Below are 111,645 nucleotides of genomic sequence, written 5' to 3'. Positions count from 1 at the left end.
GCTCCGGGCGATGTGATCCTGGCGCCCTCGCCCTCCTACCCGATCCATACATTCGGCTTTCTCATTGCCGGTGGCACGATACGGCATGTCCACGCGCCGTCGCCGGAAGACTATCTGCGCGGACTCGAGCATGCAGCGAGGCATACGGTCCCGAGTCCGATCGCCGTCGTGGTTTGTTTTCCCTCCAACCCCACGGCACAAACCGCCTCGCTGGAATTTTACCGGGAGGTCGTGAAATTCGCGACCAGGCACGACCTCCTCATCCTGTCCGATCTCGCCTATTCGGAGATCTATTTCGGTGACCAGCCGACCCCGTCCATGTTGCAGGTCGAGGGCGCCAAGGAACGCACGATCGAGTTCACCTCGATGTCGAAGACCTATTCCATGGCCGGCTTCCGGGTCGGCTTCGCCGCCGGTTCACCGCGCCTTGTCGGTGCCCTGGCCCGGGTGAAATCCTACCTCGACTATGGCGCCTACACACCGGTCCAGGTCGCGGCCTGCGCGGCGCTGGATGGCCCGCAGGACTGCGTCGACGAGACCCGCGCCATCTACAAGCATCGCCGCGATGTTCTGGTGGAGAGTTTCGGCCGCGCGGGTTGGACCATCCCCTCGCCCGAAGCCTCGATGTTCGCCTGGGCGCCGCTGCCGCGTGGCTGCGAGGAAATGGGCTCGCTGGAGTTTTCCAAGCAATTGATGGAAGAGGCCGGCGTCGCCGTCGCGCCGGGGATCGGCTTTGGCGAGCATGGCGAAGGCTTTGTCCGCCTGGCCCTGGTCGAGAACGAGCAGCGCATCCGCCAGGCCGCCCGCGGTGTCGGCGAATTCCTCAAGTCCAGACAACCGGCAATCCGGGCGGTCTGACCGCCCGGATCACCAGTTCTGGCTGACCCGGTTGAGGGAGGATGCCGGGCCGGCAGTCCGATCTGACGTCTAGAAGTAGTGGTGGACCGAGCCGGTCGAATGACCCCAGGAGCCACCGGCCTTCGCCCGTCCGCGACGACGGCGCATGCGGTTCTGCATCACCTTGCGGACATCCTCGAGCGGCGGCATTTCGGTCGCCTCCGGGGTTTTGAGATCCTCACGATGCGCGACGAAGTCGGCATAGGCTTCGAGTTCCGGGGCCAGGCCACCGGCAACCAGCTCGATCATGATCGCGTCATCGACATAGCCGATGCCCGGCGTGGCGTCAGGGATCAGGTCTTCCGGGTCGGAGAAATAGGCCAGCGCGTTGAGCACACGCTCGCGGTCTTCGCCTTCCAGCTTCCAGTCGGCATCATCGAGCATGCCGATCAGCGGGCCGAGCTGGCCCAGACGCGACCGCACGAATTCCGGCGGATTGGATGCCAGCGCCTTGCTGATCATGTCCGCCACGCCAGCCGTGATGCGGCTTTCGTCCAGATCGGCACGATCTTCGCGCGCCTTGTCGAGACGATCCCGGAAGAAGGCGAGATCGGATTCAGACAGTTCGAACTCAACCTTGAGGGTCGGGGTGGACGGGTTGGTCATGGTAGCAGGGCACCTTTCTGAGGCCGTTGATTGATGGTGACCTTGTCGCACTTCGCCCGACAATGGAACAGCGGGAACACAAAGCGTGCCGTCCCGGGGGATGCGGGACCGCCCGGTCCGCATTTGCCGCCCGGGTTTCCACCTCTCACCCTTCCTTAACCGTAAAATCAGTCTTCGCTGCACATCCCGAATTGCGGTGGCTATCCTGCGGCCATGAACATCGCTTTCAATACAGCCGTCACCGGCATGATGGCCGCCCAGTCCCACGCCGGCGACGCGGCCCGCGAAGTGGTCAACAATGCTGCCAAGGGTCAGGACATCATCCAGGCTTCTGTGGCGTTGAAAAAGGCGGAAGCCGCCCACTCCGCCTCCGCCATGACAGCCCGTATTGCCAGCGAGATGACGGATACGTTGCTGGACATCACCGTCTAGCCAGACTTCCGGTCGGTGGGTGGCCGGTGGGCGTCATCCCCCTGCGCCAGGCCCGCGATGGCCGACCGTCCAGGCCGGGGGGATGACGAGCCCGCACCTGCGCCCCGAAACCAGCCTCGCAATTTTGCGCGAACATGCCTAAATCACCGGCATGACCCATTCCGTATCCGTCGACATCGTCTCCGACCTCGTCTGCCCCTGGTGCTGGCTGGGAAAGCGCCATTGGGACCAGGCCCGCAAGCTGACCGCCGATATCAAGGTGGAGACCGTCTGGCGGCCCTACCAGCTCGACCCGACGCTGGCCCGCGAAGGGCGCCCCTACAAGGATTACATGCGCGAAAAATTCTCCGGCGCCGAAGCTTCGGGCCGGTGGAAGGCCATGCGCGACCATCTCGAACAGGCCGGACCGGCTGCCGGGATCGATTTCCGCTTTGACGACATTGCCATGCGCCCGAACACGCTGGACGCTCACCGTTTGATGCGCTGGGCCGGCGGACAGGGGCGTACCGCCGAAATGGCAGAGGCCCTCTTCTCGGCCTTTTTCGCGCAGGGCCGGGATATCGGCGACCGCGACACGCTCGCCGCACTGGCCGGTGATGCCGGGCTCGACAGCGCCGTAACCGCTGACCTGCTGGCCACCGACAAGGACGAGAAAGCCGTCTGGGAAGAAGAGCTGTTCTACCGCAAGCTCGGCGTTTCCGGCGTGCCCACCTATATTTTCAACGGGCGCTTCGCTGTTTCAGGCGCCCAGGAACCGGCTGTTCTGGCCGATGCCATTCGTCAGGCTGTCAAGGAGCCGGCGGAAACCGAATAAGCCTGCACAAGCGGGCGGGTCAAAGGGGAGAGACCATCATGACCGGACTTGACGCATTCGCACTCTATACCGGCCTAAACGGGCTCTTGTTGATCGCCCTGTCCTTCAATGTGGTCCGCCACCGCCAGCGTTCCAAGGTCGGGATCGGCATCGGCACGGATGCAGACCTTGAACGGGCCTGCCGGGTGCAGGGCAATGCGGTGGAGTACATCCCCATGGCCCTCATCATTCTGGGCGGTCTGGCACTCACCAATGCACCGACCCTTTTGATCCATGGGCTCGGCATCGCCCTGACCCTGGGGCGCGGCCTGCATGCCTGGGGACTGTCCAGCTCTGCCGGCACCTCGATGGGACGTGTGGTCGGGACACTGCTCAGCTGGATCAGCATTGTCGCCGGTTCGGGCTTCCTGATCTGGACGGCGGTCAGTTGAGCCATTGCCCGGCGGGGCCTCGCGGGGCTATAGCGCTCACATGACAAAGACGTTCAAAGCACCCGATCCCGCCAACCTGCAAGAGATTGCAGCCGATCTTGTCGCCCGCGCCCTGAAAGCCGGCGCCGACAGCGCCGAGGCTTCGGTCGCCGAGTCGCGCGAAACCGAGCTTTCGGTGCGTGATGGCAAGCTGGAGGATATCGGCCGTTCGGAAAGCCTGGATGCAGGCCTTCGCGTCTTTGTCGGCAAGCGGCAGGCCGGCGTCGCATTCTCGGACCTGTCCGAACACGGCAGGGACTTCACCATCGGCCGCGCCGTGACCATGGCCAAGGCGGCACCGGAAGACCCTTACTCGGCGCTGGCCGACCCGGCCCGCCTGTGCAAGGCACCGCCGGAAATCGCCCAGTTCGAGGATGGCGAGTGGACACCGGAAGAGCTGGAAGAGACCGCGCTGGCCATCGAAGCCGCGGCCCGCGCCGTTGACGGCGTGACCAAGACCGACGCCTCCTTCGCCTCTTCAGGACAGGGCGCCGCCGCCTATGCTACCTCGACCGGGTTCAATGCCGGCTGGAGAAAGAGCGTGTTCGGCTATGGCGCCAGCGTCATTGCCGGCGAGGATGGCGCCATGGAGCGGGACTATGCCGCCACCAGTGCCCGCCGCCGCGCCGACCTGCGCGACCGGGTCGAGATCGGCCGCGAGGCCGGCGAACGCGCCGCGCGCCGGGTCGGTCCGAAGAAACTCCAATCCGGCGTCATGCCGGTCGTGTTCGACCGCCGCGTCTCCACGACTTTCATCGGCTCGCTGGCCGGCGCCGCATCGGGTCCGGCCGTCGCTCGCGGCGTCTCCTTCCTGCGCGACAAGCTGGGCGAACAGGTGTTCGCGCCGGGCGTCACCGTGATCGACGACCCGCACCGCCCCTGGGGCCATGCCTCGGCGCCCTTCGACGGCGAAGGCACGGTCAACCAGCGCAGCGCCATCATCGAGGATGGACGCCTGACGACCTGGTTCCTCAACTCCGCCGCCGCGCGCCAGCTCGACATGGCCCCGACCGGCCATGCCCGCCGGTCGATGGGTGGATCGCCCGGCGCCGGTCCGACCAATTTCCACATGGAAGCCGGCACCACCAGCCGCGACGACCTGATCGGCGGCATCACCGAAGGTGTGCTGATCATGGAGATGTTCGGCCCCTCCCTCAATTCCAACACCGGCGACTGGTCGGTGGGGGTCTCCGGCTATCGCATCAGCAATGGCCAGATCGACCACCCGGTCAGCGAGATCACCGTGGCCGGCAATCTGATCGACATCTATGCCCGCCTCATCCCGGGCAGCGACCTGGAATTTCGAGGTTCTGTTAACGCCCCCAGCGTATTTGTGGACGCCATGTCCATCGGTGGCCTCTAGCGCCACCCAGGACAACCAAATCAAGGAGCCCGGCATGAGTGAAACGAAGATCAACAACCAGCTGCTGCACCTCGTCATCGGTGGCGAGCTGGCCTGCGTCGACCCGCAAAACTGCGAATTCAAGGATCTCGACGAAGTCGATTTCGTCGGTGCCTTCGGCACCTATGCCGAGGCGCGCGCCGCCTGGAAGGGCGCCGCCCAGCGCACGGTCGACAATGCCCATATGCGCTATTTCGTCATTCACGCCCACAAGCTTCTCGATCCTGCGACCGAGAAGAAGGACGGCTAGGGTCCGATCCGCGGCGTGACCGACCCGGCCCAACCCGGCGCTTCCAAGCCAGCCCCCACCGCGACGCTTGCCCGGCGCCTGTGGCGCGATTGGCTGTGGCGTCGCCGCGGCATGGTCGTGCTGGCCCTGGTGCTGTCCGCCATCACGGCGGCAGCGGCGGCATCCTATGCCGGGGTCATTGCCTGGACCTTCGACAAGCTCAATTCCGGCGCGGCGGACTTTTTCCCGCTGGCACCGCTGGCGGTCGTCGGGCTGGCGGCCATCCGGGGCGTCAGCCTCTACCTGCAAACGGTCCAGACCAACCGGTTGGCGCTGAACGTGATGCAGGACCTGCAGAACGCCATGTTCGCCAAGCTGATGCAGGCTGACTTCGCCCGGCTGCAGGCCGAAGGCACCGGTTCGCTGGTGTCGCGCTTCACCAATGACATCACCCTGCTGCGCGAAACCATCGTTCGCCTGTCCAACAATCTCATGCGCGATGTGCTGACGGTGATCATCACCATCGGCGTCATGCTGAGCCTGGACTGGATGCTGTCGCTGCTGATCCTGGTGGTCTACCCGATCGCGGCCTGGCCGGTGATCCGGATCGGCCAGCGCCTGCGCAAGACCTCCTCCCAGGCCCAGGCCCAGATGGGTGAAGTGACCGGGCAGCTGGAGGAAAGCTTTTCCGGCGCCCGCATGATCAAGACCTACGGGCTTGAGGATCATGAAACCGAGCGGGCTCGCAAATCCTTCTTCGAGCGCCTGCGCTTCCTGCTGAAAATCACCGAGAACAAGGCCCGGGTCGATCCGATCCTGGAAGTCGTCGGCGGTCTGGCCTTCGCCGGTCTGGTCGCCTTTGCAGGCTGGCGCATGCTGGAAGGCGAGACCTCGCTGGGCAATATCATTGGCGTCCTGACCGGGATCGCGGTGATCTCACCGGCGATCCGGGCGCTGGGCACGCTGAACGCCGTGGTCCAGGAGGGCTTTGCCGTTCTCGAGCGTGTCTTCACCGTGCTCGATACCGAAGAATCCGTCACAACGGCGCTGGACGCCCCCGCTCTTGATGTGACCGCCGGTGCTGTCGAGCTGGACGGTGTGGGCTTTGCCTATCCGGACGGCTCTGTGGCCCTGAACAAAATCTCCCTGAAAGCGGATCCCGGCCAGACCGTCGCCCTGGTCGGTCCGTCGGGATCGGGCAAATCGACCATCCTCAACCTGTTGCCACGGCTCTATGATCATCAATCCGGCCGGATCACGATTGACGGCACTGCCACGAGTGCCGTGTCCCTCGCCTCGCTGCGCCGCTCGATGGCGCTGGTCAGCCAGGATGTGACCCTGTTTGACGACACGGTGCGGGCCAATATCGGCTTTGGGGATCTCGATGCCGGCGACGACGCCATCATCGCCGCCGCCAAGGCGGCCGACGCACATGACTTCATCATGGCCCTGCCGGACGGATATGACAGCCCGGTCGGCCCGCGTGGCGGCAATCTGTCCGGCGGACAGCGTCAGCGCCTGTCGATCGCGCGGGCGATCCTGAAAAACGCGCCCATCCTGCTGCTGGATGAAGCGACCAGCGCTCTCGACACCGAGTCGGAACAGCGGGTTCAGACCGCGCTCGAACACCTGTCCCAAGGACGCACCTGCCTGGTCATCGCGCACCGGCTCTCGACCGTGCGTCGGGCCGACTGGATCTATGTGATGGAAGACGGCCGCATCGCCGAACAGGGCCGCCATGACGACCTCATCGCGTGTGACGGCCTTTACGCCCGCCTGTGCCGGATGCAGTTCGAGGCCTGACCTGTGCCTTGGCAATGCCGGGACCGCTCAGGCCTCGCGAGCCTGGACGATCTCGCTGCGGCGACCGGCCGCCGGCAGTTTCACCGTGAATTTCGACCCGGCCCCCGGCGCGCTTTCGACAGTGATGTCACCGCCCATCAACTCGGCCAGCTTCTTGGCGATGGCCAGGCCCAGCCCGGTACCGCCATTCTTGCGCTGCATGACGGCTTCGCCCTGGCTGAACGGCATGAAGATGCGCGACATCAGATCACCATCCATGCCGATCCCGGTATCGCCGACCTCAAAGGTGACATCATGGGCGCGATCGGCGGTCTGCGTCATCAGGCAACGCACACGCACCTCGCCGCGATCGGAGAACTTGACCGCATTGGACAGGAGGTTGGACAGGATCTGGCGGACGCGGGCCGGGTCGCCGACCACCTCCCGTTCGGCGACGGGATCGATTTCCAGGTGCAGGTTGAGGCCCTTCTCCATCGCCTTCATGCGATAGGGACCGGCAACCGTGCGCACCAGTTCGGCCGGGTTGAATGTGTCCTGCTCGACCTCGAAACGGCCGGACTCAATATTGGCCAGATCGAGGATGTCGTTGAGGATGGTCAACAGCGCCTGGCCTGACCCCTCGATCAGATTGACCATTTCGCGCTGCGACGGCTCCAGATCCGTGGTTGCCAGCAGGGCCGACATGCCCAGCACACCATTCATCGGTGTTCGGACCTCGTGGCTCATCGTGGCCAGGAAGCGGGATTTTGCGCGGCTGGCCTCGGTGGCCTGCTGGCGAGCTTCGACCAGATCGTGGATGTCGGTCATCGCACCGACCATTCGGACCGGATCACCATCCGGCGTCCGCACCGCTTCGCCGCGCATCCGGAACCAGCGGTGCAGCCCGCCGACGACCTTCAGCCGGACCGTCAGGTCGAAGGGACGACCGGCCCGGTAATGGGATTGCTGCGCGGACTGGAAGCGGGGCCGGTCATCGGCATGGATCAGATTGGTGAAGGTTTCGGTCGCCGCGGTGAGCTCACGGGGCTGGTATCCCAGCAATTCGCGACCTCGCGCCGAGATGAATATCTGATCGGTCTCGAGGCAGAAATCGACGATGCCGTCGGATGTGCCCTTCATCGCCAACGCGGCACGATCACCGGATTCGGCGGCCAGGATCTCGCCCGTCAGGCGACGGCGATAATGATTGAACACGGCCAGCATCTCGTCGGCGACATCGGCCGGGCGTTTGAACATGGCAACCACAATGCCGACCGACTGGGCGCCATTATAGAGCGGCATGCCGACATAGGCCCGCATGCCCATTTCCTCGAGCATGAAATCGCGCGGAAAGCGCATTGAAACATTGTCTTCGAAGATATCAGCGCCCGCATCCATGACGTCGGAACAGGGCGTCCCCTTCAGGTCGTAGCAGTAATTGCCAACCATGGCATTGCCGCAGGCAACCTTGAGCGTACGCATGCGCGAATGGGTGGCGTCGATGCGCGCGATGAAAAGACGGTCGGCGGCGAAGACCTCGGCGGTCTGCTTGACGAAGGCCTCAAGGAAAGCCGGACCACATTCGCGTGACAGCAGGAAATTGAGGCGGTTCAACCGCTCCTGCGTGCTATCCGATCGTATGGCCAGATCCGGCATCAGCCCCTCTCCCCTCCGCCTCCCTCAGAAAGGGACGCTGAACGTGGTTAACGAGGGTTAATGTGACTCAATCCTGTGGAAAGAGTCGTCATATCTGATGAATTCACTGGTTATAAAAAATGGCCTCGGCCTATTCGCGGCGCAGCAGCCTTTCCGTCAGGAAGTTGCCCCACCAACTCGACATGAAGCCTGACTGGACCGCATCACGGTCATAAACCGTTTCGACCCATTCCCAGAAATCAATCGGGGTGGTTTCGTTATAGGCGCGATAGCACTCAAAGAAATAATCCAGCACGCCGGTCTTGCCGGCCTTCACGTGCAGGTATTTCAGCGACAGGTGCTTGATGGCCTCGTCATAGGGCAGTTTCAGCTTGGTCAGGGCATAGAGCACCGAGATGATACCGGCCCGGTCGGCGCCCGACTTGCAATGGATCAGGGCGGGATATTCGATGCTCTCGAAAATCTTCACCGCCCGCTGCATGCGGTCGACATACGGCGCTTCGCGTGAACCGAAGGGCATGTCGATCATGGTCAGGCCGTGCTTCTCGCAGGCCTCTTTTTCGAGATCGTAATAGCAGACGCCCGGCTGCGTGCCGCGAATGTTCAGGATGGTCTTGAACCCGTCCGCCGCCAATTGCTCCAACCGCTCCGGTGAGGGCTGGTTGGCCCGCCACATGCCGCCACCGACCTCGTGCATGTTGTGGAATTTCTGGCGCAGGATACCGTGATCCTTCCACAGATAATCCTGCCAGGCGCGCTCGCGGTCAGTCGGGTCGTTCAGGTCATAGGGCATGCTGGGCCTTTCGTCTGGCAGCGCATTTAGGCCGGTCTCGGCCCGGACGCAACCGCGCGCCATGCTTGACCTTTTGCCTCACCGGGGTGAGCAAGGGAGCATCATGTCGAAACGCCTGCTCTCCCGGCCCTGGGCCCAGGAAGTCCTAGCCTTCTTCGTCCTGCTCTATCTGGAGCTGGTCCGCCACTCCATTCGCTGGGAACATCGCAATACTGATTATGTCCAATCGGTGTGGGATGAGCGCAAGCCGGTCCTCGGCTGTGTCTGGCACGGCCGCATTCTGATGGCCCTGCATGGCTGGGCCAGGCAGAAGGACCGCATGGTCGCCCTGGCTTCCCGCTCACGCGAGGGCGAGATCGGGTCACGGCTGGCGCGCTGGTACAAGGTCGGTGTGGTGCGCGGTTCCTCGCGCAATCCCGACAAGCCCGGCGCGGCCAAGGGCGGCGAGGCGGCCTACCGCGCCATGGTCAATCATCTCAATGCCGGCGGTTGCGGTGCGGTGACACCGGACGGACCGCGCGGCCCCCGCATGCGGGCCGGTTTCGGTGCCGTCCGCATGGCCCGCGATACCGGCGTGCCGATCCTGCCCTTCACCTGGTCGACCCACCGCAAGACCATCCTGCGCAAGGCCTGGGACCATCATTGCCTGCCACACTTCTTCACCCGTGGCGTCATCATCTGGGGTGAGCCGATCCATGTCGCCAGGGATGCCAGCCCCGCCGACCTCGAAGCGGCCCGCCTGAATCTCGAAACCCAGCTCAACGACCTCAGCCGCGAAGCCGACGAAGCCGTTGCCGGCGACACCATCGAGCCTGACGCCAAACGCCGCCCGGGTACGGGGCGCGCGCCCGGCAAGGCGGGAGCGACCGCGTGAGCCTGCCGGCCTCGCTCGCCCTCTATCGCGTCCTGACCGGGCTCGCCTCCCCGATCCTGCCGCTTGTCCTGGCGCGCCGCGCCCGCGCCGGCAAGGAAGACCCTGACCGTCGCCATGAACGTCTTGGCCGGCCCGAAATCCAGCGGCCCGAGGGCCGGCTGATCTGGCTGCATGGCGCCAGCGTCGGCGAAAGTCTCGTACTGGCAACGCTGATCGACCAGCTGGCAGCCCGCGATCCGGAGCTGGAATTCCTGGTCACCACCGGCACCGTCACCTCGGCAGACCTGATGGCCAAACGCCTGCCGCCGCAAGCCAAGCACCAATACGTGCCTGTCGATACTCCGGGCGCGGTCCGCCGCTTCCTTGATCACTGGCGCCCGGATATCGGCGTCTTTGCCGAGTCGGAACTCTGGCCCAACCTGCTGATCGAGGCCCGCAATCGCGACATTCCGATGGCCCTGGTCAATGCGCGCATGAACACTGCCTCGCTGACCCGCTGGCGCAAACGCGGCGACGCTGTCCGCCGACTGCTGGAAGCCTTTGCCTGGATCGGGGCAGCCGACATCCGCACCCGCGACGGACTGGAAGACCTGACCGGTCGCGAGATCGTGCTGGCCGGCAATCTGAAGCTGGAGGCACGCCCCCCCGCCCCCGACGCCCGCGAGCTGTCCTCCCTGAAGATTGCACTCGCCGGACGGCCGGTCTGGCTTGCGGCCTCAACGCATGACGGCGAGGAAGGCACAGTGCTGGCCGCCCATGCCCTGTTGCACAAGACCCATCCCGGCGCGCTGCTGATACTGGCGCCGCGACATCCCGAACGCGGCAAGGAGCTCGCGGCGATGGCCCGGCAGCGCGGCTTCAAAGTGGCCCGCCGGTCAGCCGGTGAAGTGCCGGATGGCGCCGACACGGTCTGGCTCGCTGATACGCTGGGTGAGATGTCACTCTGGTTCGCGCTGTCCCCTGCAGCGCTGATTGCCGGCAGCCTGAAGGCCAATATTGGCGGCCACAATCCGATCGAGGCCAGCCTGGCCGGGGCCTGTGTGATCACCGGTCCGCATGTCGACAGTTTTGACGATATCTATGGCGCCTATCGCCGCCACTCGGCCATGATCGAAGTGAGCGATTCTCAATCCCTGTCTGCCGCCGTCGAGCAGGTCTGGCAGGCCAAGGCACCCGGGCGCGCCGCGGCAGAGCGGGCTATCAGCGAAGCATCGGGCGGTGCGCTGGACACTACGCTTTCGGCCCTCTCCGTCCTGCTGGATCTGGCCGAGGGCCCGGAGCGCGAGGCATGAAGGAACCGGCTTTCTGGCGCACCGATGGCGGCCGCGGATCGGGCGCCCTCGCCCGGGCCCTGCTGGCGCCGTTGGGGTGGATTCATGCCTGGGCCGTCGCCCGCCGCATCCGCAAGGCGACGCCCGTCCGTATCGGCCCCAAGGTCGTGTGCGTGGGCAATCTCACGGTCGGCGGCACCGGCAAGACCCCGGTCACCCAGACCCTGATGCAACGCCTCGCAGAGATGGATCTGACGGCCGCATCGCTGTCGCGTGGCTATGGCGGCCGCGAAGCCGGCCCCCTGCGCATCGACCCCGCCACACATGATGCTTCCACCGTCGGCGATGAGCCGCTGCTGCTCGCCCGTACCGGACAGGCCTGGATCGCCCGCGACCGCGCAGCCGGTGGTCGCGCCATCGAGGCGGCAGGCGGTGTTGATCTGGTGCTGATGGATGATGGTCATCAAAACCCGGACCTGGCCAAGGATTGCTCGATCGTCGTCGTCGACGGGCTGACCGGCTGGGGTCCGGGCACGATTGTCCCCGCAGGCCCGCTGCGCGAGCCGGTCGCGACCGGCCTTGCCCGCGCCGATGCGGTGATCGTGATGATGCCCGATGCCGCCACCGAGCCGGACTGGACCGGGCTCGGCCTGAGCGATCTTTCCATCCCGGTCTTCCACGCCTGGCTGGAACCGCTGGCGCCGCCACCGGCTGGCAAGCTGGTCGCCTTTGCCGGGATCGGCCGGCCGGAAAAGTTCTTCGATGCTCTGAGGGCTGCCGGGGGCGATATCGGCGAGGTTGCGGTCTATGGCGACCATCACGCCTTCAACGCAGGTGATTTGCGCCATCTCGACGCGCTGGCCGCTGCCCATGACGCGCAATTGATCACGACCGAGAAAGACTGGGTCCGCCTGCCCGTCGATATCCAGGCCCGTGTCACCGCCTGGCCGGTCCGCGCCGTGTTCGCCAATCCGGGCGCGCTGGACGGCCTGTTGCGCGACGTCATGGATGCCGACATGGACGCGGGCGGCGAGGCTGGTTAAATCCGGACCATGATAGATGCCACCCGCAATGCCTCAGCCCTGACCCGGATCAGCTGGCGATTTGAAGCCGCCGCCTGGGATGCCTATGCCGGCTGGTACAAGATCAAGGGCATCGACAAGGCCTCCGACGCGGCCGGCGCATTGCTGCGCAAGCTCGGCCCGCTGATGCCGGTGCACAAGGTCGCCCGCATCAACATGCAACGCTGCTTCCCCGAAGCCGCCGCACCCGAGATCGAACGTCTGCTGGGCGGCATGTGGGAAAATTTCGGGCGCCTGGCCGGCGAGATGCCGCATCTGGGCGTCTTTTCCGGGCCTGAGTTCAATGAGCGGGTCGAATTCATCGGCCGCGAGAAGTTCGAGGCCCTGCGCGATGCCGGCAAGCCGGCCGTGATCATCTCGATGCACCATTCCAACTGGGAGATCGGTGCCGCCGCGATCAGCCAGACCGGCCTGCCCTGCCACATCACCTATCGTCCGGCCAACAACCCGCTGATCGACCGCCGCATCACCGACATGCGGGTCGGCTATGGCGTCAAGACTCTGACCGCCAAGGGCGGCGATGGCGCCAAGGCGCTCATGCAGGCCCTGAAGGCCGGTGAGGCCGTGGCCCTGATGAACGACCAGAAGATGAATGATGGCATCGAAGCGCCCTTCTTCGGCCTGCCCTCGATGACCGCGCCCGGCCCGACACGCCTCGCCATGCGCCATGGCTGCCCGCTCTTGCCACTATCGATCCGACGCATGGGCGGCGCCCGCTTCCGCGTCGAGGTCCATGACCCGATCGAGATTTCCACCAATCCCGACAAGACCGCCGCCATCGTCGAGACGGTGACGCGGATCAATGACTGGGTGGAAAGCGAAATCCGCCAGGCGCCGGAACAATGGTTCTGGGTTCACCGGCGCTGGGCGAAATCGGTGTACAAGGGCTGAGCGAGGCTCTGAGGCTTTTCGGATCTTGTCGCAATATAGCCGCGGACGGCTGACCAGCTTTGGCTAGTCAAAAAAAGGGGCTTGAGCCCAATTATCCAATGAGAATTGGAAGTTTGCTTATGTTAGATTTCTATTCGAGGTTCCTGAACCGCTTCGGCTTTTCTATTGCGTTGTACCTGACGGTCGCGCTGGGCGCCATTTTCCTTAGACGATTTTTGGGAATCCCAACCAGCGCTGTGCCTTGGGTTATCGGTGGAGCATTCATTGTTCTCGTGTTGTACCAGTTGATCGTCGTGGCTGCCCGATCTGGCCGTAAATAAACGGGAACACGGAATAGATGGTGACCCACACGCCACCACTGCTCCTCGACGTCCGCGCGCAATCGGCGCAAACTCGTCCACAAACCACTTGCCGAGAGATCGCCGTATCCGCTTCTTCAGGTCAAGGGCGGCGCAGCCGCCGCTTCGCGGTTTCACCCTTGAGCTGAAGAAGCGGATACGGCCTGCTGGCTGACAAGCGGTTTATGGCTGATTGCGCGCGCGGCGCTCAGGTCACTTCAAGCCCCGACTGAGAGCCTAGCGCAACTCGCTCAGATCCAGATCCAGCAGGCTTTGCGGATCGACATAGAACTGGTTGCGCAGCTTAACCCGCCAGTCGAGATGCGAGCCGGTCGCCCGGCCGCCCGCACCCATGGCGCCGATCAGCTGGCCCTGCTCGACCATATCGCCTTCTGAGACTTCGACACCGGACAGGTGCAGGAAGGCCGAGACCAGGCCATGGCCGTGATCGATGAAGATCAGGCCGCCCTCGTAATACATGTCCGGCTCGGCCAGCGTCACCAGACCGCCTGCGGGCGCATAAATCGGCGTGCCGACCTCATTGGCCCAGTCCAGACCCCAGTGCGGGCTGCCTTCATGGCCATTATTGTAAACCCGGGCGGAGCCATAGACGCCGGTCGTGATGCCTTCGGCGGGATGGATGAACCCGCCCAGGAAACCCTGCCCGTCCCAGACCGAGTTGAAAGCGGCCTGCTTTTGCGCGTATTCGCGCTGGCGCCGCGGCAGCGTGGATGCATCCGGTGTCACGGTCGCCTGGGGCACGCCATTGACCTGCTGGAGATTGTATTCGCGCTGGGTGATGTCCCAGACTTCGCTGCCCCCGATACCAAGGAGGTTATCGTGGTCGATCGCCGAAACGTCGATAGTGAGGGTCAAACTTGCCGGCGCTCTGCGCGGTATCCCCAGCAGGGCTAACCCATCGCGATCTGCCACCGCAGAAACCTCGCCGAGCCTTAGTTCCGTGCGCGGAGGGTAGAAGCAGACCAACAATGCGCCTTCTTCGCGGCGCCCGGTACACCCGACATTGTCAGCACTTGCAAAAGGGCCGACATGGGTTATTTCCACGTCCCGCGCCTCAGGCGAGGCTTGGGCGATCAGGTCACCGATCGGATCGGCAGCGTCATCGACCAGGGCCGTCGTGGATTGCAGGGCAAGGGCGACGGCGAGGCTGATCATTTTCCCGGCTCCGAATTCAGTTCGATCCAGCGTTGCTTGGCGACCAGAACATCCTTGTAGGCTTCCTGCTCATCGACATTCCAATAGCGCAGCTGATCAAGCTGGATCGGGTCATTGGTGACGGCACAACGCACGAAAGCGCCCGCCTTCAATATGATGAAGTCGCTATCACCATATTCAAGAATGGCTTCGCCCTGGAATTCTTTGTCGAAACTGAAATCACTCATGGGTCTTCTCTAGCAGTGTTTGCCGGCCAGCGGGAGGGTGGCGTGTGTCAGAAAAGCCGGCCCTGGCCGGCCGCCTCGGGCTTGCTGCGGGGTTTGGGTTTCGGCTTGGTCTTCTTCGGCAGATCGGGTGTCTCGGGAGGCCGTTTGCGCGAGCCACGCTCGCCCTCGATCCGCGCCGCGCGTTCGCCATCGGCGAAGACCAGGTCGATACCCGCCCCCTCCATCAGCGAGCCTCCGGACCGCACCAGCTTGCCGGCCCGGTCCCGGACCAGCACGAAGCCGCGTTTGAGAACCGACTGGTGCGACAGGGCCTCCAGCCGCGCTGACCAATTGTCCAGATCGCGCTGACGGTCCCGGCGCAGGCGCTCTGCAGCCGGACCCAGGCGCGCTGCGCGCTCGTCCAGCAAGGTGCGCTTCTGGCGCAGGTCACGTGATAGCGCCGCCGGCTTCAGCCCTGCGGCGAGCACCAACAGGCGACCGCGCTTCTCGGCGGCGTGATTGAGCAAGGCCGGGTCGAGCTTGTCGGCGATCATGTCGAAACGCTGCCGCTTGAGCTCCATCAGCGCCGCCGGACGCGGCAGGGCCCGCGCCGCCGAGCGCAACTCGGTACGGCGCCGCTCGATATGACGAGACAGGCCGGCCACGAGGCGACCGCCCAGCTGGTCCAGCGAGGCCTTTAGCTCGGCCCTTACCGGCACCGCCATTTCCGCCGCACCGGTCGGGGTCGGCGCGCGGCGGTCCGAGGCGAAATCGATCAGCGTGGTGTCGGTCTCGTGACCAACCGCCGAGATCAGCGGGATGGTGCTGTCGGCGGCGGCGCGGACGACCACCTCCTCGTTGAAAGCCCACAAATCCTCGATCGAGCCACCGCCGCGGGCGACGATCAGCACGTCGGGTCGCGGCACTTTGCCGCCGGCGGGCAGGGCGTTGAAACCGCGAATGGCCTCGGCGATCTGGGCGGCGGCGCTGTCACCTTGCACCAGCACCGGCCACAACAGGACATGGCAGGGAAAGCGGTCCTGCAGGCGATGCAGGATGTCCCGGATCACCGCCCCGGTCGGCGAGGTCACGACGCCGATGGTCCGCGGCAGGAAGGGCAGCGCCTGCTTGCGGCTGGTCTCGAACAGGCCTTCGGCGGCGAGTGTCCGCTTGCGCTCTTCCAGCAACGCCATCAGCGCGCCGGCACCCGCCGGCTCCATGCTCTCGACGATAAGCTGGTATTGCGAGCGGCCCGGATAGGTCGAGAGCCGCCCCTCTATGACCACTTCCAGCCCTTCTTCGGGACGGAAGCGGAAGCGCTGGGCTGTCCCTTTCCAGGCGATCGAGGCGATCACCGCCTTGTCGTCCTTGATGTCGAAATAGACATGGCCGGACTTGGCCACCACGACCCGGCCCAGCTCGCCGCGCAGGCGGACATGACCGAAGGCGTCCTCGACGGTTCGCTTGAGCGAGCCGGCAAGCTCGGAAACGGTGAATTCGTGGATGTTTCCTGCGGGCGTGTTCATGGCAACTCTGGTAAAATGGTTTCAACGCCACCGCAACGGCCCGACGGACTCGCGAATGCCGGGCGATTGCGTTAGGCAAGGCCTTGGATTGGCGCAATTGGCTGCATAGAGGGTCACATGAAGGTTCTGGTTGTCGGATCTGGCGGGCGCGAACATGCCCTGGTGTGGAAAATCGCCCAAAGCCCGTTGGTCTCCACAATCCTGGCGGCTCCCGGCAGCGCCGCCATCAGCGAGCTGGCGACCTGTCACACAATCCCCGTGTCCGACCTCGACGGCCTGGTTGATCTGGCGCGCGCAGAGGCGGTTGATCTGGTCATTGTCGGACCGGAAGTGCCATTGTGCGACGGGCTGGCGGATCGCTTGCGCCAGGTCGGAATCGCCACATTCGGACCGTCCAAGCTGGCAGCCCGGTTGGAGGCTTCCAAGGCCTTCGCCAAGGATTTTTACGCCCGTCACAATGTGCCGTCCGCCCGCTATGGCACGTTTTCGAATGCCGGCGAGGCGAAAGCCTTTCTCGACCAGTTCCAGCCGCCCTATGTGCTCAAGGCTGACGGTCTCGCCGCCGGCAAGGGTGTGGTCATCGTGTCAGACCGGGCCGAGGCTGAGGCCGAGATCGACGCCTTCCTCTCGGGCAAGTTCGGCGATGCTTCGAGGACCCTGGTGATCGAGGAATTCATGGACGGGGAGGAAGTCTCGATCTTCGCCCTGTGCGACGGCGAGGATGTACTCTATTGCGGCGCGGCCCAGGACCACAAACGCGTCGGCGAAGGCGATACCGGCCCCAATACCGGCGGCATGGGTGCCTATTCCCCGGCCCCGATCGCCAAGCCCGAGCTGATCGAAACCGCGATGAAGACCATCATCGAACCGGTCGCCCGCGGCCTTGCCGCCGAAGGATCGCCTTTCCAGGGTGTGCTGTTTGCCGGGCTGATGGTGAATGCAGACGGCCCCCGCGTTGTCGAGTTCAATATCCGTTTCGGGGACCCGGAATGCCAGGTCCTGATGATGCGGATCGAGGATGACCTCCTTCCCTATCTTGAAGCGACTGCGACCGGTCATCTCGCCGACATGCCGCCGCTCAGCTGGACGGCGGAACCGGCGATCACGGTCGTCATGGCCGCCAATGGCTATCCGGACAGCTATGAGAAGGGCAGCCTGATCGAGGGCGTCGATGCCGCCAACCTGATGGAAGGCGTGGTCGTGTTCGAGGCCGGCACGGGTCGCAATGCGGCCGGACAGCACACCGCCACCGGTGGCCGCGTCCTCAATGTCACGGCCAGTGGCGAGACGCTGCACTATGCCGTCGATCGCGCCTATGCCGCTGTCGACCAGATCAACTGGCCCGGCGGCTTCTGCCGCCGAGACATCGCCTGGCGGGCCCTGAAGACCCACTAGTGCCAACCGCGCGCGTCGTTTGACATCCCGGCACCCGGCGTCTTCTACTCCGCCAACACTTGTTTGCGGGGAGGCAGACCGGATGCTGAAAACAGCCATGAGCGCGATCGCCCTGATCGCCACCACGACATTTGCGCCGAGCGCCCTGGCCCAGGATGCGGAGGACGCGCTGACCGTCATCCATGCCGGCTGGCTGCTCGCCGTGCCCGGCGAAGACCCGTTGATGGAACAATCCATCCTGATCCGCGGCGAGCGGGTTGAAGGGATTGAATCGGGTTATGTCACGCCGGACGGGGCCACCATCATCGACCTGAGCGATGATTATGTGATGCCCGGCTTCATCGACAGCCATGTCCACCTGCAGTCTGAACTCGGCCCGGGCCGGCGCTTCAACACCTTCACCATGTCCCCTTCGGACCTCGCCTTTGATGGCGCCGTCAATGCCGGCACCACGCTTCGGGCCGGCTTCACCACTGTTCAGGATGTCGGCGGCAGTTTCGAAGCCTCGCTGGCGCTGCGCGATGCGATCAATGATGGCGACATCCCCGGCCCGCGCATGCGCATTGCCGGATCAGCCGTCACGCCGACCGGCGGCCATGCCGACGTCAACGGCTTCTCGCTCGACGTGCTGCACACATTCGCCAGCGAAACCGCCTGTAATGGCGAGGCCCAGTGCCGCGAGGCTGTCCGCACCCTGATCCGCGGCGGCGCCGATGTGATCAAGATCACCGCAACCGGCGGCGTCCTGTCCGACACGGCAGCCGGTGTCGAGCAACAATTCTTCGATGACGAACTCAGCGCCATTGTCGAAGCCGCCCACATGATGGGCCGCCGCGTCACCGCGCACGCACACGGCGTGACCGGCATCAACTCTTTCCTGGAAGCGGGTGGCGACTCGATCGAGCACGGCACTTATCTTGATCGCGAGAGCATCCGCCTGATGCGCCGCAATGGCGCCTATCTGGTCCCGACCGTGCTGGCCGGCGTCACCGTCGCCGAAATGGCTGAGACAGTTGATTTCATGACCGACAACCAGCGCGCCAAGTCGCGCGAAGTCGGGCCACTGATGCTGGAAATGGCCCGCCGCGCGCATGAGGGCGGCGTGATGATTGCTTTCGGAACCGATAGCGGCGTCTCCCGGCACGGCGTCAACGCCCGTGAGTTCGAACTGCTGGTCGAAGCCGGGCTGACGCCGATGGAAGCCATCGTTACGGCTACCATCAACGCCTCGCGTCATGTCCAGATGGACGGCGATATCGGTACGATCGAAGCGGGCAAGCTGGCCGACATCATCGCGGTCGACGGCAATCCGCTTGAGAACATCTCCGAGCTGCGCGACATGGATTTCGTGATGAAGGGCGGCGAGGTCTATCTGAACCCATGAGTGATATCGACGACAGCTTCTCCGGCACCAAGCCGGTAGCCGACGCTCTCGCCTTCGATGAAGGCGTGCTGGCCGAATGGATGACCGCCCATGTCGCAGACTTCCAGGGGCCCTTGACGGTGGAACAGTTCAAGGGCGGGCAGTCCAACCCGACCTACAAGCTGGTGACGCCGGGCAAGGCCTATGTCCTGCGGCGCAAGCCCCCGGGCAAGCTGTTGCCATCCGCCCACGCCGTTGATCGCGAATTCCGGGTCATGAAGGCGCTTGGCGGCGCCGGTTTCCCGGCTCCGGTCATGCACGGGCTATGCATGGAACGCGAGGTGATCGGGACGGAGTTCTACATCATGGACTTCGTCGAGGGCCGGATCTTCTGGGATCCGCTCCTGCCCGATCTCGACAAGACCGAGCGCGGCGCCATCTATGACGCGTCCAATGCCACGCTGGCCCATCTGCACGGCATCGATTTTGAAGCCGCAGGCCTGGGCGATTACGGCAAGCCGGGTAATTATTTCGAGCGCCAGATCGGCCGCTGGACCAAGCAATACCGCGCCGCCGAGACCACCACTGTCCCGGCGATGGACCGCCTCATCGAGTGGCTGCCGACCGCCGCACCGGATCAGGAGCGCACCAGCGTCGTGCATGGCGATTACCGGCTCGACAACATGGTCTTCCATCCGACCGAACCGCGCGTCATCGCGGTGCTGGACTGGGAACTCTCGACGCTGGGCGATCCGCTGGCTGATTTCACCTATCAGCTGATGGGCTGGGTGATGCCGCCGGAAATCCGCAACGGGCTGCTTGGCGTCGACATTGCGTCTCTGGGCATTCCCGACATCGAGCAATACACGCAGGCCTACTGCGAGCGCACCAATCGCTCAGGCATCCCGGCGCTGGATTTCTACTTCGCCTACAACATCTTCCGCCTGACCTCGATCATCCAAGGCGTCTATGCGCGCTCCCTGCAGGGCAATGCCTCGAACTCACGCGCCGCCGAAATGGGTGCCGCCGTTGAACCGATGGCCGAAGCCGCCTGGGGGTTCGCGAAACAGGCGGGGGCGTGAGGGCCGGCGAGATGAGAATCGAACGGGGCGCCTGATACATGTCCTGCCCCTTTCGTGACTGCCCAAATAAAAGCAGACGACCAAGGAAAACAACTGCACCCCACTGGCGCGAGAAGCTGAGCTCAGTCGCTCCGTTTGCGGCGACGCTTCTCTTCCGCGATAGCTGCGAGCACAATCATCGTGACCATGAATCCGAAGAACAGGGTCAGCGGCCAGAGATTGATTTCAATTTCGCCGATCATGAAGCCTCCTCCAGGTGCCCGAGATAAAACGCACAAACCCAGCTCGCGACCAGAAATCCGGCACCGAGCAACAGGCTGGCCGGGCTGATAATACCACGCTCCGCAAATAGCGACAGGCCCAGAAGTCCCAAGCCGATCGCGCGACTCGACTGCTCCCAGCTTCGCCACAGCGCCTTGTTCGACGTCGGTCCGCGTGGACGCCACGCTGCCAGTTTGCTGGCAACCCAACGCATGCCTGTCCACAGCACTCTGATTTGCTTCAGCATGAGCCTACCCTACAAGTTCCGGTTATGTTCTGCAATATCCACAACCGACTGCACCCTGCACTCGCCCCGGCCGCGACCGGCGATATAGTCCGCGCATGATCGCTGCCTTCATCCTTGTCGCGACCTTTATCACCGCCTTCATCTCCGGCGTGTTCGGCATGGCGGGCGGGTTGATCCTGATGGGGGCGCTGGCACTGGTCCTGCCGGTCGCGGCGGCGATGGTCGTGCACGGGGTGATCCAGAGCGTGTCGAATGGCTGGCGCGCCGTCCTGCACCTGCAATGGATCGACTGGCGCATCCTTGCCATCTATCTGGCCGGATCGGCCGCAGCGGCGGGTCTGTTGGCATTTGCGAGTTTTGAGCTGTCCAAGGCCTGGCTGTTCGTGATCCTGGGGCTCGTCCCCGCGGTCATCTGGTTGCCCAAACACATCCTCCATCTCGATGCCGCCAGACCACACCACGCTGTCGCCTGTGGCTTCGCTGTCACCGGCCTCAATGTGGTCGCCGGTGTCTCCGGCCCGCTGCTGGACGTCTTCTTTGCCGACACACAACAGGACCGGCGCGCCATCGTGGCGACCAAGGCGGCGACGCAAGTGGTCAGTCATGGCGTCAAGATCGCCTACTACATCCTGCCCGCACTGGGCGCCGCCGGCCTGCCGTCAGTCCAATGGTTGATGATCGCCGCCCCGCTGGCCATCCTCGGCACCACCGCCGGGGCCCGTTTCCTGGCGCTGATGAGCGATGTCCAGTTCCGCCAGTGGACAAAGTGGATCGTGTCGGTGATCGGCGCGGTCTATGTCATCCGCGGCGTCATCCTGCTGACCGGAGCCGGTTCATGATCCTCTCTCCTGCCATCCGTGAAAACGCTGTCGTCCGGCTTGAACCCCTCGTCGAAGCCCACCGTGAGGAACTCCGCCCCATAGCGGCCGAACCCGGCCTGTGGACGCTGACCTCCCTGCGCGGTGATGGCGATCATTTCGACGCCTGGTTCAATCTGATGCTGGCCAATACCAATGCCGGCAGCCAGATCAGCCATCTTGTCCGCCGGCAGGCGGATGGCGCGGCGGTCGGTCACTCGGCCTGGCTCACCATCACGCCCGAGCACAAACGCCTTGAGATCGGCTGGACCTGGTATGGCAGTGAGGCGCGCGGCACGGCGATCAATCCGGCCGCCAAACACATCCTGCTGGGAGAGGCCTTCGGGGCCGGTGCCGAACGGGTTGAACTGAAAACCCATCACCTCAACCTGCGTTCCCAGGCGGCCATGACCAAGATGGGCGCGACCCGCGAAGGCACGCTGCGCCGCCACCTCCTGTGCTGGACAGGCGAATGGCGCGACACGGTATTCTTCTCGGTTCTGAGGGAGGAATGGCCCGGCGTGAAGGCCGGGCTGGAAGCACGCTTCGCCTAGCCCGCGAAACAGACGTCGGTCAGCCCGGCGACATGGCCACCGCGGATTTCGATCTCGACCTGACCGGCCAGGGCGGCATCGGTTGCGTAGACGTTCAGATCAGCCGGCGACCCGGCGGTCAGGATTGCCGTTTCGCGACGGCTCGGAGCGGTCGACGCACGGATGAAGATCGCGCCATGGCTGGAGGCTGCCTGCACACCGGGGCGAACGATGGCGCCCGGACGTCCAAGCTCGACCACAAGCTGGCCGGTTTCCAGTTCAATGTCCGATGCAATCGCCGAAATGCGGCCCTGCTCGATCAGGATGTCCTGATCATCCCATTCGCCCGATGCATCAATGATGGTGACATCGCGCAGCAGGATGGGCGCATCATTGCAAACCGAGCTCTCGGCCTGCGCTGCGGCGCAGGTGCCGAATGCCAGACCGGCAACAAGACAGGTTTTGATCAGTGCACGACGCATGAGCCGCTCCATCGGAATGGCTCCTCTTCGTCCGCGTACGGATTCAACTCAAGACAAGGTTTTATGACAAGTTGGCGTGAACGCGAATTATCGAAATGACGGGCCTACTTGACCGGCAGCGTCGTGACGAAATCCGCCGTCATTCTGGCCCAGTCCGCCAAGGCGTCATCGTCGAGGTCCGACGGGCCGTCCACAGTCACCCAACCCTTCATCACGCGACCGGTCAGATCCATTTCCCGCGCGCCGATTTTGGCCAGGGCGGCCTCATACTGGTCCGGTCCAACGCGGACGTGCAGCTCGTCGCGTGACGTGCCGAAACTCATATTGCCGCCGATCATCAGGGCAATGCCGCCAAACATGCGGCGTCGTTCAGGACGCTGCCCCAGCGCGACCAGTGCCGCTTCCATACGGTCGACAAGATCGGGATCAAACGCCATCGCCAACCTCTTTCGGAGCTGATTTCGCCTTGCGACGGGCGCGGAAGAAATCCTTCAGCATCGCCGCACCTTCATCTGCCAGGATTCCCGGCACGATCTCGGGCCGCCAGTGACAGGTCGGCTGCTCGAAAAAGCGCGTCCCGGAGACCACGGCGCCGCCCTTCTCGTCGCTGGCGCCAAATACCAGCCGACCGATACGGGCATGACTGATCGCCCCGGCGCACATGGCACACGGCTCCAGCGTGACATAGAGTTCCAGACCGGTGAGGCGGTAATTGCCCAGCTTCGCAGCGGCCTCACGCAGAGCCAGTATTTCGGCGTGAGCGGTCGGATCATGGTCCGCGATTGGCCGGTTATGGGCCTGCGCAACAATGCTGTCCGTGGCCGGATCGACGATGATGGCACCAATTGGTGCCTCGCCAGCCTCAGCTGCCGCTTGCGCCAGCCGTAGCGCCGCCTGCATAAAACGTGTATCGCGCGGGTTCGTCATACTGCGCGCGATAGAGCGCCGCATCGAAAGGGTCAAGCGTGACCGGAACTGCTGACACGTCAGAACGTATTGCCAAATTCCTCGCCCGCGCCGGTGTGGCCTCACGCCGTGAGGTCGAACGCATGATCGAGGGCGGCCGGGTGAAGGTCGATGGCAAGACGCTCGACACGCCGGCCTTCAAGGTCACGGGCAGCGAGCATATCGAGGTTGACGGCAAGCGCATCGAGCCGCCCGCCGCCACCAAGCTGTGGCGCTATCACAAGCCCGACGGCCTGGTCACCACCCATGCCGACCCGGAAGGCCGCGAGACCGTATTCGACGCCATCCCCAAGGATATCGGCCGGGTGATCTCGATCGGCCGCCTCGACCTGACCTCGGAAGGCCTGCTGCTGCTGACCAATGATGGCGCCCTCGCCCGCGCCCTGGAACTGCCCTCGACCGGCTGGACACGCCGCTACCGCGCCCGCGCTTTCGGTTCGATCTCGGAAAGCGCCCTGAAAATCCTGCGCGCCGGGGTGACGGTGGAAGGCATCAAGTACGGGCCGATGGAGGTCGAGGTCGAGCGCGAGACCGGGTCCAATATCTGGCTTGAGGTCGGCATTCGCGAAGGCAAGAACCGCGAAGTCCGCAAGGCGCTCGACGCGGTCGGTCTGCGCGTCAACCGCCTGATCCGCATCGCCTATGGCCCCTTCCAGCTGGGGCAGCTGGAAAAGGGTGAGATCAAGTCCGTGCCCTCACGCGTTTTGCACGACCAGTGCGGCCATCTGATCGACATGGGCGACACGCCGACCGGCCAGGCGATCGCCAAGCCGCGTCCCGCCAACCGGGCGGCCCGCAAGCCGGGCCAGAAGCCGGATGGCAAGCCCGGTCAGCGCGCCATGGGTGGACCGGGTCAGCCCGGCCTGCCCAAACGCGAGGTCGATGACAGCCTGATCGAAGACGCACGCAAGGGCCGTCCGCTGGATGCCAAATCGACCCGCGCCCGTCGCGGCAAGGATGGCAAGCCGACCGCCAAACCGGCTGCCGGTCGCGCCGCGCCGCGCGCGACCACATCACGGTCTGAGACGCCGCGCCCTGACACACCGCGCACCGGCGGCCCCCGCAAGCCGGGTGGGCCGCGCACCGGTGGACCTCGCAAGCCCGGCGGCCGGAGCTAGTCCGCGATGCGTATCGTCGGCGGCAAATTCCGCAACCGCGCCCTTGTGGCCCCTAAGGGCAAATCGACCCGTCCGACCTCGGACCGGGCGCGGGAAAACATGTTCAATGTGATCGAGCATGCCGACTGGTGCCCGGCCATTGAGGGCGCCCGCGTCGCCGATATCTATGCCGGCTCCGGCGCGCTGGGCCTGGAAGCCATCTCACGCGGGGCCGCCTTCTGCCTCTTCATCGAGTTCGCAGCCGAGGCGCGCGGTGCCATCCGCGACAATGTCGACACGCTGCAACTCTTCGGCATCACCCGCATCCACCGCCGCGACGCCACGGCGCTGGGCGACAAGCCGTCCAATCTGGGTGACCCCTTCAACCTCGTCTTCCTCGACCCGCCCTATGGCTTCGGTCTCGGCACCAAGACGCTGGAAAAACTGATCGAGGGAAGCTGGGTCAGCGACGACGCCGTCGCCGTGCTGGAAGTCGGCGCCGAGGAAAACCCGGCAACGCCGGGCTGGGTGTGTCAGGTGGAAAAGGTCTATGGCGCGGCGAAAGTATTGTTCCTGACGCGGGGGTAGGTCCCCTCATCCCCCCTGCGGGGACCTTCTCCCGCAAGGGGAGAAGGCGTATGAGCCGGCCGCTGGCAAGAACGCCCTCTCCCCTTGCGGGAGAGGGTGGCCCGAAGGGCAGGGTGAGGGGTCAGCGCCGCCCGAACAGCCGCTCGATATCGCTCAGCTTGAGTTCCACATAAGTCGGCCGCCCGTGATTGCATTGGCCGGAATGCGGCGTGGCTTCCATTTCGCGCAGAAGGGCGTTCATTTCCTCGCCGGTGAGGCGGCGGCCGGAGCGGACACTGCCGTGGCAGGCCATGGTGCCGACGACGTCTTCCAGCTTTTCTTTCAGGGAGAGCGCCTGATCATACTCGGCGAGATCGTCGGCGAGGTCGCGGATCAGGCCCTGGATGTTGAGCTTTTTCAGCAAGGACGGCGTTTCGCGGACGGCAATGGCGCCCTGGCCGAAGGCTTCGATGACCAGGCCGAGTTCTTCCAGCTCCTCGCCGCGCTCGAGCAGGCGGCGCGCCTCGGCTTCGTCGAGATTGACGATTTCCGGCACCAGAAGGCGCTGACGCTGGACCCCGGTCTCGGCGATCATCTTTTTCATGCGCTCATAGACGAGGCGTTCATGGGCGGCGTGCTGGTCGACGATGACGATGCCATCGCCGGTCTGGGCGACGACATAGGTCTCGTGCAATTGCGCCCGGGCCACGCCAAGCGGCCAGTCCAGTGGCGGGGCGGAGGGCTGTTGCGCCGGGTCGAACCCAGCTTGCGGCATCTCGCCCATACCGCCGTCATAGGCGGGCTGGTCCGGTTCAACGCGGGCCGACATGCCGGGATCGAAGACGCGGTCCTGGACCGGCTCTGACGGCGGTCGCGGTGCGCCCCAGCCGGCCAGGCTGTTGGTATGGGACTGATAGCCGCCCGGTGGCGGTTGCGGCGGCTGATAGCCTTCCGGGCGCACCCGACCCAGCGCATAGCCGGCGACCGTGGTCGAAGCGCGGTGTCCGGCCCCGGCCAGGGCATGGCGCAGGGACCCAACGATCAGGCCGCGCACCAGGGCGGCGTCGCGGAAGCGGACCTCGGCCTTGGCCGGATGGACATTGACGTCGACCTCATCGGTCGGCAGCTCTACATTCAGTGCCACGACCGGGTGACGGTCGCGGGCGAGGAAGTCCTGATAGGCACCGCGCACGGCACCGCCCAGCAGCTTGTCGCGAACGGGCCGGCCATTGACGAAGAGATATTGGTGCATGGCATTGCCGCGCGAATAGGTCGGCAGGCTGGCAAAACCGAAAATACGCACGCCCTCCCGGGTCTGGTCGACCTCGAGGGCATTCTCGCCGAAATCAGCGCCCAGAATGGCCGACATGCGGGCAATGCGCGCATCAGCGCCCTCGCCGCGTTCGGCGGCGACGGACAGGCGTTTGCGGCCGTCCAGGGTGAGGAAGAAGCCGACATCGGGCCGCGACATCGCCATGCGCTTGACCACATCGGTGATGCCGAGATTTTCCGAGCGTTCGGACTTGAGAAATTTCAGGCGTGCCGGCGTGGCGTAGAAGAGGTCCCGCACCTCGATCCGCGTACCGCCGCGTCCCAGCGGCGCAGCTGGCGCGATGCCATTGGTCTTGCCACCCTCGACCAGGATCGCCCAGGCATCACCCTTGCCCTTGGCCTGTGTCGTGATCGACAGGCGCGCGATCGAGCCGATTGATGGCAGCGCCTCGCCGCGAAAGCCCATCGTGGAGATGTTGAGCAGATCGTCGGCGCCGTTTTCACCGACCGGGAGTTTGGACGTGGCGTGACGCTCGATACACAGTTCGAGCTCGGCCGGGCTCATGCCCTTGCCGTCATCCTCGATCAGCAGGCGAACCAGGCCACCGCCCTCGGCGGTGATGTCGATGCGGCGGGCACCGGCATCCAGCGCATTCTCGGCCAATTCCTTGACGACAGAGGCCGGCCGCTCGACGACTTCGCCGGCAGCAATTCGGTTCACCGTTTCCGGTGGCAGGCGTCGGATGATGGGTTGGGTCATGGCCAAAGACATGAGGCCAGCCTCTTGGCTGGCCCCGAGTCGGTCAAGTGGGAGCATCGGTCGGACGGTCAGACCGTCAGACGTGACAAGTCCGGATCAAAGGCCCGGCAGCTTGGGAAGCAAGCGACGGTCGCGCTCGATTTCCACATCGCCACCACCGGTGACATTCAGGATACGCTCCTGGGCCAGGGCTTCCGCCTCGGCATCCAGCGGCGTGGCATCGCCTTGCGGGCGATACTCGCCATTGCGCCAGAACAGCACCTGATCGGCGAAGCTGCGATTCTTGCGGACGACGCTGGCCATCTCACCATCAATGATGGAGCGGATGAAGGGGTCGGCCGAACCGCCATTGGCGCGGGCGACCAGAAGGGCCTCGGCGTCAGAGCCTTCGAAAGCCCCTTGCGAACCGAGCAGGGCCGCACGGGCCTGCTGGTCGGGATAGATCTCGTCCGGACGCGGCTCACCGGGACGCGGCGGGCGCAGATTGTATTCCGGCGGGACGGTCAGCGGGGCGATGGTCACGGTACGGAACTCATCCGGCGTCGAACGCTCGGCGCCGAGCGCGCGCGAGACATTGCTGCAGCCGGAAAGGGCGATGGCCGCGGTGGTCGCGGCGATAAGAGCAGTACGCATACGCATCTCTGTGAGACTCCGAATTTCTGTTGGCGGCAGTTTAACCCAAAGCCGGGTCATCACTCCACCCCGGAATCCACACTAGGTGCCGGACGCCGGCTTTCTGTCATTGAGAAAAATGTCGAGGATGATCGCGGCGACGCCGAGATTGATCCCGACATCCGCGATATTGAAGACGTAGGGAAAGTAAACGTCCGAAAAATTGAGGAAATCGACAACAGCACCGTAGAGCCCCCGATCAATGGCATTGCCAAGGGCACCGCCAATGATAAAGCCGAACGCGACGCCCTGGAGCCGGCGCGTGGCGCGGATCGGCCCGGCATTCAGGAGCCCGGCGATCAGGCCGATGGCAACCAATACCGAAAAGGCGATCAGAATCGTCCGGCCCAGTGGCCCGTCAGCGCCCAAAAGTCCGAAGCTGACCCCCTTGTTCCAGACCATGGTCAGGTCAAAGATCGGCGACACTTCGATATGGCCGCAGGTATTGGCCAGCGTCAGGCGCTCGGCGCCCTCGGCGCGTTGATAGTCCAGGCAACCGGCGGGCGAGAAATTGAGACCCGCCAACACCCACCATTTGGTGAGCTGGTCGAGGATCAGAACCACAGCGGCGATGCCCAGACCCAGGCGCGGGACCGGCGACGCGGCAAAACGCCGCCGGATCTCACTCGCCCAATCAGGCATTCGCCTTGTCCCACCAGGCGACCGCATCGGCATCGCGCGGGCTCAGCTCGGGATAGCGCGGATCGGCACCGATCTCGGTCGAGTATTTCCACGAGCGGGCACATTTGGCGCCCTTGGCCCGACCCGGCACGACCGCGATATCGGCAACATCGTCGAGACGGAAGGCCCCGTCCGGCGCCTCGCCATCCACCAGATAGGCCTGGCTGGTGATACCGATCTCGGCGACGAACTCATCGACATCGCCACCAGTCTCCGCAGCCAGGGCCGCGCGATAGGCGGCATCTGTGACGAAAACCTGCGGCGCCGCTTCGAGACTGGAGCCGATCCGCTTTTCGCGACGCTCGACTTCCAGCGCTCCGTTCACGACCCGGCGCAGGCGACGGATGGTGCGCCAGTTTTCGGCCAGCGCCCCGTCCTGCCAGTCTCCCGGTGTTTTCGGGAAGGTGCGCAGGTGGACACTGTCATCCTCGGACGGGAAGCGTGTCAGCCAGGCCTCTTCCATGGTGAAAGGCATGATCGGCGCCAGCCAGGCGGTGAGCCGCATGAAGATCTCGTGCATGACCGAGCGGCAGGCCTTGCGGCGATCATCGTCCGGGCGGTCGCAATACAGGCTGTCCTTGCGGATATCGAGATAGAAGGCCGACAGGTCGACGACGCAGAAATTGAACAGCGCCGAATAGACCTTCTTGAAGTCGTAGCTCTCATACCCCTCGCGGACCACGCCATCGAGCTCGTGCAGACGGTGCAGCATGAAGCGCTCGAGCGAAGGCATGCGGTCGTGCGGGAGATGCTCGACCGTCGCGTCATAGCTGTGCAGGGCGCCGAGCAGGTAGCGCAGCGTGTTGCGCATCTTGCGGTAGGCATCGACCGAGGTCTGCAGGATCTCCTCGGAGATGCGCAGATCATCGGTGAAGTCCTGGGCCGAAACCCACAGCCGCATGATCTCGATGCCGTACTTCTTGGCGATCTCGTTGGGCGCGAGCGTATTGCCCAGGGACTTGGACATCTTGCGACCGTCACCTGCCATCACGAAACCATGGGTCAGCACGGCGTCATAAGGGGCCCGCCCGCGCGTACCGGCGCTTTCCAGAAGCGAGGACTGGAACCAGCCGCGATGCTGGTCGGAGCCTTCAAGATAGAGATCCGCCGGCCATTTCTGATCCGCCCGCGGCTCCAGCGCGAAGGCATGGGTACAGCCACTGTCGAACCAGACATCAAGGATGTCGGTGATCTTCTCATACGCGTCCGCGTCATAATCCGAGCCGAGGAACTCCGCGGCGGGACGTTCGAACCAGGCGTCGGCGCCGTCGGCAGCGACCGCGTCGATGATGCGCTCATTGACCTTCGGGTCGTTGAGGACGCGGGTGGTGCCCTTTTCAACGAACATGGTCAGCGGCACGCCCCAGGCGCGCTGGCGTGAGATCAGCCAGTCAGGCCGCTGTTCGACCATGGAGCGGATGCGGTTTTCCGAGACTTTCGGCGTGAAGGTCGTCTCCGAGATGCCTTTGAGGGCTTTTTCGCGCAGGGTTCCGCCCGACTTCATCGGCCGGTCGATGGCGACGAACCATTGCGGCGTATTGCGGAAGATGACCGGTGCCTTGGAGCGCCAGGAATGCGGGTAGGAATGCTCGAGACGGCCACGCGCGAGCAGTTTGCCCTGCACGATCAGCTCGTCCATCACGGTCTTGTTGGCCGGCCCGTCCTGGCCCTGCTTCTTGCCATCCAGACGGATGATGTTCAGCCCGGCGAAGACCGGCACATGCGGATAGTATGCACCGTTCTCGTCGACCATGTGCGGGACCGGCGCATCCTTGTCATGCCATTCCGGGAAGGCCATCCAGGCGACATAGTCCTCGGCACCGTGGCTGGGCGCGGTATGCACGAAGCCGGTACCGGCCTCGTCGGTCACATGCTCGCCCGGCAGCAGGGGCACGGGATAGCTCCAGAAGCGGTCGAGCTCGGACAGGGGGTGCGAGCAGACGAAACCGGCCGGGTCGATGGTGTCGACCCGTTCCCAATTACCGATCATCGCGGCCTTGGCGGTCTCTTCCCACAGCGCATCGGCCACGATCAACGTATCGCCCGGCATGGCCCAGGGCTTGAACTCACCGCCATCAACGCCGGTGACCTTGTAGAGGCCATAGCTGATGTCCGGCGAGAAACAGATCGCGCGATTGCCCGGGATGGTCCACGGCGTCGTCGTCCAGATCACGACATGGGCACCGATACAGGTCTTCGGGATGGCCGAACCGTCCTTGCGCACACCGCGAACGGGGAAGCGCACGAAGATCGTCGACGACACCTTGTCCTGGTATTCGACCTCGGCCTCGGCCAGGGCGGTCTTCTCGACCGGCGACCACATCACCGGAGCAGACCCGCAATAGACCAGGCCCTGTTCCACAAAGGCGAGGAATTCCCGCACGATCGCCGACTCAGCCTCGAAGGCCATGGTGGTGTAGGGATCATCCCACTCACCATTGACGCCCAGGCGCTGGAATTCGGACGACTGGACGCCGACCCATTCGCTGGCATAGCGGCGACATTCGGCGCGGAATTCCTTGACCGGGATATCGTCCTTGTTGCGCCCCTTGGCGCGGAAATTCTGTTCGACCTTCCACTCGATCGGCAGGCCGTGACAGTCCCAGCCCGGACGGTAGGGGGCGTCGAAGCCGAGCATCTGGTGCGAGCGGACGACGATATCCTTGAGGATCTTGTTCTGACCGGTGCCGATATGGATATGTCCATTGGCATAGGGCGGGCCGTCATGCAGCACCCAGCGCTCGCGGCCGGCGCTGTCAGCGCGCATGCGCTTGTAGAGGTCGAGAGAATTCCAGCGTTCCAGCCATTCCGGTTCGCGCTTGGGCAGGCCGGCGCGCATCGGGAATTCGGTGGTCGGCAGGAAGAGCGTGTCTTTGTAGTCGCGACCGGCGTCTGTCGCGCCAGTCTTCGAGGGCGTGTCCGTCATCGGATCGGATCCTTGCGGTCTTTTGTCGTCATGGGTTCAAGGCAGGACATGTCCCGGAACCGCCCACGTCAAACGCGGCGGCCCGGGCCGGTAATTCGCCCGAAGGCGTTGGCGGCGACAGGCGCAGCCGGGCATATCAACCGGGACATCGAGACCATGCCTCGCGTTTAACAGAGCCCGTCAGGCCGGTCCAGACAGGGCGCTCAGCACACGGCGCGCCGCGGCGGCGTCCTCAGCGATCTGCACCTTCAGGGCATCGAGACCATCGAACCGCTTTTCCGAGCGCAGATGATCGAAGAACTCGACCTCCAGCGTCCGGCCATAAAGATCACCGGACCAGTCCAGCAGGTGGACTTCCAGCAGCTCGGTCGCACCATCGACCGTCGGGCGCTTGCCGATATTGGCAACACCGGCCAGCGACGGTGTGTCGCCATCAATACCGACACGGACCGCGTAAACTCCGTAGTCTGGCCGGACATAGTCACCCAGTGTCAGATTGGCGGTGGGAAAACCGATGGTCCGGCCGCGCTGGTCGCCGCGCCGGACAACACCCTCGACGGCCCAAGGCGTACCCAACAATGTCGCGGCGGCCTGCATGTCACCATCATGGATGGCCTTGCGGATCCGTGTTGACGAGACCTTGTCGGCACCATTGCCATGAAGCTCGGCAAAAGCGGTCTTGATTCCGTGCCCGGCACACAGCCGGGCCAGATCATCGGTGGCGCCGGTTCGACCAGCCCCGAAGCGGAAATCCTCGCCGGTGACAATCCCGGCAATGCCCAGCCCGCCCGCCAGGACCGTGTCGACGAAATCGGCGGGTGTCATCCTTGCCATGCCCATCGAGAAGGGCAGGACATGAAGCTGCTGCACGCCCAGACTCTCAAGGATGCGATTGCGACGGCCGGTGCCCATCAGGCGGAAGGCCGGCGCGTCCGGGGCGAAGAAGCGGCGCGGATGCGGATCGAACAGGGCGGCACCAAGCGGTGCGTCCAGGGATTGCGCCAGATCAGCGGCAAGGCCGATCACATGACGATGCCCCATATGGACGCCATCGAAATTGCCCAGGGCAATGACCGCACCGCGATCATCCTGCGGCAGTCCGCTATGACCTCGCAGGACCTTCATGGGTGATCAGTCACCCGCCTTGCGGTGGCGTTTGCGGACCATGACCTCGGCCTCGGCCTGCATGGTCAGCTTGTCACCGACATAACAGGTGCAATCCATGACCGCCTTGCGCGATTTGAGATCGACCGACTTCACCTCGACACGGGTGCGGACCTCGTCACCGATCCGGGTGGGATGGAAGAAGCGCATGTTCAGGCCAAGGAAGATGGCGCCCGGTCCGGGCAGCTGGTTTCCGAGCACCCCGGAAATATAGGACGCGACGAGCGCACCATGCGCAATTCGGCCCCGAAATGGCGTCGCGCGGGCAAATTCTTCGTCCATGTGCACGGGATTATAATCCCCTGACACCTTGGCGAACATATCCAAATCTTCCTCAGTGACAGTCCTAACTGCCTCTGCGGAAAGGCCTATTTCCATTTCATCGAGGGCGATACTGCGCACGTCCGACATCGGTGACTCCATCTTTGTATCCGCTTTAACCGATTTTTATCCGCGATTGTCTAGGGTCCTAGCTGAAGACAGCGGAACAAGCTGTCCTAGTGTAAACGCGCCGAGTGGATGGAGACTAAGCATGGCTGTCGAAATGACGATGCCGATCCTGGTCGTGGATGACTACAAAACCATGATCCGCATTATTCGCAACCTGCTCAAGCAGATTGGGTTCGAAAATGTGGACGAGGCCGCCGATGGCCAGGAAGCATACGCGAAAATGCAGGAAAACAAGTACGGTCTGGTGATCTCAGACTGGAACATGGAGCCCATGACGGGCTACGAGCTTCTGCAAAAGGTTCGCGCCGACGAAAGCATGAAGGCGACGCCCTTCATCATGGTAACCGCAGAATCCAAGACCGAAAACGTGGTCGCGGCGAAACGGGCCGGTGTGAACAATTACATCGTGAAGCCCTTCAACGCCGGAACTCTCAAATCGAAGATGGCTGCGGTTCTCGGCGACTTCTAGTCGCCGGATGATCCGCCCAATCCTCGTTTGAGTCTGCAAAGGAAGGAGGGCCCCATGCCCGCCGCCAATGTTGCCGCGCAAGTCCGCACCTCACTCGCTTCACTGAAGGCGAGCGATCTGCAGGATGCCCAGATCATGGAAGTCCTGAAGCTGGCCCACCAGCTGACGGATACGATGAAGCTGTTCTTCAGCTCCCTCGACCAGTCGATCTGCCAGGAATTCAATTATATCGCGGAATATATCTCGCGAACCCGTGACGAGATCGCGGCCTTGCGGCCGAACGATATCAAGACCTCGCGCATCCCTTCGGCCGGCCAGGAACTCGAGGCTGTCGTCGGGGATACCGAACGGGCGACCGAGACCATCATGAGCGAAGCGGAAGCTGTGCTCTGTGACGATGAAGCCGACTATGACGCCTACCGCGCCAGCGTCGAGGCCCGCATGATGACCATCATCGAGGCGTGCAGCTTCCAGGACCTTGCCGGACAACGCGTGTCCAAGGTCGTCACTTCGCTGCGCCACGTGGAAGACCGCGTGTCCCGCTTTGCCGACGTCATGGGTGTCCGTGATGCCGACCAGGTGTCCGAGGAAACCGCCGAGGAAAAACGGGCCCGCGAGCTGCTGCTCAATGGTCCGGCGATCGGCGGCCCGGAAACCAGCCAGGATGATATCGACGCAATGTTCGCCGATGCCGCTCCGGCTTCAGACCTGGACCAGGGTTCAATCGACTCCCTGTTCGATTGATCCGCGACTGACCTACCAGGTGAGCCGGTCCGCGACAAAGCGGGCGGTGACACCGTAATCCTTCAGTGCGGCGGCGGCTGTCTCGACATCGAGACGGCCGCCGTCAAGCGTTTCGCCGAGGATCCCGCCGGCGATGAACAGACAGTCGACGCCGGCCCGGGTCGCCCCTTCAACATCGGTCTCCGGCCCGTCGCCGATCGCCAGGACACGCGTCAGGTCCACCGCAAAGCCCCGCGCTTCGAGTGCAGCCCTGGCCAGGGCATAGATGGGCCTGTGCGGTTTTCCCGCAACAATGCTGGTCCCGCCCATCCGCCGATAATGCCGGGCAATGGCGCCGGCACAGAAAATCAGTCGGTTTCCGGACTGCACGACGATATCCGGGTTTGCGCAGACCAGGTCCAGACCCCGATCGAGCGCTCTCGCCAACACCGCATCATAGTCTTCCGGCCGGCCATTGAGGTAGTCGTCAGGGCCTGTACAGGAAATGAAGTCAGCGTCTTCGATACCGGTGAACTCCAGCGCCAGCCCCTCATAGAGGCTGCCATCGCGCTCGGGGCCGATATTCAACGCCCTGCCCGGCGAGCGTTTGACCAATTCCTCGCGGATGGCGTCCCCGGACGTCACGATGGCGTCGGTCGCCTCGTCCGGAAGCCCCATATCGGTCAGGAAATGTGCCAGCGAGCTGCTGCGGCGCGGCGAATTGGAGACCAGGCAGACACGCCCGCCAGTCTCGCGAAAGCGGATCAGGGCCTCAACCGCTTCCGGCAACAGGTCCGTGCCGTCGCGGATGACGCCCCAGACGTCGCAATAGAGCGTGTCGTAGCGGTCGCGGAGCGGGCCGAGCGTGGCGAGTTCTGGAAACATGGAGCGCTTGAAGCAGGCTGCTCGCCCGGGGTCAATCGCCGTGTCGATCAAGCCGACATCTGGATGACATTGGAGCCGCCGTCACGCGGTGTCGTTTCCAGCATGTCATCGCGAACCGGGCGCGGCTCGCCGAACAAATGGCCCTGCCCGTAGGCGACATCCATCTCCAGCACCTCAACCACGGTCGCTTCATCCTCGATCTTGTCGACAATGAGCTCGATACCATGACGCCCGAACAGACCAGCCAGATCCTCGGTCGCAATTGCGCCGGCCTCGTAGCCGGCGATGGACTCGTAATTGTCGATGGCGTCGAGCAGGCGACGGCCGCCGATCTTGGCGAAGCGGACACCCGCGCGCTCCATTTCGGTCAGATCCAGCTCGACATGGGCGATCTGGTCGATCGAGAAGCGGAAGCCGAAATCGGCCATCCGCGCCATGTTACGGGCGGCAATGGCGTCGCGTTCCTCGAAGGCCTTCTGGGAAATCTCGAATATGAGTGAGCCGGACAGGTCCTTGTTCTGGCGGATGAAGTCGAGGAATTCCGGGAAGAAGGTCTCGTCCGACAGGGAGTTCAGCGAGACATTGCAGAAAATCGCGACCTTGCGGTCCTGACCTGTCAGGCGGCGCACGATCTGCACGCAGCGGAACAGCAGGAGATTGTCGACCTCGGCCATCAGGCCGGCCTCTTCGGCGGCGGACATAAAGGCGCCCGGCGCCAGAATCCGACCGGTCGCATCGCGCAGGCGGGTATAGCTTTCATAGAAGGCCGTCCGGCGCTGCGGCAGGGTCACCACCGGCTGCAGGTAGAGATCGACCCGGTTGGCGGCCAAGGCCTCGCGGACAGTCTCTATATCCGTTCGCGCCGTGCTGACGGTGGCAGTCTCGGTCCGCGTTTGTGTCCCGGCCGGTCCGACGCGCCGAACCAGGTCTTCCAGAACTTTGACTTCATGGACCAGCGCGTTGTCGCGCTCGACAGATTCGGTCCGCAATTCGTCGGCGATCTCGTCAATGCGGGCTTGGGCGGCCTCGAACTCTTCGGCCAGGGCCAGATTGGCGGCCTTGAGCTCATGGATCTCTGTTTCCAGGACACGCCGCTCCTGGCCACGCGCGGCAGCAGAATGCGCCATGCCGGCCACAATGAAGACGATCGCCCCCATCATCCAGGCATTCAGCGTCGGCATCAGCCCGAAAAACTCGAAACCGATCGCGGCCACGCCGGCGATGGTGATGTAGGTCAGGAGGATCAAGATGTCGGATGCGCGGGGCATGTCGGGCCTTCGAATCAGCGGGTCGTCAGGTGTGCTTGCAGGTTAAGCTGCGTCGTCACGAGTTGTCGTTTGGTTAACGAAGGTAAACCACACCGGCCTCAAACAGGCCTAACCATCTGAAATAAAACACCATGCATAAATTAAAGCGGCCCGCCAATCCGGCGGGCCGCTGTCAATTCTGTGGAGAATCAGTGAAATCAGGACGAAGCGTGCGGCCGGATCAGGATTTCCACACGACGGTTTTGCTGGCGACCGGCTGCCGTCTCATTGGATGCGATCGGAGACCGCTCGCCCATGCCGGCAATGTAGAAACGGTCGCGCAGAACGCCCTGGGCGATCAGGTAATTGCCGACCGACAGGGCCCGGCGCTCGGAAAGCTGCTGGTTGTAGTCGGCAGCGCCAACGGAGTCGGCATGACCAACCACGTCCACATAGGTGGCCGGGTAGCGGTTCAGCACCGTCGAGACATCGCTGAGGATGCCATAGAACTGGCCCTGGATGTCTGCGGAATTGGTGGCGAAGGTGACATCGCCCGGCATGATCAGGCGCAGGTCATTGCCTTCACGGCGGACACCGACGCCGGTGTCGGACAGGGCTTCGCGCATGGCCGTTTCCTGGCGGTCCATGTAATTGCCGATGGCACCACCGGCGAGCGCACCGATACCGGCACCGATCAGGGCGTTGGTGCGGCCCTCTTCGCTGTCATTGGTGTTGGTGAGATAGCCCAATGCGGCGCCGGCTGCGGCGCCCAGCAGGACTCCCCGGCCCGTATTGTTGGCCCGGGTTTCGCCGGTATAGGGGTCGGTGGTCGTGCAGGCGGCCATGGTCAGGGCTGCGACTGTGAGAACGGTGGTGCGAAGCATGGTTGGACGGAGTTGCATGGTGTTTCCCTCTCGGTAACGCTACTCGATGTCTATCATATCGATTTATATGACAGGCATGGCAATGGCCGGATTTATCTTTCGCAAGATGAACGCAGGCTGACAGGCATTTGGTTGCGCTGCAAATGCATCCCCGACCTCTTGACGTTCCGCCCTCCGCCTCCTATCTCCGCCGCTGTTAGCAGTCGGATGGGGTGAGTGCTAACCTACCCTGTCCGGATGCCAGAAACCTTCAGTCCTCTGTTTGGAGATAGACCAAGATGACTTTTCGTCCTCTGCACGATCGCGTGCTGGTGAAGCGCGTCGAAGAAGAGTCCACGACCAAGGGTGGGATCATCATCCCGGATACGGCCAAGGAAAAGCCGCAAGAAGGCGAAGTTGTCGCCATCGGCGGCGGCGCCATCAAGGAAGACGGTTCGGTGCGTCCGCTCGACGTCAAGGCCGGCGATCGCATCCTGTTCGGCAAATGGTCCGGCACCGAAGTCACCGTTGACGGTGTCGAGCTGCTGATCATGAAAGAGTCCGACATTCTCGGCGTGATGGCGTAAGCCGCACACCCGATCCGAACACCCCTCTCAAGCTAGAAGAACGGAAATAGTCCAATGGCTGCCAAAGACGTACTTTTCGGCTCCGACGCGCGTGAACGCATGCTGCGCGGCGTCGATATCCTCGCCAATGCTGTCAAGGTCACGCTCGGTCCCAAGGGCCGCAACGTGGTCATCGAGAAATCCTTCGGCGCACCGCGCACCACCAAGGACGGCGTCTCCGTCGCCAAGGAAATCGAACTGGCTGACAAGTTCGAGAACATGGGCGCGCAAATGCTGCGCGAAGTCGCTTCCAAGACCAATGACGTCGCCGGTGACGGCACCACGACCGCCACGGTCCTGGCCCAGTCCATCGTCCGCGAAGGCATGAAGTCGGTTGCTGCCGGCATGAACCCGATGGACCTCAAGCGCGGTATCGACAAGGCCGTCGCCATCGTCATGGACGACATCAAGGCCAGCTCCACCCCGGTCAAGGACTCCAGTGAAGTTGCCCAGGTCGGCACCATCTCTGCCAATGGCGCGAGCGATATCGGCGAAATGATCGCCAAGGCCATGGACAAGGTCGGCAAAGAGGGTGTCATCACCGTCGAGGAAGCCAAGTCCCTGGAAACCGAACTCGATGTCGTCGAAGGCATGCAGTTCGACCGTGGCTACCTGTCGCCTTACTTCATCACCGACGCTGACAAGATGCAGGTCGAGATGGAAGAGCCCTACATCCTGCTCTTCGAAAAGAAACTGACCTCGCTGCAGCCGATGCTGCCGATCCTGGAAGCTGTGGTTCAGTCCTCGCGTCCGCTGCTGATCATCGCGGAAGACGTTGAAGGCGAAGCCCTGGCCACCCTCGTGGTCAACAAGCTGCGTGGCGGCCTGAAGATCGCTGCCGTCAAGGCACCGGGCTTCGGCGATCGTCGCAAGGCGATGCTGGAAGATCTCGCCATCCTGACCGGCGGCCAGGTCATCTCCGAAGACCTCGGCATCAAGCTGGAAACCGTCACGCTCGACATGCTCGGCTCGGCCAAGCGCGTCAACATCACCAAGGACGACACCACGATCGTCGACGGTGTCGGTGACAAGGCCCAGATCGAAGCTCGCGTCACGCAGATCCGTCGCCAGTCCGAGGAAACCACCTCCGATTACGACCGTGAGAAGCTGCAGGAACGTCTGGCCAAGCTGGCCGGCGGTGTGGCCGTGATCAAGGTTGGCGGTGCCACCGAGATCGAAGTGAAAGAAAAGAAAGACCGCGTCGACGACGCCCTCAATGCCACCCGCGCTGCGGTTGAAGAAGGCATTGTTCCGGGCGGCGGCGTTGCCCTCCTGAAGGCCTCCGCCAAGCTGGCCGGCCTGGAAGGCGACAATGCTGACCAGACCCAGGGTATCGCCATCGTGGCCCGCGCCCTGCAGTCCCCGATCCGTCAGATCGCCACCAATTCCGGTGTCGAAGGTTCGATCGTGGTCGGCAAGGTCATGGAAAACCCCTCCGCGACCTTCGGCTTCAACGCCCAGACCGAAGAATATGGCGACATGCTCGCCTTCGGTGTGATCGACCCGGCCAAGGTTGTCCGCACAGCCCTGCAGGACGCGGCCTCCGTCGCCTCCCTGCTGATCACCACGGAAGCTGCCGTGGCTGACGCCCCGAAGGAAGAAGGCGCCGGTGGCGGCATGCCTGACATGGGCGGCATGGGCGGAATGGGTGGCATGGGCGGCATGATGTAATCATGCCGGTCACCTGACCGACTGAAAGGAAAGGGCCGTCCCGATGGGGCGGCCCTTTTCTTTTGGCCATGCCCGCATGAGTCCGCCCATCATGCGCCTGAGCCCGGCTGAGACACCATGAAGAAGGCCGCCCCGGAAACGGGGCGGCCTTCTTCATTCGGGCGAGACCTCTCGAAAAGTGATCTGTCGCCGTCTGCTACTCCACGGCACGAGCCGCCTGCGACGCAGCAACGAACTCTCCCAATACCGATACCGCATAGGCCGGTCCGATACCCGAATTGCTCATCGCAGCCACGGTGAAGGTGGTGTCGTCATCCTGCGCCGAGAGAAAGACCGTCGTACTGCCCATGGAACCGCCGGTATGACCATAGCTGATCATGCCGTCAAAGATCGCCGTGGTTCGAGCGACATCCTCTTCAGAGTAAATCTGGGCCGTTCTCTGCAGCTGGCGCGGAATCATGTCGATTGCCCAGCCCAGTCCGTAATTGGTGGCCGCGCCATCAGCCGTATGCATCGTTTCGCGCATGGCTTCATAAGCCTCGGGAGACACCAAGGTGCCATCCTCCATCGCCAGACCAAAGCGCAGCAAATCGGTCGGCGTCGAGACAAAGCCACCGCTCGCCCATTTGATCGAATTATTCACAGGCGGAGCAACGACCATCGCCTGACCTTCCTGGTCGTAGAGATAATAGGTCACCTGCCCGCCAGGTGTGTCCGCGCGCCCCTCGGCGAATGTGCTGTCCATTCCGGCCGGATCAAACACATCAGTCTGCATCAGTTCGAGATAGTCCCGGCCAGTCGCGCCCTCGACCACAGCACTCAACAAATTCCAGCCGTAGCTGGAATAGGAGTATTGGGTGCCTGGCTCGAATTCGAGTGGATCATCCTGAAAGATCACCAGCCCGTCAGAGACGGTCTCATAGGCGACATTGCTGGCAAACTCATCGCCCCAATAATGGCGTATCCCCGCTGTGTGGCCGGCCAGCTGACGTGTCGAAAATTCATGCTCCTTTGGCGGAAAGGCCGGAAAATACGTCCGGATGTCCGCGTCCAGATCCAGCTCACCCCGCGCCTCGGCCTGGACCAGAAGCGGCGAGGTCAAGGTCTTGGCGACACTGCCCGCCCGGAACAGCGTATCAATCGTCACAGGCGTTTGTGCTTCGATATCGGCAAATCCAAACCCGGCCTGCCAGACTATCTGCCCACAGGCACTGACCGCCACGCTGGTTCCATGATGCTCGCCTCCGGCCAGTGTCTCCACGAGCGAGAAATATCCGTCCACCCATGCTTCGGAGCGCGCAATCGCATCGCTCAGAGCCACTTCGTCCAGTCGGCAGGCATTGAGCTCCGGCTCAACAGCACACGCCGAACTCAACAGACAGACGCTCAGGACCGATCCGGCAAGAATCTTGGTTGGTAACAGCATCATTTCCCCGCTTGTTACAAAGGTTGAACCTGCCCCGCCCCACCCGACTTGTCGACAATGGCGTTGACCCTGTCCTTTCCCACTGACGGCGGACGACATGCCCGGGACAATCCCCCGATCCAATCCTTCATCATCTGTCGTCGAAGCCCCTCAAAGCCGGGACATGGCCTATGGCCGGTGTCCCGGCGGCGAAAAGGACGGGTACTTTTGCTGCCTATCCCATCGAAAATGAGCGCACTTGCAGGGCCGTCCCGATGGGGCGTTTCCCTTTCCCCTGGGAGAGGGTCAGGGTGAGGGGTAAATCCCGGTACCAATAAACCAATCCCCCTCTTCCGCCGCTTTGGGGCACCTTCTCCCGGCGGAGAAGGAAGGCATGCAGGGGGACATATTCCATTTGCCTTGCGACACGTCCCCCTCTCCGAGGTATGCTTGCGCCAACAGCTATTCGAGGGGAATGACATGAAACGCCTGACCATGAGCACCAGCCTGGCCCTGGCCGGCCTTCTGGCCGCCTGCCAGCCGGCCGGGACCGGCACCGAAACCGCCGAGACGCCGCCGGCCGCAGCTGAAGCCGCTGCCCGCCATGACGCCGCCACCTTCCACCAGACCACCAGTTTCTCGCTGGCCTCATCGGCGGGTTTTGCCTGGTCGGCGGATGACAGCCGCATCCTGATCTCCTCGGACGAGACCGGCGTGTTCAATGCCTACGCCGTTGATCCCTCGACCGGTGATCGCGAGGCGCTGACCTCCTCCGAAACAGACGCCACATTCGCCCTGTCCTGGTTTCCGACTGACGACCGCGCAGTCGTCACCGCCGATAGCGGCGGCAATGAGATCAGCCATATCTTCGTGCGCGAGCTCGATGGCCGGCTCAATGACATTACGCCGGGCGAGGAAGTCCGGGCGCAATTCCTCGGCTGGTCTCCCGATGGCAATGATATGTGGCTGATGACCAATGAGCGCGACCAGAGCGCCATGGACATCTATGCCTATGACACGCTGAGCTATGAGAGCGGCTTTGTGTTCCAGAATGATGACGCGCTGCAGATCGGCGATGTCAGCCCGGATGGTCGCTGGGTGGCCCTCGTGCGCAACCGCACCTCGGCCGACAGTGACATCCTGCTGCTCGACCTGGCCTCGGGTGAGACAGAACCGAGCGTGATCACCGCCCATGAGGGCAATATCGCCCATGGCGTCTACACGTTCACGCCGGACAGCACGCAGCTCGTCTATGCGACGGACCAGCATGGCGAGTTCAACCAGGCCTGGACTTATGACCTGGCCGACGGCACCACCGCGCCGCTGATCGAGGCCGATTGGGACGTCCAGTTCGTGATCTATTCCGACAGCGGACGCTACCAGGTCTCCGGTATCAATGCAGATGCCCGCACCGAGGTCTCCATTCTAGACACCATGAGCGGCGAAACCCTGGCCCTGCCCGACCTCCCGGCCGGCGATATCAGCTCGGTCCGCTTTTCGCGCGATGAAGGCCGAATCGCCTTCCTGATCAATTCCGCCACCTCACCGTCCAATATCCATGTGGTCGATCTGGCCAGCCAGGCCCATGCCCAGCTGACCAATGCGCTCAACCCGGCGATTTCGGAAGCGGAGATGGTCGATGCGCAAGTGGTCCGCTTCGAGAGCTTTGACGGGCTGGAAATCCCGGGCATTCTCTATCGCCCGCATGGCGCCAGCGCCGACAATCCGGTGCCGGCCCTGGTCTGGGTCCATGGTGGCCCGGGCGGGCAGAGCCGGATCGGCTATTCGGCCACCATCCAGCACCTCGTCAATCACGGCTATGCCGTCTACGCCGCCAATAATCGCGGCTCGTCGGGCTATGGAAAGACCTTCTTCCATATGGATGATCGCCGGCATGGCGAGGAAGACCTGCGCGACATTGTCGCCGCCGGCGACTGGCTGCGGACACAGGACTGGGTCAATGCCGAGGAAGTTGGCGTGATCGGTGGCTCCTATGGCGGCTACATGACGGCGGCGGCCCTCACCTTCCATCCGGAAGCCTTCGAGGTCGGCGTGAATATCTTCGGTGTCACCAATTGGGAACGGACCCTCGCCTCGATCCCGCCCTGGTGGGAGAGCTTCCGTGAAGCCCTCTATGACGAGATGGGCGATCCGGCCACCGATGCGGAGCGTCACCACGCCATCTCCCCGCTCTTCCACGCCGAGAACGTGATCCGCCCGATGCTGGTCATCCAGGGCGCCAATGATCCGCGCGTGCTGCAAGTGGAGAGCGACGAGCTGGTCGAAGCCGTCCGCGCCAATGGCGTTCCGGTCGAATACGTCCTTTTCCCGGATGAAGGTCACGGCTTCCGTCGCCGCGAAAACCGGATCACGGCGTCAGAAGCCTATGTGAGCTTCCTGGACACCTATCTGCGTGAACAGGACGAAACGCCGGCCGAATAGGCCAGCGAAGGCAAGGCCGGGACATCCAGTCCCGGCCGATGCCTGAAACGGTAAAGCCGGTTCGGGTATCGGGATGGCTGTCGAGAATTTGTGGGTCGTGAAGACGACCAATGTCTCGTACCGGCGGATGGCCGGGTCGCCGAGCAAAAATCCTGCTGGAAGCCCTGACAGGTAGCGCCGACTAGAGCCCCACCCGCGCCTTCAGCACGGCCAGGCGGGCGACCGACTGGTTGATCCGGTGTTCGGTCAGCCGACCCTCGCTGATGGCCGCCTCTACCCAGCCGACAATGCGTTGCGGGAGTTCGGCATCGGGGGCGGCGGAGTTGGACAGCATGATCATGTCATTGCCGGCCTCGATGGCGCTGATCACCGCCTCGTGCTGGCTGTAATTATTGCGGATCGCGCCCATGTCGAGATCATCCGTCATCATCACGCCGGTGAAGCCGAGCTGATCGCGCAAGAGGCCTTCCAATACCGGTGCCGAGAAGGTCACCGGCGCGCCGGTCGGGTCGAGCTGCCGATTGGTCAGGTGCCCGCCCATCATGACATGCGCCTGACCCCGCTCGATCAACTGGCGGAAAGGCGCCAGCTCGGCCTCGCTCCAGCTGTCGGAAATATCGACAAAACCGTCATGACTGTCACCGCGCGACCGGCCATGTCCGGGGAAGTGCTTGATCGCGCAGGCGATGCCAAAGGCCTCGAAAGCGTCGATGAAGGCACCGGCATAGGCGGCGATGGTCTCGCCATCCGCGCCATAGGCCCGCCCGTGCCGACCGATCACCGCATTGTCGGGATCGTGGAGGTCGGCAACCGGCGCCAGATTCATGTTGAAGCCGGCGGCGTGAAACTCGGCGGCGCCGAGCCGATAGAGATCGCCTGCGGATTCGGGTGAGCGGGCTTCGGCGACCTGCATGGCCCGCGGAATATGGGTGTAGCCCAGATCACGCGACAGGCGCTGGACCAGACCGCCTTCCTGATCGATAGCCATCCAGGATGACGGGCTTGTAGCGCGAAAACGGGCCGCGGATCCCTCAGCACCCTCACGTGAGCGCACATTATGGCGCAGGAAGAGCACGCCGCCGATCCGCTTGGCCGCCAGATGGGCGTCGATGATGTCGGCACCTTCCGTCTCCGAATGCGAGCCGATAAAGCCCATCAGCAACATGTCGCCGACGCGCTCGGCCAGGGGCCGTTCCATGGCTTCGCGGACCAGGGCACCGGCAGCCGGCCCAAACGCCGCCGTCAGTGTGGCCGCGATACCCGATTTCAAGACGCGCCGTCGATCCATGATACGCTTTCCGTCACTCGTTTTCCCCGCACCGAACATGCGGACCCGGCGAGAGGCTGGCAAGCCTGTGCCGCTGCGCGCAAGCAACGAGCGCGTTTCGTGACAAATAATTTAGCGCGGATCATGGGCACCGTAAGGCTGCGGCGTTCAATTTGTCGCTACATCGAAGAGGGATAGATGCGATGAAACGATTTTTGATGGCAGGTGCCGCACTGGCCGTGACGGGGGCCACGGCTTTCGCTCTGGACGACGACAGTGTCGGCCAGACCCGCATTCATGTGTCCGGCGGCCATGAAGCCATGGTCGTCAGCGAGGACGGCCAGGTGGTCGAAGTCCGCGGCGCCAATGGCGACCGGACCATACATGTCGACCGCGATGGCGAACGCTCGGTGATCAATGTCGACGGCCAGCGCATCGAGATCAGCGACGGTGTGGTGATGGTCGATGGTGAAGTGGTCGAGACCGCACCGCACAGCGTGGTCATCATTGACGGCGATGAAGTCCGGGTGATCGAGGGCCACCACGCCCGCATGGGCCGCGAATTCGAGGTCCACCTCGCCGAAAGGGCCGAACATCTCGCCCAGATGGAAAATCATATTGCCCGCATGGTGATCGACATCGATGGCGCCGGCATCGAAGCCACCGTCATGGAATCGCTGGAGCAGGCACTCGCCGGGCTCGATGACCATCATGTCATCCATTCCGACGACTGGAATGAATTGAGCGAAGAGGAACGCGCCGAGGTCCGTGAGGAACTTGAATCCGCCCGCGAAGAGATGCGTGAAGCCATGGCAGAGGTTCGCCGCGAAATGCGCGGCGCCCATGCCGAACTCGAGGGCGAACGTCGACGTGCGCGGATCGAGATCCAGCGTGCGGCGCGGGACATGGCACGGGCCGAACGCGATGTCGCCCGCGCCCGGGTCGAGGTCCTGCGTGGCCGTGACGATGTCCGGCATGCCGACATTGAACGCCTCCACCAGGTGCTGGGCGAGAATGGCGCCGCCGAACTTCGCATCGAGGAAACCGATGGACGCCAGCGCGTCTGGGTCGATGGCGAGGAACAGACCGGCGACGACCTGGTCGACTGGCTCAATCGTCTCGAGGTAGACCGCCTGGCCGGTGGCAATATGGGTGACCGCCATGAGGGTCGCGACATGCACCGACATGCCCGCATCGAGCGCATCCAGCGCGGCGACAGCCGTCGGGTGATCGAAATGGATGATGGCGAACGCGTCGTCATCATCGAACGTCACACGACCGACGAGAACGACGACTAGCGCCTGGTCATTCCGAACAGCAACAGGCGGGCAGAAAAACAACAGGCGGACCGGCACCAGCGGGTCCGCCTTTTTCGTGCGCCGCCTTCAGTCTGCGAAAAAGAGTCTGGCTGCGAAAAAAAGGGGGCTGGCGAAAGCCAGCCCCGAGATAACGGTTGGTCGATAAAGGGCGCCTCCTCCCCGAGACGCCAAAAGACAGAGCGGTCAGGCCCAGTCCAGTCACGACGTTGACGTGACCACCTGGTTACGTCAACCCCCTTAATCTTTACGCTTGGGGATAAGGTGCGCTTCCGCTTCGCCTTTTCGTCATGGCTTGTTGCGTTGCGCGACGGCGGAAACTGCCGCGACCCAGCCATCGCGGGACACGGTCTCTTGCGCCGGCTGCTCTTCACGCCACTGCTTGTTGTCGCTGATATCAGCCGCCAGGCGGGCGCCCAGCTTGAGGTCCTTGATCGTGACCAGGCCCTCCTCGCGCTCATTGGATCCGACGATCACCGCGGCAACGGCACCGCGCCGGTCAGCATATTTGATCTGCTTGCCCATATTGCCGGACCCGACAAACGCCTCGGCCCTGAAACCGGCGGCACGCAGCTCACGCGCCATGGCGAGATAGTCGGCGGAACGGTCCTTCTCGCTCGCCACCACCAGCACCAGCGGCTTCTCCTCGACAGCGCCGGTCAGTCCCAGCGCCGACAGAGCCGCCGCAAACCGGCTCACGCCGAACGAGAAGCCGGTTGCCGGCACGGCCTGGCCTGTAAAGCGGGAGACGAGGTCGTCATAACGACCACCGCCACCGACCGAGCCGAACTGGATCGGCGAGCCGTCGTCATAGCTGGCCTGGGCCAGCAATTCCGCTTCGAACACCGGACCGGTGTAATAACCAAGACCGCGAACGACGGACGGGTCGAACAGGGCGCGGTCCACATCAACGCCGATCGCGGTCAGGACTGCATCAATCTCGGCCAGGGCGGCCAGACCGGCCTTGCCGGTATCGGATGTCCCGATCAGAGGCTCGAGGCGGGCGATCACATCGCTGCGGCTGCCACCACCGGCATCCAGAAAACCGAGCACGGTGTCGATGCCCGCCGCGTCCAGCTTGGCGCCTTCGGTATAATCACCGGACTCGTCCTTGCGGCCCTCACCCAGCAATTGGGCAACGCCGTCGCGTCCCAGGCGGTCGAGCTTGTCGGCGGCCCGCAACACGCGCATGCGGCGCTCCGGATCGGCCGCTCCGATGCTTTCCAGCACACCGTCCAGAATTCGCCGGTCATTGACCCGGACCACATAGTCGCCATCGGCCAGACCGACCGCGCGCATGACATCGGCGGCCAGCGCGATCATCTCGGCGTCGGCAGAGGGGCTGCCGGCACCGACTGTATCGGCATCGCACTGGACGAACTGCCGGAAACGGCCCGGTCCCGGCTTCTCATTGCGCCAGACATCACCGGCCTGATAGCGGCGATAGGGCTTGTTGAGGTCCTGGAAATTCTCGGCCACATAGCGGGCCAGCGGCGCCGTGTGATCATAGCGCAGCGACAACCATTGCCCGTCATCATCCTCAAGCGCGAACACGCCTTCATTGGGACGTTCTTCATCGGGCAGGAATTTGCCAAGGGCGTCAGCATATTCAAAGGCAGAAGTCTGAAGAGGCTCGAAACCCCAATCGTCATAGACGCGGCTGGCCGTTTCAACGAGATGGCGCTCGACCCGGAGAACTGACCCGCTGCGGTCTTCAAAACCGCGCGGACGGCGGGCCTTGGGTCGGAAAGGTTTCTTGGCCTTCATCACAGTCTCCGGTTTGGGGATCGCTGCGCCCCTGCGCGACGATCCTGATCAGGCGGTGTTTTCCACCAGCGGGCAGGCCCTGTGAACCCGCGCACGCATACTGACAGGGGAGATGCCGGTCGATTCACCGGAAATCAAGGCGTTACTGCTAGAAGCATCACCAATACCTTTGGGAGTCACCGATGAAATCCGTCCTGTTTGCCGTCCTGGCCGCTTCAGCCCTTGCCACCTCTGCCGCCCAGGCGGGTCCGGGCAGCGAGTTCGCGGCCTTTGCCGAGGCTATTGGCGAGACGGCACGGGCCCGGGCCCGTGAAGCCGCCCAGCGCCCGGCCGCGCCGGCACGGCCGCTGGACATCGAGGACCCGCTTTCCTTCGAGCTGGAACAGTTTTCTCTGGAAGCCATGCTGATGAGTCGCCGCATCGACGAAGCCGGCGGCCCGCTGGATCTGCGTTGCATCTTCCGCGGCATGTCCGCCGATGCCAGCGCCCGTCTCGACGCGCTCAATGCCGCCGAGACCGCCGCCGAGCAGGCGCATATTTACACCGATCTCGCAGACCTGATGGCGGATGCCAGCGAAATTGCCCCGGCAGTCGACAGCGATACCGACCTGAGTGATGTCACGCTGCCCGCCAGTTGCCCGGCCGTTTCGGGCGGCTGAGCCGGGCTGGCTAATTGTCGGCCGCCCATTCCAGCGCATCGACAAACCCGCCCGTCGTCAGCACGGTCGGCAGCACACGCGGCGCACCGCCCGAAGCCGGATAGAGCAGGTAGAGCGGCACACCGGCCTGATCATGCTCGCTGATCAAGGCCGCGATGGTTTCGTCACGATTGGTCCAGTCGGCGCGCAGGCTGGCAACACCGAAGCGGTCGAACGCCGCCTCGACCGGGGTGCTGCCCAGCACCGTCAGCTTGTTGATCTGGCAGGTGACGCACCAGGCCGCCGTGACATCCACGAACACGGCCTGTCCCATGCCCTGCAGCTCTGCGACACGGGCCCGCGACCAGGCCTCCTCTCGCGCCGACAGGCTCTGGGTGCTGGTCGTGGCCGGCAATCGGGCAATCATGACCACGCTGGCAACACCAAGAGCCAGTCCGACCAATGCAACCACACTCCAGGCACGCCCATTCTGGCCGTGCGCCCAGACCGCAAAGGACAGCGCCAGCATCGCGGCGCCGAGCAGCAGCAGGCCGGTCGGTCCGGACTGGATCGACAACACCCAGGCCAGCCAGACGACCGATGCGAACATCGGGAAGGCCAGGAATTGGCGGAAGGTCACCATCCAGGCGCCCGGCTTGGGCAGGAAGCGCAACAGGCCCGGCGAAAGTGACAGCACAACAAAGGGCGCGGCCAGTCCCAGCCCCATGGCGGCAGCTACAAGCAGGACGACCGGTGCCGGCTGGGTCAGCGCCAGCCCCAGCGCCCCGGCGGCCAGTGGACCGACGCACGGCGCGGCAACCACAACGGCGAGGACACCGGTGAAGAAAGCGCCCTTCCAGCCCGGCTTGTCAGCCAGGCCGGCGCCCAGCCCCATCAACCGGGTCCCGACTTCAAAGGCGCCGAGCAGATTCAAGCCAATGGCAAACAGCAGCAGCGCGAGGCTGGCGACGACGATCGGCATTTGCAGCTGGAAACCCCAGCCGACCGGGAGACCGACTTCACGCAGGATCACCAGCATGCCGGCCAGTCCGACAAAGCTGATCAGCACACCAGCCAGGAAGAAGGCACCCTGGCGCCGCACGGCACCGGGGTCCGCATGGGCGGCCTGGACGAATTTGAGCACCTTGATCGACAGGACCGGAAAGACGCAAGGCATCAGGTTGAGGATCAGCCCGCCACCAAAGGCCAGCAGCACCAGCCCGAGAATACCGCCCGACATGACTTGCGGAACTGACGCACCGGCCACGGCTGGAAGGTCATAGCCCCCCTCGCCCGGCTGCGCTTCAATGGCCACGCTCTGGCGCGTTTGCCCGTCCGCGCCCTGCCAGGTGATGACGCCGCCTTGAGCACTGTTGGCGGCAGTGGCTACGGCATAGCCAGGCTCCAGCAAGACCAGGGTACTGCCCTCGCCTGTCGCGACCGACTGGGCGCCAGCATTTCGGATCAGGCCGGTCTGATAGGGGAAAAAGCGCAGATCAGAGATCGCGTCCGTATTGGCGAAGGCGCCGCCGGACAGCTCCAGGATGACCCGGCCGCCTTCAAATGCGAATTCGGCTGCGACCGCCGGATCAGCGCGCGGCTCATTTTCCAGGGCACCACGGATATACCAGTACCCGGTTTCATCCGGCTCGGCTTCCGGCCCGACCGGCAGGGTCAGGGTAAGCTCGCGGTCTTCTGGCACACAGATCGTGTCACAGACCAGCCACGTCGCATTGGCCCGAAACTCGATCGCCTCGCCGGCAAAATCGCTGGCCACCGTTACCGGCATCGGCAGGACCAACTCGCCCTTATAGCCATAGTCCATGATCGTGTCGGTCAGCGGCAGTTCGATCGGGACAGGCCAGACAATCTCGCCGATCTCGACGCCGGACGGCAGGTCCCAGTCGATCTCGACCGGCAGGCCGTTATCGCCCGGATTGCGCCAATAGGTGTGCCACCCCTCCGGCATGATCTGGTGCAGACCGATGTGAAAGCTGTCACCCGGTGCCACAATCGAACGATCGGAGACCAGATCGGCTTCGATGATGGCTTCGCCACTCGACCACGAGGATTGCGCGGAAGCCGGGGCCGTCGCCACCAATCCGGCCAGAGCGATCAGGGCCGAAAGCCCACTCAGAAAACGCATGCACCTACCTCGTTGAATTCCGTCAGGCTTGCCCTGTCATGGCTCGATATAGTCGCTTTTCCCGCCAGGGCGAACCTCGCTCCCGCAACCGTGATCACAAAAGAAAACGGCCGCACCAATCTGGCACGGCCGTTCGCAATTCGGGTCAGTCCCGGGATCGGGACCAGGACCAGGCTGAGTGTCAGCCCTCGGCCGGCGCCTGGGCGGTTGCCACATTGGATGTCCGGCGCAGGATACGCTCCCAGCGCTGCAGCGAAATGATGTGCGAGATGATCGCACCGAGATCGCCATTGGTCTGCATTTCTTTCAGCTTGTCAGCCGGAAGCGCATCAAATTTCTCGGACGAAACGCCCCAGTATTCCGCGACCGTGACCGGGTTTTCCGGATCCTGCGGATTGGCAACCTTGACGTCTTTCTGCTCGAGCAGGTCCAGCGCGATCAGGCGTTCGACGAACGCTTCGGTCGTGCGGGCATCATTCTCGAAAGCAGAGACGAAATCGATGGCCTGGCGGGTGTACTCGGTCGGCTCGCCCTTATCGTCAAAGAAGGGGCGCTCCGCATTTTCCGTGACCACGAATTCGGCATCCAGATCGACACAGACCGTGGACGGCTGGTCGTTCGGGTTGGCCGCGCTGACGAACGGATAGCGGCGGACATAGGCCGGGATGTAGTGCTCGCTGTCGAACTGTCCGTCTTCGGAAACGAAGACGTTCGAGCCCTGACGCAGACCCATCACCAGGATCGGCATCTTCTTCTCACCGAGGAAGATGATCGGATAGCTGCCACAGGCGAAGGAAAACTCGGCGCTGATAGCTGGCACAAAATGCCAATCTTTCAGGAAGTTGAACGGTTGTGAGACCGTGTTCACGCCATAGCCGGCATGTTTTTGACGGTTGAGCGGCTCCACATTCTTGTAGAGCGGAACAGTTCCGGTAAGGCGCGGCTCGGTGGCGGCAGCGTCGACCATGATAAAAACCCCTTCAGTTCTTTGCGCACTGGATAGCGGATATGCCTTGCCCCGGCAACGCACCGGTGCAGAGCTGAATGACCGTCATGTAGCAAGAAAAATGCCGGTCCGCGGAACGGACCGGCATTACACTGTTCAAGAGGCGAAAATGTCAGAAACGCCGGCCCAATCCGATGCCGAATACGACCGGGTCGATCTGCACATCGGCAGCGATGGCGCCATTGATCGTGACGTCCGTGTCGATGTCGATGTATTTGACGTCCACATTGACGAACCAGTCGTCATCGAGTGCAAAGTCGACACCCGCCTGCGCGGCCAACCCGAAGCTGGCATCATAGTCGATCGAGGTCAGGGCCGATCCGGCCGGCAGGTCGGCATCGAAGAAGTGCGTGTAGTTGACGCCCGCGCCCACATAGGGACGGACCTGGCCTTGCGGATTGAAATGGTATTGCAGCGTCAGGGTCGGCGGCAGCAGTGTCACATCACCCAGATCGACATCACCGAGCGAGGTGCCGACAGCGGTCACATCATGCGGCGTGACTCCCAGGATCAGTTCCACAGCCCACTGGTCCCGCACGAAATAGGTGATGTCCAGTTCGGGTACGACCGAGGTGTCGATATCCACATCGCCGCCAATGGTGGCAATGTCCGCGCTTTCATTCGGCGCCACATTGATGGCGCGCAGGCGGACCAGCCAGTCACCACTCTCTGCAGAGGCAGGAGCGGCGGTGAGGAGTGCGGCGATTGCCGTGGTGAAGAACAGGCGTTTCATGGGCTGATCCTTTCGTCCCTAAAAAATCTAGGGACTTTCTGGACCCGCCTGTCCTTCATTGGCAGTGCGCGTTTCGTCGCGCGACAGCCCGCCGCGCGGCAGGCTGTCGCGGCCCATCAGATCAGAACCCGGCAGATCAGAACCCGTCAGATCAGAACCTGTCAGGTCAGAAGTCGAGAACCAGCGCGGCGCGGAAGTTGCGGCCAGGCAAAGGCACCTGGTCCTTCAGGAAGGACGTATGCAGGCGGGCCTCCGCATCGGTCAGATTGCGCGCCTCGAGGATCACCCGCATGTCGCGTTCCGGGAGCGGCTCGAAGGACCAGCGTGCATTGACGATCACATAGGACTGCGACTTGAACTCGAACGGCGCGGTATTGTCCTGGACGTCCGCCCATTCCGCTTCAAGGTGCAGGTCGTGCCCGGCTCTCGAGGCAGAAATACCGGCGGTAAGCGACAGCGGGGGCAGGCGCGGCAGGTCACCGCCGGCATCGAGGCTGGCCTCGACATATTCACCGGTCAGCTCGCCATCAAAGTCCCAACCACCCCAAGCGCCCAGCGGACCCTCAAGACGCCCTTCAAAGCCGGACAGGACGACATCATCCTGGCTGTAGGCAAAGACCGGGATCCCATCTTCCTCGGCACCTGTCGCATAGGCGGCGATGAAGCCGTCATAGTCGGCCCGGAAGACCGAAGCCTCCAGTGACCAGTCACCCAGACGAGTGCGCGCGGTCAGCTCGGCGGATACCGCCCGTTCAATGTCGAGATCCGGATCACCCAGTTCGAACGTGCTGCTGGCAACATGGGGGCCGTCTGCAAACAATTCGACATCGGTCGGCGCCCGTTCGCTGGAGGACAGTGTGACGGCCAGGAAAGTGTCCCGAACCGGGCGGAAGAAGATCGAGCCGGACAGGCTTGATGTTTCAAAAGTGCGGCTGTCGCTGGCGGTGTCGAGTTCGCGGCGCTCGAGGCGCAGACCGCCTTCAAGGCCCCAGCTCTCGGCATCCCAGCGCTCGACAAGGAAAACACCCCAATCAGAGGTCTCCGACGGCGGGACATAGGCTTCCTCGCCAATGGCGGCGAAGTCACGACTGAAGGCCTGCACGCCGGCGGCACCTTCCCAGCTGCCGCCCCACAAATCAATTGCGACATGGCGCGCTTCCAGACGGCCTTCCCAGCCCTCATTGGTAAAGAGCGTGCCAATCTCGTCGCCTTCCAGCTCGACATGCTCATAACTGCCGGTACCGAAGGAGAATTTCACCCGATCGACATGCTCGCCCAGGTCACGCCATTCACCGCGCAGGTCGAAGCGGGTCTGTTCCAGATCGATCCGCACGCTCTCGCCTTCACCGTGCTCGACCTCATGATCCTCATCGTGACCATCGTCGTGTTCGTCTTCGTGCTCTTCCTCACCATGGGCGTGACCGCCCGGGACGCCGTAGAGCGCGTTGGTCTGCTTGAAGGCGACACCGATGAAACCATTCTCGCCGACCCAGGAGATCCCGGCCGACGCGGAGTTGAAATCGAGGCCCGAATTCTCGACCGTGCCATAGGGATGTTCGTCTTCGTGCTCTTCTTCGTCATCGTCATCGTGTTCGTCTTCATGCTCTTCCGCTTCCTCGAAGAGGCGGAAGGTCTCGGACTCGGCATAGCCGGGAATGTCATAGGGCTGGGCGGTCCGCATCAGGCCTTCCAGGTTGATGACGAATTGACCGGCATTGAAACGCACCCGACCGGCAGCGGTCTCGCCGTCATCGACCGAAGTCACGGATCCATAAAAACGCCCCTCCAGACCGTCCTCGGCTCGCTCTTCGGGGATACGACCGTCAATCACATTGACCACGCCGCCAATGGCCGCGCCGCCATACGCGATCGCTGCCGGCCCGCGCAGGATCTCGACGCGCTGGGCTTCCAGCGCTTCGGACGCCACGGCATGGTCGGGCGAATTGGTCGAGGCGTCGATCAGGCCGACGCCATTGACCAGCACGCGAACCCGGTCAGCACCGAGGCCGCGGATCACCGGGCGGCTGGCCGCCGGGCCGAAATAGGTGGTCGAGACACCCGGCTCATGGGCGATCGTGTCGGCCAGCGAACCGGAGAGATTGTCTTCCAGGTGGCGGCGATCAACGACTTCCACCGCACCAACGATCTCGTCGGCGGTGACACCGAGGGGCGCCGATGTGACCACGATGACATCCCCATCCACCTCGGCCTGCTGGGCCAGGGCTGGAGCGGCGAGGCCGGCGCCGGCCATGAGTGCGACTAGGGCCGTGGAGTGTTTCAGGCGCGCGAACATGCAATCCCCGATATGTAATAACAGAACATCCTTAAGGCGTGATATTATAACATTCAGAACTTCGCAATGCCGAACCACTGGGAAATGCGGCGAAGCGTGATTAAATGTTGGCAAGATGACCGTTGATTCCCTCTCCAAGGCGCTTGCCGCCGCTGAAGCCCATTGCGTGGAACGGGGCGAGAAGCTCACCCCCGTGCGCAAGCGCGTGCTCGAACTCGTCCTTGAAGCCGACAGTCCGGTGAAAGCCTATGACCTGCTGGAGGCTCTCAAGCCGGGGCCCGGCTCGGCCAAGCCGCCGACAGTCTATCGGGCGCTGGACTTCCTGATGACTGCCGGCCTGGTGCACAAGGTCGAGGCCCTCAATGCCTTTGTCGGCTGCAGCCATACCCATGACGGGCATGGCGGCGGCGCCGAGCTGTTCATCTGCACCGGCTGCGGCGCGGTTGAGGAACGCCATGGCGATCCGGTCCCGACCAATGCGCCGGACGGTTTTACGATCCAGCGCTCGGTGGTCGAACATTTCGGCCTTTGCGCCGCCTGCCAGCCCGGCTGAGGAGGGCCTCGCCATGATCGAGCTCTGGCGCGGTTGCGTGAACGCCTGGGAATGCGACGAGCTCGGCCATTTCAATGTCCGCTTCTATCTCGCCCGGGCCAGCGAGGCGCTGGCCAATCTGGCCGAGGCCGCCGGGCTGAACCCTGTTCAACGCGCCGATGCCCTCGCAACCATCGTCCCTCAGACCCTGCATATCCGCTTTCTTGCAGAAGCCCGTCCCGGGGCACCGCTCTATATCGAGGGCGGGTTCACCGACATCGATACCGCGTCGGCCGGCATCCTGCTGGTCATGCGTCATTCCGGCACCGGCCAGCCAGCCGCCAGCTTCCGCATCCGCGCCAGCCACGCAGCCCCGGACACGCTGGCGCCCTTCGACTGGCCGAAGCGCTTCGCTGATGCCGCCCGGGCCCTGACTGTCGAGACACCAGACTTCGCCACACCCCGTGGACTGAGCGCTACGCCCGGCTCCCGCCGGGCCTCGATGAGCGCCGCGGATGTGCTCGACCTGACCACGATCGGCCACGGCCGCCTGGGCCAGCACGAGATGGACGCCTTTGGCTGGATGCGGGCCGAATTCCTGCTCGGCCGCGTCTCCGACAGCGTCACCAATTTCGCCTCCGCCTTCCCAGAAGAATGGGACATGCATGCCGGCGAACCATCAGCCCGGATCGGCTCGGCGCTGCTGGAATGCGTCATCCATGTCCACCGCTGGCCCCGCGCCGGCGACGGCTATGCCATCCGCTCCGGCCTGAAATCCGCCGGCGCCAAGGTCCGCAATATCGTCCACTGGGTTTTGGAGCCAGCCACCGGCAAACCCTGGTGGAGCATGGAAGGCGTCGCCGCCCCGATGGATCTCGACCTGCGCAAGCTGGCCGAGGTGGACGCGGAGACGCAGGCGAAGGTGGAAGCGGCTGTGGTGCCGGGGCTTGAGGCTTAGGAAAGCGATGCCGGCGCTTTCCTCCCCATTCAATGGGGAGGTGTCTCGACCGAAGGGCGAGACGGAGGGGTCGGCGAAGCCGATAATCTGACCTCGCAACCGGCGCTCTCGCGCCGCCCCATCGACCCGCTGCTTCGCATCGGCCCACTTCCCCATTGCATGGGGAAGAAAGAACGCACCCCTGTGCCCCGCTTGCCACACATCTCGCCTCAAACGCGAAATCCGCCCTCCCCCGCCTTGCCCTCTCCGCCGCGCCGGGCTACCCACCGCCTCCCGGATCAATCGGCACAAGAGAGCAGATCCATGCGAACCATCATCTAGGCAAAACAGGTCGCCGGCGCGCGTCCTGACCCTGAACAAGCCTCGACCGCTACCCGGTCGCCGCCTTCGGGACTCCGCTGCGTCACCTGCCTGACTTTCCAGATGATGATGACCATGAGGACGGACCCCGCAGCGCCGCTGCCCCCGGGTCCGATGCTGAGATGTCCGACTTTCAAAACCAAGACGAAACGCCCCGCGCCCGCGATCTTTCCAATCTGGAAGTGCTGGCCTATCTGACGCGCCAATGGCGGCGTCGGCCGATCCTGCTGAGCGGCATGATCGTGTTCATGGTGCTGGCGACGATTGCCGAGCTGATGATCCCGCTTGCCGCCGGCCGCCTGATCGACGCGCTGGCCGCCGGCCCTGACAATGGCGCGCCCTGGCCCGCCTTTGCCACCTATCTGGGAGCGGCGCTGGTCTATTACGCCCTGCGCCAGGCGGCCTCGCGCTGCGAAGTGCCGTTTTCCTCGGCCAACATGGCGGATCTGACCACGCACGCTTTTGCGCGGGTGCAACGCTTCTCGCTGGACTGGCACGCCAATACCTTTGCCGGTTCGGTGGTGCGCAAGATCACGCGCGGCATGTGGGCCTATGACAATGTCACGGTGAACATCTTCATGGGCATTGCGCCCTCGGTCGGGGTGATGCTGGGCATTGCCGGCATGATGGCGCTGCGCTGGCCGCTGGTCGGCGGCGTGGTCTTTGTCGTCATGGCTGCCTTCGTGACCTCCTCGCTGCTGCTGAGCCGCTACTATATCCGCCCCCAGAATATCCGCTCGAACGCGCTCGACAGCGAGATCGGCGGCGCGCTGGCGGATTCGATCGGTGGCGTCGCGACCGTCAAGAGCTTCGGTGCCGAGGCCCGCGAGGATGCCCGCTTCCATGAGCTCACCTGGCGCTGGCGCACCGAGACCAAGAAGACCTGGCTGCGCTTCGTCAATTCCTGGCTGGTCAACATCATCACCGACCTGACCATGCAGGCAGCCCTGGTCGGCCTGCTGGTCTGGCAATGGTCGCGCGGTGCGGCCTCGGCCGGCGATGTGGTGGCAGCGCTGACCGCCTACATGATCGTGTCCGGCTATATGCGGCGCTTCGGTGAACAGGTGCAGCAGGTCCAGCGCGGCATGGACGAGATCCAGGACCTGGCGATCTTCGACCTGCAGGAGAGCGATGTCGGTGATCATGACGATGCGCCTGACTTCCGCCGTGACCGCGGTGCGATCCATTTCGACGAGGTAGGCTTCACCTATGCCGGCCAGACACGGCCGCTCTATGCCGATTTCTCGCTGGAGATCGATCCGGGTGAGACGGTGGCGCTGGTCGGACCGACCGGCTCGGGCAAGTCGACCTTCGTCAAGCTGGTCCAGCGCCTCTATGACGTGAATGAGGGCGCGGTGCGGATCGACGGCCAGGATGTGCGCGGCGTGACGCAGGACAGCCTGCGCCGCAACGTAGCGCTGGTGCCGCAGGACCCGGCCCTGTTTCACCGTACCATCGCCGAGAACATCGCCTATGGCGCCCCCGAAGCCACTGCCGACGATATCGTCGCGGCGGCAAGGGCGGCCCATGCCGATGCCTTCATCCAGCGTCTGCCGAAAGGCTATGACACGCTGGTCGGCGAGCGCGGAGTGAAGCTGTCAGGCGGCGAACGCCAGCGGGTCGCCATCGCCCGGGCCATCCTCACCGATGCCCCCATCCTCATCCTCGACGAGGCGACCTCCAGCCTCGACAACGAGACCGAGCGCGATGTGCAGGCGGCGATGGAAGCGGTGATGGACGGACGCACGACCATCCTCATCGCCCACCGCCTGTCGACCATTCGCAATGCCGACCGCATCCTGGTCTTCAACCAGGGCCGGATCGTCGAGCAGGGCACGCATGACGAGCTGGCGGCCAATGATGACGGCCTCTATGCGCGGCTGGCGGCCCTGGCGGCGGGCTGATTACGGCGGGCTAGGATCACAATCGCGACAGTGACAGGCGGGCGCAGCGCGTCCGCCTGTTCGACCGCGCCTGATCATGCTTGAGTGGCCGCCTCACAATTCGAGGACCTGTCCCATGCGTCTTGCCGCTTTCATCGGATGCTTCTTCCTGCTGGTCATCACCCCGGTCCGGGCCGATGACGAGCACCCCCAGCCCTTTGACGGGAATTACGACGCCATGGCGGTGGTCGATGCAGCGATGGCGCAGGCCCTGGCCGAAGAGAAACGTCTCCTGCTCGTACTCGGTGCCAACTGGTGCCATGACAGCCGTGGCCTGGCGCATCATTTCGAAGATGCCGAGCTCGCCGCGACACTGGAGGCGCATTACATCACCCGCTACATCGATGTCGGCTGGCGTGACCGGAACCATGACATCATGCAACGCTTCGGCGTTGCCGCGATCTATGCCACGCCCACCGTCTTCGTGATTGATCCGGCCGACGAAACCCTGCTCAACCGGGATGAGCGCAATTTCTGGGGCTCGGCCTATTCGACCCCGATCGAGACCGCCCGGGCCTGGTTTGCGCGCTGGGCCGATGCCCGGCCGGCGACAGGCGGTCTGGTCGAGAGTTCGCTGGTCTATCAGGCGATGATGATCGAGATCGACATTTTCGAGGAGGAGGAAGGCACGCGCCTGTCCGCCGCCTATCGCGATATCGGTCGCTGGCGCCAGGCCGATACGGCCGATCAGCCCGACAATCTGGTGGCCCTGGAACGCGAGGTCGACAATTGGCGCCGCAACCTCCCGCGGACCGTGTCGCAATTGCGCGATGAGGCACGGGCGATGGTGATCGGCGCCCTCAATGAGCGGGCCGAGGGCGAGCCCTTCACGGTCGCAACCGTGGCAGCACTGGACGCCGATGATCCGGACCTCGCCTTGCGCTTTCGTCCGCACGACAGCGACATCTGGTAGGAGCCGGACGCCATGACGGTCAGCCTGCGCTATTTCGAAATCCACAGCTTCGCCGATCCGGGCCGCCCGCATTCGGGCAATCCGGCCGGCGTGGTCCTGATGGACAATTTCCTGTCGGACAGTGAACTCCTCGGCATCGCCAATTCCAACAATCTGTCCGAGACGGCCTTCATCGTCCCGAGGGGTGAGGACTGCTGGCATCTGCGCTGGTTCACCCCGACGGTCGAGGTTGACCTGTGCGGCCATGCCACCTTCGCGGCTGGCGCCGTGGTCCTTGAGGAAGGCCTGGTGAAAGGCCGGACCGCGGCTTTCGATACCCGATCGGGTCGGCTGGCGGTCAGTCGTGACAACAAGGGCGATGGCTATGCCATGGATCTGCCGATCATCGCTTTCGAGCCGACCGCGAAGTCGGCGGCGATCGAAGCGGCGCTCGGTGTGGAGACTTCACCGCAAGCGGTGTTCGATGTCACCCGGATCCACGGGGCCCGCTATCAGATGTGGGTGATGGCGGACGAGGCCGCGGTGCGCCTGGCCGAGCCGGATCATGGCCGGCTGCGGGCGCTGGAAACCAACATCATCCTGACCGCGCCGGGCGACAAGACCGACTTCGTGTCACGCTTTTTCGCGCCGACTTCGGGTGTCGACGAGGATCCGGTGACCGGCTCGGCCCATTGCACGCTGGCGCCCTATTGGGGCGAGCGCCTCGACAAGATGCGCCTGTCGGCCCGCCAGATCGGTCCGCGACCCGGCGCGCTGGACGTCGCTCCCAAAGGCGGACGCGTGACCCTTTACGGCCACGCGCCTCGCTATCTGGACGGACGGATCACGGTCTGAACCGGGACCGGCGCTATTCTGTCGGTCACCAGCCGCGATACGGGCGCGGGGCCGGACGGATCATGGGGTGGCGATCGCGCGGATGCGGCGCCAGCGGATGACGGTCAAGATCGCGGCGGTCCGGCGCGAAACGACGGCCATGGAAGGCGCGGGGATAGTGGACTTCCACGTCGATCCAGCGCGTCTGGCCGCGATAATCACGAACAAAGAAGTCACCATTGCGAGCGACATAGACCAGGCCCGGACTGCGCGGCTGCGCGGCGATCCTCATATACTGGCGGTCGCGCTCCCAGCGATCCGGCTCATAGGACCAGGCCGAGTTCGGGCAATCGATCACGCTGCGGTCGCGCCTGTCTTCTCGGCGGTCATACCGGCCGCCATCGTAGCGGGAGTCGATCCGGCCCTCTCGCAGGTCCGGGCAGGCACCGGCATTGAGATGCCAGGTTCCGGCGCTGGCGGCACCGGTCGCGAGGACAGAGCCGGCCAGGGCCAGCAGGGCTATGGGAAGGCGGGCTTTGAGGGGCTTCATGACGTGTCTCCTGTAACGGTCCGGCCGGGGGCGCCGGTGTTTGATGGCCACACAAGACCACACCACGCCTGAGCCGCGCTTGAAGACCGCGTTCAGCTTCCAGTCATCCTCCTGAACGTCAGATGTCAGGCGGGGGTGCTTCGGGGGAAGCGCTTGGAAATGCCGCGAAACTGACCGATAAGCGGAAAAATACAGGGGACGGGAGCTCATCATGCGCCATCACATCCGGATCGCCGTACTGGCACTCTTGGCATCAGGTCTGGGCCTGTCGGCTCCACTGGCAGCCCAGGACGGGCCCGTCCTTGCCGGCGCCCCACCTGTCGAAGCTTCAGCCGAGCCCGCAAGCGAACGCCTGACCAGCCGCGAGATCGGCAACTGGCTGCGCCAGGTCGACGTCAAGCCTCCCAAGCCCGGCGGCGGCGCCGCGCCGTCCACGCGCTATACCGGCAATGACACCTGCCAGTGGGCCAATGATGGCGAGTGCGACGACCCCGGCATCGGCACCGGCGCCTGCCAGGTCGGCACGGACTATTCCGATTGCTGGCGCATCGTGGAAGGTGTCGAGGACAATACCTGCCGCTGGGCCAATGATGGCGAGTGCGACGAGCCGGGCTTCGGCACCGGTGCCTGTACCCAGGGCACGGACCTGGCTGATTGCGGTGCCATCATCGAGCTGCGCTTTCGCAATGACAGCTGCGAGACCGCCTTTGACGGTGTGTGCAGCGAGCCGGGCATCGGCGATGGCCGTTGCGCCGAGCGGTCGGACCGTGCCGACTGCATCGGCCGCGAGCGCCCGCTGACCATCAATGACCATTATTTCGGCCATGATGACCGCGTCTTCCACGACACCTCGGTCTTCCCCTGGAACGTCGTCGGACAGGTCGATTTCGACAGTGGCGGCGCCTGCACGGCGACCCTGATCGGTCCCGACATACTGATCACCGCCTCGCACTGCATCAATGGCGATGGCCGCACCGACTCGCGCGGCGTGTTCCAGACCGCCTACGACCGCCCGGGCGGTCCGCTCTCGGCGCGGGTGATCGACCATTTCATCGACCCGGACTGGGACGACCAGCGCTTTTCCTCTGGTGACGAGATCGACGGCACCGACTGGGCACTGCTGCGCATCGACCAGCGGCTGGGCGACACGCTCGGTCATGTTGGCGTACGCGGACTGGTCGACACGGAAGGTCGTCGCGGCGCCATGCAGGCCGACCTCTATCAGGGCGGCTATAGCTGGGATACCGGCGCCCACCTGTCCGGCAATATCGGCTGTCACATGGTCGAGATCGCCAATGACAACACCATGGCCCATGACTGCGACACCACCCGCGGCGACAGCGGTTCGCCCTTCATGGTGCGTGAGGGCAATGAGTATTTCGTCGTCGCCACCGACAGCAATTTCCGCTCCAACCCGCGCGGCCCGATGATCTACATCGCCGCCCGCTCGGAGCGCTGGATCCCCTATCTGGAGGACTTCGCCGCCGGTCGCCTGACAAACGCCACACAGCGCCCGGCCAGCGGTGGGGTGAAGCCGCCGAAATAGGCAAATGGATGCCGTGAACGACCCGGCGCCCGCGGCGCACACCCCGCCATAAACCACTTGCCGAGAGATCGCCGTATCCGTTTCTTCAGGTCAAGGGGCATGCCCGCGGAGCGGCGGCTGGGCCGCCCTTGACCTGAAGAAACGGATACGGCCCGCTGGCTGACAAGTGGTCTATGGACCGCTCCGCGCCGGGCGCGGCCATGCGTTACCTATCCCCCAACAACCCCACCAGCCCGTCCGCCAGGGCGCTTCGCCAGCCGGCGATGTCATGGCCGCCGGGATAGACGGCCAGCTCGACCGGATATCCGTGTTCGGTCAGGGCCTGCGCCATTGCCCGGTTGGTCTCCAGCATGACATGGCCCTGATTGGTTGAGGTCACGATAGTCTCCAGGCGCCCGGCCGCAAGATGAAAACGCGGTGCCTCATCCGGAGCTGGCACCAACTGGCGGCGCGCCCATTCCGGCGCAGCGCCGTCGGGTGCCCAGTAGAAAGAGCCTGACAAGGAGATCACGCCGCCGATCGTGTCGGGTCTCGCCAACGCCGTGAGGCTGGCCGACAGGCCGCGACGCGAGGCCCCGGCCAGCAGCGTCGTTTCACGGCGCGGCGCCAGACCGGCTTCTGCTTGCAGGGCGGGCAGCAATTCATCGGCGATGAAAGCGGCCTGGTCGGCATAGGCATGATTGGCGCTGGCGGGGTCGAGCTGGTCGATCAGGACCAGATGGGTCGGGGGGATATCGCCGCGGGTCGCGAGGCGGGCCAGCATGTCACTCGCCCTCGCGCGCTCGCCCCATAAAAAGGCGTCATAGAGGATCAGGACCGGCGCATCGTCGGGCGCGTCCGGCAGGCGGAACAAATCCAGCTGCACCGATCGCCCCAGCGCCGCACTGTCGACGGTCAGGCGTTGTGCGGTGATCGTCTCGTCAAAGGCTAGCGGTCGGTGAATATCAGCGCGCGGGGCACGGTCGAGACGCAGTAGCGACTCGCCGTCCTGCCCACCCATCCGGGCCGGATTGGCCGGGTCGGACCAGCGCTGCACCCGGCCCTCGCGTTCGACCAGAAAGGAGTAGACCGCCTCGACATCGCGCGGCACCGAGAGGGTCAGCGTCCAGATATCGGCGCCCTCCAGACGGGTCATGGACAGGGTGAAATCGGCGATATAGTCGGTCACCGGCTGGCGGGCGCGTGGCGCATTGATCACACTGTCCAGTCGCACTGACCTCGTCTGCGCATCACCGCGCCAGGCGAAAGTCACGAGGGCGTGGCCGGGATTGTCGGGGTCGAGGGATCGAAGCGGCAGACGCGGCTGTGACAGGGTACGCCAGGCTTCATCGCGGGCATGGGGGCGTTCGGCCAGCATCGCTTCCAGCCCGGCGACCACCGGGATCGTCAGAGCCCCGTCACCGCCTCCACCGCTGTTGTCACTGTGATCAGGCGATTGCGCCTGCCCGGCCGCAGCAGCGGCCATCACAGCGATCCCCGCCATCAGCGCCGCCGCAACACACCTGCCCTGTCCCCTTTGCCCCATCATGCGAGCCAGTCTAGCGTGGGTCGGTCTGTCGAGGGGAGACCAGATGACACTGCTTGCAAACACATTGCCGCAAAACCGCACCGACCGGATCATCCTGGCCGCCTCGGCGATCTTCGCGGCTATCTACCTGTTCGACGATTTCGGGCTTTCCGCCCCCTTCCCGCTCGACGTGGTGATCAAGGCGGCGGGGATCGTACTCCTGGCCCTTTACGCCCTCCGGCAGAAACATCTCGTTCTGGCTGTCGGGCTGGCGCTGGGCGCCACCGGAGATGTCTTTCTGGCGTTGGATGAAAGCGTGCTGCCACTGGGCATTGCTGCCTTCGGACTGGGTCATCTGGTCTATATCTGGCTGTTCGCCCAATGGCGCTTCAAGGCCGGTCCCCGCGGCGGGATGAGCCGGATAGCGGCCCTGGTGGTCGCCCTGTTCGGCCTCGCCATGCTGAACTGGCTGCAACCGCATTTCGGCGAATTGCGGGTCGCCGCCTCGGTCTATAACGGCATCATCCTGGTCATGACGGTTCTCGCCATTCTCGGCCGGGCGCCTGCGCTCGCTTTGATCGGCGCGCTTCTTTTCCTGGTATCCGACAGCGTCCTGGCCATGCGCCTGTTCGCCGGACAACTCGACTGGGCCGGCCCGGTTGTCTGGGTGACCTATTATCTCGGCCAGGCCGGCATCGCGCTGGGTCTGGCGCGGGCGAAGCTGCCGTAGTGGCAGGCTGACCGTCCGCAACGAAAAAGGCCTGCCGGTCCGGTCACGGACAGGCAGGCCTTTGTTCTGGCAGTGCGGCAGGGATCGACCGGCCCGGCTTTGACAGCTAGTTCATCAGGCCCTGTTCGCTGGCCATGGCTTTCATCGCCTTTTGCAGCTTTTCAAAGGCTCGCACCTCGATCTGGCGGATACGCTCTCGGCTGACGCCGTAATGCTCGGCCAGTTCTTCCAGGGTTTTCGGGTCTTCCGACAGCCGGCGCTCCTGCAAGATGTGCTGCTCGCGCTCATTGAGCTCGCCCATCGCCGATTGCAGCAATTGCATCCGGGTGTCGAACTCGTCGCTCTCGGCCAGCTCGTCTTCCTGGCTTTCAGCCGTGTCGTCGGACAGCCAGTCCTGCCACTGACCTTCGCCCTCGGTACCGCGCAGCGGCGCGTTGAGTGAGGCGTCGGGACCGGACAGGCGACCATTCATCGACATCACCTCGTCATTGGTGACGCCCAGCTTGGTGGCGATGGCCTCGACCTGGTCCGGCTTGAGATCACCCTCATCAAGGGCCTGCATCTGGCTTTTCATCCGGCGCAGGTTGAAGAACAGCTTCTTCTGGGCCGCCGTCGTGCCCATTTTCACCAGCGACCACGAACGCAGGATGTATTCCTGGATCGAGGCGCGGATCCACCACATGGCGTAGGTCGCCAGGCGGAAGCCCTTGTCGGGATCGAATTTCTTGACCGCCTGCATCAGGCCGACATTGCCTTCGGAGATCACTTCGGCGATCGGCAGGCCATAGCCGCGATAGCCCATGGCGATCTTGGCCACGAGGCGAAGATGGGAAGTGACAAGCTTTTCCGCGGCGCCGCCATCCTCGTGCTCACGCCAGCGCTTGCCCAGCATGAATTCCTCGTCCTTTTCCAGCATTGGAAAACGACGGATTTCCGACAGATAGCTCGACAACCCCTGTTCGGGTGAGAGCGTCATTGAAACTGCATTGGCCATGACACGTATCCTATCCCATCGAGGCGCCAACCGACATGCGGCATTTGCACGTCCCCAGCGCCTCGTCCGAGACCTATTTGGGGAGCCGATCCGCCGATTGTAACCCCTTCACGCCGCTGTGATGCGAATGGCTGTCATTCGTGAATGGGGGAGTGGGTTAGTCGGGCATTGTGGCGGCGAGCACCAACAGGGTGGCAAAGCGGTCATCTGCGCCCAGTTCGACGGCCTGATTCCAGACCAGCGCCCGGTAGATCGGCGCCCAGTTGGCCTGGTCTGCCTCCGGCATTCCCCGGACCATCAAGGCCATCAGCTGCAGCCGGTCCCGCATCTCGTGCCGGCGCCCGGTATCCATCACCAGCAAAGCCGGCACGATGCCCTCTTCCCACTCATTCTCCGATCGGGTGAGCCGACGCCACAAGGCCGCTTCCAGCGCCCGCCGATCATCGGCGTCGCGAAGGGTCGCCCACAGCGCAAGCCAATGGTCCGCGTTTTCCCAGCGATCAAATCCGTCGATTTCGTCGTCGCGCGTCTGGATTTCGACAGCGAGATTGGCATAGCCCGTGCCCTCGCAGGCAAGCAGCGCTGCCCCCATGCGGGGTCGCCAGCCGCCCTCCTGATGACGCGCAATCTGCGTGTCCGCCAAGCCGTGGCCAATGACATTGTCCCATTGATCCCTTTCCGCCCGGTCGTCACCGCGATCGAGACGCAGCGCGGCCCCTCGCGGCGGTGCATCGGCATGGACGGTCAGCTGCACGGCAGCGCGCGTGCGGGTGCAGTCCCCCAACTCGCTCCACAACACCGCGAGACGAACGCCGAAACTGTCCAGCATCATCGTCTGATAAGTGTTCAGCAGGGATATCGCGGCGTCGCGCTCCCCGGCACCATCCAGATCGCGAATGACGGCGTCGAGCAGATCAGCCGCATCGTCGATGCCGCGCCGCCGCTCGGACCAGGGCCGCTGCCAGACCGCCTCGATGGCCTCGCCAGGTGTTGCACGCCCTTCAGCGATATCGAGACGAAGCGACAGGATGCGGCGCTCATCGCGAAAGGGCAGAAAGATCGCGTCGTTCAGACGATCCTCCGGCAAGATCTCCATGAAGCGGTGAGCCAGGGCACGCTCTTCCGGCCCCCAGGCGACGGACCAGTCCAGCAGGGTATCTCCAGGCCGTGAATTCGGATGATCGAGCAACCACGCCGCGGCCTGATCGCGATAGCCGCGTTCGGCATCGAGGCGGCCCATATCCCGCGCCTGAAGGCGTGCCTCTGCCAGCGCCCATGGCAGCTCGACGTCCTCCAACCGGATCAGGGCCGCATCGAGCTGGGCGATATGGGCGTCCGCCACACGTTCGGCGGCGTCATGCTGGTCGGCAGCAACGAGCTCGCGATGGAAACGCGCTGCCCCGCTCTCACCCAGCCAATCGGGGTGGGCTTCAAAGGCCGCGCCAGATGTGGCGATATAGCGGTCGATCCAGCTCTGCTGCGCGGCTGCATCGATCAACGGCAGCAAGTGCGGCAGATAACTCTCCATCCCGAACAGCGCGTCTTCGCTCCGCCCCTCGGCCAGGGCCGCATCGACCGCGTCGCGGAGCTCAGTGTCGAGGCTTTCAATCAGGGGCCGGCGGTCGGGCGGGTCGGGAAGTGTGGCGAGGTCGGTCAAAACTCGCTCGAGCACCGCGTCGAGCGGCTCGCCATCCACCGAGGGCTCGACCGGCAGGAGGCGCTCACGCAGCGCGTTCGCAGCCTCCCCGGCGGATTGCGCCAGGGCACTCCCGGAAAGCAACACCGCCGCGGCCAGCCCCGCTGTCATCAACCTTATCGACATGCCATCCTCACAACCTTTGCAAATCAGGTTGAAAGACTACACGCTCTCCCGCGCCTGGCCACGGGCCAGCTGGAGTTCGACGCGCTTAAGTTCGCGCAGGATGCGGTTGTTCTGCATTTGCAGGCCCAGCCCGCCCTTCATGAAGAGGCCGACATTGACGGCCACGACAACACCGACGCCCCAGCGGATGGTCATGACGGGATCTGTGGTCTGGAACATTTTCCAGGCCGCCCAGATGGCCAGGCCGGCGCCGATGATATTGACGACATAGGCAATCCACATCACCCAGGCCAGCTTGCCGCGGAACAGGCCGAAGGCCTGGGCGAAATAGCCGGGTTCCTCGGCGAGGTCGCCAAGAACAGCGCGATCATCCGCGTCGAGGGCTTCCAGGATGAGCCGGTCGAGGTCTTCGGTCTTGGTGGTCATAACGATCTCCTTTTCAAGATCAGGGTCAGTCTTGGGTCGGGTTGAGCACGGCAGCGAGCTTGCGCCGGGCGTGCATGAGGCGGGTCTTGACGGTGCCCGCCGGTGTTTCGGTGATGACGGCGATCTCGGCGACCGAGAGCCCGTCCTGGTGATAGAGGGCCAGCGCCAGTCGCTGATCAGCCGGCAGGCCGGCCATGGCCAGGCGGATGGCGCCCGCATCGGCTGCCGTCTCGGCGGCCTGAAGACCGTCGACGGAGGCGCCGCTCATTTCCGCACCAAAGGCATCGGCGGTCCGGCGTGTGGACTGCCGGCCCCGGATTTCGGCGGCGCATTTGCGGGCAACGATGCGATAGGCCCAGGCGGGAAAGGCGGCCGGCTCGCGCAGCGAACCGAGGCCGCGCAGGATGTCGCACCAGGCCTCCTGCATGATGTCGCGTGCCGTGTCGGCCTCTCCGATCAGCCGGCCGGCATGGCGCGACAGGTCCGCGTGCCAGAGGCGGCACAGACGGTCCAGCGCCACCCGGTCGCCGGCATGGGCCGAAACGATCAGGTATTCGGACAGGACGCGTTTCTTGTCACGCGAGGCCATGATCACCTTTCCGGTAGCAGGCCGAAGAACCCGCTTTCAGGATAGAGGTGTGACGTCAGGACAAAAGGGTTCAATCCGTCGGGATCCGAACTCAGCCCTTGTTCGGCAGGCTCTTGTGGAATTGCAGATAGCCACGCTCGACCATGCGCCGCATGGCTTCATAGGCTTCCGACAATTCTTCATAGGCCGACCGCAGCAATTGCAGGCGGGCGACCTCCTCGGCCGACATGGGCGAGCGCGAACGCGCCGCCGACATGGCGGCATCCACCCAGGCAGAGCGCGCCTTGGAGGATGACAGGGCGAGGTTCTGGAAGTCCTCGATACCGACATGATGGATGGTTTTGGCGATCACCGCCTGATTGGCAGCAAAAACCGTGTAGTCGATCTGTTCGAGATGGCCGCGCCGTTTTTTCTGTTCGGCGGGGTCCTCGACCAGGTCAGGCTCGAAATGATCGGATACGCGGCGATAGCTGGAAGTCACGATCTTGCCCATGGCGACACCTCCTCAATGGGTATCAAGGGCCAATTATCGCCGATCAGGCCTTAACGGGCGGTTTCACCCCCGGGCGGTGCAACCGGGCTGGGTGCGGGCCTGCCAGGCAGGCGGGTGTCGGCGATCAGTCGAAGGAATAGAGGAGCGACACGTCGAGGCGGACATCGGTCGGGTCAAAGCCGGCCCGGTCTTCAAACTCGTGCTCGATGCGCAGGCCGGTCTGGACTGCCCAGTCGCCGAACAGGCGATTGGTCAGGGTGAACCGTTGGTCGACCCGCGACCCGCCGCCCACGAATGCCGTGGTCTCCGAGCCGAAATTGGCGGTGTCCGAAATCGTGTAGTGGAAGCTCGACCCGGCCTCGCCGACCCAGTCGGTAAGGGTCTCGCCAGTGAGCCCGGCTTCACGGTAGCGCTGACCCACACCGGCACGCAGCACCCAGTTCGCTTTCGGCGTCTCGACCGCGTGCCAGATTCCGCCGCCGGTAAGAAAGGCCGATTGGGCATAGATCCCGATCAGGTCACGCTCATAGGACCCGCCGGCATAATAACCGATCCCGCTGTCGAGCTCGCGTGTTGTCCGCAACTCGACCAGCCAGTTGTCCCGGGTAGTGTGGGTCGCGCTTTCCGACAGGAAGTATTCGAACTGGCTGTCGATCCGCCAGCCGTCTTCCAGCTCGCGATCAAGCTCGATGGCAAAGGAGAAATCGGTCAGCTCGGAATTGCCCCGCTCGAGCTGGATGCCGGCACGGACATGGCCGGCCCAGCTGTCGTCAGCGAGTTGACGGATCGAGCCGGCGAGCCAGCTTCCCGATCCATCCGGCGCTTCGCCGAGCACGACCGGCGCACCGCCCAGATCGCGGTGTTCCGCGGCCGGAGCTGCTGGATGGTCGGCGAGCTCTGCGGCGTCAGAGGCTGCAGCCGGAGCCGGGTCCGGCAATGGCCAGTCCGCGACCGCCCCTTCACGGCTTGGGAGTTCGGCACGGATATAGGCGTGAACCGCCGCCCGACCGCCCTCGACAAGGACGGAGACCATGTCGGCCGTCTCGAGAAAGCGGGCATCATCACTCTGGCGATCCGCCGCTTCGGCCAGCAAGGCGGTATAGGCTTGCGGCAGGTCAGCCTTCGCAGTGGCCGGAAAAGCAACCAGCGCCACGAACGAAGCGGCCAGGATGGCCCGTGCGCGAAATCCCATCATATCAATCCCGATCAGCCGCGGCCCGGTGACCGCTCAAGTTCAATCACCGGCCTAGGCAATCGGTCTTAACAATTCGTGGGTTGGGGCGTCATCCGTCCGTCGCCAGCCAGCTAGCGATATCCGGACCCGCCGCTATGGAAATGGTAGGGGACACTCCCCGAACCCTTCCCGCCACCGGTCATCACGAGGTCAGGCTGGGCGCCGGATTTGCGGTCCGCAGCGGTTTCGGCAGACCCGGTTTCCGACTGGCGGTTTCCGGCAGCGCTTACATCCGGACCGCCAGCCAGCGCGGCCTCGTCCTTGTTGCCAGGCTGATTGACCGAAGATACGGACCGCCGCGAGTCCGAGCGCAGGTCCGACAGGTCGGGCAAGTCCGGCAGGTAATGACTGCCACCATCATGCGACTGCGCGACTGCCACGCCCTGCGACAGCACAAGCGCTGCCGTCGCCACCAGGACCATTCCTGAATGTTTCATCTCAACCATCCCCGTTGCCACAAGCCCCGGCCGTGCCGGCCTGTGGGCTCTCCTGTCGTGTTTCCTGCGGCCGCCCGGACGTCGGCCAGCCAAGCGCTATTCGACGCGGACAATGTCCCAGTCTTCCAGCTGCCCCGAGTCGCCAAGCCAGCAATCCCAGCGGTCATACTCGGAGCTTCCGTTCTCGATATTCTCGCCAATCGGGTAGTCGGGCCATTCATGGCAATAGGCGGCATCCTCGCCCGACATTTCGTCCGGGTCCTCGTTGAACCGGTCGACAAAGACCGAATAGGACCCGTTGGAGTTGGCGTTGTACCAGCCATCCGACGGCGCTTCAGCGCCGGTCGGATAGACCAGGCCGGTGACCGTGATGTCGATACCCTCGCCGTCGCCCTGGCCAAAGCGGATGGTTGCGGTCTGTCCGGAAAAATCACGGTTGGACTCCGTGCCGGTGGCTTCGAACACCTGGCCGCCCGGCCCGTCGCTTTCCATGGCCGCCGCCGCGCCGCCCGTCAGGCCCAGGGCGAGTGTCATTGCCGTCATCAATCCGGTGCGCATCATGTGATCAGTCCCCGATTTTCCAGGCGCCCCGTCGGGAGCGCTCTTTCAAGGGCCTGAATAAGCGGCAGGTTTTAAGATACCGGTGCGAAGGTCGGTAAAATTCGATCAATCGCGACCGGTCAAGCCAATCCGGCTCAGTCCGTCAGGCGACCACGCCGCAACCAGTCGAAACACATGGCATAGCCGATCAGGATCAAGACCCAGCCGGCCACATTGTACCATTGCGTGCCGAACAGCATGACCATCGAGCCGATCACCACCAGCAACGCGCCGATGCGGGACACCGACAGGTAGGACAGGCAGGGCAGCACCACGGCGGTGACGAAGATGTAGTTGGGCCCGAAAGTGATGAAGGGCGACCACACCGCCGGCGTGCCGATCAGCTGGCGGGCGACGGTATTCTCCATCTCGCCATTGGGTAGGGCCCAGAACACGAAATCGAGCACGCACATGCCGATCAGCGCGGTGATGCCGGCATAGAGGAGCGGAATGGTCAGCCAGTGGATATTGCGCCAGGGCAGACGCCCGGCCAGCGGCAGCATCATCACCCCGCCGACCAGCAGCGACCAGTGGGCAAAGTCGATCGGACGCTGTGCCTCGACAAAGTCCTGGCCCTGCCGCAGCAGGACCTGGCCGACGATATAGAGCGCCAGGCCAGCCAGCCACAGGGCCCGCTCGCCAAGGCGCGGAAACTCCGCCTGACCCGATGTCGCCTGGATGATCATGGACCGTTCTCCCCGTCCGGTTTCGACAGCACACTAGCGAGCTGGTCCGGGAGGCGGAAAGCCGGTTGCGCAGCGGCACGGCGCCGCCTTCCCTGGCACTAGGCGCCCAGCCGCCTCGTGCCCAGCCGGTCAAATCGTGCCAGCGCTGCATCCGGCCATTCGTCCGTCATGTCGTAAAAGACCCGGCATTGCCCCGCCTCGTCGGGGATGGGCGTAAATGGCAGGGCCGAACGCGTGAAGATGTGCATGTCCGGCGGGCAGCGCTCCGGCTCGTCCAACGTGGCAACGCGGATGAAGACCATCACCTCGCGGCGTCCATAATCGCTCCACACGGCATTTCCGCATGAGCCGCAGCGCCAGATATCATGCGGCTTGCCGCTGCCGGTCTGCTGCGTATGCCGCACCGGTTCACCGGCAACCAGCTCGACCTCGGACCGTTCGATCAGCGCGTTGATGGCATAGGGACCGCCGGTCTGCTTGCGACAATCGCGGCAATGGCAGGCATGCACGAACATCGGATCCCGCCGCAGGCGATACTGAACCGCGCCGCAAAAGCAGGAGCCAGTGTGGCCCGTCTCGTTGGTCATGGGGCTGTCCTCGGTTGTGCCGGGCCGACTGTGCGGCTCTGCCGAACCGCTGTCCAGCCAAGTCCGGATGGCCGAGTCCGGATGGCCGGGTCCGGCGACCGGGTCCGGCGATGGGGTCATGACAGTGGCATTGCGCAAACCGGCTGCACTTGTCACCTTCCTGTCGCCTGCGTGTCGTGGGCGACAGGGCGTCCGGCGGCTAGAAACCGCCCTGCAATCAGGCCTTCACGGGCTTGGCCGAGACAAGAGAGCTACCTGATGGGACTGAAATCGCTGCGCCTCGAGAAGGGCTGGTCACAGGAACAACTCGCCACGATCAGTGGATTGAGTGACCGCACGATCCAGCGCGCCGAACGTGGCGAGACACCCAGCCTGGAAACCGTGCGGGCGCTGGCCGCCAGCTTCGATCTCTCTTCGGCGCAATTGCGTGATCTGATTGAAACGCCAGAGGAGACTGCCGACATGGCCGCCAACGACACGACACCCATTCCGACCGCCGACGCCACCGCACCGGCCGCCCAACCGCTCATCACCCACGAATGGAAGCGGGTCCTGCTCGGCGCCGCCGTGTATGTGGCGGTCATGACCTGGCTTGCCCTGATGCAGACATTCGCCGGCTGGGACCCGGAGCTGTTGCCCTTCATCGCGCTCCTGGGCGGTGGTCTTATCGCCACGCTCGCCTTTGTGGCGCTGGGCGGTGCGGAGGAAAAGAAGGCCGGATCCGACACAGACGGGCACGACCCGACCGATTGATCGGCTGGCGGGGATCCCCGTTCAGCGGCTCAATAACCCGCTGGCAGGTGGAAAGACACCTCGCCGACCCGCTTCCAGTCCTGGGAATCGCCATAGCCGTCGGACCCGCCGACGCCGTCAGCCGTCATAACCGCCGACCGCACCTTCGCGGATCAGATTGCGGATCTGTTCCGAGAGCCAGCAATCCCCGTCCGGCACGGCATCGACCGGGCCTTGTGTATAGGCCGGCCAGGCCACGCAATGCTGGCTGGGTTCGTCCGCCCACTCGACCGTCACACCGCCATCGCCATCCTGCGACCAGCCAGCCACATAGGATGGACCGACATCCTGTTCAGGCCGCCCGTCATTGAAGATATAGGTGGTCTGCTGCGTCACCGATCCATCCGGCTCGAACGTATAGTGCTGGCCGATGGTGGCCGATGTGTCGACCAGCTCCCAGAAAAAGGCTTGTCCGGCCGGCGAGCCTTCCGCGAGGGCTGCGCCACCGGCACCCAGTGACATAAAAAGGGCGAGAGCCCCCGTCCGCACGCTCTTGATTGACGTCATCATGCACCCATTCCTCCCACTTCACTGACGCACCACTAGCGTGAGCGCGTTAAGATTGCGATGCCGTGATGATAGGATTTGACCGGTCATCGAGCGCCGCCTACCGTCCTGAGCGGATACTGACATCCGGAGCTGGGAGGGTCCGAACATGGCCAAAAAAGGCAAGCTGAGCCGACGATCGTTTCTGTCGGTTGTGACGGGCGCGGTCGCAATGAGCGCCGTCGGCGTGCTGACCGGTGGCGCAGCGCAGGCACCGGTGACCGATCTCGATACCAGCCCCCACTCCGACCCGGACGGCCAGGGCCGTGGCGGCCGGCGGACCAGCCAGACCGGCGTCAACGACCTGGATACGGCCGAGACCGAAGACCGGCCGGGCTATGGCCGCGGCGCCGCGCCCCAGAGCGATCGCAATCTCCATGGCAGTCGCTGCACCGATATCGACTACGCCATGGACCGCACCGGCCACGGCACCCGCTGCAGCGACGCCGATATTTCTCGGTAGGATTCGTCATTGCCGACCCTGCATGCCGGCAATACGAGGATGGTGACATGCCGGACCCGCTTCTCCCCGACCGGGGGGAGCGTGCCCGAAGGGCGATGAGGGGGATCAGCGCCCTGGCACCGGAAGTCACCCCTCACCCGGCCTCCGGCCACCCTCTCCCGAGGGAGAGGGAAAGACGCGTCTCTTTCTGTGCCGGCAAGGCGTTGGAAACCCCATAAATCACACCGTCATCCCACGGTGACCGCGTCGCGGGCATCCGGGGGATGACGGAGGAGAGAGGACGTTTCAGCTTAAAAAAAGCGAGGCCCCCGCCTTCTCCCCGACCGGGGAGAAGGTGCCCGAAGGGCGGATGAGGGGCACGCGGCGACAGCCGCGCCAGACATAACCTTTCCGGGCCGCTCCGCGGCCGCCCCTCACCTTGAATCCTCTCCCCGGTCGGGGAGAGGCGGTGCCTGGGCCGGCAAGGCGGCGCTTCAGCGGGTTTGATCGAGGTTGAAACCCGACGCTGCGAACATCTGCAGCAAACGCCCGACTTCCGTCGCTGCCAGCGTCGTCGACATGTCCGGCGCGAGGTCGCGGATCATTTGCTGGAAGGTGAGGATGCGGATCGGATTGCCACCGAGCGCGGCACGGAAGCCCGGATGGGTCTCCCACGGCTCGGCAGGGCCTCTCAGCTTGGCGATGGCGGTGACGTAGGTGAACTCGCGGCGCCCCGTCTTTTCCTCGACCGCGGCGATGAACGCTTCCGACCATTTCGGCTCGGTCAGTTCCCGGAACGCCTTCCACGCCTTTCGTCCGCGCAGGGTCTTGTCGCCCTCAATGGCGGCGATCTCGCTGGCCGGGCTGAAGCCCTGCTGCCAGCTCTTGCAACTGACCGCAACGACCTGTTCCGGGCCGGTCTTGGCCGGATGAAAGCCCAGCACATCAATATCAGAGTGATTGCTGTCCTGATTGGACACGAAATCCGGATGATCCCGCCGTGGCAGGAATTTCACATTGTGCTGGACGAAATAGCCCTGGTGGATGAGGTATTCCTCAACGACCTGTTCGAGAATGTCTTCCTTGGTCGCCATCAAGTCCCCACCTTGTCAGCCGACGCGCCCCCAGCGCGGACCGAGCCATAAAACCCTTGCCAGCAAGGGGCCGTATTGAAGTCCCGCGGTCAAGGGTGACAACCGCAAAGCGGCGGCTCCGCCGCCCTTGACCGCGGGACTTCAATACGGCGGGGTCTCGGCATGGGGTTTATGGGGTGTTGGGGGGGGCGTGTTCGCTTTTCGATAATTGGTGTATGTCCCACCCCCCGTTAGGTCATCTTATCGCAGTTCGTGTTCAATAAATTCCAAATTTCGAAACGCTTCTTCCACCAGATATAGAGACTCTCGCTCGAGTTTGTCGCCATTGAATGGACCAAGATCCAAAGTGACGTGAAGGGCACTACGAAATTCGTGAAGCGCCTTATCCCGCTTTGTTTTTGGCCCATAGGTCGATTGCCGATAAGCCTCCATCCCGACCTCATATAGCCAAGGGTGAGAACGGCGGAATACAGAGGCCAGAATTGCCAAAGAAATGTTCGACCCATCTCTACCTCCCCCATGTCGAACGAAGTCGAGCGTTTTGCGAAGGTTTCGATTTTGCAATCCACCGCGGCGCCCGACTGGGGCGGAGGCATCGAGCTCGTAGATCAAATGTTCCAGCCGATTTTGAACTGCTGTTAGCTGAGAACCGTCGGAAGAACTCTTCAAAGCTGAGAGAGACGCTTTAATTTCTGCTATATCTTCAATTAATTCAGCTACCTCCCGATCGCCGGGATTCTCGCTCTGCCGAAGAGCCTGTAAATCCAAAGTAACTCCTATCGGAGTCTCGACGTCTTCCGGATTCTCTTGAAGCGCTCTGATTTGCTGAACTATTTCTTCACGTCCTTGAGCTGCACTATCTAGATCGGTGTGATCGATGTAAATCGTCCGCAGATTCGCGACGTCAAAAGGAATTTGGTCACCCTTTTGAATAATCTGAACAAGAGGCTTATTGATGGCGTGCCGCAGGGCAAGTTCATAGAATACGTTGGGGTTGCGCTCTGTGAGGTCGGCTATAACCAAATCATCATTGAGAATATGCCCAATGACCTGACTTGTGATTAAGCCAGGCTTATCAATCTTATCCGCTCGTATTGCTTCGTAACCGCAGTCTTTGGCTGCAGGCTCGATTATGTGCTTCAGAACCTGATCCGATCGCTTGCGTGTTTCGGTGCCATCGTCTCCAATAGGAGAAATTACAAAACACGACTTTTTGTTTACATCACCCATAAGACCGCCCACTCAGATTAATAACGACCTATAATAGTAGATCGGCACAAAAAAACAAAGAGTTGATAAACGCTCTTCGCGCACCTAATCAATCCCCTCCCTCACCTTGCCATCCTCACTCAAATATATCTCGCTCCCCAACGCCTTGAACTCCTCGGCCTTGGCCTGCATGCCCTCTTCGGCCTCCACAGCATTCGGCGCCCACGCAGAGGGACATGGACCTCTGGTACGTGTCCCGGGAAGATAGCTCGATACTGGAAGGGACAAGAAAACAGCTTCTGGATGGGACACGTACCAAAGGTACATGTCCCTCTTCAGCCTAGTCTATTGGTTCGCGGACCTTGCCGTCTTCCGAGAGATAAATCTCCCCACCCTTCTCGCGGAACTCCGCCGCCTTCTCCGCCATCCCGGCATCCACAGCATTCGGCGCCCGCGCACTCCCAAACCGGTCCCGGATCTCCCGCGTAATCTCCATCGAGCAAAACTTCGGCCCGCACATGGAGCAGAAATGGGCGACCTTGTGGGCTTCCTTGGGGAGGGTCTTGTCGTGGAAATCGCGGGCGGTTTCAGGATCAAGCGCGAGGTTGAACTGGTCTTCCCAGCGGAATTCGAACCTGGCCCGTGACAGGGCGTCGTCGCGGATCTTGGCGGCGGGGTGGCCCTTGGCGAGGTCGCCGGCGTGGGCGGCGATTTTATAGGTAATCACGCCGACCTTGACGTCATCGCGGTCGGGCAGGCCCAGATGTTCCTTGGGCGTGACATAGCAGAGCATGGCACAGCCGAACCAGCCGATCATGGCGGCGCCGATACCGCTGGTGATGTGGTCATAGCCGGGCGCGATATCGGTGGTGAGCGGCCCCAGCGTATAGAAGGGCGCCTCGTGGCACTCCTTCAACTGCTTGTCCATATTGGCCTTGATCTTGTGCATGGCGACATGGCCCGGCCCCTCGATCATCACCTGGCAGCCCTTGGCCCAGGCGATCTTTGTGAGCTCGCCCAGCGTCTCCAGCTCGGCAAATTGCGCGCGATCATTGGCGTCGGCGATGGAGCCGGGGCGCAGCCCGTCGCCCAGCGAGAAGGAGACATCATAGGCCCGCATGATGTCGCAGATCTCCTCGAAATGGGTGTAGAGGAAGCTCTCGGTGTGATGGGCCAGGCACCATTTCGCCATGATCGACCCGCCGCGCGAGACGATGCCGGTGACCCGGTCGGCGGTGAGCGGCACATAGGCCAGCCGCACGCCGGCATGGATGGTGAAATAGTCGACGCCCTGCTCGGCCTGCTCGATCAGCGTGTCGCGGAACACCTCCCAGGTCAGGTCCTCGGCAATGCCGTTGACCTTCTCCAGAGCCTGGTAGATCGGCACGGTGCCGATCGGGACGGGGGAATTGCGCAGGATCCATTCGCGGGTGTTGTGGATATTCTTGCCGGTCGACAGGTCCATCACCGTGTCGCCGCCCCAGCGGATCGACCAGACCATCTTGTCGACCTCTTCCTCGACCGAGGAGGCGACGGCGCTATTGCCGATATTGGCGTTGATCTTGGTCAGGAAATTACGGCCGATGATCATCGGCTCGAGTTCCGGGTGGTTGATATTGGCCGGGATGATGGCGCGGCCGCGGGCGATCTCGTCACGGACGAATTCCGGCGTGACATGTTCCGGAATCTCGGCGCCAAAGCTCTCGCCATCGGCGAGGCGTTCGGCGGCACCCTCGACCGCCGTCTTGCGACCCAGGTTCTCGCGCTCGGCGACATAGACCATTTCCGGCGTGATGATGCCGGCGCGGGCAAATTCATACTGGGTCACCGGCTGGCCATCCGTGCCCTTCAACGGCTTGTGCGTGGCCGGGAATTCGCGGGCGAGATACTTGCCCGTGGCGCCGCCATTATCGAGCGGCGAGAGCGGGCGGCCCTCATACTCGGTCAGCTGGCGATCCTTGTACCAGGCGAGGCGGTGACGCGGCAGACCGGTCTCCACGTCGATGGTCGCTGCCGGATCCGAGTAGGGCCCGGAGGTGTCATAGACGCGCACCGGCGGCTCGTTGGCGGTGGGATGCAAGTCGATCTCGCGATGCGGCACTTTCAGCGCCGGCCCCGCCTTGGGCGAGGTATAGACCCGACGCGACCCCGGCAGCGGCCCGGTGGTGACCTTGGGAGTCTCGAATTCGGATTGTGAGGTGGGCTTGTTCATGGGGAGACTCCTTTGTAGGTGGCGGTGACGAATTCATGGACGTCATCCAGGCCATCGATTTCTGATATTACAAACGCGCGCTCACCGCTTTGATCGTCAGGACAAAGCAGTACCACGCGATCATCAAGCCGCTCCGCGGTATCAAATTCAGTCTCGCCGATCTGACCGACCACCGACCCGCCCGAATCCAGTGCGAGGATGCGCTGGCTTGTGAAAACATAGCGCTCGACGAGCGAGGTCGTGTTCGGCCGTTTGACCAATGTCAGGGCCAGCGCCACGGCACAAGCGGCAGACAGCGAGCCCGCCACACCGGGCAACCACGACACGCCCATCACTGACATATCCGCTGCGAAAAACGCCACCCAGACAACGGCCATCGCGCCGAAACCCAGGGTCGGCACAATCAGCCGGAGAGCATCACGCCTTCGTTGCGCCGCAAACTGTCCGACCCGGTCAACACGGTCTTCGCGCAGGACGACTTCGTTTGAACCGGTGGTCCAGCCTGCCCCGTTTGACGTCCGCGCGTCACTCATCATCATGGCCATGCACCCCCCGCTCCTCACCGGCTTCGGTGAAGAAATCCTCGCCGCTCGCATCAAGCCAGTCGGGTTGCTGGATGGGGATGTGGATGCCGGTGGCGGCGTCGGCGTTCAGGCGCTGGCGCGTGGTCTCGCCGCCCCACTCGCCCAGGAGCCAGTAAGGCGGGAAGGCGTGCTGGGTGGTGCGGGCCGCGAAATGGTCGCTGTGGGTCTCATAGATGGCCGGCTCGGGCGTGGCGTCGCCGAGATGCATGACGGTGGCCGCGCCATTGAGCGTGACGCGGTGGGCCATGTTCTGGATGCCTGCCCGGCCCGGCCCGCCGGCATGGGGGATGTGGACGGTCTCGACGCGGATGGCGCCCTCGACACCGTCGGCGGCGAGGACGAGGTCCTGCGGGCTGGCGATGAAGGGCAGCGCCTGGATGCGCGCCTCGAAGGCGTCGTTCCATCCGTCCGCCGCCTGCATGTCCAGCCGCGCCTGCCACGGCCCGACCAGGATCACGTCCGGGTGGGCGGCGAGATAGGCATTGACGGCACCAGCGTCGAAATGATCGCCATGGACATGGCTGACAAAGACCGCATCAACCCCGTCATAGGGCGGTGTCCCGGCCATGATCGCGGCGCGCACATCGGGCGCCACCAGCGGATAGCCATAGGAGACGCTGAACAAGGGGTCGAACAGGATGCGGGTCTCGCCGGCGGAGACCAGGATGGCTTCATTGGCCAGGAAATGCGCCGTGGCGGGGTCATCCTCGGACGGGTGGGCCAGCGCTGCGGGGGCTGTTGCGAGGGCGAGAGCCAGCGTGGCGGCCACCCCATGATGAAGGCGCGGGATGTTCATTCGATAAACCCCAATTCGCGTTGCAGCTTCTTGGTCAGTCCGGCGGCGACAATGCGGTGGCTTTCGGCGAGATAGTCGCGCAGGGCGGCGTCATCGAGGGTGCGCTCGTCAAAGCGTTGCAGCCACATCATGCCGCGCGAGGCGAGATAGGGGGCGGGGCGAACACCGGGTTCGTCCTTGTACATCTCGAAGGTCATGGCCGAGCACTTGAAACTGGCGGCGAAGCTGTCGCTGTCCTTGTTCCAGCCGCCGACGGCGAAGACCTTGCCGCCGACCTTCCACACCTCGGCACCGCCCCATTGCACCACATGGGTGGTGTGAGGCAGCGAACCGCAATGGGCATTGAAGGTTTCGGTGTCCATCGACCGCTCCATCCCGACGCCGGCATGACCCGGATCCGGTCCTAAGGGTGATGTCTCAGCCCGACGCAAAACCCGCGCAAGGCACCCCTTGGAACTCCTGCATGCAGACTGGACGCGAGCGGCTGATTTGGCAAGCGCAGCGGATCACCCGGGACTGTTCAGAACCGGTTCAGGCGTTACCTGTCACCTTGCCGGCCCTGCTTCTGCGGAGACCCTTGCCATGATATCGCTCACGCTGTTCCTGTTGGGCCTGATGACGCCGGACAGCGATGCGGCGGTCGCGGATGCCCCCCGCTCCGGCAGCTATGCCGAGCTGTCCGAGGATGGCCGCTCGACCTGCGGGCAAGCCGACAGCAACCGGTTCGAACTGCTCCTCGCGCCGGGCGGCGAACCGCCCCACAATCGCTCGACCAATGTGGGCGAGATCGAAATCCGGATCGAGGGCGAACGCCACTATTTCGTGCTGACCGCCACACCCGACCGCTGGCAGTTTGGCGGTGGTCGGCAACACACGGTCGGCATTGAGCTTGGCGGGGTGACCAGCGCCTTTCTGACCGGCAGGCTGACCCTCAATCTGGAACGTGCACGGTCGAGCGCCGACCCGTCGGTACGGACAGACGCCCTGCGCATTCTCGACGCGCGATATTCGCCCGTCCGCCGCGGCCATAACCGGTCCATGCGTGTCTATGTCGCCGACGGTGCGACCCCCGGCGGGCGCATGTTGCGCCCCTTTCTGCGCTGCGGTGACTATCCGGAATAGCCCAGCCAGATCAGGCCGCCCCCGGCCAGGACAATTGCCACTCCCCAAACCCGCAGCACGGTGCGATTGGCGAGCAGGCTGTCATAGAAGCCGAACAGGGCCGGCGGCGCGACAAAGAGGAAGATGCCCTTGATCAGGCTGACCCAGCCAATGATCGACACGATCATGGCCGGCCCTCCACCGGACCCGTCCCGGGTTGCCAGGATCAACACGCCGACCGCGAAGGCCAGGATGGCGCTGAGCCATCGGAGCAGGGCATTTTCCCGAATCTCGGTCGCCAGTCCGGCGAGCTTGTCGACCTGGGCGAACACGCCAAGCCCGGCGACCAGAAAATAGAGTCCCAGTACACGAAGCCAGAAATCGGTCATGGATGCGGTATCGAACATGGTCGGTCCTTCCTTGCGTGAGACCGACAGTATCGGCATCCCCGTGGCCGCAGGCAATGAGACCCTTGGCCACGGGGCCGCCGGACGCTACTCAGCCCGGGTATAGACGTCCTCGCCCCGGACCAGCCGCACGATCTCGCCCGCATCATCCCGCTCGAAGCGGAAGGCGTACAGGTCATCAAACGGTGAGGTCTGGGCACCGAAAAGGTCCGGAATTGCCGGCACCATCGAGGCGCTCATATCGCCCCAGTTGAAGACCAGGGCCGGCCCGACTGAAGCGATCTCGATATCGAGATAGGGTTCGCCGGTGGTCCAGCGGCCGGCATAGGCCGACAGGGTTTCCGCGTCCGGCGTCCAGCTCCAACCGCCCCAGCTTTCATCCGCCATCGCACTGTTTCGCTGCTCCATGCGGTGATCGAGATAGCGCTGGATGCGCTGCGGGTATTGCTCGATCCGGATCTGGCGCATGCGATCGGCCGTCTCGTGCTCGATCAGGAACTGGAAATACATGTTGATGGTGCGGCTGGTCAGCCAGCCGGTCATGTTGTCGGAATTGGAGAAGGCGGCAATGCCGACGCCGAGATCGGGCGAGAAGGCCATCTGCGTGCGAATGCCGGTATAGCCGCCGCCATGGACGTAGAAGTCATGGCCTTCAAAGTCGCAGACATTCCAGCCCAGCGTGTAGTGCGAGCACCGGAGCTCGGCAGCGTTACGGCGATCCTGCTGATGGGTTTCGACATAGCCGGTCTGGGCAGTACTCACCATCTCCGCCGTGATACCCGACCCCTCAGGCCCCTCGCCGCGCAGCTGAAGCTGCAACCACATTGCCATGTCATCGACCGATGTGACGAGGCCGCCGGCCGACTGCATCATGCCATCGGTCTTCGGGCGGATCTCGAACCAGCCGACATCCTCGCCGACCCAGTGATGGCCCCAGGACAGTTCATTGATCGGGAAGTCCGACGTCCGCGCGGAGGTTCGCTCCATCTCCAGCGGGTCAAGAATGTGGACATCGAGCCAGTCCTGCCACGACCGACCCGTCACGCTCTCGAGTATGGCGCCATAGATGTTGTAGCCCAGATTATCGTATTCGAAGCCCGGCTCCCGGGCGACAGCATGGGTCTCGATCAGACGCGGATAGTCGGCCGGATCGACATAGCCGACATAGGCCTCCAGCGTGGTGATGATACCGACGTCGATCGGCACCTGGTGGGTTATCAGGTCCCGCAAGGTCCAGTCCGCGGCGTCAAGGCCGTCCGGGAATTGCAGATCCGGCCAGTGATCCGTGATCCGGCTGTCGAGCGGCAGCACGCCCTCGGCATCGAGCCGCGCCGCCAGAAGGCCCATATAGGCCTTGGTCTGGGAGGCGATATAGATCGGCGTGTCGGTCGTCATCGGATCACCCGACACGGCCCGGCGCTCGCCCTGCACCCGGCGCATCAGCACCTCATCGGCGGTGACCACCACGACCGCATAACCCGGACCCAGATCGGGGAATTCATCGAGGAAGGCGTCAAGGCTGGCGGCGGCGCCTTCCGGCGTCTCAGCGGCTGCAGCGGCGACCAGGCCGAGGGCGGTGGCGCCGGCGAGGCTCAAGGTTCGAAACATGCAATCTCTCCAGTTCAGGCCCGTCGGGCCAATGTATCCAGTCGCACATTAGCGGTGTCGCAGACCGGCGTCTTGAACAGGCGTAACCCGTTGGCGCACAGCCTGCCGCGCCCGCCTGTCAGGCCGCGATCAACGCCCGCAAATGGCCGGGCGTGAATCCGGTATGGGTCCGGACCACGCGCGTGAGATGTGACTGATCAGCAAATCCCGCCGCCAGGGCCGCCTCGGCAATATGCGCGCCGTCGACCATGTCCGCGATGGCCCGGCTGACCCGGCATTGCAGGCGATAGCGACTGGGTGGCAGACCGAAACGGCGACGGAAACTGCGTGACAGATGAACCCGGTGCACCCCCGCCTGCTCGGCGAGACGGCTCAGATCAGGCTCGTCAGGATCATCCCGCAATTGCTCGCGGACACGATCCAGCCAACCCCGCGCAACCCGGTCATGGACCAGGCTGTCATGGCCGCTGTCCAATGCCGGTTCCAGTGCACAGGCTGCGAGGTCGGTCAGCGTCTGACCGGGGTCGGTATCAGCCTTGTGCGACGCCGTTGCCAGCCGGAGAATTTCAATCGGTACATCGGCAGCCGTGTCAGCCCACGCCCAGGCCCCGGGATCAGGCAGGTCGCAACAACCGGCCCCCTCCGGGTCAATGTCCACGCCCAGGACCAGTGCCCCGTTCACGCCATAGACGTTGGCATGCCGGAAACCGGCCGGCTTCACCCCCCGGCTGGTGCCGACGACGTCATGTTCGCCAGCGCCGCCGACTTCGCGCAATTCACCGCTGAGCAACCAGGAGACCTGGTGGCAGTCATGGGCGTGCGGCGCCATCTGCTCGCCCGGGCGGTACCAGGTCAGCCGAACCGCCAGGCCCGCGCCGTCGATCAATGTTTTCTGATGTCGCATCTCGTCTCCACGCCCCATCATGACGACATGGATGCAGGCCGGACACTGTTTGGATGATGGCGATGCGGTCAGATGACAGCAGACACGCTCAGTTCAGGGCCACCCGCCGCGTATGACAGGCATCGTAAAGCCCGAGGAAGGCCGTCGCATCGGCATTGCCGCGGCGGCTGGCGTCGACGAGATAGGCCCGGGCCCGATACGGATCGTCAATTCCGCGACCATCGGACAGCATCATGCCGGCCAGCAGGGCCGCGAGATCGCCATGGTGCTCGTCGGATATCCGGGTCATTGCCACTTCGGCGCGCGCGGCATTGCCGGGCCAGCGTGCGGTCGCCAGGGTCAGCTGGGCCAGGGTGCGCGTGTCCCCGGCCTGCATCAGCGCGCCGCCCCAGTAAAAGGCCGCTGCCTGGACGGGCACCTGGCGCTGGGCCGCCATTGATCCCAGTTGCTGTTCCATGCCGGCGCCGACCGTTTGCAGATAATTGTCGCGGTGCTGGGCGTAGCGCTGGCAATCGGCGGACTGGCCAGCAGATTGGGCCTCGACCCGGCCAGGGCCGAGGCAGGCGGCGCCGGCGCCAAGTCCCAGCGCGATGGCCCAGGCCAGATATGTGCGAGTTCGGGGCATTCATCCCTCCCAGATTGAATTCTGGCAGGATTGTGGCAGCCCGACTTTAACCCGAAGCCAAGCGCGGGGCGAAATATTACAATAATTTCAAGATATTAACCTTAACACCCCGGAGCAGGTCCGGTGGCGTGAAAATTGCGTGCCACCTGTCACAAGACGAGGACAAAACCCATGGGACGCTTCCTGTTTCGCGACGGCCACGGCCATCTGGACGACAAGGCCAACAATTTCACGGCAATGCGCATCGCCTTCGCGCTGATCGTGCTGTACGGCCACGCCCTGATGATCCCGCTCGGTCTGCCCTTTACCGGTGTCTGGGCGACCTCAGTCGACTTCATCGTCCAATGCTCGCTCGACGGCTTCTTTATCCTGTCCGGCTACATGATCACCGCCAGCGCCATGAGATCGAGCCAGCTCGGCCGCTATGTCAGCGCCCGGATCTTCCGCATCTTCCCCGGCCTGATCGCCACAGTCCTGCTGCTCTGGCTGGTCATCGGTCCGCTGTTCACCAGCTTGCCGGCCGGCGAGTATTGGAGCCAGTCACAGACCTGGCTCTTCCCGATCAAACTGATCAGCCAGATCGACCCGATGGCCGGCCTGCCCGGCGTGTTCGAGGCCTCACCGATGGGCGAGAACATGAACGGACCGCTCTGGACCATCCGCTATGAGCTGATGGCCTATGTCGGCGTCGGTGCCCTGATGATGGTCGGCCTCTACCGGCAGAACGCCCAGGTGCTGGTCTGGTCCGCTCTGACCGTCGCCTTCGGGATAGCAGTCGAGACCTTCGGCTATCGCGGCATCGGCGAAGAGACCATCGGCACGCTGGCACGCTTTGCCCCCGCCTTCATGGTCGGCGCCGCCTTCCATGCCGGCCGCAAATATCTGCGCCTGACCCCGGCCTTTGCCGGTCTGGCGGGTCTCGCCGCATTGGTGACCCACGGCACACCGATGGGCTGGCTGATGCTCGATGTGGCGCTGGCCTCTGCCTATCTCCTGATCGGCTATGCCCGCATTCCCGGGCGGACCGGCGATCAGGTCCGCAATGTCGAAGACATCTCCTACGGCATCTACATCCTGCACTGGCCGATCGGCATGATGGTCTTCGCGCTGTTGCCGGGCCTGACCACGACCGCGCTGGCCGCGATCATGCTGCCGCTGGCCCTGATCGCGGGTTGGGGCCTTCGGGTGTTGGTTGAGAAACCGGCCATCAGCTTGCGAACACGGCTGAGCGCTCGTCCATCAATCGAGACCGCCACGCAGGCACCCGCAATATCCACGAGTTAACCGCCGCTACTTACCCCTCGGCGGGTGCACCGAACAACGCCATGGCGGCGCCGAGCATTGCGAGCAAGGCGAACAGACCAGCCAACCCGCGTGATCCGGCCTGCCAGCGTCCGACCGCTGCAATAGCGGCCTGGATTGCGTAATAGGCGGCAAAGGCACGCGAGGCATAGGCGATGATGTTGAACAGATCCGTGGTCCAGGTCAGAACCAGGCCGACCCCGACCAGACCGGCATAGGCTTGGCGCAGCGAAATCCTGCGCCCGCTCAACTCGACAAACAGCCCGCCTGACCCGCCGGTATCAGCGACTGCGGCCGAGAATTGCGCGCTCAGGGCGGCGGCGACCAGCAAAAGTGGCAAAATGGGAGAAACAATCTCCATCAGGTTCACAATTGCGGTTTCGCCGAAGGGCAGTTCTTCCGGCGTGAACGCAAAGGCGAGCAAGCCGATGTAGACGACATAGATCAGCGTCGCGATGCCCTGTGCCCGGCGCATGGTGAGGATCCGGGTCCGGGCATCATAACGATCCCCCAGGTAACGGGAGGTCTCGAAACCCTGGATGGTCACGACCAGACCGAAAGCCAGTGTCAGGGCCGACCAGCCGGAAAGGCCCGGCGCCGTGAAGGACAAGGCATCATCGCCAGCCCGCTCGCCATTGAACACGACCAGGCCGGCAATCAAGCCGAGAATGATGGCCAGTTTGACGCTGACGAAGACCTGTTCGAGCTGCTCCAGCGCACCAAAACCGCGTGTCCACCCGACCAACAGGATCAGCACCAGAACCGCACTGGTGAGAAGGCGGGCAGAGACCGGGTCGTCAGCTGCCGTCAGGCTGACACCGAATGCACCGAACAGGTTGAGATAATAGGCGACGGAAATGACATAGGCGCCCGCCAGAGCCCAGCCTCCTGCGGTCTCAAGACCGCGCACGATGGAACCGCGCCGATCATCGGCGTCCAGCGTCGCGATATTGGTCCTGACGGCGGCGCCAAACAGGTATGCGACGGCGCACAAACCGATCATGACCAATGGTGACCAGCTGCCATAGGCCGTTTGCAGGATGGGGCCGATAACCAGAAACCCGCTGCCAATGATGGAGGCCAGCGGCGTGACCGTCGCCCGCCAGGCGCGGCTGGTCGTCACCCGGTGTGACGCCAGGACCAAACCGGCGAGGATGACAATTCCGAGGACAACAAGATCAGTCAGCACATCGGCCTCCCGGATGGCTCGACCCGTCAATTCGCTTCAGACTAGCTCCTGAACGGGTCCTGCATCAGGATCACGTCCTCGCGTTCCGGCGAGGTCGAGACCAGGGCGATCGGGCATTCGATCAGCTCTTCGATGCGGCGGACATATTTGACCGCCTCGGCCGGCAGATCGGCCCAGGATCGGGCGCCGGCGGTTGAGCCTTCCCAGCCCTGCAGCTCTTCATAGACCGGCGTGGCCTTGGCCTGGGCTTCCTTGCCGGCAGGCAGATGGTCGAGCCGTTCGCCATCAACCTCATAGGCGACACAGACCTTGATCGTCTTGAAGCCGTCGAGCACATCCAGCTTGGTCAGGGCGACGCCGTGCACGCCGCCGACCTGCAGGGTCTGGCGGGTGATGACGGCATCGAACCAGCCACAACGACGCTTGCGACCGGTGACCACGCCGAATTCATGGCCGCGCTCGCCCAGCATCTGGCCGTCGGCATCATGCAGTTCGGTCGGGAAAGGCCCCTCGCCGACGCGGGTCATATAGGCCTTGGCAATACCCAGCACATAACCGACATCGCGCGGCCCGACGCCGGTCCCGGCCGAAGCCTGACCGGAGACGGTGTTGGAGGAGGTGACGAAGGGATAGGTGCCGTGATCAACGTCAAGCAGCGCACCTTGTGCGCCTTCGAACAGGACTTTCTGGTCCGACTTGATCGCGTCCTTGAGAACCCGCCAGACCGGCGCCGCATAGGGCAGGATTTTCGGCGCAATCTCGGTCAGCTCGGCGACCAGTTGGTCGGCGCTGTATTCTTCATGACCGAGGCCACGGCGCAGGGCGTTGTGATGGTGGAGGATGTCCTTGACCCGTGCCTTGAGCGCCGCCGGATCGGCCAGGTCGATGACCCGGACGGCACGGCGGCCGACCTTGTCCTCATAGGCCGGACCGATGCCGCGGCGAGTGGTGCCGATCGGCTCGCCATCATCGCGGTTCTCGCGCAGCGCGTCGAGTTCGCGGTGGATGGGCAGGATCAGGGTGGCGGTCTCGGAAATCTTGACCACGTCCGGCGTGATCACCACGCCCTGCTGCGCAATGCGATCAACCTCAGCCACGAAGGCCCAGGGGTCGACGACCACGCCATTGCCGATCACCGACAGCTTGCCGCGCACGACACCGGAGGGGAGCAGGGAGAGCTTGTAGACATTCTCGCCGACAACGAGGGTGTGGCCGGCATTGTGACCACCCTGGAAACGGGCCACCACATCGGCCCGGTGCGACAGCCAGTCGACCAGCTTGCCCTTGCCTTCATCGCCCCACTGGGCACCCACCACGGTAACATTGGCCATGAGAGCCTCCTCGCTAGCAGCCTCGCACGCGCGCGAGTCCTGTCCGCGGGCCGATTATTTGTCACGAAGCCGTTATTTGGACCAGACCCGTTTGCAGGATTGCCGTGGATTGGGCAAACTCGTGCACAACTGAGCGCCTGCAAGCACGATCACAGGGAGCATTCGATGATTTTCGCAAGAACCGTTCTTGTCGCCGCCAGCCTTGGTCTGGCAGGTACTGTCTCTGCCCTCGCCCAGTCGACAACCCCGCCGCCCGATGCCTGCGTCGGCGCCCCCTGGGACGCCTTCGATTTCTGGGTCGGGGACTGGAATGTCTACGCGCCCGACACCGATGAAGCGCCCGGCCCCTATCTCGGACACAACCGAATCGAGCGCATCAATGGCGGCTGCCTGGTCACGGAACACTGGGTCGGCGCCAGCGGCAATGCCGGCGACAGTATCAATGTCCACGACCCGCTGATCGGCGCCTGGCGTCAGGTCTGGATGAGCAATGGCTGGTATATCGACTATACCGGCGGTCTCGACGCGGCCGGCGCCATGGTGCTGACCGGCGAGGCCTACACCGTCCAGACCGAAACCCGCGCCCCGCTGCGCGGCAGCTGGACCCCCAACGCGGACGGCAGCGTCACCCAGCAATTCGACCAGGGCGACGGCGAGGGAAACTGGCAGACGGTGTTTATCGGGATCTATGTCCCCAAGGCCGACGATCCGCGCGCGGACGAGGCGGCGGCGGCGCGGGGGGAATAGGCTCACACATTAATTGTCATCCCCGCCGGATGTCCCGCGCAAGCGGGACGCAGAGCGGGGACCCATGTGCCTGCAATCTGTTAGGTCCCGGCCCTGCAGCCTGCCTTCGCAGGCTATCCGGCCGGGATGACAAACGCCGACAGGTTAGCCCGAAAGCTCGCCCCCTAATTCCCGAAGCGGTATCCGAAACGGATGCCGGCATTGTCGAGCGCCTGGTTACGGCCCGACGCCAGGATCTGGCCGTGCGAGATGTGCTCGTAATAGGCGCCGACCGACCAGCGCTCATTGAGGTCGTAGTCGAGGCCGATGGCGTTGTGGAAAAGGATTTCATTGCCCATCAGCGAGCGCGTGGTCGCCAGGCGGATGCGGGTCGGGTCGCCGGGCGGCGAGTTGGGGTCGATGTCCTCGACGCCGTCATTATAGGTCAGGCCGGTGCGGAATTCGAAGTTCAGGTTTTCGGCGACCTCGAAGTCCCAAGCCAGGCCCGTACCGCCGAAATTGGTCAGGCCATTGGTGTTGAACGAGCCGTAGAGATACGGGCGCGGCGACCAGATGGCATCGAGGAAATCCGGCGAGGCAAACAGCAGGTCGAGGGTGACATTCGGGCCATCTTCGACGTGATCGGCGAGATCATGCGCGGTCACGCCAAGGCGGAATTCCATGCCGCGATCATCGGCGAGGCCGGCTCCGGTCAGCAGGGCGAAAGCGGCGGTCGTCGTCAGGATGGATTTCATGATGTCCCCTCGGGCCGCCGATGCGACCGGTCTGTTGGCTGTTGCAAACGGGATAAAGCGTGTCTCAGCCCGCGTCCAGCGCTTCGCGATAGGCCCAGTCGAGCCACGGCCCCAGTGCGGCCAAATCATCACGCTCCACAGTCGGGCCGCACCAGATGCGAATTCCCGGCACAGAGGCCCGGTGCATGGTGATGTCGAGCGCCGCGTTCTCGCGTTCCAGCAGGGAGGAGATGCGCTTGGTCAGATCCCATTGCGCGTCCTCGCCCGACGCGATGACGTCAGGGTCGGTGTATTTCAACGTCACCGAAACCGGCGAGCGATGGGCCGGGTTGTCGCACAGATACGCGACCCAGTCGGCCTGGCTGACCCACTCATCCAGCGCGGCGAAATTCTCCTCGCGGCGACGAATGAGCTCAGGCAGGCCGCCAATGCGTGAGGCCCATTTCAGCGCCGCGAGATAGTCCTCGACGGCCATCAATGACGGCGTGTTCAGGGTCGAGCCCTCGTAAACCGCCATATTGGCCTTGCCATTGGCGTGCAGCTGCAACAGGCCGGGAATCGGCCAGTCCGGGCGCCAGCTGTCGAGGCGCTCGATGGCGCGCGGACTCATCACCAGCATGCCGTGCTGCGCCTCGCCGCCCATGCATTTCTGCCAGGAGAAGGTCAGCACATCGATCTTCGACCAGTCGATCTCGACCGCGAAGGCGGCAGAGGTGGCATCGCACAGGGTCAGGCCCTCACGGTCCGCATCAATCCACTCGAAATCCGGGATCCAGACACCGGCAGCCGTACCGTTAAGGGTGAAAATGGCGTCGCGCTTGGGGTCGTACTGGCTGATATCGGGCAGTGTGCCGGCCGGCTCCTGGAAGACACGCAAATCCTTCAGCTTCAACTCGTCGCGAGCGTCCAGCGTCCAGCGATTGCCAAACACGTCCCAGGAAAACACGTCGGCGCCGCGCTGACCGAGCAATGACCACATCGCCGCTTCCATGGCGCCGGTATCCGAGCCCGGGAGCATGGCGACCTTGTAGCCCTCGGGCAGTTCGAGCAGGGCATGGGTGCGCTCGATGGCTTCCTTGATCCGCGCCACAGGCGCCCCGGCCCGATGGGTGCGCGACAACGGCGCGTCAGCCAGCGCATCCCAGGACCAGCCGGGATATTTCTTCACCGGACCGCAGGAAAAGCGCGGATCGGCAGGGCGCAGGACCGGCTTGGGATTTTGCGGGCGGGTTTCGGCAGGCGTGCTGATATCGGCCAATTCGGTCTCCGGAGAATCGCAGTGGGTCGGACGGTTCATGTTGCAGCGCACGTTGACGCCCTCCCCGGCGCGGGGCAAGAGCTTTCGCCATGATTTCAACGCCCCTGATTTCCCCGCAACGCGACCGTTTCGATCTGCCGCGCGACACCTGCTATCTCAATGCCGCCTATATGGGTCCGATGCCAAAGTCGGCCATCGCCGCCGGACAGGACAGCTATGCCCGCAAGGGCCAGCCCTGGCGCTATCAGGTCCAGGCGGACTTCTTCGACGCGCCCGAGGAGCTGCGGGCCCGGGCCGCGCGCCTGTTTGGCGCCACGGCCAATGACATCGCCCTGGTTCCCGCCGCGTCCTACGGATTGGCGACAGCCGCGCGAAATCTCGCCCCCGATGCCAAGAGTGAAATCCTGGTGCTGGCCGAGCAATTCCCGTCGAACGTCTATGTCTGGCGCGATCTCGCGGCCGAACAGGGCGCGCATGTCCGCACCGTCTCCCGGTCCGACAATCAGAGCTGGACCGAGGCCATGCTGGCCGCAATCTCACCCGCCACATCCATCGTCGCCTGCCCCCAGGTTCACTGGGCCGATGGCGGCGCACTGGATCTCGCCGCGATCAGCGACGCGGCCCGGCGACAGGGCGCGGCCCTGGTGCTCGACCTGACCCAGTCGCTGGGCGTGATGCCCTTTGACCTCGCCGCCATCCAGCCCGATTTCGCCGTCGCCGCCAGCTATAAATGGCTGCTCGGACCCTATGCGATGGGCTTTCTCTATGTCGCGCCCCACCATCAGTCGGGTGAGCCGCTGGAGCAGAACTGGATCGTGCGCGACCGGGCCGAGGATTTTGCCCGCCTGGTCGACTATGCCGACGCCCATGCGCCCGGTGCCCGTCGCTTCGACATGGGCGAGCGCTCGAATTTCCAGCTGGTCCCTGCCGCCTCGGCGAGCCTGTCGGCCATGCTGGACTGGGGCACAGATGCGCTCGCCGCCACGCTGGGCCAGGCCAATCGCCAACTCGCCGACCGGCTGGCGCCGCTGGGCCTGCGCGGGACAACGCCCAACCGGGCGCCGCACTATCTCAGCCTGTCCCTGCCGGACGGCGCGCCCGCCGATCTGACCGCCCGACTGGCCGCGCAGGACATTTATGTCTCGCAACGCGGCGACCGGATGCGCATCACACCCCATGTCTATAATGATGAGGCAGACTTCCAGCGCTTCGCCTCTGTACTGGAAACGCTGCTGTGACATCGACATCCATGCCGCACACGATCGGCCCGCGCGACTGGGCCGCCCTGCTCCTGCTCACAGTCCTGTGGGGTTCGGCCTTCGCCTTTATCAAGCATAGCGTCGGCACCCTGCCGCCGGGCGCGCTGATCTTTGTCCGCCTGAGCCTCGCCGCCCTGGCCCTGACGGTCTGGGCCCATATGCGAGGGCACCGTCTGCCGCCACTGACCGACCGGCGCTGGCTGTGGATGGGCGGGCTTGGCCTGTTCGGCAATGCCCTGCCCTTCTTCCTGGTCAGCTGGGCGCAACAATATATCGACAGCGCCCTGGCCGGCATCCTGGTCGCGACCATGCCGCTGGTGACCGTCGGACTGGCGCATGTCTTTGTCCCCGGCGAGCGCATGACGGTCCGCGCCGTGCTCGGCCTGATCGTCGGCTTCGCCGGTGTCATCTTCCTGCTCGGTCCCTCGGCCCTGGCGGCATTGGGCGGCGCCGATACACTGGCGCAACTGGCCGTGATCGGGGCGGCGACCTGCTATGCCATCAATGCCATACAGGCTCGCCTCCTGCCCGACACGCCGCCCTCGGTCTCGGCCGCGGGCATGTTGATCATGGCGACCGTCTTCGCGGCCCCCTTGGGCATCTGGGATCTGGTGCAGGTCGAGAATGTCACGCCCAGCGCCTGGTTTGCCGCAGCCTGGCTGGCCCTGGGTCCGACGGCCTTCGCCTCGGTGATCCTGATGCATGTCGCCCGAACAGCGGGACCGAATTTCCTCGCCATCGCCAATTATCTGACGCCCATTGCAGCCTTGCTGACCGGCCTGCTGATCGGCGAAGTGGTGGGCTGGACCGTGATTCTGGCCCTGGCCGTCATCCTCGCCGGTGTCTGGCTGGCCCGCGGCGGCAAGCCGCCCGTGCCACCAAAGGTGCAGCCCTGACCTTTCAGGGCGACCACCCTGCCCCAAAGACCAAATCCGCTCGCTCCTTGGCGGTCGGCATGGCGGGACCAGGATTGTGTCGCACAGTCCGCGATCAGGGCCGCGTCACCCAGGCATGATTGACGGGGCCGTGGCCGGCTCCGAAACCGGGGGCACGGGCGATGGCCTCATGCAGATAATCCCCCGCCCGGCGCACGGCATCATGCAGCGGTGCGCCATCGGCCAGCAGCCCGGCGATGGCCGAAGCCAGCGTGCAGCCGGTTCCGTGCGTATTGCGACCAGGCAGGCGCGGGCGGTCGAATAATTCCATGCCGCGGGTCGAGACCAGCACATCGGCCACGGCCTGACCTTTCAGATGTCCGCCTTTGACCAGTGCCGCACGCGCGCCCATTTCGATCAGGCGATTGGCCGCTTCCAGCTGGCCGGCAATGTCCGTGACCGCCAGGCCGGTGAGTTTTTCCGCTTCGGGGATATTCGGTGTGACCAGCGTGGCCATCGGCAAGAGGCGGTCGCGGATCGCGGCCTGCGCCCCCTCATCCACCAGCAGGTCACCGGAGGTCGCCACCATGACCGGGTCCAGCACCAGCGGGATCGGAACCTCACAGGCGGCCAGACAATCGGCGACCAAGGTCACGATCTCACATGTCCCCAGCATGCCGGTCTTGATCACATCGGCGCCGATATCCGACAGGACGGCGTCGATCTGACCCTTGATGATATCCAGCGGGACCGGGTGGATGGCGCTGACGCCAAGCGTGTTCTGGACCGTGATGGCGGTAATCGCAGTGGCCGCAAACCCGCCCATGGCGGTCACCGCCTTGATGTCGGCCTGGATGCCAGCCCCGCCGCCACTATCCGAGCCGGCAATGATGAGCACCCGGCCCTTTGGTTCCGTATCGTCCATGCTGTCGAAATCCCGTGCGCTGGGTCGGTCCTATTGCTCGCGCAGGGCTCGCAGGCGCGAGCGCGCACGGGCCGCTTCGGCATCGGATATGGCATGTGAGGCGGCCTGATCAAAGAGGTCGCGTGCGGCCTGGCTATCACCTTGCTCGACCCGGATCTCGGCCAGCGCGACGGCTGCCCGGAAACTCTCAGGCTCGAAGGCCAGCATCTGCTCATAGATGGCCGCCGCAGCGGCCAGATGGCCGTCCGCGCCCAGACAGGCCGCCTGGGCATGCAGAAGTTCATCATCCCACGGACTCTCGGCGACAGCCCGGGCCTGTTCGACGCAGACACCCGGCGGTGCCACCGAACCGCCCGATGCCGTGACATCCGGACTCGTATTGCCCGCAAAGAGGTTGGCCGGCCCGGGTCGGGGCGAAGCTGCCGCTGCGTCTGACGCGGAATGGTCGATAACCGGACCCGTGGCCGGGCCACCTGCCGTCTGTGTATCTGTCGGGCTGGGTCGAGCCGCAGCGACTGGCGCCTGCTGTTCGGCGCCGCTGGCTGCATAGACCGAGTCCGGGACATGAACCTGCGGAATGGCCGTGACGGTCATGCTGACCAACACGCCGCCCTGCCGCAATTCTGCCCGGGCCCCCTGCCAGCCGCGACTGGCGTAAAGGCGGACAACGCCGCCGCGACCGGTCGGCTCCACCGACACTCCGGCCACCAGGTCATCCGAGGCCGGGCTGATCGAGCGGGGTCGCACGGTGACGCCCTCAAGGGTGACAATCAAACCGCTTTCGGTGACCTCGCCGGTCACGCCGGCGGGCTGTTCGTCCAAAGCAATCCATATCTGTCCGGCATCGCCATCGAGGCGGGCCCGCAAATCGGTGATCTCGGCCGCTGACGGGGCGGTCAGGACGAGGCTGCTCAGCAGGGTCAGGATAATCGCACGCATGCGCAAACCCATGATCTGCGTCGTGTAAAGACGCGGTTAAGCGGATGGCTCAGCCGACACCCGGGTCGAGCGTTGCGATATCGCCGGTATCGCAGGCATCAAAGCCGAACGCGCCGATCAGGGTCAGATCCTCCGCGCGGACGGCTTCATACACATAACACCCCTCGCCGAATTCCGGCATCGAGCCGCGGACGAAGACGGGATCCCCCTCACCATACATGGCATCGGCGGCGTCGAGCGGGCGGACCGAATTGATCGCCTCGCCGCCTTCGCGCGTCGCGCATTCCCAGGTGCGGGCGTCAAGATCGACCAGACGGACACCGGTTTCACCGCCGCTCATCGTGTAGGCATAGGAGACATGTTGCGCCTGGTCGCGAAACTCGCCCAGGCACATGTCGATGACCGGCAGATAGGTCATCAGGTAGTTCGACCATCGGTCCAGGTTTCCGCCCGCTTCGCGGCCGCAGCCGCTGGCCGTCAGGCCGGCCATCATGACATCGGCGGAATAGATCAATGTGTCGCCGCCCGGCTCGCGGCACGGCCCTGCCTGCAGCTCGACTTCGACGGCACGGCCATTGACGTCGGTCCCGTGGAAACGACGCACGCCACCATCGAGATAGGGCATGGCGATATCCAGATCGACATCGATGGCGAGGCCGTCATCATAGGCCATGGTCAGACGGGCGCGGGCATCGCCCTCGTCATCGACATAGGCGAGGCGGCCGGTCCAGCCCTCATCACTGACGAGGTCATAGCCCGCACCCGTGACCGGTGCGCGGCTGGACGGGGCATAGTTGAACGCGGCGGTTGCCATGCTGCTGCCATTGCGGCTGTCGGAAACCGTGGTCGTGGCGCAAGCCGCGAGGCTGGTAGCGACCAGTGCCAGAAAAAGTGTGCGTAAAATCATGTGCCCCATAGCCCCCTCAATTCACAATCCCGCATCCTTGTTGCTCGCAGAGTCAAAGACGCGTGCCTTTCAATAGCCTAACACATGAACGAAAGCTGAGCGGCAGAAATTGACCCGGATCACCGACCGGCCCCCGCTCGCCGCTCAGATGCGGTCCGGAAACTGTTCGGCGACGAAATCGACGAACAGGCGGACCCGGTGCGCGAGATAGCGATTGGACGGGAAGACCGCCCACAGATAACGCAACTCGCTGCTCCAGTCGGTCAGGATTTCAACGACCCGGCCTTCCGCCAGCGCCTGTTCGGCAGCCCAGCGCGGACTGCAGGCGATGCCGACGCCCGCCGAGGCTGCTGTCACCGCTGCCACCGCGCCGTTCAGCGACAGGCGGCCGCTCACCCGGACCTCGACCTCCTCGCCCTCGCGGATGAATTTGAGCAGGTGCGGCGCCGGCTTGTTGCGGTCGATGACGATCTCGTGCTGCGCCAGATCGGAAGGATGCTCCGGCCGACCGGCGCGGGCCAGATAGTCCGGCGAGGCGACAACCGACATGCAGGCCGCAGCCAGGCGTTTGGCGATCAGGGCGCTGTCGGGAAGATTGCCGATGCGGATGCCCACATCAAAGCCCTCATTGACCAGATCGACCATGCGATCGGCCAGCGACAGCCGGACCTCGACCCCGGGCCAGTCATTCATGAACCGGGTGATGATCGGCATCAGGCGACGGGCCCCGAAATCGACCGGAGCGGCGACCCGCAGGACCCCAGCCGGGGCCGAGCGGGCATCGGCGACGCCCTGTTCCAGCCCGTCATACTCGTCAAGCCAGGGTCGGACACGGTCCAGCAGCGCCTCACCGGCATCGGTCAGGCGGACCGAGCGGGTGGTGCGCTCGAACAGGCGCGCCTGTAGGCGTTGTTCCAGCGCGGTGATCTGTTTCGACGCCGCGCCCGGCGTCATCGCCTCACGCTCGGCCGCCTTGGTGAAGCTGCCCAGTTCCGCGACAGAACAGAAGAGCCGCAGCGCATCGATCCGGTCCATTTATTCCCCAACAGCCATTAACACCCGCAAACGCCGCAATTTATACCGGTTTGGCGAGAATTCATATGGCAGAGCGTCCAGTTTACCGGGACATCAGTCGGCAGCGTTCGCGCTCAGGCGAGCGGCGACATCCGGCCAGTCCAGCATCTCGGCCACCGCCGCGAATTCCGGCGCCCCGTCCGGAACGATACCGGGATCGGCCCCGGCCGCGAGCAGCGCAAGGACCGCTTCGCGCTGGCCTTCGAAGGCGGCCCAGTACAGGGCCGTCGCACCGGACACACCCGGTCGGTCGAGATTGGCACCCGCAGCGGCGAGGCGCGAAACGATGCCGACATCGCCGCCGATCGCGGCAAGATGGACCGCGGTCAGTGCCATGCCATTCTCCGCCGCGACGTGATCGACATCGGCACCGGCAGTGATCAGCCATTCGACCATGCCGTCCTGCCCATCCCGCGCGGCCTCGAACAAGGCGGTGAAACCGATGGCATCGACAGCATCGATATCCGCGCCCGCCGCGATCAGGATCGCCGCGGTCCCGGTCTGACCGGAACGCGCGGCGGCATGCAGGAGTGGCCGCCCAGCCCAATCGCTTGCTCCGGACAGGTCCGTCAGCTGGCCGATTTCGGTGAGCATTGCGACATCGCCCGTCACAATGGCGGTCTCGAGCAGGGTTTCGAGGCGGCCTTGCTGCCCCATCCCGTCCTCGTCCCGCAGGGTTATTGCCAGGGTCGCCTGGTGGCCGCGGCGCATGGCGATTTCGGCCGCCGTGCCATGGCCGACCTGCAACCGGCTGGCGCCAGCCGACAGGAGTTCCGCGACAACCGCGGAGTGGCCGTAATAGGCCGCCCAGTTGATCGCCGGATCGCCCATGACGTCACGGATTTCGATGTCGGCACCGGCAGCAATCAGCGCCCGGGTCAGGCCCGGGTCCGGATTGGAGGCGGCGAGCATCAGCGGCGTCGCCTGAAGCCCGGTTTCGGCCCGGGCATCCGGGTCAGCGCCGGCGTCCAGTGCCGCCGTCAGGGCCTCAACATCCCCATCGGAGATGGCGTCGCTGATGGCCGGTGGTATTTGCGCGACAGCCGCCGCGCCCAAGGCCAGCGGCATGGCCAGCGCCATGGCCAGCCCGACAATGATGAAACGCATGATGTCCTCCCTGTCCCGGCAGGGAGGCTAGACCGGACCGGGCGGGGCCGCGCTCCACGATTTCGTGATCAGTCCGCGAGCGCCAGCTTGAAATGGCGACGCTGAAGACGGGCTGGCGGGACGAAATCGATCAGTTTTGCTGCACCTGTATTGCGCAGCATTTCATCGACCGATGCGCGGGCCTCGGCGCCCAGGCTGGCGCGGAAATCGGTCACGCGCTGCAACATCCAGAGCGCGTAGGGGATGATCGCCCGATCGGTCTCCACCTGGCTGTCGCCATGACCAATCACCGCCTTGTGGAAGCCAAGTATGCGGGGGACCTCCGTGCCGGGCGCCTGTCCCTCAGCCCACGACCGCAGCGCTTCAGCGGTATCGAGCAGGACCGGTAATTGCTGCGCAGCAAAACGCTGCAGCAATCTGGCGACACCCGACGGGATTTCATCGTCAGGAAGGAAGTCTCCGGTCAGGCCATGCTGCGGCGCATGGCAGGCCTCAGCCCAGCGGGCAACGCGCGGGGCCAGGCGCCGCATCAACTCGCCGGACTTCGGGTCGCGCAGCAAATGCGCATAGAGCGGGCCGAGCAGACCATAATCGGCAATCGACGGGCGCGAGCCGAACAGGGTGTCATGCTCGCCCAGATGGTCGTCAAAGACGGCGAGGAAATCCTCATAAGCGGCCTCAATTGCTGCGACACTGTTCGGGTTCACACCCAGCCCGCCGACCGACCCTGAAAAGAAGCCGACGGCTTTCTCGGCGGCGGCGAACTGTTCGTCCGGTGACAGATGCGGATGGCTGGTGGCGCCGAATTCCTGTTGCGCAAAATCGCGATTATAGGCCCAGCGGTAATGCATGGCCGGGATCACCAGCCATTCATCGCCGAACAGCTCGAGGATCAGGGCCGCCAGGCGCTGGCGGGGCGTGTCCGGATAGACGGACGGGCCGGGCGCACAGGCCTCGACATGATCGATGATGTCGGTGCTGTCCTGCAGCGTCGTGCCATGCGCCGAGCCGTCCTCATGGATGACCACCGGAATGACCGGCCAGCCGACCCGCGGCAGGATATCCGCCTTGTAGACCTCCCGCGTTGAAAGCCGCTCCGTGAAAGCGACATTCTTCCACCGCAAATAGCCACGCACCTTGCCGCTGTAGAGCGATACCGGCGTTCCGATCAGAGTGTATGTCATGAAGGCTCCGCGAACTGTGTCCGCAGCAGACTAGCCTGCTTTGCCCGGCCGGCCAGTCCTCACGGCGCAGGGGTGGGCATGCAAAGTCTTCCGGTCGCTTGCGGACAGTCCCGGGACGCCCTAGCGGCGGGCGATGTAGAGGTCGCGCCCCTTGGAGACGACACCGGCTTCGTGGCGGGCGACAACGCGGTCGACATTGTCAGTCGCGGTATCGACCGCGCGCCAGGCCGACCAGCCCATGACACCGGTCATGAGCACGGCCATGGCCCAGCACACAAGTGCCAGGACACGAGCATGGTCCGACCAACCGGTCAGCGGCCAGCGAAAGGAAATCCGCGAAGTCATCGCATTCCTGTTTCGACATCGGGGCTGTATTGCCCGTCACCGCATATCTTGGCCAAGGATCGCGTTAACGCAGCTCATATTTGATTAACATCTTGTTCAATATTCGCGCCAGACGTGTTTACGCGCCAATTTCAACACCTTAAGTGGTTGGTTGTATTAGCGAACGAATACGATATTCGCCTGTCAGGGGAATATCCCGACTCCAGCCGCCCCAAGATCACGCCAGCGACAGCAGGAGGGACACCAGGCTGCGCGCCTCATTGGTCAAGACCCCGCCGGTCGCACACAACGCCTGCAACTGGGCCAGACTGACCCAGTGCCCGCCCTGTCCTGCCAGCGCGTCGGCCTCGACGTCGGCCGCATCGAGCTCGCATATCTCGTAGCGCATGACGCTGTCGAGGAAGCGTCCGCCTTCGTCCGATTGGTCGATCGACGCCCAGACCGTCACGCCGTCGCTTCCGGCCCAGGCGGTGACCCATTCCGGGTTGAGCCGGTCGCTCTGCCATGATGGCCCGAGTTCGCACGCCGTCCCGAAGCCCGGCTCATCCGAATAGGCGAGGAAGGCACACATCACATCATCCCGCCGGGTCAGGAATAATCGGCAGGCTTGGAGCCGCGTGCTGCGCAGGAGCGGTTGATGCCAGGCGGGACATTCACGCCGAGGCGCACTGACCGCTACACTGCAAACCTCGAAATCGGCACCATCATCAATCGCCGTGATCGCCTGGTCGGCGCATCGCCATCCGGGCAAGGCGTCCAGCGGACAGGTCACAAGGCGAAAGCCTTGTCCGCCGCGTCGCGCCTGGAGAGCATCCAGAACGGGTCTGGTCGATCGCGCCCCGCGATGAAGCGAAAGCGACAGCTCGCTCCGCAGCCCGTCCCACCGGTCGCCCCGGGGGGCGAATGGCTGGTCATCGGCGCACAATAACGACCAGTCCGTTGACGCGATGACCGATCGGGCATCCGTGTTGACGACAAAGCTGCCGGCCAGCGCCTGGCGGAGTGCCCGAGCGTCTGCCCAGACCCATTCCGGCCGGGCGGGCTCGATACGCTCCGGCACCAACCGCACAACATTCATGTTGAATTTGCCCATAAACCGGCTGCCTTGCTCCGATTGAAGCAAGCGGGTCACACATCCATCCTCACGATCCAGAACCTGATCGAGATAGGCCGTTGGCTCACCCCCATGAACGCGCCCGTAATTGCTGAGCGTTGCCTGCACGGTGGGACCGATCTGGACATGGCCGGTCGAGCCGGGTTCGGCTTTGGCCTGCAGCAACCATTGCGGTCCATCCGGCCCCGGCCAGACAAGAAATGCGAGTTGGCCGATCTCGGGTTGCTCGATCATGGGCATGAAGCGGACCGGCGCATCCGGCGCCGGCCCGTGCACGGCAACGCCACAAACTGAAAAATACCGCCCTGTATGGTGCTGAAGCCGGCCCTCCCGCAGGCCCCATTCGCGGTTTTCAGACCAGGCAAGCGGGGAAACCGAGAGACCGGCCTCGGCCCGGCTTCTGGCAAGCCAGGAATCAAGCATCGCCGAAATCCGCCTGCAATTGAGCGCGGGCTGCTTCGAGCAAGGTCGTCAGCGCGGGGCGTTCGGGCAATTCCTCGCCAGTGCGACGCCCCAAGGCCCAGCGCAGGACATGACCGCACGCCTGTCCGCTGTCCCGACACACCCGGTCCATGACGTCCAGCCCCGTGCGGTGAAAATCCTCCGCGCTCGCCGGGGTCAACATCCGGGCCGCTCGTGCATGAAGCTCGCCGCCATCCGCACGATAGTCAAAACCGCCCGGCTGACCGTCCACCGACCTGTCGAGAAGCCAGGATGCAATACCGCTGCGGACCTGGTCGGGTGCGCGCGTGATATCGTCAGCAATCCTGTCGAGGCCTGGCGGATGGCGGTCATAGGCCTTCACATCGGCAGCGAGCCGGGCCAGAAGCCGTGGCTTTATCACGCTGACCCGTTCCTCACCGACCAGTTTCAGGCCAGTGCGCCAGGCCCGAAGGACCCAGTCTTCCAGCGGCGTGCGATAAAGCTCGGTCGACGCCCGCCAGGGCCCGACGCGCCGACAGGCCTCGCTACGCAGGATCCACGTGCTGACCGGCTCGAAATAGGCCGGTGTATGAACAAAGGCGCCGGCAAGCGAGCGGTCGTCCGGGGTCACGTCGCTGATGACCAGATCGTCCGTTTCCGCAGCGCCAGTCTCCAGGAATGCCGCGCGCCCGGCGAAAAAGTCGGCTTTTTCTTCATCCAGCCTGCCCAGCCCGGTCTCGAGGTGATCGGGAAACCAGAGATCGTCATGATTGAGAAAGGCGGTGAAGGGCGTCCTGGCCAGCGCCATGCCGACCGAATTGGGACCCGACTGCTCGCCGCATCTGTGAGGCAGGTTGACGTAGTGGATCCGCGGATCGCCAAATGCCGCAATCACCGCGCCTGTTCGCGGATCGCAGTGATCGCCGACGACAAGGAGACGCCAGTTGGCGTGGGTCTGATTGAGCACGCTGCTGATCGCCAGACGAAGGGCGTCGGGCCGGTTATGGGTGGCCGTGATGATGGTGATGGTGCCCGGCCCTGCCGATGCCTGACTTTGCAGTCCCATAGCGCGTCTCGCTCCCGTCACCCACCATGTGTGCGCAGCCTCGGAAAGCAGCACGATCCTGACTGGATTGAAAGCGTGATTGATAGCGCCGGACAGACTTGGTGGAATCCCGAACGCACCAACCGCCCGTCCCTGTCCCGGCAAGGGGGCAGGAGGCGGGCGGCCGTGTTGCGTCCGGTGAGGTTTTGACACCTTTCCCTTCGGCTTCCCCTTTCTTGCGTCCGGGGCAGCACCACGGTGAGGCAGCGCTGGATCTTGGCGCCCTGGTCGCCGTCCTTGCGGACGGTTCAGTCTCTCCGGTTCGGTGAGCCCTTCAGCGCCGGCCCTTGCGGACCCTTGCCTTGGAACCTGACCTGAAATCCCTGCCCTCGCGGGCCTGTCTTTCCTGCCTGCCCGTTCAAAACCGGCTCTTGCGAACCTGCCTTCCCGGGCCATCCTCTCCGGCGATCCCCGGTCCTTTCGAACCGCTTCGGTCGCTGTCGATGACCAAAGTAAAACAGGCCGGACGCGGCGCCGCAACGCATGGAAAGTGCGATTTCGTGGACAAGTTTGCGGGATTGGTGGAAAACATTCCGAAATTTGTGGAAAAGCTGGTGAAAACTTTCAACAGCCTGTTTTCACGCCCTGATTAACGCAGGTCCGACCAGAAAAACACCGGCGCTGACAGTGCCGCGCCGGTTTCTTGCAGTTTCGGGACAGGGCGCCGCGCGGGACTCGTGCTCGCACCCCCACCTCGCCCGTCATCCCCCGGCGTGTCCGGGGGGCCTCACCCAACCGATCGACGTCCGTGACGAGGTCCCCCGGATGTCCGCTTCGCGGTCACCGGGGGATGACGGTGGGTGTTGTACGGCCGAGTCACCTGGATATCAGCTTTGCCCCGGGGCACGCCCGCGCGGAGCAATCCATAGATCGCTTGTCAGCCAGCAGGCCGTATCCGCTTCTTCAGCTCAAGGGTGAAACCGCGAAGCGGCCGCCCTGCGGCCCTTGACCTGAAGAAGCGGATACGGCGGGGTCTCGGCAAGCGGTCTATGGATGGGTGCGCGCCGGCGGCGCGAGTGCGGAGGGATGCTATTTGCGTCTGTCCCGGAGCGTCCCAGCGTCTACGAGCTGCACTCGCCAACATTCACTCAAGGCGTCGCCTTCAACGAAGCATAAATCTCAGGAGCGTCAGCTTGGGCCAATAGGGCGACGTGGTCCACGAACACTCCTTGATCGACATACTGATCCAAATCTGAGCAGTCCGACGCGTACCAGAGGATCACTCGCTCGAATCGGGCACATGCCCGTTTCAAGAGTTTGACGAATTGGGTCTCGCTGGCTTCCTTGCCTTGAGACAATTCGCAATTGTATCGGCGGATACAATCATCCAGCTGGCCACTCAGACCGCCACGAACCGACCAAACTACATTCGACTCTCCGCCCAGCTCCCTCTGAACGGCATCAATCAATTCCATCGACAGACTTGTTAGATCAGGCACCTCAAATCCAGACATGTCGACGTCAAATCTGGGTTTGCTGAACGCGATAAGCTGTGACATGCGCGCCTCTCCCCGCCAAGTAAGCAGTTACCCACAACAACTACCACGCATCCAAAGAAAAAACCGGCGCGGACAGTGCCGCGCCGGTTCTTTGCAGTCGTTCTGGTCAGATCAGCGATTACTCCGCCGCCACCGCCGCCGGGGCGCCGAAGCGTCCGTAGAAGGTTTCGCCCTTCTCGGCCATTTCGACGAGGAGGTCCGGTACCGCGAACTGGTCGCCATAGGCGGCTTCCAGCTCTTTGGCGCGGGCCACGAAGGCCTTGGCGCCGATGGTGTCGATGTAGGACAGCGTGCCGCCGGTATAGGGCGCGAAACCCCAACCGAGGATCGAGCCGACATCGGCCTCGCGTGGATCCTGGACGATGTCCTCACCCATGCAACGCGCCGCTTCCAGCGCCTGGGCGTAGAGGATGCGGTCCTTGATCTCGTCGGCTGTCGGCTGGTCGGCGGCGTACTTGCCACCCGGAGCGAACTGCTCCAGCTCCGGCCAGAGACGCTTGGGCTGACCCTTCTCGGCCGGGTAGTCGTAGAAGCCCTTGGCATTCTTGCGACCGAAGCGCTCATATTCCTCGACCATCTTGAACAGGATCGGCTCGGTCTTGGACGGCTTGTGCGTGTCACCCAGATCGGCCTTGGTCTGCTTGATCAGCTTCACGCCGAGATCCAGCGCCACCTCGTCCTGCAGGGAGAGCGGACCGACCGGCATGCCGGCCATCCTGGCGGCATTCTCGATCAGGGCCGGCTTCACGCCCTCGGCGAGGAGGTTCATGCCCTCACCGATATAACGCATGACGCAGCGATTGGCGTAGAAGCCCCGCGTGTCGGAGACGACGATCGGCGTCTTCTTGATCTTGGTGACGAAATCGATCGTGCGCGAGAGGGCATAATCGCCCGTCTTCTCGCCCATGATGATCTCGACCAGGTTCATCTTCTCGACCGGCGAGAAGAAGTGGATGCCGATGAAATTGTCCGGACGATCCGACGCCTTGGCGAGATCGGTGATCGGGATGGAGGAGGTGTTCGAGCCAAACACCGCCGTGGTGCCGATCTGCTCTTCCGCCATCTTGGTGATCTTGGCCTTGAGTTCGGAATTCTCGAACACGGCCTCGACGACCAGATCGACATCCTTGATCAGGGTGTAGTCGGTGGTCGGCGTGATCAGGGCGCCCAGCTTGTCAGCCTTGTCCTGGCTCAGCTTGCCGCGGGCGACGCCCTTGGCGAAGTGATCGGTACAATGCTTCTTGCCCTTGTCGGCGCCCTCTTGCGTGGCGTCGATGAGAACAATCTCGATCCCGGCCTGGGCCGAAACCGTGGCAATGCCCGCGCCCATGAAACCGGCACCGATGATGGCGATCTTGTTGATCTCGCCCTTGTCCTGACCGGCCGGACGGCGTCCGCCCTTGTCCAGGTCCTGCTTGGACAGGAAGATCGAGCGGATCATGTTGCGGCTTTCCGGGCGCAGCAAAAGCTTGGTGAAATACCGGCTTTCAATGCGCAGCGCGGCATCCATCGAGACCTGCGAGCCTTCATAGACGCAGGACAGGATGTAACGCTGGGCCGGGTAATTGCCATAGCTGGTCTTGCGCAGCATCGGCGAGGCGGCACCGAACATCTGGGCACCGGCGGGGTGGTAAGGGCCACCACCGGGGAAGCGGAACTTGTCGCCATCCCAGGGCTGTTTGGCAGACTTGGGGTCTTCCTTGACCAATTCCTTGGCCTTGGCCACCAGCTCGCCACCCGGCACCACGGCATCAACAATACCCTGGGCCTGCGCGGCAGCGGCGTCGAGCTGCTTGCCCTGCAGCAGGATCGGTGCGGCATTCATCAGACCCACCAGGCGCGGCAGTCGCTGGGTTCCACCACCGCCCGGCAACACGCCGACCATGGCTTCCGGCAGGCCGAGCTTGGCCTTGGGATTGTCCGACGGCATGACGCGGTAGTGACAGGCCAGGGCAATCTCGAAGCCACCGCCCAGGGCGAGGCCGTTGACCGCCGCAGCGATCGGCTTGCCGCAGGTTTCCAGGGCGCGGAAGGTCTTGTTGAGACGGAAGCATTGCTCGAACAGCTTCGTCTTCATTTCCTCTTCCGGCAGCTTGGCCAGCGCCGCAGACGAGCCGCCCAGTTCCGACAGGTCGGCGCCGGCACAGAAGGCCGCCTTGCCCGAGGTGATGACCACGCCCTTGATGGCGTCGTCATTGATGATCTTGCCGGTCAGCGCGTCGAAGTCATCCATGACATCGGCCGAGATGACGTTCATCGACTTGCCCGGGCTGTCAAAGGTGACCAGGGCAATGCCGTCGGAATCGATTTCAAGTGTGAAGTTTTTCATTGGTATTCTCTCGTCAGCCCGCGGCGTCGCAGTTGGGGCGACCCGTCGCGGGGCAGTAGTGAAAGAGGAAGATCATATGTCCGGTGCTGCAGTTCAACAGAACCACCCCGGAGTCCGCCTCGGAGATGCTGTGTCTCCAAACGCAGTGCTCCAGACTGGCCACGTCCCGCGGATCATGCTCTCGCCCGTCGGTCTGCCAGGACGTCGCGATATCCTGCCAGGTCAGACCGTCCGGAAGCCCATTGGCTTGGGCGACCCATAGCTCGTACCGTTCGGCGGCCGAACGCGACCACGCACGACGATCCGCCATCATGGCATCGAACGCGGCGCTTCCAGGCTCGGGAACAAGCGTCGTCGCCGATGGAGTCGCCGAACAGGCAGCAAGCGCCAACGGCAATATTCCGAGCAAGACCCGCAAGCTTACACCCGCTCGATAATCGTCGCGGTGCCCATGCCGCCGCCGACGCAGAGCGTGGTCAGGGCGGTTTGCTTGCCCGTGCGCTCCAGCTCGTCGAGGACGGTGCCCAGGATCATCGCTCCGGTGGCGCCCAGCGGGTGACCCATGGCGATCGAGCCACCATTCACATTCATGATGTCGTGGTCGATCTCATAGGCCTGCATCAGGCGGAGCACGACGGCGGCGAAGGCCTCGTTGAGCTCCCACAGGTCGATATCGCCGGCTTCCATGCCGGCCTTTTTCAGGGCCTTGGCGGTGACCGGAACCGGCCCCGTCAGCATGATGGTCGGCTCGGAACCGACAGAGGCCATCGAGCGGATACGCGCCCGCGGCTTGAGACCGGCACGCTCGCCTGCCTCTTTCGAGCCGACGAGAACCATCGCCGAGCCATCAACGATGCCCGAGGAATTGCCGCCGGTGTGGACCCAGTTGAGATACTCGATCTCGGGATAGCGCTGGGTGGCAACGGCTTCAAAGCCGACAAAGTCCGACATGTCCTTGAAGGCCGACTTCAGCGAGCCGAGGCCCTGCATGTCGGTGCCCGGACGCATGTGCTCGTCATGGGCAAGGATGGTGGTGCCCAGCTGGTCCTTCACGGCGACGACCGACTTGGCAAAGCGGCCTTCTTCCCAGGCGCGTGCAGCGCGCTTCTGGCTTTCCATCGCATAGGCATCCACGTCATCGCGCGAGAAGCCGTACTTGGTGGCGATCAGGTCGGCGGAGACGCCCTGCGGCACGATATAGTTGTCGAAGGAGATTTCCGGGTCGACGCCCATGGCGCCGCCATCGGAACCCATCGGTACGCGCGACATGGCTTCCACGCCGCCGCCAATGGCGAAATCGGCCTCGCCGGACATCACCTTGGCGGCCGCTACATTGACCGCTTCCAGGCCCGAGGCACAGAAACGGTTGAGCTGGTAGCCGCCCGTGGTCTCGGCATAGCCGGCATTGATCACGGCGGAGCGGGCGATATTGGCGCCCTGCTCACCGACCGGCGAGACGACACCCATGATCACGTCATCGACGAGGGCGGTGTCGAGATTATTGCGGTCACGGATCGCGGCGAGCTGCTGGGTGGCCAGCTGCAGCGCAGTGATCTCGTTGAGCGCTCCGTTCTTTTTCTTGCCGCGCGGCGTTCGCGTGGCGTCGAAGATATAGGCTTCTGTCATGGTCAGTTCCTTTCCCTTGGCGGGGTGGTTCCCTTTATCGACTGGGTATGCGTTCTCTTTTCTTCCCCGCTTGCGGGGAAGTGGCCCTCGGGTGCATCGCGCCTGAGGGTCGATGGGGTCGCAGTCAAAGACTGCGATGAGGCATTCGGCTTCGCCGACCCCTCCACCGCTACGCGGTCCCCCTCCCCGCTACGCGGGGAGGAAAGCGCTGCGGCTCTTCCGGCCGTGTGCAACGCGTCTGATATCTGGGTGAGGACGCCATCGAGATTTTGATAGACGTCGATGTTGAAGGCTCGGATGACCGTCCAGCCCGCCGCTTCCAGGAAACCGGTACGGCGACGATCATGCGCTAATTCCTGCGGCGTGCCATGCGTGTCACCATCAAGCTCGACGATGAGCTTCAACTCGACACAGGCAAAGTCGGCGATGTAAGGCGCAACCGGATGTTGGCGACGGAATTTGAAGCCCTCCAGCTGACGCGCCCGAAGCCGCGACCAGAGAATAAGTTCAGCGTCCGTCATCCGCTTGCGCAGCGACCGCGCGCGTTTCATCGCACGGTATTTCGGAGGTTCCGGAGCCTGCAAGCTCAAACCTCTTTCTTCCCCATTCCATGGGGAAGTGGCTGAGCGAAGCGAAGTCGATGGGGCGGCGCGCAGCGCAGTATGACCAGCACCATTCATCGGCTTCGCCGACCCCTCCACCGCTTCGCGGTCCCCCTCCCCACTGCGTGGGGAGGAAAGAAGAGCGTGTTCAATCATCCTCTTCCGCCTCGTCCTCGATCATGTGGTAAGCGACGGCGTGTTCGCCGCGTTCGTTGAGGGCCTGGGCGATGCGCAGGCGTTCCTCCAATGGCTTGTTCTGGGAGAGCTTGGCCTTGCCCTCCAGGCGGTCAATCTCGAACTCGAAGGGCTGGATGGCCAGCTCCAGCATGGCCCGGCGCTTTTCTTCCAGATTGGTGATCCGCCACTCGCTTTCAAAGTCGGCGATCTGCGAGGACAGCGCCCGCTCGGCCTCGACACCCTCGAGCGGCACCAGCCTACCAAAGGCATGCACAGCGACATAATTCCAGGTCGGCACATTCTCGTTCGGCTTGGCATACCAGGAGGGGGAGACATAGGCATGCGGCCCGGTGAAAACGACCATAGCCTCCTTGCCCGCCTTGATCGCCGCCGACGCCGGATTGGCCATGGCGACATGGCCGATCAGGACCAGGCGCTCATCGGCCAGCTTGAACGGGATATGCGTCGCCGCCAGATCCGGCTCACCCGGAATGAGCAGCAGACCGAAATCATACGAACGCATCACCGCCCGCATCTCGCTCTCGTCTTCCATCCGGAAATGTGTGGGCGTGTACATCAGGCGCGCTCCGTCGCCGGATTTCTTCCCCACATCAGTGGGGAAGTGGGCCGATGCGCAGCATCGGGTCGAAGGGGCGCCCGTCGCAGCGCGAGCGGAGACGGTCGTTCGGCGCGTGCCACGAAGATTCCGCCGCGCCTTCGCGCGGCGGCCCCTCCACCGCTTCGCGGTCCCCCTCCCCACTGGCGTGGGGAGGAAAGCAGAGCGCCCTGTTCCATCCCTAAAGCGTCCTCGCAATCAGCAGCTTCATGATCTCGTTTGTCCCGCCATAGATCCGCTGGACGCGGCTGTCGGTCCACATCTTGGCGATCGGGTATTCGCGCATATAGCCGTAGCCGCCATGCAGCTGGACGCATTCGTCCATGACCTCGTTCTGGGCTTCGGAGACCCAGTATTTGGCCATCGAGGCGGTGGCGGCGTCGAGTTCGCCCTTCATCAGGCGTTCCGAGCAGTGATGGGTGAAGACCTCGGCCAGGGTCGCCTTGGTCTTGCATTCGGCGAGCTTGAACTGGGTGTTCTGGAATTTCAGGATCGGACGACCAAACGCCTCGCGCTCCTTGGTGTAGTTGATCGTCTCGTGCAGGGCGCGCTTCATCGCGCCGACGCCCTGGACGGCGATCTGCAGGCGTTCCTGGGGCAATTGCTGCATCAGCTGGATGAAGCCCTGGCCCTCTTCCTGGCCAAGCAAGGCATCGGCGGGAACCCAGACATCCTCGAAGAAGAGCTCGGCCGTGTCCTGGGCCTTCATGCCGACCTTGTCGAGAAGGCGGCCGCGGCGGAACCCCTCGACCTTGTCGGTCTCGACCATCAGCAGGGAGACACCGTCATAGCCCTTTTCCGGGTCGGTCTTGGCCACCACGATGATGAAATTGGCCGAGCCGCCATTGGTGATGAAGGTCTTTTGGCCATTGATGCGATAGCCATTGCCGTCCTTGATCGCCGTCGTTTTGACGCTCTGCAGGTCCGAGCCCGTGCCCGGTTCGGACATGGCGATGGCGCCGATCAGGTCACCGGAAATCATCCGCGGCAGGACCGACTTCTTCTGATCTTCCGAACCGTAATGGGTGACATAGGGTGCGATGATGGAATTGTGCAGACCGACACCCCAGCCGCCAGCGCCGATCTCGGCACCCGCTGTATGGAAGACGTATTCATGGCCCCAATCACCACCGGCGCCGCCATATTCCTCGGGCACGGACGGGCAGAGGATTCCCGCCTTGCCAGCCTTGGTCCAGATCTCGCGATCGACCATGCCCTGCTCTTCCCAGCGCTCGGCATTGGGCACGCATTCCTTGGCCATGAAGCCGCGCACCGAGTCCTCGAACATCCGCACATCCTCGCGCTCGAGAAAGGCCGGACGGGGCACATTGAGTGGGTCCTGAAACATGAAACGTCCTCCCCAGACGGTTCTTTGTGAGACGGGCCTGACCGCAGGATGGCGGATGCCCTTTATCAACCGGAATTGTGTGGCGGGCCGTTCTCTTTTGTCGGAACGGTCCCGCCGGCATGCTTGTCAGTTGGCGCCTAGAAGGCGTCGGCTTCCAGCGCCATCATGGAGTCGGCGCCGGCCTCGACCTTGGCCAGGTGCATGGCCGCTTCCGGGACCCAGCGGTCGAGGAAATAACGGCCCGTGGTCAGCTTGTTGGCATAGATCGGGTCGGTTTCGCCGGCGGCAATCTTGGCCGAGGCGACCTTGGCCATTTTCGCCCACATATAGGTCAGCGAAGTCAGGCCGAAGAGGCTGAGATAGTCGTGGCTGCCAGCGCCGGCATGGTCGAAATTGTTGAGCGCGTTATTCATCAGCCAGTCGGTGGCCTGTTTGAGCTTGGCCTTGGTGTCGGCGACAGCCTGCACGAAGGGTTGGGTCTCGTCATTGCCGCCCTCGGCGACAAAGGCGTCGAGTTCGGCAAAGAAGGTGGTGATCGGGCGCATGCCGTTCATCGCCAGCTTGCGGCCGACCAGGTCGAGCGCCTGGATGCCATTGGTGCCTTCGTAGATCAGGGTGATGCGGGCATCGCGCAGGAGCTGGGACGCGCCCCACTCCTCGGTGAAGCCGGAACCGCCGTGGATCTGCAGGCCGGAGGAGACCATGTCATAGCCCTTGCCGGTCAGATAACCCTTCACGATCGGGGTCAGCAGCGCCATGTAGTCGCCAGCCTTTTCGCGCATCGCCGGGTCGGAGGCTTTTTCCTCGAGATCGCCTTGCAAGGCGGTCCACAGGGCAAAGCAACGCGCCGCCTCGACGAAGGACTTCTGGTCC

109 protein-coding genes and 1 riboswitch (2 of these 110 running past the window's edge) are annotated in these 111,645 nt (G+C 63.9%); of the genes, 40 read left to right on the top strand and 69 right to left on the bottom strand.

The genetic code is table 11. The annotated features are described in order from the left end of the window. Positions 1-858, top strand: partial view of an LL-diaminopimelate aminotransferase gene (locus MMAR10_RS03345; RefSeq protein WP_233353862.1) — the 3' portion only. It extends 336 nt beyond the left edge of the window; only the last 858 of its 1,194 coding nucleotides appear in the window; its start codon lies off the left edge, out of view; the stop codon is at positions 856-858. A gap of 69 nt (positions 859-927) precedes the next feature. Here MMAR10_RS03345 and MMAR10_RS03340 read toward each other — a convergent pair whose 3' ends face one another. Further along, positions 928-1,503 carry a YkvA family protein gene (locus MMAR10_RS03340; protein WP_011642583.1) on the bottom strand — a complete coding sequence of 192 codons (576 nt, stop codon included), beginning with the start codon at positions 1,501-1,503 and terminating at the stop codon, positions 928-930. A gap of 213 nt (positions 1,504-1,716) precedes the next feature. Between MMAR10_RS03340 and MMAR10_RS03335 the strand changes: the two genes are divergently transcribed. The 6 genes from MMAR10_RS03335 to MMAR10_RS03310 all read left to right on the top strand — a co-directional run bounded on the left by MMAR10_RS03335 (position 1,717) and on the right by MMAR10_RS03310 (position 6,653). Then, a complete protein-coding gene (locus tag MMAR10_RS03335) occupies positions 1,717-1,935 on the top strand; it encodes a hypothetical protein (RefSeq protein WP_011642582.1) in 219 nt (72 codons plus the stop codon). A 151-nt stretch (positions 1,936-2,086) separates the two neighbouring features. Further along, positions 2,087-2,749, top strand: a complete 663-nt coding sequence (locus MMAR10_RS03330) for a DsbA family oxidoreductase (RefSeq protein ID WP_011642581.1) — start codon at positions 2,087-2,089, stop codon at positions 2,747-2,749. 38 nt (positions 2,750-2,787) lie between these two features. After that, positions 2,788-3,180, top strand: a complete 393-nt coding sequence (locus MMAR10_RS03325) for an MAPEG family protein (RefSeq protein ID WP_011642580.1) — start codon at positions 2,788-2,790, stop codon at positions 3,178-3,180. A 40-nt stretch (positions 3,181-3,220) separates the two neighbouring features. Then, complete coding sequence (locus tag MMAR10_RS03320) at positions 3,221-4,582, top strand: TldD/PmbA family protein (RefSeq protein ID WP_011642579.1); 1,362 nt, start codon at positions 3,221-3,223, stop codon at positions 4,580-4,582. 34 nt (positions 4,583-4,616) lie between these two features. Then, a complete protein-coding gene (locus MMAR10_RS03315) occupies positions 4,617-4,871 on the top strand; it encodes a DUF4170 domain-containing protein (protein WP_011642578.1) in 255 nt (84 codons plus the stop codon). A 15-nt stretch (positions 4,872-4,886) separates the two neighbouring features. Continuing rightward, on the top strand, positions 4,887-6,653 hold the full coding sequence (locus tag MMAR10_RS03310) for an ABC transporter ATP-binding protein (RefSeq protein ID WP_011642577.1): 1,767 nt from the start codon (positions 4,887-4,889) through the stop codon (positions 6,651-6,653). Positions 6,654-6,680: 27 nt separating this feature from the next. Here the strand turns inward: MMAR10_RS03310 and MMAR10_RS03305 are convergent, their stop codons facing one another. Together MMAR10_RS03305 and MMAR10_RS03300 are read right to left on the bottom strand one after the other, a co-directional pair. Beyond that, a complete protein-coding gene (locus MMAR10_RS03305; RefSeq protein WP_011642576.1) occupies positions 6,681-8,288 on the bottom strand; it encodes a sensor histidine kinase in 1,608 nt (535 codons plus the stop codon). Between the two features lie 130 nt (positions 8,289-8,418). Continuing rightward, a complete protein-coding gene (locus MMAR10_RS03300) occupies positions 8,419-9,081 on the bottom strand; it encodes a fused DSP-PTPase phosphatase/NAD kinase-like protein (RefSeq protein WP_041637230.1) in 663 nt (220 codons plus the stop codon). A gap of 103 nt (positions 9,082-9,184) precedes the next feature. On the opposite strand from MMAR10_RS03300, the gene MMAR10_RS03295 reads away from it, so the two are divergent. From MMAR10_RS03295 to MMAR10_RS03280, 4 genes are read left to right on the top strand one after another with little or no spacing between them, the layout of a single operon-like run. Beyond that, positions 9,185-9,955, top strand: coding sequence for a lysophospholipid acyltransferase family protein (locus MMAR10_RS03295; protein WP_011642574.1), 771 nt, complete (start codon positions 9,185-9,187; stop codon positions 9,953-9,955). Continuing rightward, positions 9,952-11,247, top strand: coding sequence for a 3-deoxy-D-manno-octulosonic acid transferase (locus MMAR10_RS03290; protein ID WP_011642573.1), 1,296 nt, complete (start codon positions 9,952-9,954; stop codon positions 11,245-11,247). The genes MMAR10_RS03295 and MMAR10_RS03290 overlap by 4 nt, the downstream gene beginning before the upstream one ends. Further along, positions 11,244-12,269 (top strand): tetraacyldisaccharide 4'-kinase, encoded by a 1,026-nt coding sequence (lpxK, locus tag MMAR10_RS03285; RefSeq protein WP_011642572.1) that lies wholly within the window; start codon positions 11,244-11,246, stop codon positions 12,267-12,269. The genes MMAR10_RS03290 and lpxK overlap by 4 nt, the downstream gene beginning before the upstream one ends. A gap of 9 nt (positions 12,270-12,278) precedes the next feature. Next, positions 12,279-13,199, top strand: coding sequence for a lysophospholipid acyltransferase family protein (locus tag MMAR10_RS03280; RefSeq protein ID WP_011642571.1), 921 nt, complete (start codon positions 12,279-12,281; stop codon positions 13,197-13,199). Between the two features lie 575 nt (positions 13,200-13,774). On the opposite strand, the gene MMAR10_RS03270 is transcribed toward MMAR10_RS03280, so the two are convergent. From MMAR10_RS03270 to xseA, 3 genes are read right to left on the bottom strand one after another with little or no spacing between them, the layout of a single operon-like run. Continuing rightward, positions 13,775-14,713, bottom strand: coding sequence for a M23 family metallopeptidase (locus MMAR10_RS03270; RefSeq protein ID WP_011642570.1), 939 nt, complete (start codon positions 14,711-14,713; stop codon positions 13,775-13,777). Further along, positions 14,710-14,940, bottom strand: coding sequence for a DUF2093 domain-containing protein (locus tag MMAR10_RS03265; protein ID WP_011642569.1), 231 nt, complete (start codon positions 14,938-14,940; stop codon positions 14,710-14,712). Before MMAR10_RS03265 ends, MMAR10_RS03270 begins: the two co-directional genes overlap by 4 nt. 47 nt (positions 14,941-14,987) lie before the next feature. Continuing rightward, complete coding sequence (xseA, locus tag MMAR10_RS03260; protein ID WP_011642568.1) at positions 14,988-16,445, bottom strand: exodeoxyribonuclease VII large subunit; 1,458 nt, start codon at positions 16,443-16,445, stop codon at positions 14,988-14,990. 117 nt (positions 16,446-16,562) lie between these two features. On the opposite strand from xseA, the gene purD reads away from it, so the two are divergent. The 3 genes from purD (at position 16,563) to MMAR10_RS03245 (ending at position 20,285) form a co-directional block, all read left to right on the top strand. Continuing rightward, positions 16,563-17,840: a phosphoribosylamine--glycine ligase gene (gene purD / locus MMAR10_RS03255; RefSeq protein WP_011642567.1), complete on the top strand. Its 1,278-nt coding sequence runs from the start codon at positions 16,563-16,565 to the stop codon at positions 17,838-17,840. 82 nt (positions 17,841-17,922) lie between these two features. Continuing rightward, a complete protein-coding gene (locus MMAR10_RS03250; RefSeq protein ID WP_011642566.1) occupies positions 17,923-19,224 on the top strand; it encodes a metal-dependent hydrolase family protein in 1,302 nt (433 codons plus the stop codon). Then, positions 19,221-20,285: a phosphotransferase gene (locus MMAR10_RS03245; RefSeq protein ID WP_011642565.1), complete on the top strand. Its 1,065-nt coding sequence runs from the start codon at positions 19,221-19,223 to the stop codon at positions 20,283-20,285. Before MMAR10_RS03250 ends, MMAR10_RS03245 begins: the two co-directional genes overlap by 4 nt. Positions 20,286-20,523: 238 nt before the next feature. Here the strand turns inward: MMAR10_RS03245 and MMAR10_RS03240 are convergent, their stop codons facing one another. Then, positions 20,524-20,793: a hypothetical protein gene (locus MMAR10_RS03240; protein WP_041636735.1), complete on the bottom strand. Its 270-nt coding sequence runs from the start codon at positions 20,791-20,793 to the stop codon at positions 20,524-20,526. 95 nt (positions 20,794-20,888) lie between these two features. On the opposite strand from MMAR10_RS03240, the gene MMAR10_RS03235 reads away from it, so the two are divergent. Together MMAR10_RS03235 and MMAR10_RS03230 are read left to right on the top strand one after the other, a co-directional pair. Continuing rightward, a complete protein-coding gene (locus MMAR10_RS03235; protein WP_011642563.1) occupies positions 20,889-21,632 on the top strand; it encodes a sulfite exporter TauE/SafE family protein in 744 nt (247 codons plus the stop codon). Beyond that, entirely contained in the window at positions 21,629-22,204 is a 576-nt protein-coding gene (locus MMAR10_RS03230) for a GNAT family N-acetyltransferase (RefSeq protein ID WP_011642562.1), read from the top strand. The genes MMAR10_RS03235 and MMAR10_RS03230 overlap by 4 nt, the downstream gene beginning before the upstream one ends. On the opposite strand, the gene MMAR10_RS03225 is transcribed toward MMAR10_RS03230, so the two are convergent. From MMAR10_RS03225 to tadA, 3 genes are all read right to left on the bottom strand, one after another. After that, the gene (locus MMAR10_RS03225) at positions 22,201-22,665 is read right to left on the bottom strand and encodes a hypothetical protein (RefSeq protein ID WP_011642561.1); all 465 of its coding nucleotides are present in this window, start codon (positions 22,663-22,665) and stop codon (positions 22,201-22,203) included. The genes MMAR10_RS03230 and MMAR10_RS03225 overlap by 4 nt on opposite strands. A gap of 104 nt (positions 22,666-22,769) precedes the next feature. Beyond that, positions 22,770-23,102, bottom strand: coding sequence for a TfoX/Sxy family protein (locus MMAR10_RS03220; protein WP_011642560.1), 333 nt, complete (start codon positions 23,100-23,102; stop codon positions 22,770-22,772). Further along, positions 23,092-23,592, bottom strand: a complete 501-nt coding sequence (tadA, locus tag MMAR10_RS03215) for a tRNA adenosine(34) deaminase TadA (protein WP_041636733.1) — start codon at positions 23,590-23,592, stop codon at positions 23,092-23,094. Before tadA ends, MMAR10_RS03220 begins: the two co-directional genes overlap by 11 nt. A 38-nt stretch (positions 23,593-23,630) precedes the next feature. Between tadA and MMAR10_RS03210 the strand changes: the two genes are divergently transcribed. Both MMAR10_RS03210 and rsmD read left to right on the top strand, forming a co-directional pair. Then, the gene (locus tag MMAR10_RS03210) at positions 23,631-24,749 is read left to right on the top strand and encodes a pseudouridine synthase (protein ID WP_011642558.1); all 1,119 of its coding nucleotides are present in this window, start codon (positions 23,631-23,633) and stop codon (positions 24,747-24,749) included. A gap of 6 nt (positions 24,750-24,755) precedes the next feature. Then, positions 24,756-25,316 carry a 16S rRNA (guanine(966)-N(2))-methyltransferase RsmD gene (rsmD, locus tag MMAR10_RS03205; RefSeq protein ID WP_011642557.1) on the top strand — a complete coding sequence of 187 codons (561 nt, stop codon included), beginning with the start codon at positions 24,756-24,758 and terminating at the stop codon, positions 25,314-25,316. 121 nt (positions 25,317-25,437) lie between these two features. On the opposite strand, the gene mutL is transcribed toward rsmD, so the two are convergent. The 6 genes from mutL to MMAR10_RS03175 all read right to left on the bottom strand — a co-directional run bounded on the left by mutL (position 25,438) and on the right by MMAR10_RS03175 (position 33,148). Then, positions 25,438-27,339, bottom strand: coding sequence for a DNA mismatch repair endonuclease MutL (mutL, locus tag MMAR10_RS03200; protein ID WP_011642556.1), 1,902 nt, complete (start codon positions 27,337-27,339; stop codon positions 25,438-25,440). A gap of 84 nt (positions 27,340-27,423) precedes the next feature. Beyond that, entirely contained in the window at positions 27,424-27,960 is a 537-nt protein-coding gene (locus MMAR10_RS03195) for a DUF3035 domain-containing protein (RefSeq protein ID WP_150099701.1), read from the bottom strand. An 81-nt stretch (positions 27,961-28,041) separates the two neighbouring features. Further along, on the bottom strand, positions 28,042-28,641 hold the full coding sequence (gene lspA / locus MMAR10_RS03190; protein ID WP_011642554.1) for a signal peptidase II: 600 nt from the start codon (positions 28,639-28,641) through the stop codon (positions 28,042-28,044). Continuing rightward, on the bottom strand, positions 28,634-31,606 hold the full coding sequence (gene ileS, locus MMAR10_RS03185; RefSeq protein WP_011642553.1) for an isoleucine--tRNA ligase: 2,973 nt from the start codon (positions 31,604-31,606) through the stop codon (positions 28,634-28,636). Before ileS ends, lspA begins: the two co-directional genes overlap by 8 nt. A gap of 180 nt (positions 31,607-31,786) precedes the next feature. Further along, positions 31,787-32,731: a bifunctional riboflavin kinase/FAD synthetase gene (locus MMAR10_RS03180; protein ID WP_011642552.1), complete on the bottom strand. Its 945-nt coding sequence runs from the start codon at positions 32,729-32,731 to the stop codon at positions 31,787-31,789. Between the two features lie 6 nt (positions 32,732-32,737). After that, a complete protein-coding gene (locus tag MMAR10_RS03175; RefSeq protein ID WP_267878575.1) occupies positions 32,738-33,148 on the bottom strand; it encodes a MaoC family dehydratase in 411 nt (136 codons plus the stop codon). Positions 33,149-33,302: 154 nt separating this feature from the next. Between MMAR10_RS03175 and MMAR10_RS03170 the strand changes: the two genes are divergently transcribed. Together MMAR10_RS03170 and MMAR10_RS03165 are read left to right on the top strand one after the other, a co-directional pair. Further along, positions 33,303-33,689: a response regulator gene (locus tag MMAR10_RS03170; RefSeq protein ID WP_011642550.1), complete on the top strand. Its 387-nt coding sequence runs from the start codon at positions 33,303-33,305 to the stop codon at positions 33,687-33,689. Positions 33,690-33,743: 54 nt separating this feature from the next. Further along, positions 33,744-34,433: a protein phosphatase CheZ gene (locus MMAR10_RS03165; RefSeq protein ID WP_011642549.1), complete on the top strand. Its 690-nt coding sequence runs from the start codon at positions 33,744-33,746 to the stop codon at positions 34,431-34,433. A gap of 12 nt (positions 34,434-34,445) precedes the next feature. Here the strand turns inward: MMAR10_RS03165 and MMAR10_RS03160 are convergent, their stop codons facing one another. From MMAR10_RS03160 to MMAR10_RS03150, 3 genes are all read right to left on the bottom strand, one after another. Continuing rightward, a complete protein-coding gene (locus MMAR10_RS03160; protein ID WP_011642548.1) occupies positions 34,446-35,297 on the bottom strand; it encodes a TIGR01459 family HAD-type hydrolase in 852 nt (283 codons plus the stop codon). Between the two features lie 47 nt (positions 35,298-35,344). Beyond that, the gene (locus MMAR10_RS03155) at positions 35,345-36,565 is read right to left on the bottom strand and encodes an EAL domain-containing protein (protein ID WP_011642547.1); all 1,221 of its coding nucleotides are present in this window, start codon (positions 36,563-36,565) and stop codon (positions 35,345-35,347) included. A 197-nt stretch (positions 36,566-36,762) separates the two neighbouring features. Further along, the gene (locus MMAR10_RS03150; RefSeq protein WP_011642546.1) at positions 36,763-37,446 is read right to left on the bottom strand and encodes an OmpA family protein; all 684 of its coding nucleotides are present in this window, start codon (positions 37,444-37,446) and stop codon (positions 36,763-36,765) included. A gap of 260 nt (positions 37,447-37,706) precedes the next feature. Between MMAR10_RS03150 and MMAR10_RS03145 the strand changes: the two genes are divergently transcribed. Together MMAR10_RS03145 and groL are read left to right on the top strand one after the other, a co-directional pair. After that, entirely contained in the window at positions 37,707-37,994 is a 288-nt protein-coding gene (locus tag MMAR10_RS03145) for a co-chaperone GroES (RefSeq protein WP_011642545.1), read from the top strand. A 54-nt stretch (positions 37,995-38,048) separates the two neighbouring features. Next, on the top strand, positions 38,049-39,704 hold the full coding sequence (gene groL / locus MMAR10_RS03140) for a chaperonin GroEL (RefSeq protein ID WP_011642544.1): 1,656 nt from the start codon (positions 38,049-38,051) through the stop codon (positions 39,702-39,704). A gap of 196 nt (positions 39,705-39,900) precedes the next feature. Here the strand turns inward: groL and MMAR10_RS03135 are convergent, their stop codons facing one another. Further along, entirely contained in the window at positions 39,901-41,133 is a 1,233-nt protein-coding gene (locus MMAR10_RS03135) for a serine hydrolase domain-containing protein (protein WP_190273950.1), read from the bottom strand. A 456-nt stretch (positions 41,134-41,589) separates the two neighbouring features. On the opposite strand from MMAR10_RS03135, the gene MMAR10_RS03130 reads away from it, so the two are divergent. Beyond that, positions 41,590-43,551 (top strand): alpha/beta hydrolase family protein, encoded by a 1,962-nt coding sequence (locus MMAR10_RS03130; protein ID WP_011642542.1) that lies wholly within the window; start codon positions 41,590-41,592, stop codon positions 43,549-43,551. A gap of 181 nt (positions 43,552-43,732) precedes the next feature. Here the strand turns inward: MMAR10_RS03130 and MMAR10_RS03125 are convergent, their stop codons facing one another. Then, a complete protein-coding gene (locus tag MMAR10_RS03125) occupies positions 43,733-44,839 on the bottom strand; it encodes a glycoside hydrolase family 3 N-terminal domain-containing protein (RefSeq protein ID WP_190273949.1) in 1,107 nt (368 codons plus the stop codon). Positions 44,840-45,021: 182 nt separating this feature from the next. Between MMAR10_RS03125 and MMAR10_RS03120 the strand changes: the two genes are divergently transcribed. Next, positions 45,022-46,116, top strand: coding sequence for a hypothetical protein (locus tag MMAR10_RS03120; protein ID WP_011642540.1), 1,095 nt, complete (start codon positions 45,022-45,024; stop codon positions 46,114-46,116). Positions 46,117-46,422: 306 nt separating this feature from the next. Here the strand turns inward: MMAR10_RS03120 and hisS are convergent, their stop codons facing one another. After that, entirely contained in the window at positions 46,423-47,901 is a 1,479-nt protein-coding gene (gene hisS / locus MMAR10_RS03115; RefSeq protein WP_011642539.1) for a histidine--tRNA ligase, read from the bottom strand. 182 nt (positions 47,902-48,083) lie between these two features. On the opposite strand from hisS, the gene MMAR10_RS03110 reads away from it, so the two are divergent. Then, positions 48,084-48,560 (top strand): hypothetical protein, encoded by a 477-nt coding sequence (locus MMAR10_RS03110; protein WP_011642538.1) that lies wholly within the window; start codon positions 48,084-48,086, stop codon positions 48,558-48,560. A 10-nt stretch (positions 48,561-48,570) separates the two neighbouring features. Here MMAR10_RS03110 and MMAR10_RS03105 read toward each other — a convergent pair whose 3' ends face one another. From MMAR10_RS03105 to MMAR10_RS03090, 4 genes are all read right to left on the bottom strand, one after another. Further along, the gene (locus MMAR10_RS03105; protein WP_011642537.1) at positions 48,571-50,685 is read right to left on the bottom strand and encodes a protein-disulfide reductase DsbD family protein; all 2,115 of its coding nucleotides are present in this window, start codon (positions 50,683-50,685) and stop codon (positions 48,571-48,573) included. Between the two features lie 181 nt (positions 50,686-50,866). After that, positions 50,867-51,652 carry a SapC family protein gene (locus tag MMAR10_RS03100; RefSeq protein WP_011642536.1) on the bottom strand — a complete coding sequence of 262 codons (786 nt, stop codon included), beginning with the start codon at positions 51,650-51,652 and terminating at the stop codon, positions 50,867-50,869. A 151-nt stretch (positions 51,653-51,803) separates the two neighbouring features. Beyond that, positions 51,804-52,424 carry an OmpW/AlkL family protein gene (locus MMAR10_RS03095; protein ID WP_011642535.1) on the bottom strand — a complete coding sequence of 207 codons (621 nt, stop codon included), beginning with the start codon at positions 52,422-52,424 and terminating at the stop codon, positions 51,804-51,806. A 166-nt stretch (positions 52,425-52,590) separates the two neighbouring features. Then, positions 52,591-54,717 carry a TonB-dependent receptor gene (locus MMAR10_RS03090; protein WP_011642534.1) on the bottom strand — a complete coding sequence of 709 codons (2,127 nt, stop codon included), beginning with the start codon at positions 54,715-54,717 and terminating at the stop codon, positions 52,591-52,593. Between the two features lie 115 nt (positions 54,718-54,832). Between MMAR10_RS03090 and MMAR10_RS03085 the strand changes: the two genes are divergently transcribed. The 5 genes from MMAR10_RS03085 to MMAR10_RS03065 all read left to right on the top strand — a co-directional run bounded on the left by MMAR10_RS03085 (position 54,833) and on the right by MMAR10_RS03065 (position 60,257). Next, positions 54,833-55,270 carry a transcriptional repressor gene (locus MMAR10_RS03085; RefSeq protein ID WP_011642533.1) on the top strand — a complete coding sequence of 146 codons (438 nt, stop codon included), beginning with the start codon at positions 54,833-54,835 and terminating at the stop codon, positions 55,268-55,270. 13 nt (positions 55,271-55,283) lie between these two features. Continuing rightward, positions 55,284-56,207 carry a thioesterase family protein gene (locus MMAR10_RS03080; protein ID WP_011642532.1) on the top strand — a complete coding sequence of 308 codons (924 nt, stop codon included), beginning with the start codon at positions 55,284-55,286 and terminating at the stop codon, positions 56,205-56,207. A 482-nt stretch (positions 56,208-56,689) separates the two neighbouring features. After that, a complete protein-coding gene (locus MMAR10_RS03075; protein WP_011642531.1) occupies positions 56,690-58,471 on the top strand; it encodes an ABC transporter ATP-binding protein in 1,782 nt (593 codons plus the stop codon). A 115-nt stretch (positions 58,472-58,586) separates the two neighbouring features. Next, positions 58,587-59,423: a thioredoxin family protein gene (locus MMAR10_RS15975; protein ID WP_011642530.1), complete on the top strand. Its 837-nt coding sequence runs from the start codon at positions 58,587-58,589 to the stop codon at positions 59,421-59,423. Positions 59,424-59,435: 12 nt separating this feature from the next. Then, a complete protein-coding gene (locus MMAR10_RS03065; protein WP_011642529.1) occupies positions 59,436-60,257 on the top strand; it encodes a PhzF family phenazine biosynthesis protein in 822 nt (273 codons plus the stop codon). A 25-nt stretch (positions 60,258-60,282) separates the two neighbouring features. Here the strand turns inward: MMAR10_RS03065 and MMAR10_RS15970 are convergent, their stop codons facing one another. Continuing rightward, on the bottom strand, positions 60,283-60,786 hold the full coding sequence (locus MMAR10_RS15970) for a hypothetical protein (RefSeq protein WP_011642528.1): 504 nt from the start codon (positions 60,784-60,786) through the stop codon (positions 60,283-60,285). A 211-nt stretch (positions 60,787-60,997) separates the two neighbouring features. Here MMAR10_RS15970 and MMAR10_RS03055 point away from each other — a divergent pair, with 211 nt between their 5' ends. Further along, positions 60,998-62,332 (top strand): trypsin-like serine peptidase, encoded by a 1,335-nt coding sequence (locus MMAR10_RS03055; RefSeq protein ID WP_011642527.1) that lies wholly within the window; start codon positions 60,998-61,000, stop codon positions 62,330-62,332. A 205-nt stretch (positions 62,333-62,537) separates the two neighbouring features. On the opposite strand, the gene MMAR10_RS03050 is transcribed toward MMAR10_RS03055, so the two are convergent. Next, a complete protein-coding gene (locus tag MMAR10_RS03050; protein ID WP_041636730.1) occupies positions 62,538-63,815 on the bottom strand; it encodes an alpha/beta hydrolase-fold protein in 1,278 nt (425 codons plus the stop codon). An 88-nt stretch (positions 63,816-63,903) separates the two neighbouring features. On the opposite strand from MMAR10_RS03050, the gene MMAR10_RS03045 reads away from it, so the two are divergent. Further along, complete coding sequence (locus MMAR10_RS03045; RefSeq protein WP_011642525.1) at positions 63,904-64,569, top strand: lysoplasmalogenase; 666 nt, start codon at positions 63,904-63,906, stop codon at positions 64,567-64,569. Positions 64,570-64,675: 106 nt separating this feature from the next. On the opposite strand, the gene rpoH is transcribed toward MMAR10_RS03045, so the two are convergent. The 10 genes from rpoH to MMAR10_RS02995 all read right to left on the bottom strand — a co-directional run bounded on the left by rpoH (position 64,676) and on the right by MMAR10_RS02995 (position 72,437). Next, a complete protein-coding gene (gene rpoH / locus MMAR10_RS03040) occupies positions 64,676-65,563 on the bottom strand; it encodes an RNA polymerase sigma factor RpoH (RefSeq protein WP_011642524.1) in 888 nt (295 codons plus the stop codon). A 157-nt stretch (positions 65,564-65,720) separates the two neighbouring features. Then, entirely contained in the window at positions 65,721-67,370 is a 1,650-nt protein-coding gene (locus MMAR10_RS03035) for a hypothetical protein (RefSeq protein ID WP_041636729.1), read from the bottom strand. 51 nt (positions 67,371-67,421) lie between these two features. Beyond that, a complete protein-coding gene (locus tag MMAR10_RS03030) occupies positions 67,422-67,811 on the bottom strand; it encodes a DUF6768 family protein (protein WP_011642522.1) in 390 nt (129 codons plus the stop codon). 25 nt (positions 67,812-67,836) lie between these two features. Continuing rightward, entirely contained in the window at positions 67,837-68,400 is a 564-nt protein-coding gene (locus MMAR10_RS03025; protein ID WP_011642521.1) for an RNA polymerase sigma factor, read from the bottom strand. Positions 68,401-68,491: 91 nt separating this feature from the next. Next, complete coding sequence (locus tag MMAR10_RS03020) at positions 68,492-68,893, bottom strand: hypothetical protein (protein WP_011642520.1); 402 nt, start codon at positions 68,891-68,893, stop codon at positions 68,492-68,494. A gap of 124 nt (positions 68,894-69,017) precedes the next feature. Next, positions 69,018-70,088 (bottom strand): DUF481 domain-containing protein, encoded by a 1,071-nt coding sequence (locus MMAR10_RS03015; protein ID WP_011642519.1) that lies wholly within the window; start codon positions 70,086-70,088, stop codon positions 69,018-69,020. 110 nt (positions 70,089-70,198) lie between these two features. Next, entirely contained in the window at positions 70,199-70,564 is a 366-nt protein-coding gene (locus MMAR10_RS03010; RefSeq protein WP_011642518.1) for a hypothetical protein, read from the bottom strand. A gap of 96 nt (positions 70,565-70,660) precedes the next feature. Continuing rightward, positions 70,661-71,125: a hypothetical protein gene (locus MMAR10_RS03005; RefSeq protein ID WP_011642517.1), complete on the bottom strand. Its 465-nt coding sequence runs from the start codon at positions 71,123-71,125 to the stop codon at positions 70,661-70,663. A 134-nt stretch (positions 71,126-71,259) separates the two neighbouring features. Then, positions 71,260-71,850, bottom strand: a complete 591-nt coding sequence (locus tag MMAR10_RS03000; protein WP_011642516.1) for a hypothetical protein — start codon at positions 71,848-71,850, stop codon at positions 71,260-71,262. Positions 71,851-71,948: 98 nt separating this feature from the next. Further along, positions 71,949-72,437, bottom strand: coding sequence for a GFA family protein (locus MMAR10_RS02995; RefSeq protein WP_011642515.1), 489 nt, complete (start codon positions 72,435-72,437; stop codon positions 71,949-71,951). Positions 72,438-72,695: 258 nt separating this feature from the next. Here MMAR10_RS02995 and MMAR10_RS15965 point away from each other — a divergent pair, with 258 nt between their 5' ends. Next, positions 72,696-73,190: a helix-turn-helix domain-containing protein gene (locus MMAR10_RS15965; protein WP_011642514.1), complete on the top strand. Its 495-nt coding sequence runs from the start codon at positions 72,696-72,698 to the stop codon at positions 73,188-73,190. Positions 73,191-73,307: 117 nt separating this feature from the next. On the opposite strand, the gene MMAR10_RS02985 is transcribed toward MMAR10_RS15965, so the two are convergent. Beyond that, the gene (locus MMAR10_RS02985) at positions 73,308-73,739 is read right to left on the bottom strand and encodes a hypothetical protein (protein WP_011642513.1); all 432 of its coding nucleotides are present in this window, start codon (positions 73,737-73,739) and stop codon (positions 73,308-73,310) included. 208 nt (positions 73,740-73,947) lie between these two features. Here MMAR10_RS02985 and MMAR10_RS02975 point away from each other — a divergent pair, with 208 nt between their 5' ends. Next, positions 73,948-74,238, top strand: a complete 291-nt coding sequence (locus MMAR10_RS02975) for a hypothetical protein (RefSeq protein ID WP_150099699.1) — start codon at positions 73,948-73,950, stop codon at positions 74,236-74,238. Between the two features lie 473 nt (positions 74,239-74,711). Here the strand turns inward: MMAR10_RS02975 and MMAR10_RS02970 are convergent, their stop codons facing one another. The 6 genes from MMAR10_RS02970 to MMAR10_RS02940 all read right to left on the bottom strand — a co-directional run bounded on the left by MMAR10_RS02970 (position 74,712) and on the right by MMAR10_RS02940 (position 80,474). Next, on the bottom strand, positions 74,712-75,311 hold the full coding sequence (locus tag MMAR10_RS02970; protein ID WP_011642511.1) for a hypothetical protein: 600 nt from the start codon (positions 75,309-75,311) through the stop codon (positions 74,712-74,714). Between the two features lie 240 nt (positions 75,312-75,551). Continuing rightward, complete coding sequence (locus MMAR10_RS16860; RefSeq protein ID WP_011642510.1) at positions 75,552-76,541, bottom strand: hypothetical protein; 990 nt, start codon at positions 76,539-76,541, stop codon at positions 75,552-75,554. A gap of 319 nt (positions 76,542-76,860) precedes the next feature. Further along, on the bottom strand, positions 76,861-78,732 hold the full coding sequence (gene thiC, locus MMAR10_RS02955) for a phosphomethylpyrimidine synthase ThiC (protein WP_011642509.1): 1,872 nt from the start codon (positions 78,730-78,732) through the stop codon (positions 76,861-76,863). Beyond that, a complete protein-coding gene (locus MMAR10_RS02950; protein WP_011642508.1) occupies positions 78,729-79,277 on the bottom strand; it encodes a hypothetical protein in 549 nt (182 codons plus the stop codon). The genes thiC and MMAR10_RS02950 overlap by 4 nt, the downstream gene beginning before the upstream one ends. Then, a complete protein-coding gene (locus tag MMAR10_RS02945) occupies positions 79,258-80,112 on the bottom strand; it encodes an MBL fold metallo-hydrolase (protein WP_011642507.1) in 855 nt (284 codons plus the stop codon). Before MMAR10_RS02945 ends, MMAR10_RS02950 begins: the two co-directional genes overlap by 20 nt. Continuing rightward, positions 80,109-80,474, bottom strand: a complete 366-nt coding sequence (locus MMAR10_RS02940) for an MmcQ/YjbR family DNA-binding protein (RefSeq protein ID WP_011642506.1) — start codon at positions 80,472-80,474, stop codon at positions 80,109-80,111. Before MMAR10_RS02940 ends, MMAR10_RS02945 begins: the two co-directional genes overlap by 4 nt. Then, positions 80,469-80,573: riboswitch (TPP riboswitch) on the bottom strand. Its footprint overlaps the gene before it by 6 nt. Before the next feature lie 121 nt (positions 80,574-80,694). Here MMAR10_RS02940 and MMAR10_RS02935 point away from each other — a divergent pair. Further along, positions 80,695-81,234, top strand: coding sequence for a hypothetical protein (locus tag MMAR10_RS02935; RefSeq protein ID WP_011642505.1), 540 nt, complete (start codon positions 80,695-80,697; stop codon positions 81,232-81,234). Here the strand turns inward: MMAR10_RS02935 and MMAR10_RS02930 are convergent. The 4 genes from MMAR10_RS02930 to MMAR10_RS02915 form a co-directional block, all read right to left on the bottom strand. Then, positions 81,222-81,620 carry a hypothetical protein gene (locus MMAR10_RS02930; protein ID WP_150099698.1) on the bottom strand — a complete coding sequence of 133 codons (399 nt, stop codon included), beginning with the start codon at positions 81,618-81,620 and terminating at the stop codon, positions 81,222-81,224. The two genes, MMAR10_RS02935 and MMAR10_RS02930, sit on opposite strands and share 13 nt — an antisense overlap. Before the next feature lie 87 nt (positions 81,621-81,707). Further along, positions 81,708-83,228, bottom strand: a complete 1,521-nt coding sequence (locus MMAR10_RS02925) for a serine hydrolase domain-containing protein (RefSeq protein WP_011642503.1) — start codon at positions 83,226-83,228, stop codon at positions 81,708-81,710. Between the two features lie 118 nt (positions 83,229-83,346). Then, positions 83,347-84,132 carry a helix-turn-helix transcriptional regulator gene (locus MMAR10_RS15960; RefSeq protein WP_011642502.1) on the bottom strand — a complete coding sequence of 262 codons (786 nt, stop codon included), beginning with the start codon at positions 84,130-84,132 and terminating at the stop codon, positions 83,347-83,349. Between the two features lie 88 nt (positions 84,133-84,220). Beyond that, positions 84,221-84,757, bottom strand: coding sequence for a hypothetical protein (locus MMAR10_RS02915; RefSeq protein ID WP_011642501.1), 537 nt, complete (start codon positions 84,755-84,757; stop codon positions 84,221-84,223). Between the two features lie 171 nt (positions 84,758-84,928). On the opposite strand from MMAR10_RS02915, the gene MMAR10_RS02910 reads away from it, so the two are divergent. Further along, entirely contained in the window at positions 84,929-86,041 is a 1,113-nt protein-coding gene (locus MMAR10_RS02910) for an acyltransferase family protein (protein WP_011642500.1), read from the top strand. Between the two features lie 10 nt (positions 86,042-86,051). Here the strand turns inward: MMAR10_RS02910 and MMAR10_RS02905 are convergent, their stop codons facing one another. Beyond that, positions 86,052-87,248 carry a hypothetical protein gene (locus MMAR10_RS02905; protein ID WP_011642499.1) on the bottom strand — a complete coding sequence of 399 codons (1,197 nt, stop codon included), beginning with the start codon at positions 87,246-87,248 and terminating at the stop codon, positions 86,052-86,054. Between the two features lie 41 nt (positions 87,249-87,289). Next, complete coding sequence (locus MMAR10_RS02900; protein ID WP_011642498.1) at positions 87,290-88,579, bottom strand: adenylosuccinate synthase; 1,290 nt, start codon at positions 88,577-88,579, stop codon at positions 87,290-87,292. Between the two features lie 165 nt (positions 88,580-88,744). On the opposite strand from MMAR10_RS02900, the gene MMAR10_RS02895 reads away from it, so the two are divergent. Further along, entirely contained in the window at positions 88,745-89,326 is a 582-nt protein-coding gene (locus MMAR10_RS02895) for a hypothetical protein (protein ID WP_011642497.1), read from the top strand. A 164-nt stretch (positions 89,327-89,490) separates the two neighbouring features. Here MMAR10_RS02895 and MMAR10_RS02890 read toward each other — a convergent pair whose 3' ends face one another. Together MMAR10_RS02890 and MMAR10_RS02885 are read right to left on the bottom strand one after the other, a co-directional pair. Then, entirely contained in the window at positions 89,491-90,060 is a 570-nt protein-coding gene (locus MMAR10_RS02890) for an acyloxyacyl hydrolase (RefSeq protein ID WP_011642496.1), read from the bottom strand. Positions 90,061-90,124: 64 nt separating this feature from the next. Continuing rightward, entirely contained in the window at positions 90,125-91,318 is a 1,194-nt protein-coding gene (locus tag MMAR10_RS02885) for a phosphoserine transaminase (protein ID WP_233353860.1), read from the bottom strand. Positions 91,319-91,407: 89 nt separating this feature from the next. Between MMAR10_RS02885 and MMAR10_RS02880 the strand changes: the two genes are divergently transcribed. Both MMAR10_RS02880 and MMAR10_RS02875 read left to right on the top strand, forming a co-directional pair. Next, positions 91,408-92,556 (top strand): aminotransferase class V-fold PLP-dependent enzyme, encoded by a 1,149-nt coding sequence (locus tag MMAR10_RS02880; RefSeq protein ID WP_150099696.1) that lies wholly within the window; start codon positions 91,408-91,410, stop codon positions 92,554-92,556. Next, complete coding sequence (locus MMAR10_RS02875; RefSeq protein WP_233353859.1) at positions 92,553-93,473, top strand: DMT family transporter; 921 nt, start codon at positions 92,553-92,555, stop codon at positions 93,471-93,473. Before MMAR10_RS02880 ends, MMAR10_RS02875 begins: the two co-directional genes overlap by 4 nt. Before the next feature lie 94 nt (positions 93,474-93,567). Here the strand turns inward: MMAR10_RS02875 and thiD are convergent, their stop codons facing one another. The 9 genes from thiD to MMAR10_RS15955 all read right to left on the bottom strand — a co-directional run bounded on the left by thiD (position 93,568) and on the right by MMAR10_RS15955 (position 102,536). After that, a complete protein-coding gene (thiD, locus tag MMAR10_RS02870) occupies positions 93,568-94,377 on the bottom strand; it encodes a bifunctional hydroxymethylpyrimidine kinase/phosphomethylpyrimidine kinase (RefSeq protein WP_011642492.1) in 810 nt (269 codons plus the stop codon). Between the two features lie 30 nt (positions 94,378-94,407). Continuing rightward, complete coding sequence (locus MMAR10_RS02865; RefSeq protein WP_011642491.1) at positions 94,408-95,316, bottom strand: tetratricopeptide repeat protein; 909 nt, start codon at positions 95,314-95,316, stop codon at positions 94,408-94,410. A 49-nt stretch (positions 95,317-95,365) separates the two neighbouring features. Further along, the gene (locus MMAR10_RS02860) at positions 95,366-96,223 is read right to left on the bottom strand and encodes a hypothetical protein (RefSeq protein ID WP_011642490.1); all 858 of its coding nucleotides are present in this window, start codon (positions 96,221-96,223) and stop codon (positions 95,366-95,368) included. A gap of 144 nt (positions 96,224-96,367) precedes the next feature. Further along, positions 96,368-97,258 (bottom strand): LysR family transcriptional regulator, encoded by an 891-nt coding sequence (locus MMAR10_RS02855; protein WP_011642489.1) that lies wholly within the window; start codon positions 97,256-97,258, stop codon positions 96,368-96,370. A gap of 93 nt (positions 97,259-97,351) precedes the next feature. Continuing rightward, positions 97,352-98,404 carry an ankyrin repeat domain-containing protein gene (locus MMAR10_RS02850; protein ID WP_011642488.1) on the bottom strand — a complete coding sequence of 351 codons (1,053 nt, stop codon included), beginning with the start codon at positions 98,402-98,404 and terminating at the stop codon, positions 97,352-97,354. Positions 98,405-98,472: 68 nt separating this feature from the next. Next, a complete protein-coding gene (locus MMAR10_RS02845; RefSeq protein WP_011642487.1) occupies positions 98,473-99,588 on the bottom strand; it encodes a glutathione S-transferase family protein in 1,116 nt (371 codons plus the stop codon). A 120-nt stretch (positions 99,589-99,708) separates the two neighbouring features. After that, positions 99,709-99,933, bottom strand: a complete 225-nt coding sequence (locus tag MMAR10_RS02840; RefSeq protein ID WP_011642486.1) for a hypothetical protein — start codon at positions 99,931-99,933, stop codon at positions 99,709-99,711. Between the two features lie 217 nt (positions 99,934-100,150). Next, positions 100,151-101,470 carry an NDP-hexose 2,3-dehydratase family protein gene (locus tag MMAR10_RS02835; RefSeq protein ID WP_011642485.1) on the bottom strand — a complete coding sequence of 440 codons (1,320 nt, stop codon included), beginning with the start codon at positions 101,468-101,470 and terminating at the stop codon, positions 100,151-100,153. After that, positions 101,463-102,536, bottom strand: coding sequence for a glycosyltransferase family 2 protein (locus MMAR10_RS15955; protein WP_011642484.1), 1,074 nt, complete (start codon positions 102,534-102,536; stop codon positions 101,463-101,465). Before MMAR10_RS15955 ends, MMAR10_RS02835 begins: the two co-directional genes overlap by 8 nt. A gap of 341 nt (positions 102,537-102,877) precedes the next feature. Between MMAR10_RS15955 and MMAR10_RS17020 the strand changes: the two genes are divergently transcribed. Then, positions 102,878-103,168 (top strand): hypothetical protein, encoded by a 291-nt coding sequence (locus tag MMAR10_RS17020; protein WP_190273948.1) that lies wholly within the window; start codon positions 102,878-102,880, stop codon positions 103,166-103,168. A gap of 495 nt (positions 103,169-103,663) precedes the next feature. On the opposite strand, the gene MMAR10_RS02825 is transcribed toward MMAR10_RS17020, so the two are convergent. The 7 genes from MMAR10_RS02825 to MMAR10_RS02790 all read right to left on the bottom strand — a co-directional run. Further along, a complete protein-coding gene (locus MMAR10_RS02825; RefSeq protein ID WP_041636722.1) occupies positions 103,664-104,074 on the bottom strand; it encodes a hypothetical protein in 411 nt (136 codons plus the stop codon). A 118-nt stretch (positions 104,075-104,192) separates the two neighbouring features. Continuing rightward, positions 104,193-106,403 carry a 3-hydroxyacyl-CoA dehydrogenase NAD-binding domain-containing protein gene (locus MMAR10_RS02820; protein ID WP_011642483.1) on the bottom strand — a complete coding sequence of 737 codons (2,211 nt, stop codon included), beginning with the start codon at positions 106,401-106,403 and terminating at the stop codon, positions 104,193-104,195. Between the two features lie 420 nt (positions 106,404-106,823). Beyond that, the gene (locus tag MMAR10_RS02810) at positions 106,824-108,029 is read right to left on the bottom strand and encodes an acetyl-CoA C-acetyltransferase (protein WP_011642482.1); all 1,206 of its coding nucleotides are present in this window, start codon (positions 108,027-108,029) and stop codon (positions 106,824-106,826) included. Between the two features lie 2 nt (positions 108,030-108,031). Further along, positions 108,032-108,787, bottom strand: a complete 756-nt coding sequence (locus MMAR10_RS16645; protein WP_233353858.1) for an endonuclease domain-containing protein — start codon at positions 108,785-108,787, stop codon at positions 108,032-108,034. Then, entirely contained in the window at positions 108,780-109,385 is a 606-nt protein-coding gene (locus MMAR10_RS02800; RefSeq protein WP_011642480.1) for an FMN-binding negative transcriptional regulator, read from the bottom strand. Before MMAR10_RS02800 ends, MMAR10_RS16645 begins: the two co-directional genes overlap by 8 nt. Before the next feature lie 220 nt (positions 109,386-109,605). Beyond that, entirely contained in the window at positions 109,606-110,772 is a 1,167-nt protein-coding gene (locus MMAR10_RS02795; protein WP_011642479.1) for an acyl-CoA dehydrogenase family protein, read from the bottom strand. Between the two features lie 137 nt (positions 110,773-110,909). Next, positions 110,910-111,645 carry the 3' portion of an acyl-CoA dehydrogenase C-terminal domain-containing protein gene (locus MMAR10_RS02790; RefSeq protein ID WP_011642478.1) on the bottom strand. It continues 1,055 nt past the right edge of the window, so the window shows 736 of its 1,791 coding nt (coding positions 1,056-1,791); the start codon falls outside the window, past its right edge; the stop codon is at positions 110,910-110,912.

This window comes from Maricaulis maris MCS10 (genome assembly GCF_000014745.1).
Classification (GTDB): Bacteria; Pseudomonadota; Alphaproteobacteria; order Caulobacterales; family Maricaulaceae; genus Maricaulis; species Maricaulis maris_A.
Note: the sequence above shows the minus strand (reverse complement) of the source record. Positions and strands in the feature narration are given on the sequence as shown.

Bases quoted from the DNA above. Each gene is read 5' to 3' on its own strand.
- MMAR10_RS03145 (WP_011642545.1), top strand. From the start codon at position 37,707: ATGACTTTTCGTCCTCTGCACGATCGCGTGCTGGTGAAGCGCGTCGAA.
- MMAR10_RS03120 (WP_011642540.1), top strand. From the start codon at position 45,022: ATGAAACGATTTTTGATGGCAGGTGCCGCACTGGCCGTGACGGGGGCC.
- MMAR10_RS15960 (WP_011642502.1), bottom strand. From the start codon at position 84,132: ATGCGACATCAGAAAACATTGATCGACGGCGCGGGCCTGGCGGTTCGG.
- thiC (WP_011642509.1), bottom strand. From the start codon at position 78,732: ATGAACAAGCCCACCTCACAATCCGAATTCGAGACTCCCAAGGTCACC.
- purD (WP_011642567.1), top strand. From the start codon at position 16,563: ATGAAGGTTCTGGTTGTCGGATCTGGCGGGCGCGAACATGCCCTGGTG.
- MMAR10_RS03100 (WP_011642536.1), bottom strand. From the start codon at position 51,652: ATGGTCGACGCTGCCGCCACCGAGCCGCGCCTTACCGGAACTGTTCCG.
- MMAR10_RS03065 (WP_011642529.1), top strand. From the start codon at position 59,436: ATGACGGTCAGCCTGCGCTATTTCGAAATCCACAGCTTCGCCGATCCG.
- MMAR10_RS02895 (WP_011642497.1), top strand. From the start codon at position 88,745: ATGATTTTCGCAAGAACCGTTCTTGTCGCCGCCAGCCTTGGTCTGGCA.
- lpxK (WP_011642572.1), top strand. From the start codon at position 11,244: ATGAAGGAACCGGCTTTCTGGCGCACCGATGGCGGCCGCGGATCGGGC.
- MMAR10_RS02930 (WP_150099698.1), bottom strand. From the start codon at position 81,620: ATGTTCGATACCGCATCCATGACCGATTTCTGGCTTCGTGTACTGGGA.
- MMAR10_RS02845 (WP_011642487.1), bottom strand. From the start codon at position 99,588: ATGACATACACTCTGATCGGAACGCCGGTATCGCTCTACAGCGGCAAG.
- MMAR10_RS03075 (WP_011642531.1), top strand. From the start codon at position 56,690: ATGTCCGACTTTCAAAACCAAGACGAAACGCCCCGCGCCCGCGATCTT.
- MMAR10_RS03110 (WP_011642538.1), top strand. From the start codon at position 48,084: ATGAAATCCGTCCTGTTTGCCGTCCTGGCCGCTTCAGCCCTTGCCACC.
- MMAR10_RS02855 (WP_011642489.1), bottom strand. From the start codon at position 97,258: ATGGACCGGATCGATGCGCTGCGGCTCTTCTGTTCTGTCGCGGAACTG.
- MMAR10_RS03325 (WP_011642580.1), top strand. From the start codon at position 2,788: ATGACCGGACTTGACGCATTCGCACTCTATACCGGCCTAAACGGGCTC.
- MMAR10_RS03025 (WP_011642521.1), bottom strand. From the start codon at position 68,400: ATGGCCTCGCGTGACAAGAAACGCGTCCTGTCCGAATACCTGATCGTT.
- MMAR10_RS03045 (WP_011642525.1), top strand. From the start codon at position 63,904: ATGACACTGCTTGCAAACACATTGCCGCAAAACCGCACCGACCGGATC.
- MMAR10_RS02925 (WP_011642503.1), bottom strand. From the start codon at position 83,228: ATGTTTCGAACCTTGAGCCTCGCCGGCGCCACCGCCCTCGGCCTGGTC.
- MMAR10_RS03180 (WP_011642552.1), bottom strand. From the start codon at position 32,731: ATGAAGGTCCTGCGAGGTCATAGCGGACTGCCGCAGGATGATCGCGGT.
- MMAR10_RS03230 (WP_011642562.1), top strand. From the start codon at position 21,629: ATGATCCTCTCTCCTGCCATCCGTGAAAACGCTGTCGTCCGGCTTGAA.
- MMAR10_RS03330 (WP_011642581.1), top strand. From the start codon at position 2,087: ATGACCCATTCCGTATCCGTCGACATCGTCTCCGACCTCGTCTGCCCC.
- MMAR10_RS03280 (WP_011642571.1), top strand. From the start codon at position 12,279: ATGATAGATGCCACCCGCAATGCCTCAGCCCTGACCCGGATCAGCTGG.
- MMAR10_RS03000 (WP_011642516.1), bottom strand. From the start codon at position 71,850: ATGATCATCCAGGCGACATCGGGTCAGGCGGAGTTTCCGCGCCTTGGC.
- MMAR10_RS02820 (WP_011642483.1), bottom strand. From the start codon at position 106,403: ATGAAAAACTTCACACTTGAAATCGATTCCGACGGCATTGCCCTGGTC.
- MMAR10_RS03250 (WP_011642566.1), top strand. From the start codon at position 17,923: ATGCTGAAAACAGCCATGAGCGCGATCGCCCTGATCGCCACCACGACA.
- MMAR10_RS02975 (WP_150099699.1), top strand. From the start codon at position 73,948: ATGAGCGCCGTCGGCGTGCTGACCGGTGGCGCAGCGCAGGCACCGGTG.
- MMAR10_RS03335 (WP_011642582.1), top strand. From the start codon at position 1,717: ATGAACATCGCTTTCAATACAGCCGTCACCGGCATGATGGCCGCCCAG.
- MMAR10_RS02865 (WP_011642491.1), bottom strand. From the start codon at position 95,316: ATGCGTGCGATTATCCTGACCCTGCTGAGCAGCCTCGTCCTGACCGCC.
- MMAR10_RS02915 (WP_011642501.1), bottom strand. From the start codon at position 84,757: ATGCCCCGAACTCGCACATATCTGGCCTGGGCCATCGCGCTGGGACTT.
- rpoH (WP_011642524.1), bottom strand. From the start codon at position 65,563: ATGGCCAATGCAGTTTCAATGACGCTCTCACCCGAACAGGGGTTGTCG.
- MMAR10_RS02835 (WP_011642485.1), bottom strand. From the start codon at position 101,470: ATGCTTGATTCCTGGCTTGCCAGAAGCCGGGCCGAGGCCGGTCTCTCG.
- MMAR10_RS03030 (WP_011642522.1), bottom strand. From the start codon at position 67,811: ATGACCACCAAGACCGAAGACCTCGACCGGCTCATCCTGGAAGCCCTC.
- MMAR10_RS16645 (WP_233353858.1), bottom strand. From the start codon at position 108,787: ATGATTGAACACGCTCTTCTTTCCTCCCCACGCAGTGGGGAGGGGGAC.
- MMAR10_RS03010 (WP_011642518.1), bottom strand. From the start codon at position 70,564: ATGAAACATTCAGGAATGGTCCTGGTGGCGACGGCAGCGCTTGTGCTG.
- MMAR10_RS03090 (WP_011642534.1), bottom strand. From the start codon at position 54,717: ATGTTCGCGCGCCTGAAACACTCCACGGCCCTAGTCGCACTCATGGCC.
- MMAR10_RS03225 (WP_011642561.1), bottom strand. From the start codon at position 22,665: ATGCGTCGTGCACTGATCAAAACCTGTCTTGTTGCCGGTCTGGCATTC.
- MMAR10_RS03005 (WP_011642517.1), bottom strand. From the start codon at position 71,125: ATGATGCGCACCGGATTGATGACGGCAATGACACTCGCCCTGGGCCTG.
- mutL (WP_011642556.1), bottom strand. From the start codon at position 27,339: ATGTCTTTGGCCATGACCCAACCCATCATCCGACGCCTGCCACCGGAA.
- MMAR10_RS03080 (WP_011642532.1), top strand. From the start codon at position 55,284: ATGATCGAGCTCTGGCGCGGTTGCGTGAACGCCTGGGAATGCGACGAG.
- groL (WP_011642544.1), top strand. From the start codon at position 38,049: ATGGCTGCCAAAGACGTACTTTTCGGCTCCGACGCGCGTGAACGCATG.
- MMAR10_RS15955 (WP_011642484.1), bottom strand. From the start codon at position 102,536: ATGGGACTGCAAAGTCAGGCATCGGCAGGGCCGGGCACCATCACCATC.
- MMAR10_RS03095 (WP_011642535.1), bottom strand. From the start codon at position 52,424: ATGAAACGCCTGTTCTTCACCACGGCAATCGCCGCACTCCTCACCGCC.
- MMAR10_RS02950 (WP_011642508.1), bottom strand. From the start codon at position 79,277: ATGGCCATGATGATGAGTGACGCGCGGACGTCAAACGGGGCAGGCTGG.
- MMAR10_RS02810 (WP_011642482.1), bottom strand. From the start codon at position 108,029: ATGACAGAAGCCTATATCTTCGACGCCACGCGAACGCCGCGCGGCAAG.
- xseA (WP_011642568.1), bottom strand. From the start codon at position 16,445: ATGAACACGCCCGCAGGAAACATCCACGAATTCACCGTTTCCGAGCTT.
- MMAR10_RS03295 (WP_011642574.1), top strand. From the start codon at position 9,185: ATGTCGAAACGCCTGCTCTCCCGGCCCTGGGCCCAGGAAGTCCTAGCC.
- thiD (WP_011642492.1), bottom strand. From the start codon at position 94,377: ATGGACGATACGGAACCAAAGGGCCGGGTGCTCATCATTGCCGGCTCG.
- MMAR10_RS03320 (WP_011642579.1), top strand. From the start codon at position 3,221: ATGACAAAGACGTTCAAAGCACCCGATCCCGCCAACCTGCAAGAGATT.
- MMAR10_RS03315 (WP_011642578.1), top strand. From the start codon at position 4,617: ATGAGTGAAACGAAGATCAACAACCAGCTGCTGCACCTCGTCATCGGT.
- MMAR10_RS15975 (WP_011642530.1), top strand. From the start codon at position 58,587: ATGCGTCTTGCCGCTTTCATCGGATGCTTCTTCCTGCTGGTCATCACC.
- MMAR10_RS02945 (WP_011642507.1), bottom strand. From the start codon at position 80,112: ATGAACATCCCGCGCCTTCATCATGGGGTGGCCGCCACGCTGGCTCTC.
- MMAR10_RS02860 (WP_011642490.1), bottom strand. From the start codon at position 96,223: ATGATTTTACGCACACTTTTTCTGGCACTGGTCGCTACCAGCCTCGCG.
- MMAR10_RS02890 (WP_011642496.1), bottom strand. From the start codon at position 90,060: ATGAAATCCATCCTGACGACGACCGCCGCTTTCGCCCTGCTGACCGGA.
- MMAR10_RS03300 (WP_041637230.1), bottom strand. From the start codon at position 9,081: ATGCCCTATGACCTGAACGACCCGACTGACCGCGAGCGCGCCTGGCAG.
- MMAR10_RS03015 (WP_011642519.1), bottom strand. From the start codon at position 70,088: ATGATGGGATTTCGCGCACGGGCCATCCTGGCCGCTTCGTTCGTGGCG.
- MMAR10_RS03270 (WP_011642570.1), bottom strand. From the start codon at position 14,713: ATGATCAGCCTCGCCGTCGCCCTTGCCCTGCAATCCACGACGGCCCTG.
- MMAR10_RS03055 (WP_011642527.1), top strand. From the start codon at position 60,998: ATGCGCCATCACATCCGGATCGCCGTACTGGCACTCTTGGCATCAGGT.
- MMAR10_RS03175 (WP_267878575.1), bottom strand. From the start codon at position 33,148: ATGGAAATAGGCCTTTCCGCAGAGGCAGTTAGGACTGTCACTGAGGAA.
- MMAR10_RS03160 (WP_011642548.1), bottom strand. From the start codon at position 35,297: ATGTTTCCAGAACTCGCCACGCTCGGCCCGCTCCGCGACCGCTACGAC.
- MMAR10_RS03305 (WP_011642576.1), bottom strand. From the start codon at position 8,288: ATGCCGGATCTGGCCATACGATCGGATAGCACGCAGGAGCGGTTGAAC.
- MMAR10_RS03155 (WP_011642547.1), bottom strand. From the start codon at position 36,565: ATGCCCCGCGCATCCGACATCTTGATCCTCCTGACCTACATCACCATC.
- MMAR10_RS03235 (WP_011642563.1), top strand. From the start codon at position 20,889: ATGATCGCTGCCTTCATCCTTGTCGCGACCTTTATCACCGCCTTCATC.
- tadA (WP_041636733.1), bottom strand. From the start codon at position 23,592: ATGACGAACCCGCGCGATACACGTTTTATGCAGGCGGCGCTACGGCTG.
- MMAR10_RS16860 (WP_011642510.1), bottom strand. From the start codon at position 76,541: ATGGGTGATGTAAACAAAAAGTCGTGTTTTGTAATTTCTCCTATTGGA.
- lspA (WP_011642554.1), bottom strand. From the start codon at position 28,641: ATGCCTGATTGGGCGAGTGAGATCCGGCGGCGTTTTGCCGCGTCGCCG.
- MMAR10_RS02880 (WP_150099696.1), top strand. From the start codon at position 91,408: ATGATTTCAACGCCCCTGATTTCCCCGCAACGCGACCGTTTCGATCTG.
- MMAR10_RS02800 (WP_011642480.1), bottom strand. From the start codon at position 109,385: ATGTACACGCCCACACATTTCCGGATGGAAGACGAGAGCGAGATGCGG.
- MMAR10_RS03020 (WP_011642520.1), bottom strand. From the start codon at position 68,893: ATGGGCAAGATCGTGACTTCCAGCTATCGCCGCGTATCCGATCATTTC.
- hisS (WP_011642539.1), bottom strand. From the start codon at position 47,901: ATGAAGGCCAAGAAACCTTTCCGACCCAAGGCCCGCCGTCCGCGCGGT.
- MMAR10_RS02985 (WP_011642513.1), bottom strand. From the start codon at position 73,739: ATGATGACGTCAATCAAGAGCGTGCGGACGGGGGCTCTCGCCCTTTTT.
- MMAR10_RS02850 (WP_011642488.1), bottom strand. From the start codon at position 98,404: ATGCGTTTCATCATTGTCGGGCTGGCCATGGCGCTGGCCATGCCGCTG.
- MMAR10_RS03170 (WP_011642550.1), top strand. From the start codon at position 33,303: ATGGCTGTCGAAATGACGATGCCGATCCTGGTCGTGGATGACTACAAA.
- MMAR10_RS15965 (WP_011642514.1), top strand. From the start codon at position 72,696: ATGGGACTGAAATCGCTGCGCCTCGAGAAGGGCTGGTCACAGGAACAA.
- MMAR10_RS02795 (WP_011642479.1), bottom strand. From the start codon at position 110,772: ATGTTTCAGGACCCACTCAATGTGCCCCGTCCGGCCTTTCTCGAGCGC.
- MMAR10_RS03245 (WP_011642565.1), top strand. From the start codon at position 19,221: ATGAGTGATATCGACGACAGCTTCTCCGGCACCAAGCCGGTAGCCGAC.
- MMAR10_RS03240 (WP_041636735.1), bottom strand. From the start codon at position 20,793: ATGCTGAAGCAAATCAGAGTGCTGTGGACAGGCATGCGTTGGGTTGCC.
- MMAR10_RS02825 (WP_041636722.1), bottom strand. From the start codon at position 104,074: ATGTCACAGCTTATCGCGTTCAGCAAACCCAGATTTGACGTCGACATG.
- MMAR10_RS03195 (WP_150099701.1), bottom strand. From the start codon at position 27,960: ATGCGTACTGCTCTTATCGCCGCGACCACCGCGGCCATCGCCCTTTCC.
- MMAR10_RS03150 (WP_011642546.1), bottom strand. From the start codon at position 37,446: ATGCAACTCCGTCCAACCATGCTTCGCACCACCGTTCTCACAGTCGCA.
- MMAR10_RS03085 (WP_011642533.1), top strand. From the start codon at position 54,833: ATGACCGTTGATTCCCTCTCCAAGGCGCTTGCCGCCGCTGAAGCCCAT.
- MMAR10_RS02970 (WP_011642511.1), bottom strand. From the start codon at position 75,311: ATGGCGACCAAGGAAGACATTCTCGAACAGGTCGTTGAGGAATACCTC.
- MMAR10_RS03035 (WP_041636729.1), bottom strand. From the start codon at position 67,370: ATGACAGCGGGGCTGGCCGCGGCGGTGTTGCTTTCCGGGAGTGCCCTG.
- MMAR10_RS02940 (WP_011642506.1), bottom strand. From the start codon at position 80,474: ATGGACACCGAAACCTTCAATGCCCATTGCGGTTCGCTGCCTCACACC.
- MMAR10_RS03135 (WP_190273950.1), bottom strand. From the start codon at position 41,133: ATGATGCTGTTACCAACCAAGATTCTTGCCGGATCGGTCCTGAGCGTC.
- MMAR10_RS03220 (WP_011642560.1), bottom strand. From the start codon at position 23,102: ATGGCGTTTGATCCCGATCTTGTCGACCGTATGGAAGCGGCACTGGTC.
- ileS (WP_011642553.1), bottom strand. From the start codon at position 31,606: ATGACGGACACGCCCTCGAAGACTGGCGCGACAGACGCCGGTCGCGAC.
- MMAR10_RS02910 (WP_011642500.1), top strand. From the start codon at position 84,929: ATGGGACGCTTCCTGTTTCGCGACGGCCACGGCCATCTGGACGACAAG.
- MMAR10_RS03050 (WP_041636730.1), bottom strand. From the start codon at position 63,815: ATGGCGGGGATCGCTGTGATGGCCGCTGCTGCGGCCGGGCAGGCGCAA.
- MMAR10_RS02900 (WP_011642498.1), bottom strand. From the start codon at position 88,579: ATGGCCAATGTTACCGTGGTGGGTGCCCAGTGGGGCGATGAAGGCAAG.
- MMAR10_RS03265 (WP_011642569.1), bottom strand. From the start codon at position 14,940: ATGAGTGATTTCAGTTTCGACAAAGAATTCCAGGGCGAAGCCATTCTT.
- MMAR10_RS03105 (WP_011642537.1), bottom strand. From the start codon at position 50,685: ATGCGTTTTCTGAGTGGGCTTTCGGCCCTGATCGCTCTGGCCGGATTG.
- MMAR10_RS03130 (WP_011642542.1), top strand. From the start codon at position 41,590: ATGAAACGCCTGACCATGAGCACCAGCCTGGCCCTGGCCGGCCTTCTG.
- MMAR10_RS02995 (WP_011642515.1), bottom strand. From the start codon at position 72,437: ATGACCAACGAGACGGGCCACACTGGCTCCTGCTTTTGCGGCGCGGTT.
- rsmD (WP_011642557.1), top strand. From the start codon at position 24,756: ATGCGTATCGTCGGCGGCAAATTCCGCAACCGCGCCCTTGTGGCCCCT.
- MMAR10_RS02935 (WP_011642505.1), top strand. From the start codon at position 80,695: ATGATATCGCTCACGCTGTTCCTGTTGGGCCTGATGACGCCGGACAGC.
- MMAR10_RS03125 (WP_190273949.1), bottom strand. From the start codon at position 44,839: ATGGATCGACGGCGCGTCTTGAAATCGGGTATCGCGGCCACACTGACG.
- MMAR10_RS03340 (WP_011642583.1), bottom strand. From the start codon at position 1,503: ATGACCAACCCGTCCACCCCGACCCTCAAGGTTGAGTTCGAACTGTCT.
- MMAR10_RS15970 (WP_011642528.1), bottom strand. From the start codon at position 60,786: ATGAAGCCCCTCAAAGCCCGCCTTCCCATAGCCCTGCTGGCCCTGGCC.
- MMAR10_RS02840 (WP_011642486.1), bottom strand. From the start codon at position 99,933: ATGACTTCGCGGATTTCCTTTCGCTGGCCGCTGACCGGTTGGTCGGAC.
- MMAR10_RS03165 (WP_011642549.1), top strand. From the start codon at position 33,744: ATGCCCGCCGCCAATGTTGCCGCGCAAGTCCGCACCTCACTCGCTTCA.